This window comes from Paenibacillus montanisoli, from assembly GCF_003268025.1.
Classification (GTDB): domain Bacteria; phylum Bacillota; class Bacilli; order Paenibacillales; family Paenibacillaceae; genus Paenibacillus_Z; species Paenibacillus_Z montanisoli.
Window position 1 is genome coordinate 1,382,686 of record NZ_QLUW01000001.1, and the last position, 115,343, is coordinate 1,498,028.

Below are 115,343 nucleotides of genomic sequence, written 5' to 3' on the forward strand. Positions count from 1 at the left end.
TCAGCTCGGGGACGAAGACGAGCTCCGTGCCGATGTTCCAGAAACATCCTTACCAAGGAGAGCTGCGAGTCCGGTACGGCTTCCTATCCGGAAGCAAGGCGGACTATATCGGGATGGCAGGCGAGTACCGGGATTATCTGGTCGCCAAGCATCAGCTGGAGAAGCTTGCTCCGAAGCCGAATTCCCCGTTTATTCTCGAGCTCGAAGGCGCATTCCGCAAGCAAAAGTCGTTCCTTGGCATTCCGTACAACGCTACGGAATCGTTAACGACCTATGACGAGGCGGTCAAGCTGCTCAAGCAGCTCAAGGAGCAAGGAATCGAGGACATCGCGTTGCGTTACGTGGGCTGGTTCAACGGCGGGATCCGCCATAGCTCCCCGGCCGATGTCGAAGCCGTAGGCGCGCTTGGCGGGAAGAAGGATCTGCAGGAGCTGATCGAGTACACGAAGCAGAACCGGATCGGATTGTATCCGGATGTCGCTTTCCTGGAGAAGTATAAGGGCGCCAAGAACAGCGCGGATTTCTTGGATCGGCGCAGCGCGGCCATCTATCGGTACGATCCTGTCATGTATATCAAGGACAAGTCCTCATTCTCACATTATGTGCTCTCAGCCGGCAAGCTGGAGGGAACGGTGGATGATTTCATCGCCGACTTTGAGAAGCTTGACACGGACGGCGTATCGCTGCGGGATATGGGTAATGAAGTGAATTCAGACTTTAATCCGGACCGTCCGGTCACCCGTCAGGATGCGCGCGATATTGCGCTGCAAGAGACCGGCAAGCTCAAGCAGCAGAGCGGTTCCCTTATGGTTAACGGCGGTAACGCGTATACGGTTCCGTATGCCGATTTGATCGTAGGCGCTCCGACTTCGAGCAACCGGCTGAACATTACGGATGAAGACGTTATGTTCTATCAAATCGCTCTGCACGGGTACGCGGACTTGGCCGGCGCTCCTTTCAACAGAAATGAATACCAGAACCCGCGCATTTCCATGCTTAAAGCGCTCGAGACAGGCTCAGCGATCTATTACCAGTGGTATTACAATGAGGCCTCGGTCGTAAAGGATACCGCATATGACGATCTGTACGCGCTCCATTATGCCGATTGGCTCGAAGAAGCCGTCAGCTTGTACCGTGAGGCAAATCCTGTCTTGAAGGAAGTCCGCAGCCAGACCATTACGGGGCACCGCGCGCTCGCGGACCGCGTGGTGGAAACGACCTTCGAGAACGGCGTCGCGATTATCGTGAACTATAACAAAACAGCTGTGAATGTGAACGGCATCGAGATCGGCGCCGAAAGCTTCCGGGTAGGCGGTGAATGATTTGTTCAAGAAACCAATGACGCTCAAGCAGAAAAATGCATGGTATGGGGTGTTGTTCGCATCCCCGCTCATCTTCGGGATGATCATGCTGTTCATACTGCCGCTCATCCAATCGTTCCGCTACAGTTTAAGCTCGCTTGATATGGTGGAAGGCGGCTTCGAGGTCAATTATGAAGGCTTCGCCAACTACACGAGCCTATTCACGGACAATCCGGATTTCCCGCGGACGCTGGTCGAATCCGTCGTCACGATGGTCGTGAACGTGCCTCTCATCATCATCTTCAGCCTGTTTGCGGCGGTGCTGCTCAATCAAAAATTCAGAGGGCGCCCATTCGCAAGGGCCGTATTCTTCCTGCCGGTTATTCTAGCGTCCAGCGCGATCGCCAACATGGATATCAGCAGCTTCGTCGGCGGCGGGGCGATCGGTACCGGCAATGGAGAGGAAGGCTCCGGCGTGCTGCAAAGCTTTGAGCTAAGCGAGATGATGCTCGAGTCGGGTCTATCGCCTGTCATTGTCGATTATATAACGGGAGCGGTTGACCGCATCTATGAAATCATCAGCTCCTCGGGCGTGCAAATTCTTATTTTCTTGGCGGGGCTGCAGTCCATCTCCCCGTCCTTGTACGAAGCGTCCAAGATCGAAGGCGCGACAGGCTACGAGAGCTTCTGGAAAATTACGTTCCCGATGGTAACGCCGCTCATATTGACGAACCTGGTCTATTCCATCACGGATACGTTCAGCAGCAATCAGATCAATCTGCTTATTTCGGAGACGGCCTTCCAAGTGTTCGACTTCGGGCTTAGCGCCGCGATGTCGTGGGTATTCTTTCTTTGCGTCGGCCTCATTCTCGCGATTTCCGTCGGCCTGATTTCGCGGAAGGTGTTCTACTATGATTAATCGGGAGGGGCGTCCATGAAATCGCCTGCTGCATATGCCGATCTGTTCGTACGGCGCTATAATCCGGTCGACCGGACGAAGGGGCTGGTTTGGACGGTCATTCGTACGGTGCTGGTCCTTGGTTTCTGCTTTGTGATTTTGTTTCCGTTATTCTTGCGCATTTCCATCGCGTTCCGAAGCAAGGTAGATATCTACGATCCGACCGTGCTTTGGATTCCGAGACATTTTACGCTCGAAAATTTCAAAATCGCGATGGAAGCGTCGAATTATTTCACGGCGTTCCTGCATACGGTCTATATTTCTTCGAGCACCACGATCATACAGATGGCATCCTGCACGCTGGCTGCCTACGCGTTCGCGCGGCTTCGGTTCAAGGGAAGCGGGATTCTGTTCATCCTCGTTATTTTCACGATCGTCGTGCCGCCGCAAACCATTATGATTCCGCTCTACTTGACCTACCGTTACTTTGATCTGTTCGGCCTTATTCAGCTGTTTACGGGCAAGAAGGGACTGAACTTGATCGACACATTCTGGCCGTTCATCATTTCGGCAGGGACGGCGATGGGACTGAAGAACGGTTTATATATTTATATTTTCAGACAGTTTTTCAGAGGCATCCCCAAAGAGGTCGAAGAGGCTGCGCTCGTTGACGGGGCAGGCGTACTGCGCACATTCTTCCGTATCATGCTGCCAAACGCCGTGCCGGCCATCATTACCGTCTTGCTGTTCTCGTTCGTATGGCAGTGGAATGACAGCTATTATGTCAGCCTGTTCCTGAAGCAAGTTAAGGTGCTGTCCACAAGCTTGATGGATATGGGAGTCGGACTGAAGGAGCCGGATCCGGTATATACGTCGATGCTGCTTAACACCGGTGTCCTGTTGACGATTGCCCCGCTCCTTGTCATGTATCTGTTCGTGCAGCGATACTTCGTGGAAAGTGTGGAGCGTACTGGAATCACGGGTTAATTTTGCTAAATATGTTGGTATCTTAGCTAAAAATAGCTATACTGAGAAAAAGAACTCATAGGCTGAGGTGTGAATATTGTGCTGAACGATAATAAACCGTTATATAGTCAAATACTCGGGATTTTGCGCGAGCGCATCTCCCAAGGGGAATATGTTACCGGTCAGCAGCTCCCGACGGAACTTGAGCTCGCGGAGCAGTTCGGCGTCAGCCGTATCACGTCCAAACGCGCATTGATTGAACTGGAACGAGAAGGTCTGATTTACCGACGAAGGGGAAGCGGCAGCTTCGTCAAGAAGCGGGATGAGGCTAAGACGGCAATCGAGGTGCGGACTGTGCCTGCATCCAGCCGAATCATCTCGATGATTCTTCCTTTCGTATCACCTAACAATTCATTGGAACATATGCAAGGCGTGGCCAAGTACGTGGAGTCCAAGGGCTACTACCTAAGCATCCATAACAGCGATTGGAGCATTGAGAGAGAAAGAGAGCTGCTTATATCGCTGCCCAAACGGGGGACGTCCGGCATCATCCTTTACCCGGTAAGCACGCAGCATAATTTGGATGTGGTCCATGCGCTCCATGTCAACGAATATCCGATCGTAACCTTGGATCAATATTATAATCTGCTATCGATGGGGAGCGCCGTCTCCGATAACTTTGAAGGCGGGTACATGGCTGCTTCCAAGCTGATCGAGCTCGGCCATACCCGTATCGCCTTCATTTCTACAGTCGGGATCCAGTACCGGAGCACGGTGCGCGACCGTTTCTTCGGCTATAGCAAAGCGTTGAGCGACAATGGGATTCCGCTCGATATCGATTTGTTTTTCAGCGATTTGCCGCGTGAAGCGGAAGGTGCCGCACCGGTACGCCGGGAGTTCTATAAAAAGCTGCTCGGCAGGCTGCAGGAGCTTCGCGTGACCGCCATTCAGGCCGAGCACGATATGGTCGCGTTTGATTGCGTGAAAGCGGCTCTTGATCTAGGCATCCGGATTCCGGAGGAGCTGTCGATCATCGGCTTCGATAATAACGATCTTAGCCTGCAAGCCGATATCCCGCTTTCGACGCTGGAACAGAACTACGAAGAGATCGGCCGTCGCTCGGCTATGATGGTTGTCGATCAATTGGAGAATGGAACGCTTCAACTCGAGCGGGCCGTCATACCGGTAAAGTGGATTTCAAGACATTCGGTTGGTCCAGGACCGGAACTGCACGATCTAAGTGAGTTAAGCTAGTCATACTGCCTTCTTGTGAGTCTAATAGGAGACTCGCGGGGAGGCTTTTTTATTGATATATTTTATTCGGTTATTTCAATGATAATTGGTATATCTTATGTTTACACAATTGAAAGATTGCCAGTATAATATAGGAGAAACAGGTATAATTTTCGTTTATAAGATATATCAATAACATCGGAGGAGACGGAAATGAACTACAGTGGAGTTGCCGAGCCGAACGTGCTGACCTATGCGCCGAAGCATTACATATGCCGCCGGGCTTCCGAGCCGCTTGAATTGGACGGCAGATTGGATAAGCCGTTTTGGGCGAATGCGCCATGGACGGATGAATTCGTTGACATTGAAGGCGACCTGAAGCCGAAGCCGGGCAAGCGGACGCGGGTCAAGATGCTGTGGGATGACGAGTATTTCTATTTCGGCGCGGAGCTGATGGAGGATCAGATTTGGGCAACGCTGACGGAGCGCGATTCTGTCATCTTCTATGATAACGATTTCGAAATATTCATCGATCCGGACGGCGATTCGCACCGGTATTACGAGTTTGAGATCAACGCGCTGAATACGGTTTGGGACTTGCTGCTTGTGAAGCCGTATCGGGACGGAGGGCCGCCTGTCGACGCATGGGATATCGCCGGACTGAGGACGGCGGTGCATATCGAAGGCGAGCTGAATAATCCGCAGGCTGCTAACCGAAGCTGGAGCGTTGAGGCGGCCATGCCATGGAAGAGCTTGATGGAATGCGCCGGAGGAGGCAAGCGGCCCCGATCCGGCCAGTTTTGGCGCGTCAATTTCTCTCGCGTCGAGTGGCGGGCGGAAGTTCGGAACGGACGATACGAGAAGGTGATTAACCCCGATACGGGTAAGCCTTATCCGGAAGATAACTGGGTGTGGTCTCCGATGGGCCTGGTCAACATGCATTATCCGGAATTGTGGGGCTACGTCGTGTTTGGCGGCGGGGAAGACACGGAATCCTTCGCGCTGCCTGCCGATGAACTCGTGAAATGGGATTTGCGCCGGTTGTATTACCGCCAGCGGAATTATTTTGTTCAATTCGGTCGGTTCAGCGCGGATGCCGCTTCGTTAATGGGGGAGGACCGTTGGACGATCGAGCCGCACATTCAAACGACAGGCCGACTATTTCAGATATCCGCTCCTTCGGCGGCGGGCGATGGCACCTATTACATACGCGAAGACGGCTTACTATGGAAGGAGTAGTGCATAGCGATGGAGACGAAGAACGCGGTTTTTTCGTTGGATAGGGAAACGCAGGCATTGATCGAGCGCAAATTCGAGGAGAAACGGAAGCTCGCGGCTGCTCGGGATGCTTCTTTGTTCGGCGTGTTCGGCGAACCGCTCAGCGAGGAAGAACGGTGGGCGCTCAAATTTCTTTACGCATATATGCCGCTCCACGACTTGGCTGATTATGACGGGAGCCTGTTTCTAAGCCATGTCCGTCAATCGCTGGAGAGCCGCGCGAAGCTGCCGTGGGGAAAGCTGGTTCCCGACCATCTTTTCCTGCATTTCGTTCTGCCTTACCGGGTTAATAACGAAAATATTGAAGACAGCCGAGGGATCTTGTACCGGGAACTGAAGGATCGGGTGGAACGGCTGTCGATGGAAGAGGCGATTCTGGAGACGAATCATTGGTGTTATGAGAAAGCGACTTATGTCGGCAACGATCCGCGAACCGTTTCGCCTTTGACCTTGATTCGAGCAACGCTTGGACGCTGCGGCGAAGAATCGACGCTAGCCGTTGCCGCGCTGCGCAGCCTTTGCATCCCTGCCCGGCAATGCTATACCCCTCGCTGGGCTCACAGCGACTCCAACCATGCCTGGGTGGAGGCTTGGGCGAACGGCAAGTGGCACTTCATTGGAGCCTGCGAACCGGAGCCGGCTCTGAATCAGGGCTGGTTCAGCGCGCCGGCAAAGCGGGCGATGCTGGTCAATACGCGCGTCTCGGCAAATTATCCGGGTCCGGAGCCGGTCACATTGGCACATGAGTGGTATACGGAAATCAATTTGTTGGACGGGTATGCGCCGAGCCGCACCATAACGGTCCGCGTCGTGGATGCGGACGGCGAGCCGATTCCTAGTGCTGCGGTATCGTTCCAGGTCTATAACTTCGCCGAATTTTCCCCGATCGCGAAGATGAAGACGAATGAGCGAGGCGAAGTCCGGTTCACGACCGGATACGGCGACTTGCTTGTGCGTGCCGTGAACCGGGGGGCATGGGGCGAGCTCAAGTTAAGCGCATCCGTTCGGCAGCTTGATGCGGCCGAGATTGTCGTCGACCGGCATGAGCAGCCGGATGGGGTCTATGAATTTGACATGGTGCCGCCTCCGGAGCTGCCGGTCGACAATGCCGTTTCTGTAACTGCAGAAGAGGCGCTGCGGCATCAAGCGCGTATGCGCGAGGGGGCGGCGATTCGCCAGCGCTTCGAAGAGACGTTTCATACGGAGTCGCAGGCCGGCGAGCTGGCCGCGAAGCTTGGTCTGCCTGCGGACCGCGTATGGGAAATGCTGCGCATTGCGCGGGGAAACAGCGGAGAAATCGCAGCTTTCCTGGAAGAGCGGACGCCCGAATATGGGGAATGGCCGCTGAGGCTGCTCGAAAGCTTGAATAAGAAAGATTTGACCGACACCTTCAGGCGCTCCTTGGATGATCATTTAATCGGCCCGATGATGTATGCGCACAGCTGCGATACGGAGACATTCACCCGGTACGTGCTTTGCCCGCGCGTGCTGTTTGAAATGATCACGCCTTATCGATCGACTTTGCGCGAAGCCGTGAGTCCCGAAGCGATTGATGAGTTCCGCAACGATCCCGCCGAATGGGCGGGCTGGCTAACGGCGAATTTCGAGGTCGTGCCGGAATTGGCGCATTACGAAGGCATGGCTGCGCCGGCAGGCAGCATCAAGCTTCTGAAAGGGGATCGGCTATCCCGCGACATTCTATTCGTCGCCGGCTGCCGGAGCTTCGGCATTGCAGCCCGCTTGCACCCTAGCGAACGTAAGCCGCAATACCGGAACGCTCAAGGCGACTGGCTGGATGCGCAGATTAATGACGGCCTGCCAATCGCCAAACAAACGGTAACAGGCCAGTTGAAGCTGCTGCCTGATCCGGCGGCTCCGGCAGATCAAGCTGCGTCAGCTTATTACCGCAATTTCACGCTGGCGAAGCTGGCGGAAGGAAGCTATCAAACGCTGCATTACCCGCATGGCCAGACCGAGGTGCATGATCTCACGTATGAGCTTGAGCCAGGCTCCTACCGCATGACGGCCGGAACACGGCTGCAGGATGGCTCAGTCCTTGTACGGTTCACGTATTTCAACATCCAAGCGAACCGTTTAACAGAGCTTGTTCTATCCTTCCGCAGCCCGATGGCCGCAGAGCTGCCGCTGCTCGCAGAAGCCGACAGCAGTTGGACATTCGCACGGCAGGACGGCAGCATCTTCTCGCTGGGAGATCTGATGCAGGGAAGGATTACAGCGGCTGCGTGGATCGAGCCGGAACGTGAGCCTTCGAAGCATCTTCTTCGCGAGCTCGGCGAGCTGGAAGCGGAAATAAGTAGGCTTGGATTGCCGATTATGGTAGCGATCGGCGAAGAGGAAGCGGCGGGAAGGCTGCCGCAAGGCACGATCCTAGTACGCGACAGCGAATGGCATGTTTTGAAGCAGGCGGCTCAGCCATTCGGAGGCGATTTGGCAGGTATGCCTTTTGTCATTGTTATCGATGAACAGGGCCGTATTCGTTATCAGTCGTCCGGCTATAAGCTCGGAGTCGGCCGGGAGCTCGTGCAGGCAGTGATTCGGCTGCAAAGCCGATAGCCGGTCGAATATGCAAACATGGAGGAGAATCGAATGAAACCGAACTATATAACAGCAGGCTATGTAGGAGACTCTTGGCTTCCGAAGGTAAGAGAAGAAGATGCGCTGAAGCTCACTCACTTGAACGTGGCGTTCGGCCATGTCGTCGATGACGGGATCAGCATCCGTCACCTGAAGCACCTCGAAAGTTTGAATACGCTAAAACGATACAATCCCGATTTAGTCGTATTGCTGTCCGTTGGAGGATGGAGCGCGGGCGGGTTCTCCGAGGCTGCATCCACTGCGGAAGGCCGCAAACGGATGGCGGTGACGGCAATTGAGATTTTGCGCCGATACCCGATTGACGGCATCGACTTGGATTGGGAATATCCTTGCTATGGCGTAGCCGGGATTGCTTCAAGTCCGAACGATAAAACGAATTTCACGCTGCTGCTTCAGGAGCTCCGGGAAGCGTTCGACCGCTTAGGCGAGGAAACGGGGCGTCATTATTTGCTCACGATAGCTGCCGGCGCGGACCAGTACTACATCGATGGAACAGAAATGGATCAGGTTCAGCGTTATTTGGACTTCATTCAATTGATGACGTACGATATGCGCGGGGGCTTCCAAACCTTGACCGGCCATCATACGAATTTGCATGCTTCGACCGGCGATCTGTTCCGCATCAGCGTGGACGCCTCGGTCCGCATGTTTGTGAACGCCGGCGTACCGAAGGAGAAGCTCGTCATTGGAGCAGCTTTCTATTCCCGGATGTGGAAGAGCGTGCCGAATGTCAATAACGGCTTGCATCAAATGACCGGTACGTCTGGCGGGTACGGACCGGAATTCACCAAGCTGGCGGAGGCGTATATCGACAAGAACGGCTTTACGCGCTATTGGGACGATGAAGCCAAGGCGCCTTTTCTGTTCAACGGCGAAAGCTTCATAACTTATGAGGACGAAGAGTCGCTCCGGCATAAAGCGGAATTTGTACAGCGTGAAGGCCTTGCGGGAATCATGTTCTGGGAATATAAATGCGATACGACCTATCGATTGTTGGATGCGATGCACCGCGGACTTCATAAATAAAAAAATGCAAAAGTAGTTGACTTAAGCGCAGTTGTCATGGTATATTAATTCTCGCCGCTTCACTTCGGAGAGGCAACTGCCAGATGCGGTCGTGGCGGAATTGGCAGACGCGCTAGATTCAGGTTCTAGTGGTGTAACAGCCGTGGAGGTTCGAGTCCTCTCGACCGCACCAATCATACAAGCGAAACCCCTCGAAGAAATTCGAGGGGTTATTTTTATTTTCATAGAATGGCATGTCCCGTTAAGAAGTACATAATTTTTCCTTTATTCACAAACAATGAGTACGTATGGATTGATGTGATGAAGGAGAATGGATTGATGATGCAGCATAAGTGGAAAGTCGCTGGTTTGGCATGCAGTCTTATGGCTGCCATCCTGTTTTCTACACAGGGAGGACCGGCAGCGGCCTCGTCGAAGGGTCAAGAAATACAGGGGCATCGCCAGGTGGCGATCGTTATTGACGATTTCGGCAACGGAATGACGGGAACTCCGGAGATGATGGAGCTGCCTGTCCGCTTTACGGTGGCGGTGATGCCGTTCATGCCGACGACCAAGCAAGATGCCGAGCTGGCATTCAAGCGCGGGGACGACGTAATCGTTCATATGCCGATGGAGCCCGTGAAAGGAAAGCCGGAGTGGCTTGGCCCTGGCGCCATTACAACAAGCATGAGCGATGATGAAATCCGCAAACGGGTGGAGGCCGCGATTGCGGATGTGCCTCATGCCGTCGGCATGAACAATCATATGGGGTCCAAGGCGACATCGGACGAGCGTGTCATGCGGGCTGTGCTGTCGGTCGTTAAGGAGCATGGTATGTTCTTCCTGGACAGCCGGACGTCGTATAGGACTGTTCTCCCGAAGGTGACGAAGGAGCTGGGGGTACCGCTGCTCTCGAATCAAGTCTTCCTGGATGACGTCTATACGACGAAACACATCTCCAAACAAGTTGGCGTGATGCGAAAATATTTAGAGGATAACGATAGCTGTGTCATCATCGGCCACGTCGGACCGCCAGGCAAGCTGACAGCCGCGGTACTAAAGGATGCGATCCCGCGGCTGCAGGCTACGACCAGCTTTGTAAAGCTTTCGGAAATGGTGCTGCCATCAGCGGAAAAGGATATAATTCCGCACCCCTGATGAAATCGCTTCGGCCAGCTGAAGCTGTTGCCGAGGATCCGTCAGCATTTGGCGGTCGCCTTCGTGACTGATAAAGCCCATTTCCACGATAACGGCAGGCTGCTTCACCACCTTGAGCAAATAGAACGGAGCACCGACACGAGGGAGATAGCGCGTATTATGCTTGCGGTTTAATGCATCTTGGATGCAAAAGGCGAGCAAGGCGCTTTCTCCCTCGTTTTGATGAAGCACGAGCGGACCATGCTCGGTTCGGTCGGGAGCCCAGTTGACGTGGATGCTGACCAGAATCTTAGTCTGGATCTCCTTCGTCAGCTGGCTCCGCTGCGATAAGTCGCGGCGATGGCGAGAGCCGGCCGGGTTCCAGCGGTTATCGTCGCTTAGCGCGTAATCGCCGTCTCGATTCAGGATGACGCGGATGCCGCTGGCGCTCAGAAGCAAATAGAGCTTTTTGGCTACGGCTAAATTAATATCCTTCTCCAGTACATCCTCATGATGCGCTCCTCCGTCAATGCCGCCGTGTCCGACGTCAATCAGCACTTCAGCGGATGGGAGCGCGCGCTGGTAGTCCGGCGGCAGTTTGGCTTGCGTATCGGCGTCTGCAGGCGTATCGAGCGGATAGGCGGCCAATGACGGTTCGATCGGAAGCATGTACGCAAAAATTGCGATTAAACAAAAGAAAAGAAACGACCGGCTCAGCGTTCGTTTCGCGAAGCAAGGATAAAGCATGTTGGACCATACCTCCAATTCCAAATTGGCTAACGTTAGCGTGGCACAGTCCAAGGAAACTCATTCATGTTTGAAAGAAATGAATCGCGGAGACACTGTAGATATCAGGAGAACATAAGGAGATGACGGACATGGCAGTTGAGAAACCGGAAGATTACATTAAGTTCATGACGGGCAAAATGATCGAAATCATCGAAAGGCCTCAAGCGGAGCGCAAAGAAAACCGCAAAAAAGCCAAAGCAGCGAAGGAGCCATGGCTGACGCGCTGGTTTGGCATGGGCGGATTAGGAATTATGCAGCTTATGCGGTCAAGACCTCGCGGTGACAGCTAAACGAAATTAGTTATAAAACCGGCCTTCCTGCTTCAACGTCTCCATTTGGATGTAACGGGCACCTAACGAATCGAAGGCAACGAAAATGCTTTTCTCGTCCCAGCGGTGATAACCGATAGCCGGAAAAACGAAGAGGACCGTGTCCCGAAACAGCTCTGCAGTGAAGCGGATTTGATTGAAATGGTCGAGCAGCTCCGGAAGCCGATTGATCTGCTCCTTGGATAATGGCGATTTCGTGAGCCAAGGGAGGCGTTCATACGGATCGAACGCTTTGTTCGCTTTCGCTGCCGAAAGCTTCGAAACGACAGATACATTCGACAATCCGGAAATCGGCGCGGCAGCAAGCGCGCTGACCTGTTCATTCCAGAGCCGGTCGGAAATCGGCAGCGCCTCGCCCGTCCAAGCATCTAAATAATAGGTTTCTCCGCCAGCCGATTTGTATTTCCAAACGGCGAGCACGGGGGAAATGTAGAGCCGCTCCAGATGGAGCGGTTTTTTGATGGCTTCTGCAAAAGAGGTAAATAAGCCTTGACGAACCATGGAGCTGTAGAGCGTATTCGGATCGAAGGCGGGATGGGAGCCTGCACCGTATTCCCCGAGCATATAGCCGCCTTCGGCCGTAGCATGGACGATCATGTAGCCGACAGGCTGACGCTCCAGCCGGAACGTAACCAGCCAGCTGTGCGTTCCGGGACCAAGCGGTACGATCGAAGCGGTTGCTTTCTTCCAGGATTTAAACTGCGGCTGTGCCGACAGCGTCTCTGCCCAAGCTTCTACCTGCTTTTCAAGCTTGGACGCATGCTCCTTCGGTGCAAGCGAATAGGTGACTGCTGCGGCTGAAACGGCATTTGTATGTGCCAAGAGAAATGTGGCGATGACAAAGGCAAAAAGCGATATCCATCTGCGCATTTCTGCATCACCTGCTGCTTTCTGTAGATTTTCTGCTTCCGCTCCGTCATTGTACCTTAACCGGAGTCGAAAAGGATGTAGGAACGTGTCACGCGGAAAGGACAAGCCCCGTTCTATTTTTGACGGAATAACGGAGATTCTGTTAGCCGATGCCCTGCAAATAGAAGATACCGCAATTAATGGCGGAAGCTGTGACCCGAGGCTCATATTGCCAACGAATCTCTTCTTGCCTGCGCTCGAACTGCTCCGCAATGAGCGGCTTGTTCTCATCATCGGCTGATTCCAGAAGAGGCTCGTAATAATGCCCTATGGTGGCGAGCTCCTCATTTAGCCGCTCGGCAGCGGCTTGCGCCCAGGAATAATCATAGGTACGCAGCTTCCGTTCGAGCGTTTGTTCGGCAATCGCTGCGGCTTTGTTTAAAGTGAGCGCGTTCTTGGCCGTGTGCACGTTAGGCGGCAGCTTCGGCGTCATCCGGTGCTGGAGCAGACGGTTGTGGAATTGCTCGACGCATTGGCCTGTCGCGAGCGAGACGCCGAACGAATGAATCTCTTCCCGTTTCATGTCGCAAGCAAACTCCACCTTCAAGTTAACCCCAAGCCATGCGCTGTACGCGGTCGAGTGAAGCGGGTGGGCGCTTCGCTTATCGGGCTCTTGGAACAAGCACAAATAATTGCCGCCGCTGCGCGCAGATTCGAACAGCTGGTTCAAACGCCGCGATCCGAAATAGAGATCCTCACGCGGAACGCGGATGTTCGTGTTAAGCGCCGTACCGTTAATATAGCCGAAGGAGCGGCCAAGCGCAGCATCCGCCGCGCTCACCGGCCCGCCCGCAGGCTTTGTCTCCTCAGCCGCCTGCGTTTGGTCATATTTCTGTTTATCGGTGACGAACAGCATCGTCATCGTCTCCGGGTCCGCACCCGTCCGGTCGACGAAGCTCCAATAGTAGGGCCTGTTAGTCAAATCCCGGTCGGCGCGCGGAGACAGCTTCACCTGAAAATGCGCCGGCGACTTCTCGATAATCTGACAGGCAGTCGTTTCTAAGTAGCGTTGAACGAATTTGTGAATTTGGCGCTCGTTCATGGTCTCACCTCGATCGTTTGTCCGACGGCATTCATCACCGAATTAATTGCGCTCATATCGAGAGGCTCTTCCAGCTCGACCTCGTCGCGGATGCGGCTGAGCGAATTGCCTAGGTCATCGATTTGCATGCGAAGCTGCTCTTGATTGCCGCCGGATTCCAGCATCATCCGGGCAAGCCGCTGCTCAAGCGATTCGTTCTTCGTCTCGAACCGTTCCAAAATATGATCCAGCTCGCCGATGACAAGCTCGAACAGATTGATTTTCTCATGCAGCAGGTTGACGATATGCTCCTCGATCGTGCCGACCGTGCACAGGTTGTAGATGTGTACGTCGTTTGTTTGGCCGAGCCTGTGGACACGGCCGATCCGCTGCTCGACCCGCATCGGATTCCATGGCAGGTCGAAGTTGATCATATGGTGGCAGAACTGCAGATTGATCCCTTCGCCGCCCGCCTCGGTTGCAATAAGCACCTGGGCGCGCCCGCGGAACAGGTCCATCATCCAATCCTTTTTCCCGCGGTTCATGCCGCCGCGGTATGGAACGGCGACCATATTGTGGTTGCGGAAATATTGGAGCAAATATTCCTGCGTCGCCCGGTATTCCGTGAAAATGATGACTTTATCGTTCATCCCGCGGACGAGCTCCATCGTTTTCTCCGCTTTCGTGTTGGCCGTTATGCCGCGGATCACCTCGACGAGCTCCCAAATTTTCGGCCGCAGCGGGGAATCCTCCGTCGTTTTCTTGAACATGTTGACGAGCGTCAGGAACACGGCATCGCGGCTGCTGCAAACTTCACGCTGCAAGGTAACGAGCGAAAGCAGGCTCGACCAATCGCCTTGGCTTTCGTCGACCCGGTCGCGGACGAATTTGGTGACCGCTTCGTAAAGCGCTTGCTCTTCCGCGGATAGCGACAGCGGGATATTCTTTACGATCCGCTTCGTAAACTGAATGCCGCCGTCGCCACGGCGATTGCGTATCATGACGGAGGAGAGCGCTTCTTGAAGCTGATCCTCGTTCTTTGGCAAACGCTTGTCCACGACGAAGTTGGCGGCGAACTCGCTTTGGCCGCCAAGCTGACCGGGCTTGAGCAGCGTAATAAGGTTATATAGCTCGTCCAAATCATTCTGTACTGGCGTCGCCGTGAGCAGCAGGCAGTACTTTTTGCGGAGCTGATTGACGAATTGGTAGTTGGTCGTCTTCTTGTTCTTCAGCTTATGCGCTTCGTCGATGATAAGCATATCGTAGTCTTGGTTTAGCAGCTTCTCGCGGTGCGGGTCTCGCTTGGCCGTATCCATCGAAGCGACTACAACGTCGCAAGCCCAGGAGTGTTCCTTCTTCTGCGCGACGGCAGAGATCCCGAACTTGCCGTTCAACTCGCGTACCCACTGCAGAACAAGCGAGGCCGGGACAAGTATAAGCGCCCGCTTTACGAGGCCTCGAACCATATATTCTTTGAGAACAAGTCCGGCTTCGATCGTTTTGCCGAGACCGACCTCGTCCGCAAGGATGGCGCGTCCGCTCATCTCATGCAGCACCCTGCGTGCCGTGCTGATCTGATGAGGCATCGGTTCGAAGGAGGGCAGGCTCCGCAGACATTGCAAATCATCGAAGCTCTCGACCAGCTTCGACTGCTCGGCTTCAATCGCCAATTGGTACATCGTCCAGTCATCCCATGGACCGTTGCGGTCGACGCGATCCTGCAGCTGATGAAGCCAGGTGCGGTCAAATTGCAAATCTACGCTTGGGTGAAGCTTGCGCTTCGCGTTAGCGCCCGGGCTCGGTGCGGGGCTTGCAAGATGTTCTTCTTTTGCGGATTCATAGTTTGATTGCATAGCGGTAAGAAACCCCTTTCTTTGACCGGTTGGAATGCATCGCTTCCGGACTTGCATGGCATGTGGTCATCCTTCGTATGTACTAGTATGGCCTTGCTCCATGCTTTTCATAAGATTCGGCTGAAAAAGGGCGGCAACCTTTTTATTTTTGCTATTGTCTTCTTCCGGAATTTGCTTTAATATGAACCTAAATGAAAGAAAATGAACTTATATGAACATAAAAGGAGATCGATGAAATGGAAATCCGTTATGCCTCCCATCCCCGCGAAGTGAAAGGCTATGGCACTGAACGTTTACGTGACGAGTTTCTGATTGAACAGCTGTTTGCAGCCGACAAGCTAGTGCTCAGCTATTCGCATGTCGACCGCTTCATTATCGGAGGCGCGGTACCGGCGACCGTTCCGGTGAAGCTGGAGGCCGATCCGGCTACGATCGGGGCGGCAACGTTTCTGGAGCGCCGCGAGATCGGCGTCATCAACGTCGGCGGCAGAGGGACCGTCACCGTTGATGGAGACGTGTACGCGATGGATAGCAAGGACTGTCTGTATATCGGCCGCGGTGCCAAGGAAGTTATCTTCGCGAGCGAGCTTGCGGATCAGCCGGCTAAATTTTATTTGAACTCGGCTCCGGCGCACCAGACGTATCCGACCCTAAAGGCTGCAATCAGCGAAGCATCCCCCGTGCATTTGGGAAGCCGGGAAAATTCCAATGAACGTACGATCTACCGATATATCCACACGGGCGGCATTCAAAGCTGCCAGCTGGTTATGGGCATGACGCTGCTGAAGACCGGCAGCATGTGGAATACGATGCCTTGCCATACGCATAACCGCCGCTCGGAGGTTTACTTCTACTTCGATATGCCGGATAACGGCGTTGTCTTTCATCTCATGGGCGAGCCGTCGGAAACGCGTCATGTTGTCGTGCGCAACGAGCAGGCCGTTATCTCGCCAAGCTGGTCGATTCACAGCGGCGTCGGCACGAGCAGCTATACGTTCATTTGGGGAATGGCCGGAGAGAACCAAACCTTCGAGGATATGGATGCGGTCGCAATGAGCGACCTTAAATAGAATGTTGAGTATGCAAGAAAGCGGCGGTTACCGATGAACCCTTTGCGAAGATACGAGAAAATCATGGAAATTTTGCTTGCTTCCGGTGAAGTGATGGTGACGGAGCTGAGCGACCAATTGCAGGTGACAGGCAAAACGATCCGGGAGGATCTTGCGAAGCTGGAGCAGAAAGGACTGCTGCAGCGCATCCACGGCGGAGCTGTGCTTGCTCAGGAAAATCAACGGGGCATCCTTTCGCCGAAGCAGGCGGATCAAGCGTCTCCCGATGCGCCGGAGCTTGAGGAAATTGCCGGGACGGCAGTTTCGTTGATCGAGCAGAATGACGTGATCGCGCTTGATGGCGGCCGCACGACGCTCGAGATAGCGAGTCGGCTGCCGGATATGTCACTGACGGTCGTAACAAACGACCTCTATATTATCGCGGAGCTTGCCCGCAAGGAGTCCATCCGGCTGGTCGTGCCGGGCGGCTACCAGATGCGGAACATGCTGATCGGCGCGGAAGCGGCCGCCTATATCCGCAGGCTGAACATCGCCAAGGCGTTTCTGTCCGCAACGGCGGTTCATCCGGAGTCCGGATTTACGATCTATTCCGGCGAATCGGCCGACATTAAGCGGGCTTGGCTGGAGACGGCGAAGGCGGCCTACGTCGTTGCGGATCACCGCAAATTCGGCCAAGGCGCGCTGTTTACATTCGCTCAATTGCACGAGGTCGATGCGATAATTACGGATTCGGGATTGAACGCCGAGAAGGCTGAACCGTTCCGGCAGCAGGGCGCACAACTATTGATCGGAGGAAAAAGACCTTGATGAACAGCTTCGATTTAAGCGGCAAAACCGCGCTCGTCACGGGCACATCCGGCGGGATCGGCCAAGCGATCGCAATCGGACTTGCGGAAGCAGGCGCTTCCATCGTAGCGGTATCCGCTTCGAACAGTGACGAAACCGTTGAGATGATTCGTTCGATTGGCCGGAAGGCCGCGCAAATCTCTGCCGATCTAAGCCATTCGGACAATCTTGAGCCGCTATTTGCCGAGTCGGCCAGCTTCTTCGGCGGCATCGATATCCTTGTCAACAATGCGGGCACGATTCGCCGTGCGCCGGCAGCGGAGCATTCCCGTTCGGATTGGTTCGACGTCATTGACCTAAACCTGAACGCGGTATTCTTCCTGAGCCAGCTTGCGGGCAGGCACATGATCGAGAGAGGCAGCGGCAAGATCATCAACATTGCGTCGATGCTCAGTTTTCAAGGCGGCATCAATGTGCCGGGCTACACAGCCAGCAAGCATGCGGTGACCGGCATCACGAAGGCGCTGGCGAACGAGTGGGCGGGCAAGGGCATTCAAGTGAATGCGATCGCCCCCGGCTATATCGCTACTCGCAACACGGCGCCGCTCATTGCCGACGAGAAACGCAATCAAGCGATCGTCGAGCGAATTCCGGCAGGGCGCTGGGGAAAACCGGAGGATCTGAAAGGACCGGCCGTATTCCTCGCTTCATCCGCTTCGGATTACATGAATGGCCATGTCCTCTGCGTGGACGGCGGCTGGCTCGCGCGTTAGTTATAAATAAGAATAGGCCGTCCCCTATAGCAGCAGTTACAGTTGCTGCTATAGGGGACGGCCTTTATTTGGCCAGTATGGGATGGCCCTAGGCTTCTTGCTTTACGATTTTGCTTGGATTGTTGATTTTGTAAGGCACCGGATGCTTCGTCAGCTTCTTCGCGACCACTTTGCATTCGAAGGAAATGGTATCGCCGATCGCGAGCTCCAGCTTCTTAAGCGTTGCGCTGTGGCTGGACCATGCTGTACCTAGCTCCAGCAGCGGTTCCTCGACCGAAACGTTCTCGTAGATGACGACTTCGTCGTCGGTATCGGAGAAATTGTTCGGCACGGTCGTAAATTCCGTGACCGTCGCTATCATTTTCACCTTCTCCTCAGGCAGCTCGATCTTCGGCGCTTTCTCCTTCTTCGCTTTCTTGGCCGGTTTCTCTTGCTCCTTGGCTTTCGGTGCCGCAGGCGCTTCGACTACTTCTTCAAGCACCGCTTCTACCGCAGCGGCAGCTTCGGCTGCGGCCGGTTCGCCGCTTACGACCGCTTCTTCGGCCGCCGCTTCAGCAGCTTCGACGGTTTGAGCAGACTGTCGCTGGCCGAAGCTGGCTGCCTGCATTTCTTTCAAGTAAGAAGGGTGGATGCAGTGCAGCTGACCTCCTTCAAGCTCAAGCACTGCCGTCAGCTTATCGACATAGCCGGTGACGGAGCATGATGCTTGCATGCCGCTGCCTTTGTACTGAAATGATTTTGTCTTGGACGCTTTCTCGGAAAGCAAGCCCCAATCTTTCAATTGTTGGATATGTTCCTCTTCGCTCTCGAAGGGAGTATAGGCACTGGGTGCGATCAACCGGTTTGGCGCCATCTATGTTCCGCCTTTCATTTGGATGCTTGTCTCATTTTAACATTTTTTACGCTGAGGATGTACTCCATAAGGATTGAATAAATATTATAACGAGTGTATATTTATACTTATTTGTTATTGAAAAGAGTGGATACGGCATGACGAGAATGATCGAGGAACTTACGCTAAACGCATGGCCGTCGCTTCAGACGGTTATATACGACGGCTGGCTGCTTCGCTTTGCTGATGGCTATACGAAACGGTCGAATTCGGTATCCATTCTTGGCGGGGATACTGGGCCCGAAGAGCTATATGCGCGCATAGCTGATTGTGAGCGAATATACACGGAGTCGGGGCAAGATACGATTTTCAAAATAACGCCGTTCGGGCCGTCCGCACTGGATGCCGTGCTGGAGCGGCTTGGCTATGCCATTGCAGACCCTTCTCGTGTTATGATAGTGGAAAGTTTGGACTGTACGCCGCAGCCAGTCCTGATCGCCGTCGAGTTCGAATCATCGATGAGCGAGAGCTGGCTCGAAACGATGTGCTCGATGAACGGCATCACGGGACGGAACAAGGCGCTTGCCGCCCGGATCATGGAGAGCTCTAAGCAGAAGCAGGGATACTTCACGCTTATGGTTGACGGAAGTCCCGCCGCTTGCGGGCTGGGCGTGATCGAACGAGGCTTTATCGGTTTGTACGACATCGTAACTGCACCAAGCAGCCGCAATCAAGGGTATGGAGAACAGCTGATTCGTCATATGCTTCATTGGGCGCGAGCAAACGGAGCGTCGAAAGGGTATTTGCAGGTCGTCCAGAGCAACGGGGCTGCGAACCGGTTATACCAGAAACTGAATTACCGGGAAATCTATCGGTACTGGTATCGCGTGAAAACAAGAGCCTATGCGAGGGAAAGCGGCTGCTGACTGACACGGGAGGGGTCAAAATGGGGATTCGACTGCGCGGCCATCATTTATTATGTTTATTGGGATATCGGGGCATGGGCTACTCAGCCGGCTTCACGGCGAATATGACCAGAGTCTATAACGAGCTGCGCGAACGGCCGGAAACGCCGATCGAGATCGTGAAAGGACCGGACGCTCTGTGCGCGTGCTTTCCCGCTGACGTAGAACCTCATTGCCGCAATGATTCCGTCGCGAAGCACGATGAACGGATCTTACAGAAGCTCGGTTACGGGTATGGCATGGTTCTGCCGTGGTCAGAGGTCATTGCGCGCGTGCGTGATAACGTCGTACCCGAGGATATCAACACGCTTTGCTACACGTGCCAATGGCGGAGCTACGGCGTTTGCGAGGCCGGCGTCCGGCTGATCAAGCAGGGAGAGCGGCTTCCGCCGCTGCCGTCGAAATAGCGCAAATGAAAACCGCCTTCTATGGGAAGGCGGTTTTTATTTGTTAAGGCAGCATCGACAGAAACCGCTTAGACGCAGCGGAAAGCGGGACGCCCTGCAGCGTCGCGATGCCGATATTTCCGGTATTCGATCGTTCGATGAGCTGCCGCTGGAAGCGCAGGATTATATCCGGTTCGTCGAAGGCGCCATTGGAGTGCCGGTCGCGACAATTTCCGTAAGACCGCGACGCGAACAGCTGTTCCACCGTTAGCCATTAAACGCTGAACATAAAACGGGCTTGTCCGATTGAATCGGATGAGCCTGTTTTTGCTTAGCCGCCTTGCGTTTAATTGGCATTAAGTGTAATATCACCATTATTATGAGCAAAGGCAGAAGAAGGTGATGAGGGACTCATGGAAGGCAAGTCATCAATGATCGCGATGTGGATCTCTCTTGTCGGCAACGTGCTTCTGACCGGAATCAAGCTGTTGGTCGGTATTTTGTTTAACAGTCAAGTATTGATCGCGGACGGCATCCATAATGCCGGCGATATTATTGCCACGGCTACGGCGTACAGCTCGATGCGCGTTTCGGGCAAGCCGCCCGATGAGGACCATCCTTACGGCCACGGCAAGGCCGAGGTGCTCGGCGCGGGCATCGTGGCGTTCATCCTCATAGTTGCGGCGCTGTATATGGGGTATCACGCCGTAATGGCGTTTTTCGCGCCGCCGACCGAAGCGCATTTGATCGCGTTTTTTGCGGCAATCGTTTCTCTGGTGGCAAAACTATTTCTTTATAACTATACGATGCGAATCAGCAGGGAAACGAAGAGCAAGGCGATGCTGGCAACCGCATACGATCATTTGGCCGACGTTTATGCCTCCTTGGCGGCGACGGTCGGGATCGGGCTTGGCTGGATCGGCGAGCATTATGGGATCGGCTGGCTGAGCTACGGGGACCCGGCAGCCGGAGTTGTCGTTTCGCTGCTCGTGCTGAAGCTTGGCGCCGATATGGCGCGGGAAACGGTCGACGTGCTGATGGACAAGAGCCTTAGCCCCGAGAAAATCGAAGATATCACCGAGCATTTGCGCGAGGTGCCCGAGGTGAGGCGGATCGACCGTCTGCGTGCAAGAGAGCACGGCCACTACGTGCTTGTCGACGCGCGCGTTGCCGTGGAGGCGACGCTGACGATCCAGGAAGGCCACGACATTATCCGCACGATCAAGCAGCGGGTTATGGATGCGCATCCGGAGGTGGATGAGGTGCTGGTCCACTTGAATCCGTGGTATGAAGGCGAAAACGATAGCGGTTTTCCGGTCCGAAGAGAGTAGCTTCGGGCCGGTTTTATTTTTTATGCAACCTTTTCCACCCACGTCCCGTCTGGTTTGGTGTAATACAGTCAATCATCTGCGCAGACAGCGAAAGGAGCACGAATTAGTGAACAAGAAGAAACTCATCATCGTCGCAACAGTAGCAGGACTTTTGGGAACGACCGTTGCCGCAGAGGCTTCCGGCTTCCTGAGGAAAGTAAACGGCATGCTTCGCGGTGACATTACCGTCACGGTGGACGGTCAGGAAACTTCGATGGAACCGGTCTTTATCAATGGCAAAGCTTATCTCCCGGCAAAGAGCGAGGCCGACGCGCTGGGCTATGACCTGCGCTATAATGCCAAAGAGAAGCGCATCGAGATTACCTCCAGGGAGGAATCCGAGGTGGATAAATTGATTCCGGTAAGCGGCGTTATCGAGACAGTAGGTTACAACCAGCAAGGCGACGTGCAAATTACCGTGCTTGGAAGAGGCAACTGGATCGTACTTACGGTCGACAAAGATACGGCGCTGACCGATCAAGACGGCAAGAAGTTTGCCGCTAAGAATCTGAAGGCAGGCATGGAAGTGTACGCTGAGTACGGCCCGGTCGTAGCCATGAGCTATCCAGGCCAATCCCATGCGGCTAAAGTAGTCGTCGGCACGGAGCGCCTCGTGCGCGAGGATGTCATTCAGTCGGTCGAAAAAACGAGCGACGGCTGGCAGGTCCGTATCGGCAAGGACGCAACGGCGATTGTCCTGAACGCAGGCAAGGAAACCAGCGTGGTGGACCAAGAGCGTCAACCGCTTGAGTGGTCCGCGTTGAAACCGGGCATGAAAGTCACGGCTTACTACGGCCCGATCATGACGAAGAGCCTGCCGCCGATCAGCCCGCTGTTCTATCTGGTCGCGGATAATAGCGGCACTGTGACATTGTCCCCAGCAGAGACTACCGAGTATCGTAATCTGGCTTGGAATCAATTGTCGAACGAACAGAAGAAGCATCTGATCACGAAGAAGGATGAAGCGGAAGTCACCCTCGTGCCGGCTGCGGATGCGGCGATTTTCCCGCAGGGCGAAGAGAAGCAGAAGGCTTACGAGGCTTACAAGGCGAAGAACGGCAATGTCGTGCTTGTCACTTACAAGGACGATCAAGAAGCGCTGCTTGGGCCGTTGACGCTCGGCTTTAACTACGAAACGAAAGAGTTTTTCGGGTTCCGTATTCGTAAATAAGGAAGCGAAACAAGAGGAATGTTCTCCAGTCATCTAGGTGACAAAGAGGACATTCCTCTTTGTTTGCCGAATTGGAAGAAGAAACCAGAAACTAATAATACGGAGGTTGCAAAGAGATGACAGAGCAAGCATCGCTGCTGCAGCGAATCTGGAAATACCGGCTGCATTACATCATTGTCGTCCCGCCGCTGCTATTGTGGTGTATTTTAAAAGGAATTCCGCTAGTCACGCTTCTGTATGGGACTTTCGTAGATTTGAACATCTTCCAAGGTCTATTGCGAAGCGAATGGGTAGGGTTAGCGAATTTTCGAAATGTTCTGCGGCTTCCGGAGTTTGGTTCCGTGATCGCGAACACAATCTCGCTGAAGCTCGGCTATACCGCTGTATGCGGCGTTGCTGCTCTTGTCGTTTCCTTGCTGCTTAGCGGCATCGGATACAGGAGGTTAAGAGGCGGGCTTGCGGTGTTATTTCTTATGCCTTATTTCATCCCTTCGGCCGTAATCGCCTATATCGTCATGCTTACCCTTTCGCCGAGCGGTTCTCCTTTTGGCATCTCGTCGCTCCGTCTCGGAGATCCCGGCCAGTTCCCGGTTATATTGATTCTCAGCGAAGTGCTCAAAACCTGCGGCATACCGATCCTTATCGCATTGGCGGCGATCGGCTCGAGGCAGGCGGCAATGGATAACGGCGCAATCCCGAATAGAGCCTCTTTTGTACACCGCAATGTCGTTCCGGCGGTAAGGGCCATAGCTGCCTTTATGCTCATGCTGCTTGGCACGCCGCTTTCGATCGATCCGGAGCTTCAACGGCTGCTCGTCAATCCGCTGGTTTACGAGACCGGAGAAACGCTGGACAGCTTCGCGTTTCGGATTGTTTTTCAGAATGCGGAATTTAATTTTGCGGGACCTATCGCGTTAATTACGTTTGCCGTTCAGCTCGCTTGTACGCTGCTCGCGTACTTGCTCGTAAGAGGGGCGTTCGCGCGTGATTTGTTCACGCCGTCTCGAGGTTCGGCTGCGAATCGCACTTCCGGCAAAGCGGCTTCAGCCGCATTCGGCATCGGCAGTATCGCGCTCGCGTCCGGCGTATTGCTTCTGCTGTATATGCTTTTCATCTATCCGTTCACGATGCCGGCTTCGACCGGCGCGGCGCTGGATACGCTGTTTTCGCCATATCGGTATGCGCTGTTTCTGTTCATGAACGCGGCAGGCGCCGTCATATTTATGGGCATTACGGCCTTGCTTGCCTTTCCGCTGACGGTGAAGGACCTGCCGGGAAGGGGGCTGTATAAGCTCCTTCTGCTCGTGCTGCTTACGGTCGGAGGCGTACATTTTTACGAATATTTATTTTATAAAAATCTGCATACGGTCAATACGGTCATTCCGATCTTCCTCACGAGTTTCTTCTCGATCCTGCCCGTCTTCATCCTGAAGAGTATCTTTAACGCCAACTATGCCGGGAGCAGGGATGAAGCGGCCGCGACAGGCCGGGGGGAGACGCATATCTTCTTCAACGTCTATCTGCCTAGCATTTGGAAGCCGCTTCTTGCGCTTGGCGCGCTGCATGCCGTCATGCTGTGGAATTCATTTACCCAGCCTCTGATTTATTTGGCGAATCCCGAATCGTTCCCTCCGCTGCTCACCTTCATGACGGCCATGCATCAAATGGGCGACTCCGGCCTTACCTATTCGCCGGCGGCATTGCTGCAGTTTGCCGCTATCTTGACGGTCCCGCCGCTGCTGATCCTGCTGCTGATGCGCAGATGGATGACGGGGGAAGTGCTGACTTCAACCGTACGCAATCTATAGCTTTCCAGCGAAAAGGCGATCCGCTTACGCAGCAGGCTGCTGCATCGGATCGCCTTTTTCGTGCGTTTAGCCGCTATTTTGCGCCCTGTATTCGGTCGGGCTCTGACCGGTCTCCTTGCGGAAAAACTTCGCAAAATGGTTCGTTTCCTTAAATCCGATCTGATCCGCGATTTCTTTAATGCTGTGCGTCGTCGTAGCTAGCAGGAACTTCGCTTTGTCCGCCCGTTTTCGGCTGACGTATTTCAGCGGCGGAACGCCGAAATGCTTCTTGAAATAAGCGATAAAATAGTTCGGGTGCAAGTGCGCCGCCTTCGCCATGTCCTCGATGCGCAGGCTTTCAGCCATATGGCCGTCGATGTATTCCTGGATGAATTGGATCCGTTTCAGTTCTTCCGAGCGGTGCTGCAAAATCGTAATCGGCACATGCTCCAAGTACCGGGCAATGATTTCGAGCATGATCGATTTCTCCCGCAGCCGCGAAATGATGGAGCCGCTCGCGCGGAGGCTGACCAGCAGCTTGAACAACGCCGTCATTTCCTCTTGGTCGGCGATCGATATTTTGAGCGGCACGCCGATCCATTGGAACAGGTCGAACGGGCCGATCGAGGCCGTGAAATGGCACCAATATTTAAGAAACGGCCGTTTGTTCGCAAGGACGGAATACGATTGCCGCGTGTAGGCCGGCATCAGGCAGAGCTCGCCTGGAGCGGGATACATCTCGTGTCCGTCTACTTTCAGCCAGCCTTCGCCTTCCACGATATAGTAGAGCTTATTGTATTCGGGCACGTAGTCCAAATCGACCCAATCGGTCGTAACCTGAGTTTTGAAGGCGGTGATTACATCGATTTGAAGCGCGCGCAAGAGATCGGATATGGCATTGTCTGCACGTTTCATCGTCATAGGAGGTCTCCCAAGCCTGAGGCATAAAATGATTTTCTCTTATCATAGAGCATTTCGCCCGATCATGAAACGGGTATCTTAGTTTTGGAACGTTCATTCTTACTCCTAGCCATTACATATGAAAACGCTTGAAACTATAATCAAGTTGAATCAAGTCGAAGGGATAACCGAATGGGAGGCATATTCAAAATGACGACGGCACAACCGATTTTGCTGACTGACGAACAGATGAAGCAGTTTATTACGGACGGTTTTCTGATCTTGAAAACGGATTTCCCGCGTGAATTTCACGCTCGTTTGGTAGAGCAGCTGAATGCGATTTACGATCAAGAAGGCAACCCGGGCAACAATATTTTGCCGCGCATCCGCGACCTGCAGCGGGTATTCGAGAATCCGGTGATCACCGGAGCGCTGACAAGCGTGCTCGGCCCGAATTATTTGCTTCACACGCACCGACACGGCCACTACAACTCCGTGCCGAAGCCGGGCGGCTGGCATAAGGACAGCTACTGGGGCTACGGCAGACTGCGGAACCATCATCCGTGGTGGGCGATGATCATGTACTTCCCGCAGGACACGCCGATTGAGCTTGGGCCGACAGGCGTCATGCCGGGTACGCAGTATCAAGACGGACGCAATTTCGTTTCCGACGAGACGCCTGAAGAAGCGACCGCAAAGGGCGAAGCGGGCACGTTCGCGCTGATCCACTATGACATTTGGCACCGTTCGACGCCGAATCTGCTCGGCCAGCCGCGCTTCATGCTGAAGTTCGAATTCATGCGTACGCAAGCTCCTGAATCGCCAACATGGGATAACAAAGAGCAGTCCTGGGCGGCTGTACAGGGCAAAGACGGAAAGAACGATCCGATCGGCGAAGAGATGTGGAATTGGCTGTCCGGCCGAACGGCATCGCTCGCCGGTACGAAGGCAGGCGATCCGGAAGAGATTGCGGCATTGTCCGCTCGTCTGACCGGCAGTGAGGAGCCGGATGCTCTGAATGCGGCTTATGAGCTGGCGACTAGAGGCGAAGCGGGCGTTCAAGCGCTGCTGAGCGCGCTTCAGCTGGAGAAGAGAGAGTCCCGAATCGCTTCTTACGGCTTGTCCGCAGCGGGCGAGGGAGCGGTCGAAGGCCTCATCCAAGCGCTGGGCCACGAGGAAGAGCACGTCGTGAACCACGCGGTGTTCGCCCTTGGCGAACTGAGAGACTGCGCGGAGCGTGCGATTCCGCAGATTGCGGACTTGCTTGCGCATCCGTCGGTAAAGGTACGCCGTTCGGTGATAGATGCGCTCGGCATTTGCGGCGGCGATGCTTCGCTGGTCGTTCCGGCGCTGATCAAAGGACTGCAGGATGAAGATACGCAGGTTCGATTCACATCTGGACTGTCGCTCGTGCGCATCGGTCCGAAAGCGGCCGAAGCCGTTCCGGCGCTGGCCCAATCGCTGGAGCATGAGAACCGTTACGTTCGCGGCCACGCGCTTGAGGCGCTGCGCTATATCGGCACGAAGGAAGCGCACGAAGTGCTGCTTCATGAGCTGTTCAATACGCGCTGGTGTTCGGATACGACGCCTGCGAGCACGTTCTAGCAGGAAAAAATCCCTCTTCGGAGGGATTTTTTTTATTTGACTGGATGGCTCTATGAAATAGGAGGGTAACGATTTTCATAGTTTCTAGCTATGAAAACGATAGAAAAAGCTGAATTGATCGCCCGGAAAGCATTCGGCTATACTGGCTGTGTCGACAAGAGATACAATCCACCATCGAAGAGGAGTAATTATCATGAGTAAAGATCATTTAATACGGACTACCAGTCTAGTGCAATTGCCGATCAACTTATTCGGCGCTGTCATGGGGCTCTCAGGCCTTGCGCTTGCTTGGAGGCTATCGAGTCAAGTATTTGGAACCCATGCGATGATCGGTGATGGGATTGGCATCCTTGCCGTTGCCGTCTTCTTGGTTCTGTTTGTCAGTTACTTGGTAAAAGCCATCCGCTATACAGATCAGGTAAAAGCGGAATTCAACCATCCCATTGCCGGTCATTTCTTCGGTACCTTCACCATAGCCATTCTGCTGTTGTCTTCTGTCATTGCGCCATACAGCGAGTCAATCGGACAAGCAGTTTGGATTGCCGGGACGGTGCTTACACTTGCGCTGAGCTACACGGTCGTTAGTCGTCTGCTTCGCGGACGACAGGAAGCCGCTCACGCGGTTCCCGCTTGGCTGATCCCTGGTGTTGCCGCCCTGGATATAGCCGTATCCGGCGGAACGATGCCTTTCGGCTGGGCACATGAGTTGAATTTGTTAAGCTTGGCGATCGGATCGTTTGTCGCCTTAGTGTTCTTCACGCTTATCGTGTACAGGCTGATCCATCATGATCCGCTTCCGTTGGGCTTGACGCCTTCTCTCATTATCTTGATCGCCCCGTTTGAAGTCGGCTTTCTTGGCTATACGACGTTTACGGGGCGAATCGACAACTTTGCATCAGCCCTCTTTTATTTCGGTCTGTTTCTGTTTGCTGTTCTGTTCGTTAAGGTGTTTCGCAAATCGGTCCCGTTTTCTGCCTCTTGGTGGGCTGTTAGCTTTCCGATGGCCGCGCTCAGCAATGCCGCTCTGAAATACGCCGATTTCACCGGCTCGTGGATGACGAAGGCCATTGCCGTATTACTGCTGGTATTGCTAACAGCGGTTCTTGCCGTCTTATTCGTTCGGACCTTGGTTATCTTGTTTAATGGAAAATTGCTTGGGTTACCCTAATTAAACGAAATAGGGACGAGTGGAGCGTAATTAACGTGGAACTAAGACAGCTGGAATATTTTATTACTACCTGCGAGGAGCTGCATTTTACGCGAGCATCGGTCAAGCTTGGCATAACGCAGCCTTCTTTAAGCCATCAAATCAAAGTGCTGGAGGACGAGCTGGGCGTCCCGCTGTTTGACCGTATCGGCAAACGGATCGCGGTGACGGAAGCTGGGATGATTCTATATAAGCAAAGCAAGCGCGTTCTCGGCAATTTGGCAAGCGCTCGCGAGCAAATCGGCGAGCTTCAGAAAATGGAGCGAGGAACCTTATCGATCGGCGCGCTTCCGGGCGAACTGAATCAGCTAGTCACCTCGCTGCTTCTGGACTTCCATCGTGATTACCCGGGCGTTCGGATCAAAGTTTTCGGTGTCGAGGATATCGTTAACCGGGTACTGCAGAATGAATTGGATTTTGCGATTACGATATTGCCTCTGGATGATGACCGGATTCATAAAATCCCTTTGTACCGGGAGAAGTTCTATTTCGTTGCGACGCCGGACCATCCGTATGCAGCACATGAAGCGATGAATTTCGATGAAATCAAGTCGATGCCGATCATTATGTTTCCCGAAACGCACCGCTGCAGGCAATTGATCGATATGACCTGCTCGAATTCGGGCTTCGAGCTGCAGCCGCTGATCGAGACCACGACCATCGAATCGCTGTTCGGCTTGGTGCGTTCGGGAGCCGGGGGGACGATTCTTTCAAAAACGCTGCTGGAGATGTACGGCTACGATGACCTATTGACGATACCGATTCAGAACCCGACCTTATGCAGGGAGGTAGGCATCATCTATCACCGGGATAAATATATGGGAAGAGCTTCGCGAGGTTTTATCGACCTATTGTCGACGCACATAAAGGAGCTCAAGCGGGATGAGGAACCGCAGGTTTGCGACAGCGAGCCTTAAAGAAAGGAGGGTAAAATGCGTACGCATTCGCAATGGCTTTACAGACTCATGATGATATGCGGTGCCGGGTTGCTTGGCGTATCTGCAACTCTCGTTGATTATTTATATGAAGCAGGATACTCGATTCCGGATTTGACTAACGTGCAATATCAGCTCGCCGTGATTGGACTATGGCTAGGCGTTTTCGTATCCTATCGAAAGCTCAAACGGATTCCGCGCCGCAGAGACCTTCTTTATATGGCCGTAACAGGGGCAGCTGCTGCAGGAGGCATCGTTTTTTACTTTCAATCGCTCCGGCTGCTCCCTGTTTCGCTCGCTATCATTCTTTTGTTTCAGTTTACATGGATGGTTCCCATTATCGATTCAATCGTGAAGCGCAAGCGGCCATCGATGCAGAAAATAACCGGCAGCGCCGTTATCTTAATCGGCACGGTGCTGGCTGTCGGCCTGGATTGGCCCCAGCTGAAGGAAGCGTCAGCAGGGGCTGCGGCGGTCGGTCTGGCCGCTGCGTTTTGTTTTGCCATCAGCTTGTACGTGCCGGAGTACATGAAGCATGATTCGCCGGTCATTGTACGCGCCGCGATCACCTTAACCTTCTCGGCGGCCGCAGTGCTCCCTGTCTTTCCGCCTGAATATGTCATATCCGGTGTGTTCAAAGACGGGCTGCTTTGGTGGGGATTGCTGCTGGCCGTCATCGGCCAAGTGATTCCTAACTTGTTCATGCTGTCCGCTATTCCAAAGATCGGCGGTAGAACGGCGGGCGTTCTTGGCGCTGCGGAGCTGCCGGTTACGCTGCTGTCCGCTAATTTGATCCTCGGAGAAAGCATGTCATGGCTTCGGTGGTTTGGCGCGGCTATCATTGTGATTGGAATCTTCTGCAGTGAATTCAGGTTTGGTGCTTGGAGCATCGGTTCAAAACCATCTGAATCAGTCGACTCCCCGTTATCCTAACGGGGAGTTTTTCATGCCAGGATCATTGATTTCATCTATGGTTTTCATAGAAACGATTGTATTGATCCATACATCCACATCGCCTAGAATGATTCTGCAGCCGGAAATACACTTGCATAGAAGGAGGGAGGCAAGAATCTCGTTTTTGATAACTAATCGGATCGCTTCCGGTGCAAGCCGGTGTTGATACAACGAAAGGCGCATGTTTTGACTGTTACAGTTGCCCACTAAATCGAAGGAGAGTGTTTTGAAATGATGAATGCGAAGAAATGGACCGTTTCTGCAATTACTGCGCTTGTTCTAGTCGTTAACGCTGGTACCTTGCATGCTGCAAAAATTGGACCAAGCGTGAATCAACAGAAACAAAAGTACGCATCGCTTCGTGCAGAAGCGCAAGATATCCACAGCAATTCCGAAAAATTGTTCAATGAATACGAGCTTCTGTATAAATATAAGGATGCGGTTCCCCGCATGCTTTCGTTCCTTCACAGTCACATACGAGAGGTGACGTCTGAACATGCTACGGCGATGGTCGTGATGCTGGAAAGCGCGGTAACAAGGGATCGAATTACGATGGAGACGAAGTTTAGCAAGCCGTCGATTCAACTGAAGCTGCAGAAGCTTTACAGACCCGGAGACAGCATGTCGGCGTTGATTGATCGGACGAAGGACAAGGATTTGAAAATATTGCTTACAGCGACAGCGATAAGGGGCTTCAAGATCGAGACGGCTGAAGGTTATTATTTCCCCGTCGTGAATTACAAATTCTTCAGCCACTACAATCCGTTCGTCACAGCGGATATGGCTGCTTATGTAGGGCTGAAAACGGTCGAGACCGATTCGCCCGCAGTCAAGGATGGCGGGCTGCTAATCAGCTATTCGGCTATGATCAACCGCGTGCTTAGCTTCGAGAGCTTTCTGAAAAAGTATGACGGATCCAGCCACACCGATGAAGTGAAGGATATGATCCGCATCTATACCCAAATGACGTTCTATGGCGTACCGAACACGCCGCTTTTTGATCCTGCGACCAAGAAGCTGGCGCCGAATGCGAAGAAAGCGTTCGAGGCCATCCTTCAGTCAGGCAAAGCATCCTCCAGCACTTATTTAGCGAAGCTGCAAAAATTCATGGACGTTCTTAAGAAGAATGACTATAAGCGAACGAATGAAGTCGACAAGTTTCTGAAAGACAATATCAAAAATGTGCTTGGGTAAAACGAGAGCAGCAGCCGGTCGGCTGCTGCTCTCTTTCTTGTGTTCGAACAGGGATGTTAACTCAAATTTTGCATGGTCGGCATGCCGTCCTGCGCGCCGAACACGGTCACGGAGTAAGAGGCTGCCTTGACGGCGAGCGGCAGCGTTTGCTCCAGCGTCCAGCCGCTGGCGATGCCGAAGCAAAGCGCCGCATTGAACGAATCGCCGGCGCCTGTCGTATCGACCACCTGGACGATCGGGGCGGGGACGGTGACGATGCCGTCCGCGGTTGCGCACGATATGCCATGCTTTCCGCGCGTGACGATGAGCGTCTGTCCCGGGAAGCGATGCTGCCAAGCCTTCATATGCTCGAACAGCTGCTCCTCAGACGCGATCGATGTGCCGCAATATAGCTCAAATTCCGTTTCATTCGGCGTGAAATAATCGGCCAGCCCTATTTGCTCATCCGTCAGAGGCAGGGCAGGGGCTGGATTTAGCACCGTGCGCACGCCGGATTCGCGGGCGATCCGCAGGGCGGCTTCAACGGCCGGCATCGGGATTTCGAGCTGGACGATCAGTACGTCCGACTGGCGGATAAGCTCTTTATGCGCCGCAATACTGTCAGCCGAATTGTGTCCGTTCGCGCCGGGGACAATGACGATGCAATTATCCTCGGGCGTGTGCATGATCGTTGCCGTACCCGTCGAAGTCCCTTCCAGCACCGAAATCGCCCCGGTTCGCACGCCGAAGCCGTCCATGCGCGTCATAATTTCAGTGCCAAAGGCATCGCCGCCCACGGCGCCGATCATGTTGACTTCGGCGCCTAGCCGGGCGCAGCCGACCGCCTGGTTCGCGCCTTTTCCTCCGGAAATATAATGAATTTCCTCGCCTTGGACGGTTTCCCCGACCTTCGGCATCCGCTTCATTTTCAAAACCAGATCCATATTCAAACTTCCGGCCACCGTTATCTTGGGCTGCTTTGCCACCACTTAGTCATCCTTTCGAGCGAAGGTGATTGATGTAACCGTTTCTATCATTTCCTGAATATAGCATGTGCCAAAATCAGCCGTCAATGCACGAAAACGAACCAAAAAGAAGCCCGAGCAACCGCTCGAGCTTCTTCTCTTCATCTATTCTAGTCTTTCATTATGTACAAATGGTCGGGACGACACGATTTGAACATGCGACCCCCTGGTCCCAAACCAGGTGCTCTACCAAGCTGAGCTACGTCCCGTTTAAGAAAGTGGTGCCGGCGATAGGAGTCGAACCCACGACCTACTGATTACAAGTCAGTTGCTCTACCAACTGAGCTACACCGGCGTTTTTTCCCAAACACAAGACGTATCTTACCACATCATTTTTAATTTATGCAAGTCCTTTTTTAGAAATTTCATGTCGGTTTTCTTGCAGCATTGTATTGACCCACAGGAGGTTGTACTGCTCGTCGATCGAGAACCCGAATTTCGTGTAAAAATGACGCAGCCTCGCGCAATGCTCCCGATGTTCAGCCTGCTGCATGCGGCCGTCAATGAAGCGGATGCGTTCCTGAATCGCGCGCTCGAGCAGCTGCTCCATCATGATCGTCCCGTAGCCGCGGTTGATTTTATCGCCGAGAATGCGAATGTACTGCAGGCGCCATGCCTGCCCGCCTTCCAAGGGGCTGATATACATATGAAGGTCGTTCACATGGCGCTTGGTTGCCATGCCGGACTCAAATACGATGCGCGCATGGATGTCCAATCCACCGCGGGGGGAGTACAGAATGACCGTATCGCCTTGACTGGCCGGGACAATCCGGTGCACAAAACAATCCTCGCTCGTCAGCAGCTTCAATTGCGTATGAATGCAGTCTTCGGTCATCGATAACCGCCTCCCGGGTGACATTTAAGCGCTTCCGTATGTACATCTTATTTACCCAGCTTTGAAGAAATGACAACCTGTTGCCATAAGCAAGAGCACGGCCGAATATGCTGAATTAAGGCTTAGTTTGAGGCGAAGGGGTGGGGAAATGAGTGGCGGGCAACCGGCAAACCGCGCGGAGGAGCTGCTTTCGAAAGACCGTAAATATGTGTGGCATCACATCTCGCCTCATAATGACAATCCGCTGATTTTCGTGTCCGGCGAGGGCTGCTGGGTGAAGGATGCGGAAGGAAAAAGGTACTTTGACGGCATGTCGGGGCTGTGGTGCGTCAATGTCGGCCATGGGAGAGAGTCGATCGCGAAGGCTGCTTACGAGCAGATGAGGACCATCGCGTACTCGCCTATGATGCAGGCGCATATCCCGGCAATCGAGTTGGCCGAGAAGATCAACGAATGGCTGGGAGGAGACTACCGCATCTTCTTTTCCAACTCCGGCTCGGATGCAAATGAAGTAGCTTTCAAGATTGCGAGGCAGCATTTTCATCAGAACGGCGAGCCGACCCGCCATAAATTCATTGCCCGGCACCGCGCTTACCACGGCAGCTCTTTCGGCGCGCTGAGCGCGACCGGCCAGGCGCAGCGCAAGCTCAAATACGAGCCGCTCGGCGCCGGCTTCGAGCATGTCCCGCCTCCCTACTGCTACAGGTGTCCGTTTGGACAAACCTATGGCAGCTGCAAGCTGGAATGCGCCGAGGCGATTGAGGACGCGATCAATTGGGAGGGTGCCGATTCCGTTGCCGGCGTCATCATGGAGCCGGCAATAACCGGCGGCGGCATTATCGTCCCGCCTCCGGAATATTTGACGAAGGTGCGCGACATTTGCGACAAGCACGGCGTCCTGCTCATTATCGACGAGGTCATCTGCGGCTTCGGGCGCTCGGGCGAGCGGTTCGGCCATCGCAACTTCGGCGTGAAGCCGGACATCGTAACGATGGCCAAGGGTCTCACCAGCGGATACTCGCCGCTTTCGGCAACTGCGGTGCGCGCGGACCTGTACGAAAGCTTCAAGAGCAAGGAAGCGAACAGCCATTTCAGACACGTGAATACGTTCGGGGGCAACCAAGTGTCATGTGCAGTGGCTTTAGCGAATCTAGCGATTCTGGAGGAGGAACGGCTTGTAGAACGGTCCGCCTTCATCGGGCAGGAACTGAGCCGGCGGTTCCAGGTGCTGCTTTCGCATCCGAATGTCGGGGATATCCGTTCGTTCGGCTCCGCGATCGGCATTGAGCTGGTGGAGGACCAGACCTCCAAGAAGCCGGCAGCGGCGGACAAAGTGCTGAAGGTGATCGCAGAATGCAAGAGCCGCGGCTTGCTCGTTGGGAAGAATGGCGATACGGTGCCCGGCTTCAATAACATCATCACGCTCAGCCCTCCGTTCGTAGCTTCGGATGACGAGCTTGATTTTGTGGCACGGACCGTAATTGCCGCCATAGCGGCGCTCGGCAGTTCATCGTAAACGGTGGAGGAGTGAACGGATATGACAGCGTCAAGTGGCTTGACGATCAATCGGGAACGGCTGCATCGCCGGATCGAGGAATTGGCGCAAATCGGCAAGCTGGGCGATACCGGCGTATGCCGGCTCGCGCTGTCGCCGGAGGATTTGCAAGGGGTGCTGCTGGTCAAAGAATGGATGGAGGACGCCGGGCTGCAGACCCGCATCGATGCGTTCGGCAATCTGATCGGCTGGCTGGATGGCAAGGATGCCGGCAAGCCGCTGCTAATGGCCGGCTCGCATATCGATTCGCAGCCATATGGCGGGCGGTACGACGGCGTCATCGGCGTGCTTGGCGCGCTGGAGGCCGCTCAGACGATGGCGGAGCATGGCATTGTGCCGGAGATGCCGATTGAAATCGTCGCCTTCTGCGACGAAGAAGGATGCCGTTTCAACAAAGGACTGTTCGGCGTCCGCGGCATAACCGGAAAACTTGAGGAGGGGGAGTTGGATCGGACGGACGCGTCCGGCGTGACCAGGCGCGAAGCGCTTCTCTCCTTTGGCGGCGACCCGGACAGGTTCGACGCGGCCAAATACGCACCAGGCGCAATCGGGGCGTTTCTGGAGCTGCACATCGAGCAAGGGCCCGTACTTGAAGCGCTGGGCCGTCCGGTCGGCATCGTCAGCGGCATTTCCGGCCCGCTCTGGCTGACGGTTGAGATGACAGGCTTTGCCGGGCATGCCGGCTCCGTGCCGATGCCGATGCGCAAGGATGCCCTTGTCGGGGCTGCCCATGCCATCATCGCGCTCAATGATCTTGCCCGGTCCGTGCCGGGCGCGCCGACGGTCGGAACGGTCGGCTCCTTGACGGTATTCCCGAACTCGCGAAACATCATCCCGGAGAAGGTCACCTTTACCGTCGATCTGCGGGACATCGACATGGTGCGCAGGGACGTGAGGGAGGCTCAGTTTAGGCGCATGCTGGCCGATATCGCGGTGAAGTACGGTTTGACGTACATGGTGCGCGAGGACACGAACAGCGAAGCAAGGTATTGCGCGGAGCGGATCAAGGCCGTCATGCGGACGGAGTCGGCTGGACTGCTTGACCAAGTGCCGCCGGAGCTGATGAGCGGGCCTTTCCACGATTCGCTTGCGATGTCGCAAGTGTGCGATTACGGCATGATCTTCGTCCGGTGCAAGGACGGCATCAGCCATAATCCGTTGGAATACGCGGCGCCTCGCGACATCGAGCTTGGCGCGGAGCTGCTGTACCGCACGATGGTGCGTTTATCGACGGGAGAGGGGGGATGAGCCATGTTTATATCCGCTGAAGCTCTTAGGCGCAATTTCGCCGAGGTGAAAGCGGGCATGCGGCCGAAGGAAGCGATCGAAGAGTCCAACCGCTGCCTCTATTGCTATGACGCGCCCTGCATCCAGGCTTGTCCCACGGGCATTAACATTCCGTCCTTCATCAAAAAAATCGCGACGGGCAACCTGACCGGCTCAGCCCGTACGATCATGGACGCCAACCCCGTCGGGGCGAGCTGCGCGCGCGTCTGCCCGACGGAGGAGCTCTGCGAAGGGGCGTGCGTGCTCAATCACTCGTCCAAGCCGATACGGATCGGCGATTTGCAGCGCTATGCGACTGATTGGGCGATAAAGAACGAGCAGCGGCTCTTTGCCGCGGGGGCTCGAATCGGCCGCTCCGTTGCGGTCGTCGGCGGCGGTCCGGCGGGCTTGTCCGCGGCGCGCGAGCTAGCCCGGTTCGGCTTTGACGTGACCGTGTTTGAAGCCAGGGCGCAGGCGGGCGGTTTGAATACGTACGGCATCGTCTCTTTTCGGCTGCCGCAGCCGATCTCGCTTTGGGAGGTTGAGCAGATCCGGGGGCTCGGCGTCGATATTCGGACAAACACGGCGGTCGGCAGAGATGTCACGGCTGAGGAGCTCTTGAACGGCTATGATGCGGTTCTGCTCGCCGCGGGCATGTCGAAGGTGCCTATGCTCGGCATTCCCGGCGAGGAGCTGGAAGGCGTTTACGATGCCATTGAACTGGTAGAGGGGACCAAAATCTCGCTCAGCCCTGAGCTGGGCGGCCGGCATGTAGCCGTCATCGGCGCCGGCAATACCGCGATCGACGCGGCGACGTGCGCGGTTCGCATGGGGGCGGTGCATGTGGAAATTTGCTACCGGCGCACGCAGCAGGAGATGACCGCCTATGAGTTCGAATACGAATTCGCGAAGAGCGACGGCGTTGCGTTCCGCTGGTTGACCGCGCCGCAGCGTATCATCGGGGACGAGAACGGACGCGTGAAGGCGATCGAATGCATCCGAATGAAGCTGGAACCATCTCCGGACGGCGGGCGAGCGAGGCCCGTGCCCGTGCCGGGCAGCGAATTCGTGATCGAAGCGAATGCGGTCGTCAAGGCGATCGGGCAGAAGCGGCACGTACAGCTGATCGACCAGTTCGGCCTCGCGCACTCGCGAGGCATCGTATCGGTCGATCCTGCGACTTATCAAACCTCGAATCCGCGGATTTACGCGGCGGGCGACATTATTTTCGGCGATGGGCAAGGGGAAGCGATGGTCGTGTCGGCTGCGCAGCAGGGCAAGCTGGCCGCTTACGCCATTTACAAGCAGCTTGCGGCCGCAGGCGTCTCTAATCCATAGGGAAGGAGGGCATTCCGATGGCTGATTTGCGTATCAATCTAGCAGGAATCGAGTCGCCGAACCCGTTCTGGCTCGCATCCGCTCCGCCTACGAATACCGGGTACCAGGTACAGCGGGCGTTCGAAGCGGGATGGGGAGGGGCTGTGTGGAAAACGCTCGGCGACCCGATCATCAACACGTCCTCCCGGTTCGCAGCCGTCCATTATAATGGGCAGCGGGTCGCTGGCTTCAATAATATCGAACTGATCACCGATCGGCCGCTGGAAGTCAATTTGAAGGAAATCGCCGAGACGAAGAAACGGTTTCCCGACCGGGCGCTCGTCGCGTCGCTCATGGTGGAACCGAAGCGGGAGAAATGGCATGAAATCGTGAAGAAGGTGGAAGCGGTCGGCGTCGACGGTCTGGAGCTGAACTTCGGCTGTCCGCACGGGATGGCGGAACGCGGCATGGGCTCCGCTTCGGGACAGCAGCCGGATCTGGTCGAGAAGCAGACCTATTGGGCTAAGGAAGCGGCGCGCACGCCGGTGATCGTCAAGCTGACGCCGAACATCACCGATATTACCGCGACGGCGGCGGCGGCGGTGAAGGGCTGCGCCGATGCGATTTCGCTCATCAACACCATCAATTCGCTCGCCGGGGTGGACCTGGACAGCTGGAACACGATTCCGCATGTCGGCGGCAAAGGTTCGCACGGCGGCTATTGCGGCCCTGCAGTCAAGCCGATCGCGCTGAACATGGTGGCGGAATGCGCGCGCAATGCCCGCATTGACGTCCCGATCTCCGGCATCGGCGGCATTTCCGACTGGCGCGATGCGGTCGAATTCATGCTGATGGGCGCAACTGGCGTGCAAGTATGCACAGCCGTCATGCACCATGGCTTCCGGATCATTGAGGATATGCTGGACGGCTTGAATACGTATTTGGATCGCAAGGGCATCGCGCGGGTCGGCGAGCTGACCGGCCGCTCGGTGGAGCGTTACACGGAATGGGGCAACTTGGACCTGAATTATGCGGTTACGGCGAGAATCGATACGGAGACTTGCATTTCGTGCAATAAATGCTATATCGCCTGCGAGGATACGGCTCACCAGTGCATTGACCGGTTAACGGATGCCGAAGGCCGCAGCTATTTGAAGGTGCGGGAGGAGGACTGCGTCGGCTGCAACTTGTGCGCGATCGTCTGTCCCGTGGAAGGCGCCATCGAGATGGTCGAGCAGCCTTCCGCGCTCGGCTCGATGACCTGGAACGAACGACAAGCGGCGATCGCGTCGCTCAAACGGAAGGAGGCATAAGCCATGTCGGCCAAACTCATTCAAGGAGGAACCATCGTCACGGCTTCCGACATCTGCCGAGCGGACCTGCTCATTGAGAACGGCGTCGTCGCTGCCATTGGCGAGAACCTGCAGCGCTTGGCGCCGCAAGCTGAAATCATCGATGCATCCGGCTGCTATCTGTTCCCCGGCGGGGTCGATCCGCATACGCATCTCGATATGCCGTTCGGCGGCACGATTACGGCGGATGACTTCGAGACCGGGACAACTGCCGCCGCATACGGCGGGACTACGACGATTATCGATTTCTGCCTGACGGACAAAGGAAAGCCGCTAAGCGGCGCCATTCGTACCTGGCACGACAAAGCGCGTTCGAAGGCCGTCATCGATTACGGCTTCCATCTCATGATCGGCGAGATTACGGATGACGTGCTTGCGGAGCTGCCCGCCGTAATCAATGACGAGGGGATCACCTCGTTCAAGGTGTTTATGGCGTACAAGAACGTGCTGCAAGCCGATGACGGTACCCTCTACCGCACGCTGCTCAGCGCGAAGGAGCACGGGGCGCTCGTTATGGTGCATGCCGAGAACGGCGATGTCATCGATTATTTGATTAAGCAGGCGCTGGCGGAAGGGCATACGGAGCCGATTTACCATGCGCTTACAAGGCCGTCCGTGCTGGAGGGCGAAGCGACGGGCCGTGCCGTGAGGCTGACGGGGCTAGCCGATTCGCAGCTGTATGTCGTTCATGTGACGTGCGAGGAAGCCGTGCGGCAAATCGCGGACGGGCGCATGGAAGGGCTGCGGATTTGGGGAGAGACCTGCCCGCAGTATTTGCTGCTCGACATCACCTGCTTGGAGAAGCCTGAATTCGAGGGCGCAAAATATGTCTGGTCACCGCCGCTGCGGGCGCGCGAGCATCAAGAGGTGCTGTGGAACGCGCTGAAGACCGGGCAGCTGCAGACGGTCGGTTCGGATCAATGCTCGTTCAACTTCAAAGGCCAGAAGGAGCTGGGGGCAGCCGACTTCAGCAAAATCCCGAACGGCGGGCCGATCATCGAGGACCGCTTCAGCCTGCTCTTTTCGGAAGGCGTCGGCAAAGGGAGGCTGACGCTGAATCAGTTCGTCGACGTCATCTCGACCCGGGCGGCGAAGCTGTTCGGCATTTTCCCGCAGAAAGGGACGATCGCCGTCGGCAGCGATGCGGACATCGTGATTTTCGATCCGTCCGTGAGCCGAACCCTATCCGCCGCGACCCATCACATGAACGTCGATTACAACCCGTTCGAAGGCACCGAAGTGTCGGGCGTGCCGGTTTCGGTCCTGAGTCGCGGCGAATTCGTAATCCGGGATCGGAAGTTTGTCGGGCAGCCCGGATGCGGCCGCTATTTGCGGCGCGGCAAATATGGAAGCACAGCGGAGAGCAGGTGAGGGAGGCATGTCGGAATATAAGGAGTTTCTTGAGGAGAAGGCGGCGATTGACGGCTATTTGGAGCAGGGGTACCGCATCGTGAACGTCATCGAGGATCTTAGCGGGGATCAGCTTCAGCTTGCGCCGCCGGAAGCGGACGGTTATCCGGTCACGCTGCATCTGCGCAACGCCAACGCCCGCAAATATTGGACGTCAAGGCTGCTGGCGAATGGGTAACAGACGAATCGAATAAATTCCGCATATTGAGAAGGAACCGGGTCCTCTCATTGGTTCGTGTCTGCGGAATTCCGCCTAAGAGAGGGAACAGATCCCTCTCTTAGGCTCGTTTCGGCGAATTTCGCAAAAGAGAAAGGGAACAGGTCCCTCTCTCTTTCGGTTCCTTACTTCTCGTCGCCGTATATAAACGGTAAAGCCGAAACAGTAATCCTCAATGAACTAGTCCGGGGATGGATTTTAAGCGAATAGCATGTTTTCTTTTAGCATAAAGGGGAATAACGAATACATGAAGTACCATCACATTAGCTGGGCGGGAATCGGGATCATGTCGGATTGGAATAGAAAGCAGCGCTTAAATGACGTTTTCGAAATTGCCTTGTACCTCGTAAGCGGCTTTTGCATTGTTTATTTTATGATTAAAAGCCAATATCCCAAAGCGATTCAAGGCATCCTGATTATTTTGGTTTTGCTTTTCATACGAGGTTTGGTCAAATGGACGCAAAGCGAGTTGTTTCCGGCTCTCCGTTTATCTGTATTGTTTTTTATTGCTTTGGCCATGCTCTTCGCCAACTTGTTCGGGTTGTACGGCGTCATCCCATACTTGGATAAAATCGAGCACCTGCTCTCCGGCATCATACTTTGTTTTATCGGACTTTTGATCATACGGAAAATGATTCGTAAACATAGATTAAACGGATTCCCTTCCCCAATCGCTATTTGGTTTGCTTTAAACTTCGCCGTGGCTATGGCAGGTTGCTGGGAAATATGGGAGTTCGCCACCGACCGGTTGTTTGGACTTTCAAGCCAGTTTGGCTTGACTGATACGATGGTTGATATCATCTGCGGAACCATAGGCGCCGCAGGTACTTCATGTTATTTGGCTCGTAAAGCCAAAAGACATCCGCTGTCCATATTATCTGTTGACGAAAACAAGGGATGATGTCTGTGTCATTTATAGTACATATTTTTATCTATAGATGGGAAAAATACCTCAGATTCAATTAATTGGAGGCGTATGCAATGTCTGAAACTAATCGAAACCAAAATAGTATTCCTGAGAACGCAGCGAACGCTGTAAGAAATGGTCTGCAGTCCGCAACAAATTATGTACAGAACGCCGTGGAAAATGCAGTTGAAACAACGCAAGATGCGACGCAAAATCTAGTGAACAATGTGATCAACCAAAAAAATAAAGAAAACAAATAATCGCCTCAGAGACTATAGAAAAGGATGGTGATAAGTATTGGAAACACAATCAAAGCATGAACCAACCATTGCCCCAGGAATGAACGATCGTGAAGAGTTAGAAGAAAAAGCAACCGAGAATGAGATAAAGTCTGGTGACTCAACGATGGTAACGCAGCTTTATCTGGATAGAACACCTGATAAATAATATGTGGTTTTAAAATCATAGTAACTTGTCCGGCGACACAAACATGAGTGCATTACGATCCCCTTAATATGGGGATTTTTTTAATGTCACACACTGTCTTTTGTTTTAGAGTAGTATAAGTTCGTTCGTACTTCCTTGCTTTTTTGCATAAATGTTAAAGCGGTTTCAGCAAAGACAGGTCTGCCCCGAATTCTTTATACTACAACTATGACACACCATATTCGGGAGGCGAGAAGCATGACTGTTAAGGTGAAAATGGGCGAAATCGAGCTGGAGATGAACGGCCCTTATATGACGGAGCTAAGAGAGTCGAACGATATTCTTGATGACGAGGCGGCGCTTCGCGAGCGGCTGAAGGAGGACGGCTACCTGTTCATCCGGGGCTTACATGACCGCGCGAAGGTGCAGCAGGCGCGGCTTGCTTTTCTGAAGAGGATGGAGGGGCAAGGGAAGCTGATGCCGGGCATGGCGCTGGAGGACGGCATTATTAACGGAGATAACAAAGCTGCCGGCTTCCTGGGCAGCGAGAACCAGCCGCAAGAGCTGATGGACGTCGTCAACAGCGCGTCCACGATGGGCTTCTTCGAACGGTTTCTTGGCGGCGAGTGCATTACGTATGACTACAAATGGATACGCGCCGTCGAGACCGGCGGGTTTACCGGGGCGCATTACGACATCGTTTACATGGGGCGCGGCACCAAGAATTTGTACACGTTATGGACGCCGATGGACGACATCCCGTATGAGCTTGGCGGCCTTGCCATTTTGCTCGGCTCCCAGCACTTCGACCGCATCCGGGAAACGTACGGGCAGATGGACGTCGACCGCGACCGCGTTGACGGCTGGTTTTCCTCGGATCCGCTCGAGCTGATCAACAAGTACGGCGGACGGTGGGCAACGGCGGAATTCCGCGCCGGGGACGCGCTTATATTCGGCATGTATACGATGCATGCTTCGCTCACGAATCAAACGAACCGCTACCGGTTCAGCGCGGATACGCGGTATCAACTCAAATCCGAGCCGGTCGACGAGCGCTGGATCGGCGCGAAGCCGAAAGGCCATTACGCTTGGCATTCCGGTCCGACGACGAGCATGGAGGATGCCCGGGCAAAGTGGGGCGTATAAATAAGTTTGGAGCCTTTCGCCGCTGCAGCCGCGAAAGGCTCTTTCTTGTCTTTCTCTCCTATGGTAAATTAGGGTAAGGCTGTAAAGAGGAGTGAGATGCGCAACATGTCAGGTCCGCATGTAAAAGGCTCTCTTGTCGTACACGGAAGCGGATGGATCATGGGGCCGCATGTTCACTCGTCCTTAGAGGTTTCCGTCGTGCTGGAAGGCCGGGGAAGCTTTAGCTGCGCCGGCAAAGACTATCCTTTGGAAGCCGGCAATGTCATTCTAATTCCTCCAGAACTAACGCATGATTACGCCAGCATGACCGATATTCGGTTTGCGGTCATCGAGGCCACCCGTATGCCGGAGCCGACGGTAAGCCTGTTTCATCGACTCGCGCCTCTGGATGAGCCGCGCATCTTGATGCTCTCCCCGATGGCGCTCGAACAGTACGAGGGGTTGTATCGGCAGTGGCTTCGGATGATCTCCCAGCCGCTGCAGGACGAGACAAGATGCTATACGACCTGGATGGATCTTCTGCTGCTCTTTCTGCTGCAGCATCAAAGCAGCGGTAGTTTGAGCTTGTCTGTAGCGGCCTCGGCCGATGTTATCCGCTCCAGCGTAAGCTCCGAAATTTCGATCAGCGCGCTCGCGAAGCGGTGCGGGCTGTCCGAATCGGCGTACCGGGCCTCATTTAAAGAAGCGTATGGCGTATCGCCCAAGCAGTACCAGCAGCAATGCCGGATCGAAGAGGCCAAATGGCTGCTTCGTTCCACGAGCAGGCCTATTCAGCTCATCGGCGAGCAGGTCGGATTTACGACGATCCACTCCTTCAGCGCCTGGTTTCAGAAGAAGGAAGGCGCATCGCCGACGGATTGGCGCAAGATGCAGCAGGGTCTTTAGCCTGCACGGCAGCAAGAATGAAAATATTGAAACAAACGATTCCGCTTATCGTATTAGTGAGCATGAAACAAATGCGAACACCATACCGAGGAGGAAATGAACCATGTCTGTATTTAAACGATTGCGGGACCTGACGTTATCGAACGTATATGCAATGATCGAAAAAGCCGAGGATCCGATCAAGCTGACGGACCAATATATCCGCGACATGCAAGAGGACTTGGAGGATGCGGAGAGAGCGGTCGCGTCCCAAATTGCGATCGAGAAGCGGTTCAAGCAGCTGTACGAAGAACAGGAAGCGCTCGTGAAGAAGCGCGAAGAGCAGGCGCACACGGCAGCTTCGATGCAGAACATCGAGCTTGCGCGCCGCGCGCTGGAAGAGAAGAAAGCGGCTGAGCAGAAGCGCGATGAATATAAGGTAAGCTACGAGCAAAACAAAGCGTCCGCCGACAACCTTCGCGCCAAGCTTAGCGAAATGCGCGATCAGTTGACGGAGATGAAAAACAAGCGCGAAACGCTCGTAGCCCGCTATAAGGCAGCGAAAGCGCAATCCGAGATCAACAAGTCGATGGCCGGCTTCAGCTCTGACACGGCGATGGCCGGGATGAAGCGCATGGAAGAGAAAATGCTCCAAGCGGAAGCGATGGCTGAGGCGAGCAACGAAGTGAACAGCAAGGCGAAGTCGCTGGACGACGAGTTCGAGAAGCTGGGCAAGAACAAAGCGGTTGAGGATGAGCTCGCGGAGTTGATGAAGAAGTACGAGAACAAGGAATAACCAGCTGTATCCGCAAGCCGGTCGCTAAGAACGAACGTCTGCAGGCTGGGATCACGCGATAGGCGCGACTCCCCGGCCGGCGGCGTTTTTTGTTTGCAAGCAGGCTGCGGCACCTTAAGGATGGAGGCATATTCGGATGACATTGAATGAGATGGTAGCGATTTTCGTATGGACCGGGGCGGGAGCGGTATTGCTGATCGTGCTGATGGCAGTCGATTCCTTGTTTACGCGGTATAAGGATTTGGAGGAAATCAAGAAAGGCAACGTGGCGGTTACTAGCCGGTTCGTCATGAAGCTGCTCGCGCAGGCCTACATTCTGTCGCAGTCGATCTCGACCTCAAACCATCTGGGCGAGGCGCTGCTCGTGTCCGTGATCTCCTTTGTCATCCTGCTGCTTGTCGAGAGCTTGGTTGAATTTGCGCTGCGCAGGACGGCCGGACTCGACTTAAGCGAAGGAACGAAGGCGAACAAAATGGCGCATGCGCTGTTCGCGGGCTCTCTTCACCTGGCAGGTGCGCTCATTATCGGTTCGTGTCTGTAAACTTGAACAATAGGGAGTTATGGCCATGAGCTTATTCAAACGAATTCGAAACATAATGGCAAAGCCGGAGCCTCCGAAGGCGGAGAAAAGCATGCTGACGATCGGCCCAGGCGATGTGTGCGAGGTGTCGCTCGTCACTTATCAGGTCGTGGGCCGGCTGCAGAATAGGCAGCGGAATCTGATCGTGCTGACGCTGCAGGACGGGGCGGCGATCCGGTATTTAACGATCGAAGAGCGGGAACGGACGGAATATGCGCTCTACGATCCGATCGACGGCCGGCTGGATTCGGTCGAGGAGGTACCGACCGTCATCGAGCTGGATGACCGCGCGTATCATTTGGAAGAACAATATTCGGGCCTTGTGACGGCAGTGGGGAGAACGCCGTTCGTACAGGGCGGCGAGCAGTACGTCTGGCAATATCAATCCGATGATATGAAGCTGCTGCGCATCGAATGGCAGGACGGCCGGTTCATGCTCTATGAAGGCGAAGACGTGCTTCCTGCCGATGTCCGCGTTCTTCGCGGAAGTTAGGAGATGAGGAGCGGCATGCGCAACAAAACCGGAACTTATTGGATTAAACTATTGCTCGTCGTCTCGCTCATCTTTCCGCTTCTTGCCGCATGCGGCATTAACAGCACGATTGAAGAGAACTATCCGCTGGAATCGGTGAACGGCAGCGGCTCGCAAACGTCGTACGTCTACCGGGCGGCAGGCGTCAGCGTGCCGGACGTGGCGAAGGCGCTGGTCGAGCAGTCCAAGCCGGACCAGCAATCACCCGAGAAGACGGACCATATGTTCCTTGTTTATTCGGACCGCGTCGTCCATCTGCAGCAAGATACGGCGAAGCCGGAGGATACTTTGATTGAGGTCGATTCCAAGGAATACGTCCGCAACAACTACGACTCCAGCTTTTTGGAAGGCTACTTGATTGCCAGCCTCATAGACGATTTGTTCGATCACGGTCGATATGGACACGGCAATTACCGAGGCTATAAGGAACGTGACCTCTATAAGCCGAAGAGCGGCAAGTACCGTGCGCCGTCCGCAGATGAGAAGAAGGCGATTCCGCCGATGACGGTCAACCGGACCGGTTCGATTTTCAAACGGTCGAAAAATGCGGATTCGAGCAAAGTGGGCGAAGGCGGGCTGTTCAACAAAGCTCCCCCGAAATCCGGCAAAATTACGCGCGACTCCGGCGGTGAAAGCAAGTCCGGCAGCTGGCTGGAGCCGCGCAAATCGAAGAAGCCGAAGACTAGAGTCGGTCGCGGCAGAGTAACAAGGCGGCGATGAGCGAACGGACCGGCACAGCGCAGATGCGGCATCTGCCTGGCCGGTCTTTTTTTGCGCGGAAACGGCAATAAGGCTTTAACCGGAGTCGGGCTTTAAGGTATGATTGGGTAGATTGTGAATCGGTTTCAATGTGGAAGGGGAACGAGAACGAGGATGAAACGTCTGCTGTCACCGTTGAATACGGTCGTGCTTACTCAATTTCTAAGCTCATTCGCGGATAATCTGAACTTTTTTCTAATCGTAGGCATGGTGAAGCGGCAGGGAGTCGCCAATCCCGATATTGCGGTCAACTACATTCAGATTGCTTTTCTTTGCGCCTATGTCGTTCTGGCACCGATCGTCGGCGCCTTTGCGGATAAGAAGGCAAAATCGAGTGTGTTGCTTCTCGGCAACATTTTGAAGGCTATTGGCATCGCGCTGCTGCTCTTCGGCTTGCCGCCGGCGCTGTGCTATGTGTTCGTCGGGATTGGCGCAGTCGTGTACTCGCCTGGAAAATACGGCATTTTAACCGAGCTGACCTCGACCGAGGGAGAGCTGCTGCGTGCGAACGCGAAAGTGGAAGGTTCCACGATTCTAGCGATTCTGCTTGGGACGGTCGCAGGCGGCTTCCTTGCGGCGAACTCGGATTTGCCGGCCGTTCTTACCTGCCTTGGCGTCTACCTGCTGTCGCTCTTCATGACGCTGCTCATTCCTGCGCGTGCCGGCAACAGCTCGCTTCGCTACGGGAAGGAAGCGGTTCAATTTCTGCGCGACTGCTCGCTTTTGTTCCGCAACTCGCGCGCAAGGTTCTCGCTGATCGGCACCGGTTCGTTCTGGCTGACGGCGGCTGTGCTGCGCATTGCGCTTATTGCTTGGCTTCCGCTCAATCTCGGGATCGAAGATACCGACCAGCAGTCGATGATGATCGGGATTACGGCAATCGGCGTCGTGTGCAGCGCATTTCTGACCCCGCGACTCGTGCCGGCAGGGAAGCTGCACCGCGCCTTCTATTACGGTCTCTTCATGGTCGCGTCCGTCATGGTCGCTTCCATGACTTACGAGCTGTGGCTGACGATCGTGCTGCTCTTCCTGATCGGGATTTTCGGCGGCATCTTCGTCATACCGCTTAATACGATGCTGCAGGAAGAAGGCAAAGCCTTGATCGGTTCGGGCAAGACGATCGCCGTGCAGAACTTCACCGAGAACGTGCTGACCGTCAGCGGACTGCTTATCTATTTGACGCTCAGCCAGATGAACGTTTCCGTCAATGGCTCCGTAATCGGAATCGGCTTTGTCCTGCTGCTCTTTATCCTGTTCTTGGCCACTCAGCTTTCAGGCATTAAACAAGTCGAAGATGCCGCCGCATTGCGCGAACGTCACGAGCACTAGCGTTGTGAGAGCGCCGTTGGCGCTGGTTATTCGAGATTCAAGATTGCAATTATTTCAAAACGGATAAAAGGTATATCTCCTTTTCCGATTGTCTGGTAAACTATACGGACTCGACCCTGTTTCAAGGAGGCTCTAAGTTGTCGTCCGAACCGCTGCTTACCTTTATATCGCCGCCGCTGCCGTATTTCATCGAATCCAATCGCGGTACCTACAGCCCGGGCGGCGAACATCCTAACCGCCGGAACATCGGCGTGTTCGACCTGCTTTTCGTTCATAGCGGGACGTTATATATCGGCGAAGGATCGAATTCCTGGGCGATCGGCCCGGGTCAGATGCTTATATTAAGGCCTGATTTATGGCATTATCCGACGCAGCCATGCACGGAGGAAACGGTGTTTGACTGGGTTCATTTTCAAACGGCCGGCCCATGGGAGGAACTAAACGAGAATAATTGCGGCACGCTGCGCGGCGACTATTACTCGCATGCGATCCGGCTGCCGAAGACGATGACGTTCTCTTATCCGGATGAGGTCATCTCGTTATTCGATAAGCTGCACGATGCCGCGATGGGCACCTCCCATGCGGCGTTTTGGCAGCGCCAGCAGTGGTTCCTGCATTTGCTGCAGCTGTTTGACGATGGCTGGCGCAGCGATGCGGCCAAGGCGCCGATCGCCGTTGCCGAGGAGGCGGCCGCGTATCTCAAAATGCACTTCCGCACCACCGTCACGAACAGCAAGCTCGGCGAGGTGCTCGGGCTTCATCCGAACTACATTGCGCGCTGCATGGGAGAAGTGTTCGACTGCACGCCTCAGCAGTATTTGCTCTCTTACCGGATGGATCAGGCGAAGCTTATGCTGATGAAGACGAATTGGCCGATTTCCAAAATCGCGGATGAGACCGGTTTCAAGCAGACGCCGCACTTCTCGCGTTCCTTTGCCGAGCATGTCGGCATTACGCCGCTTTCCTACCGGAAGCGCTTTGCCGGAAGCAGCAAAGACAAGTCCAGCCGATAAAACACCGCAAGCATCATCCGATTAAGCTTACAGCCTGCCGTACATCTATCAGCAAGTCCTTGCCATCATCTACATGCAAAAAAAGGCTGTCCCGATCATTCGGGACAGCCTTTACTTCGCTTACAGCGCCATTTCAAGAATTTCGCGAACGTCGGCTTCGCGCAGCTGCTTAAAGCTGCCGATCGGGCCGAACAGGACGGCTTCTTTAGCCATCGTATCGAGGTGTTCGCGGCCGATATTGTAATACGCCAGCGCGGCAGGAGCGCCGATCCGGTCGAAGAACGCACAGGTCGCTTCGATGCCTGCGAGAGCCAGCTCCTCGTCCGATTTCGAGCCGCGCTCGATGCCCCACACGCGCTCGGCGTATTGGGTAAAGCGATCGATCCGCTCGCGGTATACATATTTCATCCAGTTCGGGAAAACGATGGACAAGCCCGCGCCGTGCGGGATGTCGTAGATTGCGCTGATCTCATGCTCGATGCCGTGGGACGCCCAATCGTTGTCGGTGCCGACACTGATGAGTCCACCGTTCAGGGCCATCGTGCCGCAGAGCATCAGATTAGCCCGCGCATCGTAATCGTTCGGTTTCTCGAGCGCGGACTCCGCATTCTCGATTACCGTTAGCAGGATCGATTCGCACAACCGCTCTTGCAAAGGCGCGTTCGGCGTCAGCGTAAAGTACTGTTCGAATACGTGAGACATGATATCGACGACGCCGTTCACGGTTTGGTCGCGAGGGACCGTAAACGTAAGGGTCGGGTCCAAAATCGAAAAGCGCGGATACGCGTGCATGCTGCCGAATGCGCGCTTCTGCTTCGTTTCCCAGTTCGAAATGACGGCGTTGCCGTTCATCTCGGAGCCGGTCGCGGATAAAGTCAGAATCGTTCCGAGCGGAAGCGCGTCGCGAATGACGGCTTTATGTATAAAGAAATCCCACACGTCGCCATCGTACAAGGCGCCTGCCGCAATCGCCTTAGCCGCGTCCAGCACGCTGCCTCCGCCGACGGCCAAAACAAGGTCGACCTTCTCGCTGCGGCACAGCTCGATCCCCCGGTTGACGGAGGTTAGACGCGGATTCGGCTCGATGCCGGAAAGCTCCACGACTTTCGCTTCGATGGCATTCAGCTGGTTCATGACTTCGTCGTATAAGCCGGTCTTCTTGATGCTGCCCGATCCATAAACGAGCAAAATCGACTTCCCGTACGGCTTCGCAAGCTTGCCCAGCTGGCTGACCGTCCCGCTGCCAAAGACGATTTTGGTTGGATTTTGAAAGGAAAATGAGTTCATGACGCACCTCCGTTATTTGTTTGCCCATTGCCATCTTATCGATTTTAAACGAGTGAAGTCAAGGCGGGGAGCAAGGAGCAAGGAGGGGCTATCGGCTTTCCGCTATTTGCAACCGCGGTCATGTCAGGTTCTATTTATCGGATGATTTACGAATAAAAAGTTTTTTTACATTAAATGGGCTTATTTAACTTCGAATTATATAATTTAAATGTTAAACTTTTGTGACGAAACTGACGCTTCCGACAATAATCCACATGACTAAAATAAATTGAAAGCCGCCTCGGCATGAGGCGGCTTTTTTCGCTAAAATTTTACAAATAAAACACTTGACAAACCTGACATATAGGTAACATATCCTGGGATAAAAGTTCTATCAAAATTTTCAGAAAATAGCGTGCCAACTCACAATCGGGAGTGTATAATGAAATAAATCGCGCCCACGTTAGTTTACATAACAGTTTCTTAACGATTAGCGAACTAGGGGAGGTGCCTGCCAACTATGGCTATTGCAACAACTGCAAACAGTCTATCAACGCGCGATTTATATCTATTTAACAAAGGAAATCTATTCCATAGCTACCGTACGTTCGGCGCGCATTCGGTCCGGAAAGGCAATAAGAGAGGCGTCCGTTTCACCGTCTGGGCGCCCAATGCCAAGCAAGTAAGGGTCGTCGGTTCCTTCAATGAATGGAACGGCGTAGAGCATGCGATGGAGCTGATCGGCGAAACCGGCGTTTGGAGTCTATTTATACCAAAACTCAAGCCGGGGACGATTTACAAGTACGAGATTTTTACGAAGGACGGCAACAGGCTGCTCAAGTCGGACCCGTTCGCCTACCAATCCGAGCTGAGGCCAAGCACCGCATCGGTTGTCGCAGAAGGTTTCGATTTTAAATGGAATGATGGAGACTGGCAACAGCGTAAGCTAGAAGACAGCCCATATCGTGAAGCCATGCTTACATACGAGGTTCACCTCGGCTCCTGGCGCAATCGGGGCAAGGAGCAGTTCTGGACCTATGAAGAAATGGCGGATGCTCTGGTCGATTACGTCGTTGACATGGGCTATACCCATATTGAGCTTCTGCCTTTAACTGAACATCCGCTTGACCAATCCTGGGGTTATCAAGCAACCGGGTACTTCTCGCCTACGAGCCGGTACGGTACTCCGAAGCAGCTTATGCACCTAGTCGACCGCTGCCATCAGCGCGGCATTGGCGTCATCCTGGATTGGGTACCCGGTCACTTCTGCAAGGACGATCATGGACTCCGGCTCTTCGACGGCACGCCTATTTATGAAGGGAAGGACTGGAAGCGTGCCGAGAAACCGCTCTGGGGCACGCTAGCTTTCGACTTCGGCTGTACCGAGGTGCAGAGCTTCCTCATCTCGAACGCGATCTATTGGATGGACGTCTTCCATATCGACGGCCTCCGGGTCGATGCCGTTGCGAGCATGATCGATCTGCATTTTGACAAACCGCAGGAACTATTAACCTACAACGCCTTCGGCGGCAAGGAAAATACCGATGCTCTTCGCTTTCTGAAACGGTTGAACGAGACGGTATTCCAGTATTTCCCTGGCGCTTTGATGATTGCCGAAGACTCTTCCGCTTGGCCCGATGTTACCGCTCCTACCTACATGGGGGGGCTTGGATTCAATTTCAAATGGAACATGGGTTGGATGAATGACATGCTTCGCTACATGGCGCTTGATCCGAACGATCGCAGACATCATCATAACCTCATTACGTTTTCTCTCCTTTATGCATTCTCTGAAAATTTCGTGCTGCCGCTTTCACACGACGAGGTCGTGCACGGCAAGCGTTCGCTGCTAAACAAAATGTCCGGCACCTACGAGCAAAAATTCGCTCAGCTCAGGCTGTTCTACGGTTATTGGATGACGCATCCCGGGAAGAAACTGCTCTTCATGGGCGGCGAGTGGGGGCAGTTCGACGAGTGGAAGGACGCCGAGGATCTCGACTGGGAGCTGCTCGATTACGACTCCCATGGAAGCATGCACCGTTACGTTAAAGCGCTCAATCACCAGTATCTCCAGCAGCCGTCTCTTTGGGAGCGGGATTGCGACCCCGGCGGCTTTGAATGGATTGACGTACATAATGCCGAGCAAAGCATCATCGTCTTCTTGCGGCGCGGGCAAGCAAGTCATGAATTCTCCGTAATCGTCTGCAATTTCTCCTACCATGGCTACTCGGATTACCGGATCGGCGTGCCCGAACCCGGTGAATACCGGATCGCTCTGCACAGTGAGGCGGCAGCTTTCGGCGGTGTCTTGACGGACGTCCCGGAAGTTCGATATAGCAAGACGGCACCATGGCATGGAAGACCCTGCAGCATTACGCTTGATCTTCCGCCGCTTTCGTTTCAAATGCTGGTATTTGCCCAAAGTGAGCTTGAATGCGAAGATCGCTTGACCACGTAGCACCGATTAACAGCAATCATTACATCTTACTGCAGCTTGCCGTTGCAGTGATAAGAAGGAGTGTGTGTCCATGGGCAGAAAACGTATGGTGGCCATGCTGCTTGCCGGCGGAGAAGGAAAAAGGCTCGGTGTGCTGACGAAAGATTTAGCGAAGCCGGCGGTCCATTTTGGCGGGAAGTACCGAATAATCGATTTCACATTAAGCAACTGTGCACATTCGGGCATCGACACAATCGGCGTGCTGACGCAATATCAACCGCTTGTCCTGAACACGTATCTCGGAATCGGCAGTCCTTGGGGACTTGACCGGCGCGACGGCGGAATGGCGATTCTACCGCCTTATGTGAAACAAAAAGGCGGCATGTGGTACAAGGGCACGGCAAATGCCATTTATCAGAATATGGGGTTCATCGACCGCTACGATCCCGATTATGTGCTCGTCATCTCCGGCGATCACATCTACAAAATGGATTACGAGCTTATGCTGAAGGAGCACGAAGAGCGCGGCGCCGATGTGACGATCGCGTGCATCGAGGTGGGCTGGAAGGAAGCGAGCCGCTTCGGCATTATGCATGTCGACGATGACGGAGCCATTACAGATTTCGAAGAGAAGCCGAAGGTGCCGACGAGCAATCTGGCTTCGATGGGCATCTATATTTTCTCCTGGCAGGTGCTGCAGCAATATTTGGTCCGCGACGAGGCGAATCGGCTGTCCGGCAACGACTTCGGCAAGGATGTCATCCCGGCGATGCTGCAGGACGGCGTGAAACTCCAGTCCTACACGTTCAACGGCTACTGGAAGGATGTCGGGACGCTTGAGAGCCTGTGGGAAGCCAATATGGATTTGTTGTCGGAGAAGCCGGCGCTGGACCTGAACGACCGCGATTGGCGGATCTACTCGGTGAACCCGAACCGTCCGGCGCATTATTCGGCCGCTACGGCGGATATCGCCGACTCGCTGATCACCGAGGGCTGCATCATTGAAGGGCTCGTGCACCGATCCGTGCTGTTCTACGGAGTGCAGTCGGGCATCGACAGCCAGGTGCGCGAATCGGTCATCATGCCGAACGTGAAGATCGGCAAAGGTGCTCGTATTTACCGTGCCATTATCGGAGAAGGAGCCATTATCGGCGACGGCGCCGTGATCGGCAGTCCCGACAACAGCTCCGTCACCGTTATCGGAAGTGATGAATTCGTAAACGCAACCCATTCGCTGCAGGAGGTAGAGCAGTCATGAACTCCAACATACTAGGCGTCATCAATCTAATCCACGAATCCGATGAGATGGAGACATTGACCGCAAGCCGCTGCTTGGCTACCGTACCGTTCGGCGCACGTTTTCGGCTGATCGACTTTACGCTCTCGAGCATGGTGAATTCCGGCATTACGAAGGTTGGCGTGTTCGCGCATACCAAATACCGTTCGCTCATCGACCATCTGGGTTCCGGCAAGCATTGGGATTTGCAGCACCGGCAAAGCGGTTTGTTCATCATGCCGCCGGTAACGGATGACGTGAACGAGGTGCGCCGCGGCGACCTGTACCACTTTTATCAGCACCGTGACTATTTTACGCGCTCCACGCAGGAGTACGTCCTGATTACGCGCAGCCATATGATCTGCAACATCGACTTCGACGCCATGCTGGCTTCGCACAAAGCGAGCGGCGCGGACATTACCGTTGTTACCAAAGTGCAGCCGGAATTGTTCGGAGGAAAAGCCCGCAAGCTGCAGATCGACGAGCGCGGACGCGTGACGGCGATGCAAGATCATTACGGCAGGCTCGAAAGTGACCTGATCTCCATGGAGATGTATTTGATGCGAAAGGAGCTCCTTCTGGAGCTTGTCGATACATCGCTCGCGCAGGGGCAGGATCATCTCGTCCGCCATGCGATCATGTCGCGCGTCAATCAGCTTCATATTCAAAGCTATGAGTATGAAGGCTATCTGGGCGTTGTGAATACGCTGAACAGCTATTACAAGAACAGCATGCAGCTGCTTCGTCCCGACGTATGGAAGAGCCTGTTCTTCGAACCGGGCCCGATCTATACGAAAGTCAAAGATGAGCCGCCCGCCCGTTACGCCGAAGGAGCCAAAACGTCCAATTCGCTTGTCGCCAACGGCTGCGTCATCGAAGGGACGGTCATTAACAGTATTTTGTTCCGGGGCGTGCACGTACATAAAGGAGCGGTCGTGCGCAACAGCATTGTTATGCAGAACGGCATCATCGGAGAGCATAGTTTCGTGGACCACGTCATTTTGGATAAGGACGTTACCGTAGAACAGGGCCGCGAGCTGCGCGGCGCCGAAGTGTCCCCATTCCTGGCCGTTAAGAGAAAAGTTATCTGATTCTTTCATGTCTTGCCGAGTCATCGCTATTCATGAGAGATAGAGATAGAAAAGCTATAGGAGAGGTGTAACCATACGATGAAAGTATTATTTGCAGCCTCAGAGGCGGTGCCGCTCGCGAAGACGGGCGGCCTCGCCGATGTAGCGGGCGCATTGCCGAAAGTGCTGAACGCGAAAGACGGAGCCGATGTCCGCGTCATCCTGCCCAAGTATGAGTCCATTCCGGCCGGGCTGGCGGATCAATTCGAGAAAATCGCCGAATTCAACGTGCAGCTTGGCTGGCGGGGACAATACTGCGGCTTGCTTAAGGCTGAGATCGAGGGCGTTATCTATTATTTGATCGATAACGAGTTTTATTTTAAGCGCGGGGGGCTATACGGGTACGGCGACGATGCGGAGCGTTTCGTCTTCTTTTGCTATGCCGTGATGGAGTCTCTCTATCATATGGACTTCCGCCCTGATATTATCCATTGCCATGACTGGCAGACTGGACTTATCCCGTTCCTGCTCAAAACCCGATATAAGCATGACCCTGCCTGCCGCGATATCGCATCGGTCTATACGATCCATAACCTCCGTTATCAAGGGGTGTTCGGGAGGGAGCTGCTGAAGGATCTGCTGAGCTCAGGGGATGAGTTATTCGGTTCGGAAGGCATTGAATTCTACGGTGCGGGCAACTGCATGATGGGCGGCCTTCGCTATGCGGACAAGCTGACGACGGTAAGCCCGACCTACGCTCATGAAATCCAGACGGAATGGTATGGGGAGAAGCTGGAGGGGCTGCTGCGGTACCGCTCCGCCGATTTAGTCGGAATCGTGAACGGCATCGACACCGAATTGTTCGATCCCATGAACGACAGCGCCGTGCCGTTTCCGTACCGCGGCTCGCTTGCCCGCAAACGGAAGAACAAGCTTGCGCTGCAGCGCGAGCTTGGTTTAACGGAATCGGAAAGCACGCCGCTCATCGGCATCGTTTCGAGGCTGGTCGACCAGAAAGGGTTTGATCTGATCGAAGCCGTGCTGGAGCAAATTTTGTCTGAGGACGTCCAGCTGGTCGTGCTGGGATCCGGCGACCGGCAATTCGAGCAAATGTTCCGCCACGCGGAGGCGAACCGTCCCGGACAAGTGAGAACCTGGTTCGGATTCAACGACGGATTGGCCCGCCGCATCTATGCAGGCAGCGATATGTATTTGATGCCGTCGCAGTTCGAGCCTTGCGGGCTTAGCCAGCTGCTCGCGCTGCGCTACCGATCCGTGCCGATCGTTCGCGAGACGGGTGGTTTAAAGGACACGGTTACTGCATATAACGAGTTTACGGGAGAAGGAAATGGATTTAGCTTTACGAACTACAATGCGCATGATCTGCTGCATACGATCCAGCGGGCTCTGCAATTTTACAGGGATGAGGAGGTATGGCAGAAGATTGTTGCAAACGGCGGCAAAGAAGACATAAGCTGGACGCGTTCGGCTAAGGCCTATATGTCGCTATATAGTGCGATTGCCCCCAAACGAAAGGAGAATCATCCATGGCCCGTCACCTCGTAATCGGCAATGGCAAAATCCTTATCAATTTGGACCATAACAGCTATATACGGGATATTTATTATCCCTTCGTCGGGCAGCTGAACCATGTGGGCGGTCAATATTGCCGATTCGGGATTTGGACAGGGGGGCAATTCTCCTGGCTGGAGGATCCGGAGTGGAAGTTCGAGCTGTCATACATCGAAAATTCGCTTGTGACCAACGTCATCGCCCGCAATGAACGGCTTGCGGTCGAGCTGCATGTTAACGATGGCATCCATCAGCGGGAATGCATCTACATCAAACGGGTCGTCATCCGCAATTTGGGCTCGGAACCGCGGGAGTTCCGTCTGTTCTTCCACCACGATCTCATGATCGACGGTTCGGAAGTCGGCGACACGGCGGCTTACTATCCGGAGAATCATACGCTGTATCACTATAAGCGCTCCTCCTATTTCATGTTTAACGGGTTCTCGGATGAAGGCGGCATGATGCAGTATTCGACCGGCATCAAACGCTTCGGCTCCGCGGAAGGCACGTGGCGCGATGCGGAGGACGGGACGCTCATGGGCAACTCCATCGCGCAGGGCTCCGTCGACAGCACGGTCAGCTTCCGCACGATCGTGCCGCCGGGCGGCGAGAAGACGGTCTATTACTGGATGAGCATCGGCAAAAATTTGGAAGAGGTCAAGTCGCTCAACCAATACGTGCAGGAAAGCCACCCGGAGAAGCTGCTGAGCCGGATCGTCATTTACTGGAAGCACTGGCTGAATCGGGCGGAGAGCAATCTTGGCGACCTGTCGGACGAAGCCGCCAACCTGTTCCGATTAAGCCTCCTGATCGTGCGTACGCAAACCGACGAACGGGGCGCGATAATTGCCGCCAACGACACCGATATTTTGCAGTATAACCGCGATCATTACAGCTATATGTGGCCTCGTGACGGCGCGCTTATCGCTGATGCGATGTCGGCGGCGGGCTTCCAGAGCGTCATAGCCCCGTTCTTCCAGTTCTGTGCGCAGACGCTATCGCCGGACGGCTATTTGTTCCATAAATACAACCCCGACGGGACGGTCGGCTCCAGCTGGCATCCGTATATCGTCCAGGGCAATAGGCGCCTGCCGATTCAAGAGGATGAAACGGCGCTCGTGCTGTTCGCGCTTTGGAAAGACTATTCGCGCCACCAGGTCATTGAGCTGCCGCAGTCGCTGTATAACAACCTGATCCGCAAGGGCGCGGCTTTCTTAAGCCAATATATGGAACACAGTCTCTCCCTCCCGAAGCCGAGTTACGATCTGTGGGAGGAACGATACGGCATCTGGACGTACACGGTCGCATCCGTTTACGGCGGCCTGATGGCTGCCGCATTCTTCACGGAGTTGTTCGGAGATTACGAGCGCAGCGACCATCTGCGCAATACGGCTCAGTCGATAAAGCACGGCATGCTTACCCACTTGTGGGATGAAGAGTCCGGCCGTTTCGCGCGCGGGCTTATTCAGAAGGATAACCGTTGGGTCAAGGATATGACGCTGGAGAGCAGCTTGTTCGGCGTGTGGGAATTCGGGGTATTGCCGGTTGACGACGAACGTGTCATCCAGACCATGAATGCGATTCGGGATGGTCTGACGATCCGTACCGATGTTGGCGGCGTTGCGCGCTATACGAACGACTACTACTTCCAGCAGTCCGGCGATATCGAGAATGTGCCGGGCAATCCGTGGATCATCTGCACGCTGTGGATAGCGAATTTCGAGATCGAATCGGCACAGCGGCTGTGCGATCTGGAAAGGCCGCGCGAGACGATCAACTGGGTCGTCAGGCATGCGCTGTCAAGCGGCATGCTGCCGGAGCAGCTGCATCCGCTTCATGGCGGCCCGTTATCGGTAGCGCCGCTAACCTGGTCTCATGCCACTTATGTGCAGACGGTAACGCGGTATGCTGAGAAATACGCGGAGCTGTCCGAGCTCGAGTAGCGCAACGCAAAAGGAAGCTAAAGCGGCGATGCCTCTCTAGCTTCTAATTGTTCCTTTGAATTATCAGAAAATTAAATAAATAACTATTGACACCTAAAAGGGATACTCCCTATAATATGGATCAAACCATATAGCAGGCGATGACCAAAGACATGATTCCCGTAAGGCAGACTGCACAGAGAGAGGGGCGATTGCTGCAAGCTCCTTCTGTTCTGCGATGGGTATTACCCCTTTGCAGCCGTAACATTGAACCCGCCGACTCCGTGTCGCGGTTGTAAATGGCACCGATTCATCCCCGTTACCGGATTCTAAGAAGGACCCCGCGCCGATCGTGATCGGCTGGGTCGAATTAGGGTGGAACCACGAGCCGAACGCACTCGTCCCTTTTGGACATGTGCGTTTTTTTGCGTTCAATTTAACGATTGGAGGAAGACTCGTGGAAAAAGGGATACAGGTGAAGCTGCCGGACGGCAGCGAAAGAAGCTGTGTAGCAGGAGCTTCCGTGGCGGATGTGGCAAATGCCGTCAGCTTGTCGCTTGGCAAGCAAGCGGTGGCCGGCAGGGTGAATGGGCGAGAGGTCGATTTGAGCTACGGGCTGGAAGCGGATTGCAAGCTCGAGATCGTAACGCTGGACAACGAAGCGGGGGTTGCGATACTCCGGCACAGTACAGCGCATCTGATGGCGCAGGCCGTGAAGCGGCTTTTTGGCGGAGAGGCGGTGCAGCTCGGGGTCGGACCGGTTATCGAAGACGGCTTTTATTACGATATCGCGCTTGAACGACCGCTCACTCCAGCCGACCTGCTGGCAATCGAGAAAGAAATGGAGCGGATCGTTCAGCAAAATTACCCGATCGTGCGCAGGGTCGTTTCCCGCGAAGAAGCTTTAGCGCTATTTGGCGGGCTTGGCGAGTCGCTGAAGGTAGAGCTTATCCGGGATTTGCCGGAAGAGGCTGAAATATCGATTTATGATCAAGGCGAGTTCTCCGATCTGTGCCGGGGACCGCATCTGCTTTCCACGGGCCGGATCAAGGCGTTCAAGCTGCTGTCCGTAGCCGGCGCCTATTGGCGGGGGAATGCAGATAATGCCGTGCTGCAGCGGATTTACGGCACAGCCTTCCCGAAGAAGGCCCAGCTGGAGGAGCACCTGTTCATGCTGGAGGAAGCGAAGAAGCGGGATCACCGCAAATTGGGCAAGGGGCTGGGGCTGTTCATGTTCTCGGAGGAAGCTCCGGGCATGCCGTTCTATTTGCCCAAAGGGATGATCGTGCGGACAGAGCTGGAACAATTCTCGCGCGAGCTGCAGCGGGAACGGGATTATGAAGAAGTGCGGACGCCGTTCATGATGAATCAGCGGCTATGGGAGCAATCCGGCCATTGGGACCATTACAAGGACGATATGTATTTCAGCAAGGTGGACGAGACGGACTTCGCGCTGAAGCCGATGAACTGCCCGGGACATATGCTCATTTACAAAAACAGTCTGCATTCCTACCGCGAGCTCCCGATCCGGTTATCCGAATATGGGCAAGTACACAGGCATGAGTACTCAGGCGCGCTGAACGGGATGATGCGGGTTCGGACGTTCTGCCAGGATGACGCGCATCTATTCGTTCGGCCGGATCAGATCGAAGAGGAGATCGGGCGCGTCATTTCGCTCATCGACGAAATCTATGACGTATTCGGGTTCGCCTACCGGATCGAGCTGTCGACAAAGCCGGAGGACTCCATGGGCAGGCCGGAGCTGTGGGAACAAGCGGAAGCGTCACTTGCGCAAGTGTTGGATAATCGCGGCGTCGCGTACCGCGTCAACGAAGGCGACGGCGCGTTCTACGGACCGAAGATCGATTTTCACATCCAGGACGCGCTGAAGCGAAGCTGGCAGTGCGCGACGATTCAGCTTGATTTTCAAATGCCCGAGAAATTCGATTTATCCTACATCGGCGAGGACGGGCAGAAGCACCGGCCTGTCGTCATCCATCGCGCCGTGTATGGCTCGATCGACCGCTTCATCGGCATCCTGACAGAGCATTTTGCCGGTGCGTTCCCGCTCTGGCTGGCCCCTGTGCAGCTGAAGATCGTTCCGGTCTCGGCCGCGGATCATGAGTATGCGCATGAGGTCAAACGATTGGCCGAACAGTCCGGCGTCAGAGCCGAGATCGACATCCGCGGCGAGAAGTTAGGCTACAAGATCCGCGAGGCGCAGATGGAAAAGGTGCCCTATATCGCGGTTCTCGGTGAAGCCGAGCGCGGGTTAGGCACAGCAGCGGTCAGGCAGCGAGGGATTGGTGACCTCGGCGCCATGAGTGCGGAAGCGTTCATGGAGAGGTTAAGAGCAGAGATTGCTTCGAAGAAAGACTGACAGCAAGTACGCGCGGGAAGTTCGGCAGGGGCTGGACTTCCCGTAAGGCGAACGAGTGGGGGAATGTTAGCGCGAACGCGATCGACATGGTGAAGGAAGTGACTCTTCCGGAAAGGCATTATGTAGGAATGGCGCTTACGTCGCCTTTTGCAGGACATGATCCGCAGTGCGTGGAGCAGCTCAAGAAGCAGTTCATTGCCCGCAGATTCGAAATCAAAGGGCTTGTGGATGCGGAACTTATGTATGTCCGTCATTCGTATCCGATCAATTGTTTACGTATCTGTTCTGCATGGAGGTATCTTCGCTGCCCCTCATTCCTGAAGGAATGATCGGGTTCACGGTGCCTTTGCAGCGTTATGTCACGGTCCGTGTCGCGGATGGCGACCCATTTGAAGTCCTTCATGCTTATATCGAGGCTAACGGGCTCGCGAACAATAAACGCGGGTTGGCGCTCGAGGTGTATCCCGTCCATAACCCGAAATGGCCTTCCGAGGCCAATGTGTTTATTCCGCTAGCGTGAACTGCTGACCATGTAAAAACCGGTCCTGCCCGAAAGCAGGACCGGTTTTTGCAGTAAAACATATCGGTTTGATCAGAAGAAGCCGCCGCGAAGAACGATTACGAGCAAAATATAAAGGACGAGAATTACGCCTGCACTAGTCCAAAGAAGGTTTGGTCCGCAACCATGTCCTACGCCGCCTACGCCACCATATCCCACTGTACATACCTCCTGAGTGGATAATTTGTGATGTGTCATATCACATTTGTAATATATGCCTGCGGCAAGGAATCGTTTGGACGTTTGACGGGGGGCATCTGTAATTACGCATTCGCCTAGCTGGCATTTCACTTGCAGCGTGTGGGATTTAGCCTGGAACGGCAATTGCCCATTTGCCTATTCGTAAGCGATCTTCGCTACAGCGATCATTATGAGCGGCTTGAAGGAAATGTCCGGGCGTATTGCCGGATATGCTTGACTCGGGATTCGGCCTTCGTCTTCAAACCGTTGCCGATCAACACCAACGCGGCGCTGCTGACGGCGATCACCTCGATGCAGCCGACGGTGATCGCCGGCTGGCGGTTGGTTGTCCGAATAAAGGCCGGAACTTCGTCCGATGCCGTTCCAAGCGGGTCCCAAGTCGGCGTCTCGCGGTCGAAGATCGAATAGGATTCGAAATAAACGTTGCCGGATTCGGCATGGCTCGCTCCCCGCTGAACGGCTAGCGCGCGGAGAGACGCGTTCACCTCGGCCCTGTCCCCGATTTGCACCACGGAGGCGCCGCCTACGCTCGTAAGGTGCAAGCCGCCAACCTCGGAGATCCGGACCGGGTAATCCTGCTCCTCTCCGGCATCATGTGATTGCGTGCGAGGAGCCATCATGTGTTCACCGCATGCATTAGCTTGTCGATATTTTCATACGTTTCCTTCTTATACACATCCGGTTCTCCTTCGGCGCGGCTCGCGCCTTCCGGCTCCTGAAGCGGTGCAAGCGGCCCGACGATCACGGATTCCGGAGGCGTATCGAACATCGAAATGAGCGTAATTTCTTCGGTATCGCCGATTTGGAGGACCGATGCGCTCGCGACGCCTGTTATTTGAATGCTGCCTACGGCGAGTACATGGTTAACGACGTTCAGCTGCATGGAAAGGCCAGCTCCTTCTTTATGGGTTTTTCAAGCGGGACATGTAGCTTCGGAGCGCGCTATGGATATCGCGGGTCGTCTTCGCAATGACATCCTGTTGGAGCTGCCCGTCAGTAGGTGGCTGCCCGCCTTCGTTGCCGCCTTCCTTATCCTTTTGCTCGCGCTCAGCGGCCTGGATGTAGAACTGAATCCGCGCGCTCATCTGCTTGCGGATATCCTCGACCACAAGCCTGCGGTGATAAGGGTCGAGCGCGAGGTCGAACTCGGATTCCAGCTCGCCAAGCAGCTGCGGGGCGTTCTGATCCAAATAGCGGTCGATGACCAAGCGAATTTCCGGATAAGGGGCTGCCGGCATGACCGCGGCTGGCCCTCCGTTCGATGGGGTCATCGGGAACTGGTTCGGCTTTTCGTTGTTGACGGTCGGCTTGCCGCCACCCGGCTTCTGTACAGGGTCATTGACGACTACCGTGCTGGTACCGTTTGGCATGACCAGCTGGCCGATTTCTTTGATTTGCTCTTCATTCGGCGGCGTCAGTCCGATGTTGAGAGTGCCGTCGAGCTTCTCGACCTTCAATTGGTCAAAGTGATACTGAATCGTATCGATATGATAGCTTGGCTTCGCTTCCGCGGCGTCCAAGCGGCCGTTCAGCGCCTCGAGACGCTTATTCAGCCGGTCGATCATAGCCTGCTGCTCATCCAGCTGGCACTGCAGCTTATGAATATGCTGGGTGAACGCCGTCCATAGCTGCCATGGCGTCGGCGGGTTGTTTGCCGGTTGCATGCGCTCGAGGCACCTCCTCGTTAGTTCGGATTCGGCAGCGGCACGAAGTTCAGCGGATTCTCGGCGCCGGCCTCCTCGCCGATTTGCGGTGCGGGACCTGTAAATCCGCCGGAATTGTACATTTGCGAAAGCGATGAAATCGCTCCTGCCGTCCCGACCTGCAAGACGGATGAACTGGCTACGCTGTCAACGCGAAGCTGGTGAATCGTGATGGTCTGGTGCACGGTCAGCTGCATTAGATATTCACTCCGGTCGCAACCTGATTGTTCGTATTGTCCTGGATATCTGGATCGTTCGTATTCGTCGCGCTGACGGCGTTGTTTGAGTTCGTCAAGCCGCCGGTGAGAAAGGAGCCTGACCCGGCATAGGTTTTGGATGAGCTAGAGGGAGAGATTTGAACCGAATCACCGAATTGAACGACAGCGCTTGAGCCGACGCTGATTACTTTCACGAACCCTACAACTGCAGGCATGCGTCTCACTCTCCTAGGTTTGGTTTTCAGCGAGCAGTTGTTACATCTTATGCGGCATACGCCTAGACGTGACTTTCCCGCGTACCTTTCCGCCGAGGCGGCGGTGCCGCTGCGAACGCCGTCTGGGCCGGCCGCATATGCTGGTTGTGATAAAGGGTTGGTCGGAGGTGTGGTGCAATGGCAAAATCGAAATCGAAATGGGAGGAACTGGAGGAGTGGATGGAGGGGCAGCAGCTGCCCAAAGGGTTTGACGTTTTCCGCCAATCGGATTGGATCGAGAAATACGTCCACGGCATGATGGCGAAAGCGCTGCCCGCGGCGACGGCCGCGCTGAATCCCGCTTCATCTAATATTGTGGAAACGAAGAGGCATGTGGTGGTCACCTACCCGATCGGAGAGTCCGTCGATCTGTCATCCATCCGGCTGGTGGTGTCGGAGGACCGGATCAAGCTGAGCGGGATCGCCGGCAAGGACGCCGAAACGATCAAGCTGCCGAAGCTGGTGCTGCCGCGAACCTGCGCGGCGGAGTATGACGGCTCGGTGTTAAAGATCAAGCTCCGCAAACGTCCGCCCAGCAAGCGCTCTCATGTAGCGACGATTCAAGGGCTGTAGCGCTGGCGGCCCAAATGTCACGAATTTGTCCGATCTTCCAGCTTCCTCCCGCTGGCTATGCCGGGGCGGCAACGCTATAATGCAAGTAAAGACTTGCATAGGGAGTGTTCTGCGTGACTACGGTTGATGTCAGCGAAATATCCGCAGCCTTGTTCATCACAGGCGCGGTGTTTATCATGCTCATCTTCTCCTTGCTGAGCCTAGGCATCCTGAAGATGTTCCAGCAGCGGTTTCGCGCTGGCTGGTACAGCTTCGCGGGCGCGGTTGTCAGCGGGATCGCATTCGGTTTCATCCTGAATCAGTGGTTCGTCTGATTGACGTTTCAGGTTCAAAAGGCGTTCAAAAAAGGCTGGCGCAGCAGCTTGTTCAACAAGGGCCGCGCCAGCCTTTTGCGTCTTCAAATTTGTTTGTCCAAATGGGCTCGAAACGGCGAAAAATAGTCAATAATCCAAGTTGCCAGAACATAAGATGGAGTATAAGATAATCATATGAGAGAATATTCAGAACATTTCGTCAATGGCTGACGGAGGGAGGGATTGCCGATGAACAAAAGTTACGAAGTTGAATACTGCAATTTGGAGCTGCGTTTCGACAGGCGGCAAATCCAGAATCTCATTCGGGATTTGATCCAGGAAGGCTATTCACTGTATTGGAGCGAAACGGACGTCTATTTTCTCATATCGGTTCGCAGCGGTCGCAAGCTCGTGAAGCTAAGGTTTCAGCGGGTGCGCAACCGTTACAAAATCGTTGGCGATTATCTGATCAAGGATGAGAAACTGTCGGATTTGTTGGAGAAGCTCATCAATGATTCACGCGGCCACGCAGTAGTCAAACGGTTCAAGGACCGGCAAATTGTCATCGAAAGCATTATGTTTGGCGAAATTATCCGACTTGTGGAGGTGTCTGGCATGGAACATCGCATCATCTATCAAAAGAAACCATTCGTTACGGTAGAGGAGGTCATTCAGGCGTTTCAGTCGAAAAGGGCTGAAGAGCGAGCGTCAGTGCTGCGGTATGAGCTTGATTACGAGCTATCCGTCCTCCATGAGGCGATCACGGAAGGGCGAGAGGCGGACATGGCTTTATCCAAAGAGCGGCTGCAATCCCTTAGAACTGAGATGATCCAGCTTGAGCTTTGATTTGACCACGGAAATTGAAAGGAAATAAACCTCCGGGATGCTTGCAAACCGGGGGTTTATTTTGTTTATTCGGCAGCTTGCGAGGCGAACCGACATTTTTCTTCGAGATAATGGTTTTCATTCCCGCCCAAAAGGAGTAAAATAGGAGTATTGTATTTGGTTGCGAAGATCAATGCTTCGCCGTTACTTCGTCATTACTATAAAAGAGAAAAGGTGTGGAGAACCAAATGTCTAAGCAGCAAATCGGCGTTATCGGTCTTGCCGTCATGGGTAAGAACCTTGCACTTAACATTGAAAGCAGAGGATTTACGGTATCCGTGTATAACCGTTCCCGCGAGAAAACGGACGATCTCTTGAAAGAATCGCCTGGCAAAAACCTTGTAGGTACATATTCCATCGAAGAATTCGTGGCGTCGCTTGAAGTGCCGCGCAAAATTCTGATCATGGTACAAGCAGGCGCGGGCACAGACGCGACAATCGATGCGCTCGTTCCGCACCTTTCCGAAGGCGACATCATCATCGACGGCGGCAACGCCTACTTCCCTGATACGCAGCGCCGCAGCAAAGCGCTGGAAGAACGCGGCTTCCGCTTCATCGGCACGGGCGTTTCCGGCGGCGAAGAAGGCGCGCTAAAAGGACCGTCCATCATGCCTGGCGGTCAAGAATCCGCATATAAACTAGTTGAGCCGATCCTTACGGCGATCTCCGCGAAAGTCGGCGGCGACCCTTGCTGCACTTATATCGGTCCGGACGGCGCCGGCCACTACGTGAAAATGGTGCACAACGGCATCGAGTACGGCGACATGCAGCTTATCTGCGAAGCGTACGACCTGCTGAAGCGCGTACTTGGCGTGAGCACCGAAGAGCTTCACTCCATCTTCACCGAGTGGAACAAAGGCGAGCTGGACAGCTACCTAATCGAGATTACGGCAGATATTTTCTCCAAATACGATCCGGACACGAATCAGCCAATGGTTGACGTTATTCTTGATTCCGCGGGCCAGAAGGGTACGGGAAAATGGACTAGCCAAAGCTCGCTCGACCTGGGCGTACCGCTGTCGATCATTACGGAATCCGTATTCTCCCGTTTCCTGTCCGCGTTGAAAGAAGAGCGCGTGGCGGCAAGCAAGCTGCTGAAAGGACCGCAGTCCGCGCCATACCAAGGCGATAAAGCGGCGTTCATCGAAGCGGTGCGCAAAGCGCTGTTCGCAAGCAAAATCTGTTCGTACGCCCAAGGCTTCGCGCAAATGCGCGCGGCAAGCGACGAGTACGGCTGGAACCTCCGCTACGGCGATATCGCGATGATCTTCCGCGGCGGCTGCATCATCCGCGCAGGCTTCCTGCAAAACATCAAGGACGCATACGACCGCAATTCGGGTCTGACGAACCTGCTGCTTGACAGCTACTTCAAAGAAATCGTGGAGTCGTACCAAGGCGCATGGCGTGAAGTAATCGCAACTGCGGTAACGCAAGGCATTCCGGTACCGGCTTTCGCGAGCGCGCTTGCTTACTACGACAGCTACCGTACGGAGCGTCTGCCTGCGAACCTGCTGCAGGCGCAGCGCGACTACTTCGGCGCTCACACGTTCAAACGCGTGGACAAAGAAGGCACATTCCACTTCAATTGGATTCAATCGTAAGACCGCGAATGACATCCTGCAGGCACTGGCGCAGCCGGTCGGACTCTTGGCCGCAAACGCTGCGCTGCTGCTTCAGCAGGAGAAGCGACGCTTCTGCGAAGCTTTGAAATTTCTTCAATAAGAGTGGCTGAGGAAGACTGAGTAATTCAGGCGCTTCGTCAGCCATTTTCTTTTTCATATACTCGAGGGTCCACAGCACATCTTCTCTGGAAAGCGGGTAATCGGGATTAAAGATCCGGTCAACGCGGTACTGGACGGAGAAAGGCTCGGGGAATTGAGCCATTGGAGGTCACTCCTTCATTCATTAGTGGGAATCGGTACTATCAACTCTACGGAAGAAACAAGTTTTTTATACCCGTTATTCGAGAAAAATGATATAATCACTGGAATATGTTTTTTCTAACGCACTAGTTGGGATGGTGTCTTCAATGGTCAAGGCTAAACCGCTTCATCATGTTGTCCTGATCGGCTTCATGGGCACGGGCAAGTCGACTGTCGGCAAGCAGCTTGCGCAGCGATTGCAGCGCGGCACGGCTGATATCGACGCTGAAATTGTCCGGCGTGAAGGCCAAGCGATCGCGGATATATTCGCAACCCGCGGCGAAGCAGCGTTCCGGCTCGTGGAAACCGATGCGCTTGCGGATGTGCTCGGCAGGACCGAACCGCTTGTCATCGCAACCGGCGGCGGCGCCGTCTTGTCGGAGCGCAATCGGGAATTGATGCTGCAGGACAGCTTCGTCGTGGCGCTGACGGCAGATCCGGAGAAGATTATCGCCCGCGTCATGGAGGATCCGGACAGGCCTCTGCTGCAGGGCGAAGTGCGCGAACGCGTTTATAAGCTGCTCGAGGACCGGAAGCATGCCTATGACTTTGCGCATTTGACGATCGATACGTCGAACTTGAGCGTAGGTCAGGTCGTGGAGCAGATTGAGCACGGCATCAAGATGAGTTTCTAACACTTCACAATCAAAGGAGACCGACTAACGATGGATGTACTCGTAACCCCGACACCGAAGCTGCAAGGCGAGCTTCAAGCGCTATCTTCGAAAAACTACACGACGCGTTACCTGCTCGTGGCCGCTTTGGCGGAAGGTACCAGCACGATTTATTACCCTGCGCACAGCGAAGACAGCGATGCGATGCGCCGCTGCATCCGCGATTTGGGCGCCGTCATTGAAGAAGACGACGAGAAAATTACGATTACAGGCTTTGGCCGCAATCCGAAAGACGTGAAGGAGCTCGACGTCGGCAACGCAGGCGCGGTACTGCGGTTTCTGATGGCGATCGCGGCGCTGGCGCCGGACGTGACCTTCATCAACCGGTACCCGGAATCGCTAGGCAAACGCCCGCACGACGATCTCATTGACGCCCTTGGCCAAATTGGCGTAGACGTTACGCACAATGACGGCAAGCTGCCGATCACGATTCGCGGCGGAGCTGCCAAGGGCGGCAAAATTCAAGTGTCCGGCAATGTCAGCTCCCAATTCCTGAGCGCGCTTCTGTTCTTGACGCCGCTTCTCGAAGATGACAGCGAAATCGAAGTGCTGCATGACCTGAAGTCCAAGGTTGTCGTCGGCCAAACGCTTGAAGTGCTGACGCAAGCCGGCATCGTTATCGAAGCGAGCGATGATCTGATGCATTATAAAGTTGCGGGACGCCAGAAATACGAAGCGAAGAAGTATGTCGTGCAGGGCGACTACCCAGGCTCCGCCGCCGTTCTTGCTGCCGCTGCCGTTACGCAATCCGACGTGACGCTGCACCGTCTGGAGGAGAACAGCAAGCAAGGGGAGCGAGCAATCATCGACGTGCTGCGTATGATGGAAGTACCGCTAACGCATGAGATCGGCATCGTCCGCGTGCAAGGCAACGGGAAGCTGAAGGCGGTCGAGTTCGACGGCGACAAAGCGACGGACGCGGTGCTCGCGATGGTTGCGGCAGCCGTATTCGCGGAAGGCACGTCCCGTTTCTACGACGTCGAGAATTTGCGCTACAAGGAGTGCGACCGGATTACGGACTACTTGAACGAGCTTCGCAAAGCTGGCGCCAATGTGGAAGAACGCCAAAGCGAAATTATCGTGCATGGCCGTCCGGAAGGCGTGGAAGGCGGCGTGGAAATCAACGCGCATTACGATCACCGCGTCATAATGGCGCTGACCGTCGTCGGTCTGCGCGCCAAGCAGCCGCTGCGTATTCGCGATGCGCACCATGTCGCGAAGTCGTATCCGATTTTCTTCGATCATTTGAAGGCGCTCGGCGCGAATGTCGAATGGATTGAGTAGGAAATAGGCAGTCTAAGCTAGGAATACGTTAGGAGAGAAGGGAAGGTATGAGCATGGCCTTTACGAATCCTTCACGAGATGAAATCAAACGGATCCTCGAAGAAAGCACAGTGGTTGCGGTTGTCGGGTTGTCCGACAAGCCGGACCGCACTTCTTACATGGTGTCGCAAGCGATGCAGGCCAAAGGCTACCGCATCATTCCGGTAAACCCGGCAGGAGCGGATACGATTCTGGGCGAGAAAAACTACGCATCGCTTAAAGATATTCCGTTCCCGGTCGATATCGTAAACGTGTTTCGTCGCAGCGAGCATACGCCTCCCGTCGCCGAGGAAGCGGCAGCGATCGGCGCAAAGACGCTGTGGCTGCAGCTTGGCATCGCGAACGACGAAGCGGCGGCAATTGCGCAAGCCGGCGGAGTGCAGGTCATCATGGACCGCTGCATCAAGGTAGAAGATTCGATTCTGCTGCCGAACGGGAAACCTAAAGCTTAGAAAACAACGGATCGTACGAACGGCGGACCTTCGGGTCTGCCGTTTTATTTTGACAAAGGCGGTTCCAACCCTTACGATCAAGAGTAGAGGTTTTGCGGAAAAATGTCATACGTAAAGAGGAGGACGCCTATGAACATTATGGGTCACCTGCAGCAGCTCGGAAGGTCGCTTATGCTTCCGACGATCGTTCTGCCGGGTGCAGCCATCTTTCTTAGTCTGAGCGCGCTGCCGTGGGACGCGATGGGCGTTCCAAGCATACAGACCCATCTGCAAACCGCGGGGGAGACGCTGTTCACGTTCCTGCCCTATTTGTTCGCGTTCGGCATCGCGATGGGCATGACGAGCAACGCTGTTGCGGCAGGACTAGCTGCCATTGCGGGCATGTTCATTTATACGAGCATCATTAATGCCAGCCATTTTGAACTCGAACCGACCGTGTTTACCGGCGTCATCATCGGGGTCGTCACCAGCATATTCAATGAACGGTTCAAGTCGATCAAGTTTCCGGAGTATATCCAGTTTTTCGGCGGGCCGCGGTTTATTCCGCTCATCGTGAGCGTGTTTTCGACGTTATGGGCCATTCTTATGGTCCAAATCGCGCCCTATATCCATAACGCGCTTATTGAGCTCGGCAATATCGTGGACTCGGGCGGCGGCTTCGGCGTCTTTCTGTTCGGCTTTGTGCTCCGCATTCTCGTCGTGTTCGGACTGCATCACCTAGTCAGCCATGTCTTCTGGTTTCAAGTCGGCGGTTATGACACGGGAGGCGGCGTGGTGTTCGGTGACTTGCCGCGCTTCTTCGCCGGAGATCCAACCGCAGGCGGCTTTATGGCCGGCTTGTATCCGACGATGATGTTCGCGCTGCCGGCGATCGCCTTCGCCATCATTCATGAGGCGCGGGAAGATTTGAAGCCGAAAATCCGCAAGACGTTCACAACGGCTGCTCTCGCTGCCTTTCTGACCGGCGTTACGGAGCCGATCGAATTCGCTTTCCTGTTCGTAGCCCCTTATTTATTCGTTATTCATGCGCTGCTGTCGGGCGGGATCATGTGGTTTACGTACGAGCTTGGCATCCGGCATGGGTTCTCATTCTCGGCCGGCGCGATCGATTTTCTCATTAACGAGCATCTTGCGACCAAGGGGTGGCTGCTCATCCCGATCGGCCTGCTCTTCGGGATTCTGTATTACGTGTTGTTCCGCTGGGCGATTCACCGCTTTCAAATTCCAACGCCCGGCCGCGAGGAAGGCTCGCAATTGGACGAATGGGCCGGCGATATTCCGTATCGGGCGCCGCTTATCCTTCAAGCGATCGGCGGCAAAGAGAACATCATGCAGATGGAAGCCTGCATTACAAGGCTCCGTCTCAAGGTAGCCAGCGACAGGCTGATCGATATTAACGCCTTGAAGAATCTTGGCGCGGCCGGCGTCATCCGACTCGGCGGCGGCAACGTGCAGATCGTCTTCGGCACCTATTCCGAGCTCATACGGGAGGAAATGGACAAAGCGATACGAAGGGATATATCTAGAGTCCTGTTTTGTTCGCCTGTCCAGGGCCGCATGCTTCCGCTAAGCGAAGTGCCGGATCCGATCTTTTCCGGCAAGCTTGTCGGCGACGGCGTTGCGTTCATGCCCGATAAAGGCGAGCTCGTTTCGCCGGTTCAGGGAAAGGTCATTCATGTCTATCCTACGATGCACGCCATCGGCATCCGAACGCCCGAAGGGCTGGAGGTGCTGCTGCACATCGGTATCGATACCTCGCAAATGAAGGGACAGGGTTTTCATGCCGTCGTCCGCGAAGGCGACCAGGTGAAGCCGGGGCAGCTGCTGATTACCTTTGACATGCAGAAAATACGCAAAGGGAGCAAGTCGCTTGCGACGCCTATGGTCATCACCAACTCGGAGTTGGTCAGCTCCTGGAGTTTCGCTCCGTTTAAAGCGGTTAAGAGAGGTCAGGCTTCCGTCATGTCGGTAGTGCTAAAAGAGAGAAGCGGTGGAGGGGAAACAACGTGATTCAAGGTATTGGAGCATCATCCGGCATCGCCATCGGGAAAGCGTTCGTTCTGCCGAACTGGGAATGGGAGTTGCCGGAGCAAAAAATCGACGTCGCCGATTTGGCGCGCGAGTTTGACCGTTTATACGAAGGCATCCGGACGTCGAAGGTAGAAATCGAGCAGATGAAGGATGAGCTGCGCGAAGTGGTCGGTCCCGAGGAGACGAGCATTTTCGACGCCCATCTGGCCATTCTGGACGATCCTGTCTTCATGAACGAGATCCAGGGCATCATTCAGCGCCAATACAAAGCCGCGGAAGTAGCAGTCAAAGAAGCGATCGATCATTTCGTGACGATGTTCGATTTGCTGGACGATGAATATATGAAGGAACGTGCGCTCGACATTAAAGATGTCGGCAACCGGCTGCTTAAGCATCTGCTTGGCGCACCGGAAATTACGCTGCCTTCCGATACGCAGCCGTTCATTCTGATTGCGAGGGAGCTCTCGCCGTCGCAGTTGGTCCATTTGAACCCGAATCACGTCCTTGGCATTGCCACGCTGGCCGGAAGCACGACCTCGCATTCGTCCATTATGGCAAGAGCGCTTGGCGTTCCGCTTGTAGTCGGCATCGAGTCCAAGCTTGAAGAACCGATTCAAACCGGCGACCAGCTCATCATCGACGGCGACTTAGGCATCGTCCATCTCCATCCGGAGGAATCGCTGATCGATCTGTATACGGGCAAGCAGCTGCGGCAGAGAGAGAAGAAGCAGCAGCTTAAGCAAATCGTCAGCGTCAAGCCGGTGACGAAGGACGGCAAAGAATTCGAGCTCAGTGCCAATATCAGCTCGCTTAAAGAGCTGGACGTCGCGTTAGGCAGCGGAACGAACGGCGTCGGCTTGTTCCGAACGGAGTTTCTCTACATGGACCGTACCCGTCTTCCCAGGGAAGAGGAGCAATACGAAGTTTATCGCTCGGTTGCGGAGCGGCTGGACCAGAAACCGCTTATCATTCGTACGCTCGACATCGGCGGCGATAAGCAGCTCGACTATTTCGAGCTGCCGGAGGAAAGCAATCCGTTCCTCGGTTACCGCGCCATCCGCATTTGCCTCGATAAGACGGAGCTGTTCAAGACGCAGCTAAGAGCGATTTTGCGCGCGAGCCATTACGGCAATGTGAAAATCATGTATCCGCTCATTTCTTCCGTAGAAGAAGTAAGAGCAGCCAATGCGCTATTGGAAACCTGCAAGCAGGAATTAAGAGCCGAGGGAATCGGTTTCGCGGAAAATATCGAGGTCGGCATCATGATCGAGCTTCCTGCGGCCGTTCTGATCGCTGATATTCTCGCTGAGGAAGTGAATTTCTTCAGCATCGGCACGAACGACTTGGTGCAATTCACGCTCGCCGTTGACCGGATGAACGAGCAAATTTCGCATCTTTACGAGCCCTATCATCCGGCCGTATTGCGAATGTTGAAGCTGACGATCGAGGCGGCCAAGCGCGCGGGCATTCATGTCGGCGTTTGCGGCGAAATGGCCGGAGATCTTCAGGCGCTGCCGATCTGGCTCGCGCTTGACGTGGATGAACTGAGCATGTCGGCGCATGCGATTTTGCCGGTCAAAGAACGGCTCCTTACGCTGAAGCAGCAGGATGCGCGTTCCTTATTCGACCAGCTGCTTCGATGCAGCACGAGCGCCCAAATTCATGAGCTGCTGGCTGCTTCGCAGGACGCGCCGATTGCGGCAGGCCGGGAAATCGTAACGAAGTCATCACCGTAGCCAAGAGAAGGGCGGCAACCCGCAGGTTGCCGCCCTTCTTTGAGCCGATTGGGTGGGATTAGCTGCCTTTCAGCGCATCGACGAACGCTTTGGCGTATGGCGGCAGATCCGGCGGACGGCGGGCCGAAATGATATGGCCGTCAACGACTACAGGCTCATCGATCCATGTTGCGCCCGCGTTCTCCATGTCATCTCTGATGCCCGGCGTCGATGTAACTTTGCGCCCTTGCAAGATTTTTGCGGAAATCAGCACCCAGCCGGCATGGCAAATCTGGCCGATCGGTTTGCGCGACGCATCCATTTCCTTCACCAGCTGCAGCACTTTCGGGTAACGGCGCAGCTTGTCCGGCGCCCAGCCGCCAGGTACCAGCAAGCCGTCGATTTTGCTGCCGTCTACTTCGTCGAAGGACATGTCGGCAGTTGCGGGAACGCCGTATTTTCCAATATGAGTGCGGCCTTTCTCAGGTCCTGCGTACAGGACGGTTGCGCCCTCCTCGCGGACGCGGTACACGGGATACCATAATTCCAAATCCTCGAACTCGTCGTCAAGCAGGCAAATAATCGTTTTACCTTGTAAGGACACCGGGTTTCCTCCTTGGTTCTCTAGAAAATATTCAACATGCACTTATCCATTGTATCGAAGGTGATCGTATGAAGCAAACGCTTAAAGGCTGGGTCCGCTTTATTCCGGCCGTTTTAATAATGGCAGCTATCTTTCTGCTCTCCTCCCGCACGAGCGATGAACTGAACACGTTTCTGCCCTGGTTCCAGGAGCTCTTTCCGCAGATGCAGAGCTTTGATTGGGGGCATTTTATCGCATACTTCGCGCTGGCGCTCAGTTTCGATTACGGGTTCGGCCGGCGCGCGGAACGATGGCCGGTCAAAGTTCTTATCGTTGGCCTCTGCTTGCTGTACGGAGTAACCGACGAGTATCATCAATCGTTCGTTTCGGGCCGCATGCCCGACGCTGCCGATCTTCGCAACGACAGCATCGGAGCGTCGATTGCCGTTGTCCTCGTAGCCCTGCCGGGCGTGAAGAACCTGTGGCGCAGACTGGTTGCCTCATCCGATTGATGCAAAAATTACAACTCGCTTACAAGCAGGACTTTTTTTGCGGGTGGTCGAATATCATTAACGTCGAGCAACGCCTATTTACCCTTAAGGTGTGCTGCTGTTAAGAGAAGGAGTGGACCACTTTGCAAAAGCGCTGTGCTTGCGGCGACGACATGCCAATGAAGCTGCGTACCGTCATTTATTCAAACAAAGTTGAAATCGATAACGTTCCTATTTATTCGTGCAAATCCTGTAACCGCAGCGAGGTGTTCCCGGAAGTAAAGCCGGATCTGACCGGACTGATCGGGAAGCTGGGCGCTCAACCGGTAAAACAGACGTTCCTGTTTAACGAATGGAATGAATGGGCAAATTTGTTGGTAGAGGCCTACCACGACAGTAAGCTGTCCGACCCGGCGATCATGAGACGCATGACGGAAGAGCGGATCGACATGCTGCTGGACTTGTTTTCCGTAGCACAAGCTTCAGGCGACGAAGAATGGACTGCTGACATACATAAGCGGCTTAGCCAACTAAGCAGAAGCATGGTGCAGTACGGAAGCCGAACTTGATCGAGAAAGGAGCGAGGGAATGAAACTGCCCCCTCCGATGATAACCGCCGAGCAATGGGAAGAGGCATACAACGGCTCGTTCGAGCAACCCTTGCTGGTGTTTAAGCACAGTACAAGCTGCTCGATCAGCAGCGGTGCTTACGATGAACTGTCAGCCTGGCTGGAGGATGCCGTCCGGCTTTCGCTTCGGCCTGCGATGGTTCTGGTGCCGGACAATCGTCCGCTTTCAAACTTGATTTCAGAGACTTTGAGCCTCAAACATGAATCGCCTCAGCTCATATTGGTGAAGGGCGGCAAGGTGTCTTGGCATACATCTCACTGGCGCATTACCTACTCAACATTAGACGAGCATCTCGGTACTCATTGCGAAAAGTAATATTTTGTCGTATCATTACGGTAAAGTAGTGCGGCGCGAGATAAAAATTTGAACTAATGGAGAGAAGGACTGTGACGGTAACCATTTATGATGTAGCAAGAGAAGCGGGCGTTTCCATGGCGACAGTGTCGCGGGTTGTCAACAACAATCCAAACGTCAAGCCTCAGACACGCAAGAAAGTATTCGAAGCCATCGAACGTCTTGGCTATCGTCCAAATGCCGTAGCGCGCGGATTGGCAAGCAAGAAAACAACAACCGTCGGCGTAGTCATTCCGGACATCTCGAACGCGATCTTTGCCGAAGTGGCAAGGGGCATCGAGGATATTGCCAATATGTATCATTACAATATTATTTTGTGCAATGCCGATAAGAAGAAAGATAAAGAGATTCGCGTCATCAACACCTTGCTTGAGAAGCAGGTGGACGGGTTGCTGTTCATGGGCGGCGCTGTAACGGACGAGCATTTACAGGCTTTCAAGACGGCTAACGTACCGATCGTGCTCTGCGCGACGACGGATGAGAACGGCACGATACCTTCGGTCGACATCGACCACGAGGGAGCCGCATTCGATGCCGTCCAAACGCTGATCAGCAAAGGACATACGCGCATCGCCATGATTTGCGGAACGCTGCAGGATCCGGCAAACGGCTATGCCCGTTTCCAAGGCTACAAGCGCGCGCTTGTAGCTGCAAGCTTGCCATACGATGAAACGCTCGTGCGGATCGGCAACTACCGTTACGAATCCGGCGCGGACGCGATGAAATATTTCTTGGAGCTGGATGAGCCTCCGACGGCCGTATTCTCCGCAACGGACGAGATGGCGATCGGCGCGATCCACTGTATCCAAGACGCGGGACTTAAAGTTCCGGATCAAATCTCGGTCATCAGCGTGGACAACAGCCGCATGGCGTCCATGGTTCGTCCGCAGCTGACCGCGGTCGCGCAGCCGATGTACGATATCGGCGCGGTTTCGATGCGTTTGCTGACGAAGCTGATGAAGAAGGAAACCGTCGATAATCCGAAGGTTGTGCTTCCGCATGAAATTGTGAACCGTCAGTCGGTAGGGAGTAAATAATCCATAATGACAGCATCGTATAACAAAATTGGCATCATCGGTGCCATGGTTGAAGAAATTGAATTGCTTCACAAGCATGTCGAGAAGACAGGTTCCTTCGCGAAAGCAGGGATTGAATATGTTGAAGGGATGCTGCACGGCAAGCGCGTCGTCTTCTGCAAATCCGGCGTCGGCAAAGTGAATGCAGCCGTATGTACGCAGCTTCTCATCGATGCCGGCGTGGACTGCGTGCTGTTTACAGGCGTTGCGGGCGCGGTAGAGCCGAGCTTGAACATCGGCGATATCGTTGTATCGACAAGCTGCCTGCAGCACGATATGGACTGCACGCCGCTTGGCTTTGCGCGCGGTCAAATCCCGTTTCAGGAGACATGGGAGTTCCACGCGGCGCCTGAACTCGTCGAGATCGCCAGCCAAGCTTGCGAAACGTTGTTTCCAGGCCGCAGCGTGAAGGGCAAAGTGCTGTCGGGCGATCAATTCGTTGCGGACCGCGGCGAAGTTCGCAAGATGCACGAAGAGCTGGGCGGCGCATGTACGGAGATGGAAGGCGCGGCGCTGGCACAGGTTTGCGTCATGAATGACGTTCCGTTCGTCGTCATCCGCTCCATGTCCGATAAGGCTGACGGCTCCGCACATGTGAATTTCAACGAATTTACGGTTCAAGCATCGGTCAATTCGCATCGAATTATCGATGAAATGCTTAAGCACATGTAGGCAGCTGTGCAGAACAGCCGCATCGAAATAAAGGCAGTTCCTCATGATCGCTCCCTTTCGGAAGATCATGCGGAGCTGCCTTTTTGCTGTCCGGTGTTTCTTATAACTGCTGAAGTAAAATTTCGGCTGTTTGTTTGTTACGTGCTTCAATATCCGGTCTGCGGGGAATCGGCTCCCAATCGTTCAAGTCATCAAGCCAATGCGTCGGCAATGCTGAGGGACTGCGGTCTGCCCATTTGTCCAGCCAAGCTGCAGGAAGGGGCTCATTCGCTTCAGCGCCGCTTAGAGCGGCTGCAATCGGGTGCTCCGACATCTCGAGCCAAACCAGTGACCATGCCCGGGGAACGACCCGCCAGAGGTCGTAGCCGCCGCCTCCGACGGCGACCCATCGTCCGCCTGCATAGGAATGCGCCAATCGATGGATAATGGCGGGCATCGCTTGGTAGATGCGCATGCTGCAATGGATATGCGAGAGCGGATCATAGGCGTGCGCGTCACAGCCATGCTGGCTGACGATAACATCGGGCTTGAACGCGGCTGCAGCTTTAGCGATGGTCTCGCTGAAGCAAGCAAGCCAGGAATCGTCCTCCGTATAAGGGTCGACCGGCATGTTGATGCTCGTTCCGAAGCCGGCATCAATGCCGCGTTCATGGACGAAGCCGGTGCCCGGAAATAAGTATTTACCGGTTTCGTGGATGGAATAGGTGCAAACGTCAGGCTCTGCATAGAATGTCCATTGCACGCCGTCTCCATGATGGACGTCGGTGTCGATGTACAGCACACGGGCGCCATAGTTCTTGCGAATATGGGCAATCGCGATCGCGGCGTCGTTATACACGCAGAAGCCGGAGCCCCGTTCGGGGAATGCGTGATGCAAGCCGCCGGCCATATGGTAGGCATGATCGGCCTGTCCGCTCATGACAAGGTCTGCCGCTTGCACCGATCCGCCGACGATGGCTGCGGCCGCCTCATGCATGCCTGCGAAATAGGGCGTATCTTCTGTGTCCAAACCGTACTGTCCGGCGCGTTGAATGGCATCCGGCGGCGGTGATTCGCTGCTGAGCGTTCGAACGGCAGCGATATAGTCCGGCCGATGCACAAGTTCGAGCAGCTCGTCAGAAGCGGGCTCAGCCGCTATGATGCATTGTTCAGCCTTGATAGCTTGGACCGATTCAAGCAAATCATGCGTCAACGTTAATCGTATCGGATCGAAAGGATGATCCTTGTTGAATTTATACCGCCCTTCCTCGGGCTGGCGTATGTAAACGGCTTTATCCGCCATGTTGCATCCGTTCTCCCTTTCTGCCGCCTCTTGCAGCATCGCTTAATACATAAACCGCTGTCTGAACCGGACCCGGTCAAACTGCTCGATTGAGCTTAACGGCACTTCTTTGCCGACCCTTACCATTAAACAATTCGCGGGATGGGCGCATATTTCCGGGTCATCCGTAGCGACCCATTCCATTTGAACCGATTTCATCAGCCTCTCCATCATCGCCCGGTACTCCCAGACACTAAGCTTGGTGCCTTCGAGATCCCAGTGCCAGTAGTACTCCGTCGTGTAGACGATGACATTCTCAAGCTGCTCTTGCGAGAATGCGAGTTGAATCATCCGCTTCCCCAGGCCAAGTCCCCGATAGTCGTCAGATACTTCCACGGCACCTAGCTCAATCAAGTCGGTCATCCCGCCTTCGGACCACCGTTCCAGTTCGTCCGGGTAATGGAACGTGACGTACCCGACGACCGTTTCGCCGTCGCTGGCTGCGATAATTCTTCCTTCCGGCAGCTCGGCGATCTCGATGAGGGCTTTCATTTGTTCTTCCGGTCTGCGAAACGCATCCAATTGCGGATGAAGCTTTAGCCGTGCAAGTGCGGCTGCGGGCATAGGTCCTTCTATGACGATTTCTCGATCACGATAAGGCAGTCGTTCCGTCTGCAACCTTTTGCGATGTTCCAATAATGATGGCTCCTTTCGCGTACTAACCTACTTATAGCAAAAAAAAGATGGCTTGAAAAGCATGGTTCAATATCGCCTGTCATGCTATAATTGAAAGCGTATTCGCAAGAGGAAGCCATTACGGGGGCTGTCCCTTTAGAAAACCGTTGCACAATGGGCAGGAGGATGATGGAAGAATGACGAACATGCATCAAGAACGGATTCCAGTGACGGCATCCGGCTCCAACATGACAAGCTATGATGAAACATACTCTAATTTTAGTTTTGAACAGCTTGAACAACAGTTTTCCTGGTCTGAAACCGGCAAAGTCAATATAGCCTATGAAGCGATTGATCGTCACGTAGCGGCTGGCCGAGGCGACAAAATTGCGCTCTATTATAGCGATAACAGCAGGGACGAGTCGTATACGTATGAGGATTTGTCCAGGCAGTCGAACCGGTTTGCCAATGTGCTCCGCGGTCTCGGTATCGGCAAGGGCGAGCGGGTATTTATTTTTATGCCGCGTACGCCGGAGCTGTATTTCAGCTTGCTGGGCTCGCTCAAGGTCGGTACTGTCGTCGGTCCGCTCTTCGAAGCTTTCATGGAGACGGCTGTCAGAGACCGTTTGCAGGACAGCGGAGCAGTCGCCATCGTAACGACTCCCGCGCTTCTCCCGCGTATTCCGCGCAGCGAGCTGCCTGATCTGAAGCATATTATCGTATTCGGCGATGACGTGGAAGCAGGCGGCGGCATTGTAGATTTCAAATCGGAGATGGCCAAAGCCTCGGAGGAAGCCGAAATTGAATGGCTTGGACGCGAAGACGGCCTGATCCTGCACTATACATCCGGTTCTACGGGCAAGCCGAAAGGCATTTTCCATGTTCAAAACGCCATGATTCAGCACTATTTTACCGGCAAGATCGTGCTCGATCTGAAGGAGGACGATATTTACTGGTGCACGGCCGATCCGGGCTGGGTAACCGGTACGTCTTACGGCATTTTCGCTCCATGGCTGAACGGCGCGGCTAACGTGATCCGCGGCGGGCGTTTCAGCCCGCAGGATTGGTATGCGACAATCCAGAAATACGGCGTAACGGTATGGTACAGCGCGCCTACGGCTTTCCGCATGCTGATGGGAGCCGGCGACGATGTCGTGCAGAAGTACGACCTCTCCAGCCTGCGCCACGTACTGAGCGTCGGCGAGCCGCTTAATCCGGAGGTTGTCCGTTGGGGACTGAAAGTGTACAACCAGCGTATTCATGATACGTGGTGGATGACCGAGACCGGCGCTCAGCTGATCTGTAACTATCCAAGCATGGAGATTAAACCGGGCTCCATGGGAAAACCGATTCCTGGCGTGCAAGCGGCCATTATCGATGACAGCGGAAACGAGCTGCCGCCATACCGGATGGGCAATCTGGCGATTCGTACGCCATGGCCTTCCATGATGCGCAAAGTGTTCAACAACCAGGCTAAATACGAAGAATACTTCCGCATTCCGGGCTGGTACATTTCCGGCGATTCCGCTTATCGGGATGAGGATGGCTACTTCTGGTTCCAAGGCCGGATTGATGACGTGATCAACACGGCAGGGGAGCGGGTAGGTCCGTTCGAGGTGGAGAGCAAGCTCGTTGAGCATCCGGCTGTTGCCGAAGCCGGCGTTATCGGCAAGCCTGACCCGATGCGCGGCGAAATCATTAAAGCTTTCGTAGCGCTTCGTGAAGGATTCGCGCCTTCCGATGAGCTGAAGGCGGATATTGCCAAATTCGTAAAAGAAGGCTTGTCCGCGCACGCGGCGCCTCGCGAAATTGAGTTCAAGGATAAGCTGCCGAAGACGCGCAGCGGCAAAATCATGCGCCGCGTTCTGAAAGCATGGGAGCTGAACCTGCCGACAGGCGATCTGTCGACAATCGAAGACTAAACGGACGGCAACAAGAAAGCCGCCAATCGCATCGAGCTGATGCGATTGGCGGCTTTCTTTCGTTTATTTGATCCCGACCGGTGAAGAAGCGGCAGATTCGCCGCTGTCGTTGACCGCGCTGACTTGGAAATAGCCGGCGGACAGCGGGGAGACGTATTCGAATCTGGCTTCGACCGTCGAGCCGATAATACGGTATCTGCCGTTCTTGTTCTTGCTGTAATAGACGTTGTAACGGGTAACCTGCTCGGATGCCGCGCTGGTGGTCCAGGTCAGCTTAATGCCGATATCCGTCGTCTCCAGCTTCACATTCGCCGGAGTCGAAGGGGCAACCGGGCCGTTATTGCCCGGATCCGGCAGAATGATGCCGTTATTGTTCCCGGTTCCTTGCATCTCACCCGTGTTCGGGAAGTCCTGAGCAGGCGGAAACGGATTGCTTCCGAATCCAGACGATACAACGGCGCTCGGCGCCGATTCCTTGCCTGCGACATCGACGGCCGTTACGTAATAGTTGAACGTGCCGAAGCCGCTGACATAGTTGACGAATCGGCTATCTTGGCCAGTCATTACCGGACTGTTGGTGTAGACGTACGGTCCGTCGTTGACGGATCTGTACAATCTGTAGCCGACAATATCCTTCTCCGGCGACCGAGCGAAGATGATCCGATACGCGTTCGTCGTGCTAACGGTCTCCAGCCTAATGTTCGACGGTGAAGATGGAGCCTTGCCGTCATCCACCCGCGGGTCCACAATGGATGGCGCGTCTCTGCCTGCATCCGGAGGCAAGTAAACGCTCATCGGCCTGCGGCTGTCTTCCGGCAATTTCTGCTGCGCGGCCTCGATTTCTTTCATAAGCACATCAAGCGGCTTCTGTCGTTTAACGACGGTGAGCTCCTTGATCATGTCCGCAGGCGTTGTCGGCTGCGGAATATAGTTGACGCCGTTGTAAGAAATGACTGCCATCCTGACGAGCGCGTCATCCGCTTCCTTCGGTAAAAACTTGCTGTTGAACCAGTCCGTAACCAGCTTGCCCTCGCTGCGCGTCAGCTCCGTCGGAAGCTTTCCGCTGACGCTGGAAACGGTTGATTTGACAATGCCTGACGGCATGCTGAATTTCTTCGTCGGGAACAGCTCGGGCCGTTCTTGCGTCACTTCATTCATGATGCGTGACCAAATGTTCCGCGCATGGCTTCTGCCGTCTTTGGAAAGCGAGTAGATTTGTTTCTCATATCCGACCCATACGCCCAGCGTAATATCCGGGGAATAACCCATGAACCAAACGTCGCCGTAGCTTTGGGTGGAACCGGTTTTGCCGACGACCGGAATTTTACTATAGTTCTTGAATTTCGAAACGATGGAATGACCGGAGCCGTTCGGATCGGAAATAACGGTTCTCAGCATGTCCGTCATGAGGAACGCCGTTTGCTCCGAGAAGACGCGCAGCGGCTTGGGTTCATGCTTATAGACAACTTTGCCGTTGGCATCCGTGATTTTGCTGATCATATATGCATCGTTGAAAACGCCGTTGTTTGCGATCGAGCCATACGCATTCGTCAATTCTTCTACGGAAACGCCGATGCTTAAACCGCCGATAACGCCGGTTTGCGCGTATTCGTCTTGCGGCTGGATCGACGAGATGCCAAGCTTGCGTGCAAATTTCCACGCTTCCGGAATCGTGACCGTCTCATTGAAGAGCTTGAGCGCCGGCAGGTTCAAGGAGCGGTTCAACGCCTCGCGCGCCGTCACAAGTCCGTAGAACTTCTTCGTAACGTTCATCGGGATATGAAAGCCCTTCTGGCCGTCCTTGAGCACGATAGGCGCATCGTCGATAATGCTGGCCGGCTGGATCAAGCCTTTATCGATGGCCGGCAGGTAGGCCGCGATCGGCTTCATCGTCGAACCGGGCTGTCGCGTCATTTGCGTAGCATGGTTCATTTGCTCGGTATAGAAGTCACGGCCTTCGAGCATGCCGAGGATAGCGCCTGTCTTATGGTCGAGCATGACAGCGGCGGTTTGCTCCATGCCTTTCTCTGCGCTGTCCGGATCGAAGTTGCTCGGATCCGTGCCAACTTTGTGCATGGCGTTGTAAACGCGCTTGTCAATCGTCGTAATGATGCGGTATCCGCCGCGCAGCAGCTGCTCCCGGGCGTCTTCGACGAGTGCGGCGTTCTCTTTCTTGTGAATGTCCGCAAGGGTCAAGTTCGGATTCTGCTGCAAAAGCAGAATTTCGGCAGCTTGGCGTTCGGCCTCCAGCATCAAATACGGGAAGGTCGAGTACGCTTTCTCAGTCGGCTTGGCTAGCGAGCCACGAATATCGAAGGCCATCGCCTCGTCGTACTGATCCGAGCTGATTCTGCCGGTTTCCAGCATCCGCTTGAGCACGAGATGCTGGCGGTCCACGGCAAGCTTGAACCCGCTCTCATTGAATTTGCCTTTGCTTGTGAATGCCGTGTAGGCCGATGGACGCTGCGGCAAGCCGGCAAGGTAAGCGGATTGCGCGATATTCAGCTGATTTAAATCGGTGATGTTGAAAATTCCTTTGGCCGCAGCCTTGATCCCGTACAGATTGTAGCCGCTGTTGCCGGTGCCGAACTGTACTTTGTTCAAATAGGCCGTCAGGATTTCATCCTTGGTCATGAAACGTTCAAGCCGCAAGGAGAGGAAGATCTCCTTCACTTTCCGGCTGTCGGTCTTGTCCAAGGTGAGGAACACTTGGCGGGCTAGCTGCTGCGTGAGCGTACTGCCGCCTGTCTGCGTCTCTTCGTTCAGCACCTTCTGCTTCACGGCTCGTACTATGCCGTTGAAATCGATGCCGATGTGGTTGTAGAAATTGTTATCCTCCGTTGCGAGAACGGCATTGATCACCTGCGGCGGAATATCGCCGCGCTTGATCAGCCTGCGGTCCTCTTCCGTGCGCAATTGGCCTACCGGGGTCTGACCATCGTTAAAGTAAACGAAGCCGGTGATGGCGTTCTCATTAATCTTCGTTTCAATATCCGTTCTTGGGCGCACGGGCTCATCCTTCACAAAGGACGCAACGTATCCAGTGACGGCAGCTCCGGCAAACAATCCGATCAATAATCCAAAAATGAATAGCCATTTGAAAGTAACGAGCGTCACGATACCAAAAGTCCGCCATTTGCTGTATCCTTTTGTTTTCTGTTGACGATCTTGATTCATAGAATGATTAGCCTCCTCCGATTAACAGTGTTATTATAGCATAAATCGCCAAGCGGTTTGCAGGTTCGCGTACGTTTTTGTCTAAACATAACGGTTCCTTCCAAATGCATGGGCAAAAAGTCGGATAATCATGGACTTTTTCCGGAGATTTATGGTGAATCCGGGATCGCCTGAGGCTTGAATACTTCGAGCTTGCTGGCGCTGATAAACATTACTTTAGCTCGGCATCGAAACTTATAAGCAAAGCTTGCGTAATAAATACCGGTCGATCTTCTAAATATTGGTTTACCTTCATAAAAGAAGGGGGGAGTGCTTTGGAAGGATTATTCATCGGCTGCTTGATCGGCGGCATTCTCTTTGCCATCGTAAGCGTCGTCCTTGGCGACTGGCTGAGCGCCTCGCTTGACGGCATGCTTGATTTTCTGTCGCTCGACGGACATCCGGTCCTGCAGCCTACAGCGATTGTCGGCGGCATTACCGTTTTCGGCGGAGCGGGCTTGTTGCTTGAAAGGCATTCCGGACTTGGCACGGCAGTCATACTGCTTCTTTCCGCGCTATGTGCCGCGGCGGCCGGATTGGGCGTGTACTATTTCTACGTTCGGCCGATGGAGAAGAGCGAGAACTCGACCGGCTACTCGTTGAAGGAGCTGGCAGGGACTATTGGCGAAGTGTCGATTCCGATTCCGGAGAAAGGGTTCGGCGAAGTCATGATAAAAGTAGGCGCTGGCTTAACCAGCCATATCGCAGCCAGTTTTGATGGCGTTCCTATTCCGGCAGGCAGGCGCGTTGTCATCATTCGCGTCGAAGGACACACCTTATTAGTATCGATATTGGAGTTATAAGCAAACGACGACCGAGAGGGGATAGAAGCGTGTTTCCAGATTATTTAGTAATTCCAGCAATCGTAGTAGGTGTTCTCATTGTTCTAGGGCTTGCATTTTGGGCCAGGTACCGTACCGTCGGACCGGATAAAGCGATGATCGTTACCGGCTCTTTCCTCGGCGGCAAAAATGCCACGGTTGATGAAACCGGACGCCGGATCAAAATCGTCCGCGGAGGCGGCGCCTTCATCCTGCCTATCTTTCAAAAGGCTGACTTCTTATCGCTGCTCTCGCATAAACTGGATGTTTCGACGCCGGAAGTGTATACGGAGCAGGGGGTTCCGGTTATTTGCGACGGGGTGGCGATCATTAAGATCGGCGGCGCCGTGGAAGAGGTCGCAACCGCTGCAGAGCAGTTTATGGGAAAACCGACCGAAGCGCTTAAAAGCGAGGCGCAAGAGGTATTGGAAGGCCATCTGCGGGCGATTCTCGGTTCGATGACGGTTGAAGAAGTGTATCGGAACCGCGATAAATTCGCGCAAGAGGTTCAAGGCGTCGCTGCATTGGATCTGAAGAAAATGGGACTCCAAATCGTTTCGTTCACGATCAAGGATGTCCGCGATAAGCACGGTTACTTGGATGCGCTCGGTAAGCCGCGGATTGCGGCGGTAAAGCGCGACGCCGATATCGCAGAGGCGGAGGCGGTCCGGGATTCCCGGATTCAGAAGGCGAGAGCGGAAGAGGAAGGGCAGAAAGCGGAGCTGCTGCGGGATACGAACATTGCGGAAGCGCTAAAGGCGAAGGAATTGAAGGTTGCTTCCTTTAAGAAGGAGCAGGATTCCGCCAAAGCGGAAGCCGACCAAGCGTATGCGATTCAAGAAGCGCGCGCGAAGCAGCAGGTGGTCGAGGAGCAGATGCAGGTCGAAATCGTCCGCAAAGAGCGGGAAATCGATCTTGAGGGCAAAGAAATTTTGCGCCGCGAGAAGCAGTATGACGCCGAAGTGAAGAAAAAAGCGGATGCCGATCGTTATGCGGTTGAGCAAGCGGCGGAAGCTGACAAATCGAAGCGGATGCGCGAAGCCGATGCCGCTCAGTACAAGATCGAAGCCGAAGCCCGTGCAAACGCAGAGCAGAAGCGCCTTGAAGGGATGGCCATCGCCGATGCCGAACGTGCTAAAGGTACGGCGGAGGCAGAGGTCATCCGGCTTCGCGGTTTGGCGGAAGCGGAAGCGAAAGAGAAGCTCGCGAAAGCGTTCGAACTCTTCGGCGAAGCGGCCGTTCTCGATATTATCGTGAAGATGCTGCCTGAACTGGCAGGCAAAGTTGCGGAGCCGATCAGCGCAATCGATAAGCTGACTGTCGTGGATACCGGCAACGGCGAAGGTGCGGCCCGCGTCAGCAACTACGTGACTTCGCTGATGGCGACCGCGCCGGAAATGCTCAAAAGCGTATCGGGCATCGACTTGAACGCTTTTGTCCGCGGCTTAACGAACAAATCGCAGCTTACTTCAAGCGCGCTCCAAACATCTTTGCCAGATTCGCTTGTCCAAGAAGCAGCCGCTAAGTTGAAAAAACCTGAATAATAAAAAACGGTCCGAAGCGTAAGCTTCGGACCGTTCTCGTTATTAACGGCTGTAGAACTCGACGATTTGCTTCTCGTCGATCTCTTGTGGAAGTTCAGCACGTTCTGGAAGACGAACGTATTTACCTTCTACAGCGCTGTCGTTGAATTCAAGGTAGTTCGGAAGGAAGTTGCGTCCTGCCAAAGCTTCTTTAACCGATTTCAGTGCACGGCTGCGCTCGCGCAGGCCGATTACGTCGCCAGTTTGAACTGTGTAAGAAGCAATGTCGACTTTCTTGCCGTTTACAGTAATGTGACCGTGGGATACAAGCTGACGAGCTCCTGCACGGGAGTTCGCGAAACCAAGGCGGTAAACCAGGTTGTCCAGACGGCTCTCAAGGAGGGCCATGAAGTTTTCACCGGCGATACCTTTCAGTTTCGATGCTTTATCGAACAGGTTACGGAATTGCTTTTCGTTCACGCCGTACATGTGGCGCAGTTTTTGTTTCTCTTGCAATTGAATGCCATAGCCGCTCATTTTCTTGCGTTGGCCTGGACCGTGCTGGCCTGGAGGGAATGCGCGCTTCAATTCTTTGCCTGTTCCGCTAAGGGAGATGCCGAGGCGACGGCTTAGTTTAAACTTAGGGCCTGTATATCTTGACATGTGTCGTAAAACTCCTTCTTCAAATGGGATGTTTGAAAATGGGTGTTTCGCCGAGTGCTGTCTTACGCCGCATTGATTAACAATGAGTCCTAACAGGCATGTTCAGCCGCAGTCCTGTTAGCGACAGTCTCTTGAGGGTGACACAAAACCGCTCCCATGTATTCAACTATAAATATTATATAAGCTCAGCGCCTAATGTCAAGCTGCAGCGCTTAGAAAAATAAAGACGAATTTTCATTAGAGGCTCCAAGGTAAATGGTGAACCGTAAGTCCTATCCAACTAGTGCCAAAAGTAGTGCATTTATAGCATACTTAAAGTATAGTTGTAGAATAGAAGGTTAATCCAACAAGGAAATATAGGAATGAGGCGATGCTGCACTGAACGCTGATTGGATGAATATTGCAGACAGCAAGTCGGGAACTTCCACGAATACGCAGCAGCCTAGCCCATTATTTCCGCAATGCGATATCCAAGATATCGACGAAGGGCAAGCGATCGAGCTTTTGAAAGAATGCTTCCTTCAATGGAAGCATGAAGCGCGGCTGATCGAATCACCTCTTCTAGAAGGCAATCTGAGTTTATATTCGCGGGACGGGCAAGCGGTCATCCGGGATGATCAGCCAGTCGCAGGCGGTCAGCTCCTTCAAATGGAAGCCGTCTTGCCGAAGCGGACAAACGAATTGCAATGCATTGCACGATTGGTACATGAACGGCAGAACTCAAGCAAGGAACTTCAAGCGCTGTTGATGACTTCCGCGCTGCAGCTCCGCCAGATGTTCTACCATCGTCTGGACATGATATTTTTCAAGGATTTGCACAGCCGGCAGCAAATTCACGAGAAGGAAGCCCGCCAGCAGGATACGATGTTCAAGATTGCGAAGCGGCTGCACGACCAGAATGACGTTTCGTCCGTGCTTCAGGTGCTGCTTCAAGATATGGCGGAACTGTATCCGCGGGCGAATGTGAATCTCTATTTGTCGCAGGATCATGTCAACGGAGATTCCCGGGTGAAGCCGCTGCTGCTCCAAAACATTGCAGAGGATATCTATGCCCGTTCGTTCCTGTCTGCTATACCGCTTATTCGCTCCGAGGATGAAACCATTTACGCGGCGATACCCATGAGCGGCAAGCAAGCCGTATACGGCGTACTCAGCTTCGTGACTCATTCCGGGCACTGGGACGAGTCCGATATGCGGGCGCTGGTCATGCTGGCGGATACGGCCGGCTCTGCATTTGAGAACGCCAAGCTGTTCGAGCAGTCAAACCTGCTGATTGCCGAATTGCAGTTGATTAACGAGATCACCAAAAGGCTGAACCAGTCGCTCCGGCTTAACGAAGTGTTCGATTTTGCAAAGAACGAGCTGTTGGCTATATTCAAAGCAGACTACTGCAACGTGCTTCAGTTATCCAAGGAGAGCAATCAATTTCAAGTTGTTGCAAGCAACTTGCCGCTGGCCGCAAACGAAACTTACTCGACCGATTACGGCTTCTGCGGCATTGTGAACCAGACGAAGGAACCGCTCATCCTATCAGATTATTGGACCAATCGGGTCGTCGACTCCAAGCTGATGGACGGCACCGCATCCCGCTCGCTGATAGCAGCCCCGGTTATGTCCGGATCCGAGGTGATCGGCGTGATCATGGTATCTCATAAGAACCCAAATTATTTCTCCTACGAGAATTATAAGCTGCTCCAGATACTGTCTACCCATATCGCGCTGGCGATTTCGAACGCTTCGCTGCATGCGGAAGTGCGAAGGATGGTAATTACCGATAATTTGACGGGGCTTTACGCCCGTCATTATTTGAACGAGCAGATCCAGTTCCGTCAGCGCAAGGATCCTTGCGGTTCGCTTGTGCTCGTCGACATCGACCATTTCAAAAAAGTAAACGACACTTATGGCCATCTTACCGGTGACAGCATTCTCGTGAAGGTGAGCGAAGTGATCCGGTCCTGCATACGCGACAGCGATATCGCAGCGCGCTGGGGCGGCGAGGAGCTTGCGGTTTACTTGCCGCGAATCCGGTCTATGCAAGCCTACCGTATCGCAGAACGAATCCGCAGTATGGTGGAGCAGCATACGAAGCCGGAGGTCACCGTCTCCTGCGGATTGTCGGAATGGACCTTCGAGGAAGACAAGCTCAGCGTCGAATCGTTGTTTTATCGGGCGGATATGGCATTGTATGAAGCGAAAAACAGCGGGCGCAACCGAATTATGATCGGTTAGATCGCGATACCTGTCAAACGGCGGCACTTCGGTGCTGCCGTTTTTTCGTGCTGCATCCGGTACATAAAGACAGCCGATCCAACAGACGCTAACGGGAGATATGCAGAACTGCAAGCAGCTGGAGGCTGAATGAATGAGCATAAAGAGATGGATTACATGTTGCTGCGTGCTGCTTATGGCAGCAGGCTGCGGCTCAGCCGCTGATAACAAATCGCCGGAGGAGCTGTTAGCGTTATCCGTATCCGGATTGTCAGGCGTCGACAGATACGCATTCTCGGGAAATACGGGGATCGGCTTGACGGAAATCTCGCCGATTAAAGCGATGTCCTTTCAAGGAACCGTCGAGAACCATAGCAATGTACAGGTGAAGGCAAATAAACCGAATACGCTGGCATCAGCCATCCATCCGCTTGAAATTCTCAGGCAGGTGGAAGCTTCGGCGCAAAAGACGGAACTGCTCCCTGCCGAGTCCGGCAATCGTACGGCCGTTCTCCGGATTACGGCGGACGCGAAGAAAGCGAAGGACATTTGGACAACCAGGCTAAGGAACGAATTCAGCGCCTTAGAGAAGAAGGTGCCTTCTGCATTAGTCAGCAAATCGCAAAGCAAGCCGGGAGGCGGGAACGGAAGTGAGTCTGCGTTGGAGAAGGAATGGATGGAAGAGCTTGCACGTTCTAAAGTCCAACTCGAAAAAATGCTCTCCACGTTGCAAGTTCAATCCCAGTATCGGCTAATCATCGACAGGAAAAAGCTGCTGCCGCTGAAGCTGGAGGAGAAAACGAAGCTGAAGTACAGGGCAGACGGGCAGACGCGCACGGAAACCAGGCTGACGAAGCTGGCTTTCATGAACTTGAATGGCGGAGCGTTATAACGCTCATACGTGCATTTTCGTGCGAAAAATGGTAGGATAGGAAAGAATTCATAAATTGGAGGTTATTGAACCATGCGTGATCCTCGTATGCAGAAGCTTGCGGCAAATCTAGTCGGATATTCCATCAATGTTCAGCCCGGTGAGAATGTTCTTATTGATATGATCGGCTCGGAGCGCGAGCTTGCAAAAGCCATTATCGAAGAAGTGGCGAAGAAAGGCGGGCGTCCATTCGTAGAAACAAGCGACCGTTCCGTGCTGCGTACGATGCTCATGAACGCGACCGAGGAGCAAATCAAGCTCTGGGCATCGTTCGACTTGAAACGGATGGAAGCGATGGACGGCTATATTGCGATCCGCGCAGGCGAGAATATCAACTCGCTGGCAGATGTGCCTAGCGATAAAATGAATCTGTACGAGAAGTATTACCGCCATCCGATCCACTCCGAGCAGCGGGTTAAGCATACGAAATGGGTCGTTTTGCGTTACCCGAACGATTCCATGGCGCAGTTGGCGAACATGAGCACGGAAGCTTTCGAGGATTTCTATTTCAACGTGTGCAACCTTGATTACGCCAAAATGGACAAAGCGATGGACCCGCTAGCGGAGCTGATGCAGAAGACCGACCGCGTGCGCATCGTTTCTCCGGGAACGGACCTGACGTTCTCCATAAAAGGCATCGGTGCCGAAAAATGTTCCGGCGAGAAAAATATTCCGGATGGCGAAGTATTCAGCTGCCCGGTTCGCGAATCCGTACAAGGTACGATCACGTATAACGCGCCGTCTGTATATTCCGGCGTGACGTTCGAGAACATTAAATTTACGTTCAAGGATGGCAAAATCGTCGAAGCGACAAGCAATAATACGGAGAAGCTGAACCAGATTCTGGACATGGATGAAGGCGCGCGTTATATCGGGGAATTCAGCCTTGGCTTCAACCCGTATATCCTGCACCCGATGAAGGATATTTTGTTCGACGAGAAGATTGCGGGCAGCCTTCACTTTACGCCTGGTCAAGCCTATGAGGAAACCGACAACGGCAACCGATCTGCCGTTCACTGGGACTTAGTGCTCATTCAAAGACCGGAGTACGGTGGAGGCGAAGTTTATTTCGACGACCGTTTGATCCGCAAGGACGGCCTTTTTGTCATTCCTGAACTGGAAGGATTGAATCCTGAAAACTTAAAGTAATTAGTTCTTGCTGGAAGACATAAAACGAGTTATGATGAATGAAGTTAACGAAATCAACTAAATTATGGAGGGATTCCCATGTCCAATAACGCGGCTATCGTAGATATCTCCCAAACGGCGAATAAATTCCAATCGTCCATCGTACTTCAAGCCGACAATAAGTATATCGATGTAAAGAGCATCCTCGGACTTTTCACGACATTGGTCGGCGGACATTCCTACGAACTCCACGTTCACGGCGGAGACGCTGCTGAAGCGAAAGCGGCATTGGCTGCGGTGTTCGAGAAGCATAATCTTAAAGTAAACGTAGTGGAATAAAACGCAGTTCATCATAAACAGAAGCGCCCCGCCGGCCATCGGCGGGGCGCTTCTTGTTTTGACCTTGTACATTCCGCCAATTTCGACTAATATAAAGGAAAGGTAATTGGATCAGCATTACGCAATAAGGAGGAGTACGATGTCTTCATCCGATGTTCTTATTCATCTGCATCAAAAAGCGCTCAATCTCCTTCACGAGGATGCCAAAAAAATCGAAAAGTTGATCGAAGTGCAAATGGAAAATTTGGCGACGAGAAAATGTCCGCTCTACGAAGAGGTATTGGACACTCAAATATACGGCTTTTCCAGAGAAATCGATTTTGCGATTCGTGCAGGGCTGGTTGGCGAGGCGGAAGGCAAAGAGATCATCAACAAACTAGAACGGAACTTAGCGCAGCTGTATGAAGCGTTAAACAATGGGTAGACGCGGTTCATCTCCGCGGCTCTTGACAGCTGGCGTACATAAAGAAGACGTCCCGGATCACCGGGACGTCTTCTTTGCATTAGATCAGATAGAAGGAAATGCCGAGAATGATGTAGACGATCAAGAGGAGCGCGCCTTCGTACCAGTTCGTCTTGCCGTCCCTTGAAATGGACTTGGCGATGAAGACGGATACGGCAATTGCGGTGAGCTCGATTGGACTGAATACGATATCCATCGTCGGTCCGAACAGCGTACTGACCAGAATAAGCACAGGCGCAACGAACAAAGCGATTTGCAAGCTGCTGCCGACGGCGATTTCTACGGCTGCCCCGATTTTGTTCTTCATCGCGAGCAGAACCGCCGCGCTGTGTTCGGCGGCATTGCCGACAATGGCAATGAGGAATGCGCCGACAAACACTTCGGAGAACCCGAAGTCCGCGGTAAACGTATGTAACGTGCTGACCAGCCATTCGCTGACGAAAGCCGTCATGGCCGTTGCCAAGACGAGGAAAATAATGGAGGTGCCTTTCGACCAGGCTGGCTCTTCTCCATGGTCAGGCGTCGTTTCTTCGACATCCTCCAAAATATCCTTATGCGTGACCATCGAGAAGATCAGCCAGAGCACATAAGCAACGATCAGAATGACCGCAATCGTGATGCTTAGAAATTCAGCGCTGCCGGCAGAGAAGTGCTGGTTCGAAATGAAGATGGCCGGAATAGCGAGCGCGATCACAGCTAGAATCATCAGGGATGAGTTGTGACTGGCCAGCTGCACGTTAAATTTTTGTTCCTTAAATTTCAAGCCCCCCAGCAGGACGCTCGCTCCGAGCACGAGCAGCAGGTTCCCGATGATGGAGCCGGTAATGCTCGCCTTCACCATATCGAAAAGCCCTTCGCGTACAAGGAAAATCGCGATAATCAGCTCCGCCGCGTTTCCGAATGTCGCATTCAGAAAACCGCCGAGCCGCTGTCCGGCGTAATGGGCGACACTCTCTGTCGCTTTGCCCAAGAAGCCCGCTACGAACAGGATGGCAGCCGCAGAGATAATAAACTCAATGGTCGTGCCAAAATGCGCGTAGTGACTGATGCCGCTTAGGAGGAACAACCCGAAAAGCAAAGTGAAAAACAATTTCTGATTCAACGTCTAGGCACCTCGTTCTGCATGTGGAAATTTGGAAATCTGTTAACAACTATAGCTGATTATGCCGGATGTGTAAACGAAGGAAATGGCAAATCAGCATTTCGATTGACAAAAATCAGGAGCGACGATTATGTTGGAATTATATAACAGAAAGTGGGGAAGGGTGTTAGTTTTTTGAAATCGTCTCCTGTTATCATTTATCGGATCACGCCGGTACTATGCACCGTTGCCTTAATCTTCATGCTGATTGCAGCGATTATGCCGCAGAAGACCGCAGGAGCAGCAGACCAAGGCAATGACCCGTTCATTCGACAGCTTTGGCATGTTTCCGTTCCCGGTTACATAGGCAAAATAGCGATGTCGAACGGCGGCATGCTCTATGTCATTAGTACGGAGGATCATCAGTCGGGCACGCTTTATGCGCTGACTAAGGAAGGGGAAGTCAAATGGCAGCGTTATTTGCCGGTCTCCTCTCGAACGCCGGTCTTGGATGACATGAAACAAAGGGTCTATGTGACAGACGGAACTCTCCGGGCATTGGACGGCGCGACCGGCGAGCAGCTTTGGTCCTTTTCCCCTAAAGGGGACACTGTCACGGGAATGCCGACGGTTCATGACGATATTGTCTATGCGATATCGAATTTGACAGGCACGGTTTATGCGATTGACACGAATGGAAGCCTGCTGTGGAAAGATCAGATTGCAAATGGCGGACATCTGTCTCCGGTTGCTGTATCCGAGGACGGCACGATGGCGGTGCTGCATACTTACCCGGACATGATCGTTGACAAGAGTGAACCTTTGGCGAGGCAAATTTCATCCGAGGACGGTTCCGTTTCAGCCTATATGGATAAATCGACCCTATTCGCTTTCGATAAAGACGGTTTCCCGTTGTGGCAGACGGAGCTCAAGGGAGCTATAGCCCGGACGGAAGCGCCCATTGTGTTCGACGGCGGTTATGCGATAGACGGCGATGTCTTCTATATCGTTGATCATAACGGCAAGGTGTTGTACAAGCCTCAGGCGGGCGAATGGTCTTCTCCCGGGCAGGCCGCGCTCATTGATAACATCCTCTATTATCCCTCTAACAATAACTTTCATTTATTTGATACGAAAGGTCGACTGTTGAAATCGATTCACACAGGCGGCGTTGCCGGAAATGCTGTGATGGATCGCGAAGGACGCATCGTTTTCTGGCAGGAATTCGGACGAATAGTAATGATTAACAAGAATGAGACATGGCGAATTCTGTTTGCGCCGCTGTCCGGCTATCCAAGCGGCTCGTTGCTGTTGGATACGGACGGTGTGTACTACACGACATATACGAGCGGTTCAACCGGTCATATGATCGCGCTCAAAGATACTTCCGTCCAAATGCAGGCCAACAAATCGATTACGGTATGGCTGGACGGCATGCCGCTTAGCCTAAAGACCGAGCCGGTTGCCGCACGCGGGAGGATTTACTTGCCGATGAGGGAACTGTTTACCGCATTAGGCGCTAAGGTCGACTATGATGAGCAACGAAGAACGATCACTGCGGTAAAAGGCAATACGACGATTAAATTGACGATCGGCAGCAACACGGCGACCGTCAATGGGAAAGCGATCATTCTGGATGCGCCGGGAAAAGTGCTGAACGGCCGAATGATGGTGCCGCTCCGATTCGTGAGTGAAAGTTTTGGCTACAACACCGGATGGGACCAAGATGACAAGAAAGTAACGATCACTTCTTGATGGACTTGATGGACAAGGAAATAAACCGGCTCAAACGGTTATGCCTTGCTTCGCATCTGCCATTCAATTACAATGGAAACATAAGGTGAACAAGGAGTGAGTGGCATGACAGAAGAACTTCAAACAGGCATTATCCGTATTTCAGACGACGTAGTCGCCACCATCGCGGGATTGGCTGCACTTGAAACACCGGGAATTGCAGCAATGTCAGGAGGCATCTCGGAAGGGCTCGCCAAACGGCTCAGCGGGAAAAACGCTCAAAAAGGCGTTTCCGTTGAAGTGGGTCAGCTTGAAGCGGCCATCGATCTGCGCATTATCGTGAAGTACGGCATCCCGATTCAAGAAGTGTGCCGCCAGCTGCAGGAGAATGTTCGTGAGACGGTCGCGAACATGACGGGACTTCATGTCGTCGAAGTGAACGTTAAGGTGGAAGGCGTCGCCTTCAAAGAGGAAGAAGCTGAAGAGGCGGCAAGACTGAAGTAAGACCGGCGAAATAAGAAAGGCATGCTCCCAAGCGGGGCATGCCTTTTTTTTGTTATTTGCGTTGTTGCGGCACAGGCTTGTCCGGCCGGTTGTACTCGCGGGAGATACTCAGCAGAACGCCCATACTGAGCAGCGATACGATAAGCGATGAACCGCCGTGGCTGACAAATGGAAGCGTTACGCCTGTAATCGGAATCGCACCGGTCACGCCTCCGATGTTGACAAGCGTCTGCACTGCGATCAGGCCTACGATGCCGACGCCGACGATCGTGCCGTAGCTGTCCGGACATCGCAGGGCAACAATGAGCCCGCGCCAAAGGAAAAATAAGTAGAAAAGCAAGAAGATCATGCTTCCGATAAATCCGAATTCCTCGGCGATAATCGAGAAGATAAAGTCGGAGTACGGATACGGCAAATATTTGAGCTTCTGCACGCTGTGACCGAAGCCGGCGCCGGTTATGCCGCCGTGGCCGAGTGCCTGCAGGGAGCGCGATAAGTGATAAGTACTGTTCTGTTCATCGGAAAGCGGATCCATAAATGCGGTGAAGCGATTGATCCTATACTGCCAGCCTTCTGGATTGCTCATGATGGAGATGCTTGCAATGGCAGTGACGAGCAAGCTGATGACGATGCCTGCAAGAAACAACTGCTTCAAATTGGCACCGCCGGCGACGATAATGATGAGCGCGCAAGCGGAAAGGACGATACAAGCGCCTAAATCGGGCTGCATCATAATGATTCCGCAGAAAAACGCGATAATCACGAACACCGGAATAAGGCCTTTTTTGAAATCTCTAAATTTCTCGCCCTTCTTAGCAATGAGAGAGCCTAGATAAAGGATCAAGGCCAGTTTAGCGAACTCGGTCGGCTGAATGCCGATCGGCCCTACGTAGAGCCAGCTCTGAGCGCCGTTTAACTCCTTGCCAATGAAAGGGACCAAAATGAGCGTAACCATGACGGGGAAAAAGTAGAGGATGAATCCTTTTTTAAACGCGTTATAGGGAATGTTCATGACTACGAACATCGAGATCGTGCCGAGAACGGCCCACATCAGCTGGCGCTTCGTAAAGAACAGAGCGTCGAAATTGGCATCCTTCGAGATGACGGCCGTATTGGAGCTTGCGCTGAACACCATGACAAGTCCGAAACCGACCAGAAGCAGCGTGAGTACCAGGAGCAAGAAATCCGGCCTGCCGCGCAGGCCGTTTGTCTTCGATTTCGTCGTTTGTGGCTTCATAGCCAATTAGGCGAGCAGTTTCTTCAATTCTTGTAGACGAGCATTTGCCGCATTCAGAATCGGCTGTGGAATCTGCGATTCGTAGTCTAGACCATGCGGGAATGTAGCTCGTCCGATATACACGGATTCCACTTGCAGCACAGCGTGAGAGGATTCCAGCTTGCCTTCAATTGCGCGGACATTGAAGCGCAGGAAGTAATCTTCACGGTTCGTGCGGTCTTCCAGCTTCAGATCATATGTAGCGCGGTAATATTCCCATTGCCAGCGAACAAAGCCTAGCTTCTCCGCCGACTCGTCAAGATGCGAAAGTTCGCTAGTCATGCCGTTAAGGCCCGAGTTCTCAATTATCATCAGGTGATCCTCCTTCAAGCTTCAGAACAGGTTTTCTTCTTATCCATGATAGTATTTTTCATGAACGAGCGCAAGCCTAACTCCAGAGGGCGCAAGGTATCAAAAGTGACATATTTACGAAAAATGTTCGTGATTTTCGCTCAAACCGAGTTTCTGTTCACTCTCTCATTCTGATACAATAGAGGATAAGTCAATTGTGATCGAGGGGGTTTGTAAGCGTGAGTATAACGAGCAAGATGGAGGCACAGCTGCAAACTGTCTATCCGAACATGGTGCAATGGCGCAGATATTTGCACCAGCACCCGGAGTTGTCTTTTCAGGAGAAGGAAACGTCGAGCTGGATCGCGCAGCGGCTGGAGGAACTGGGCTGCGAGGTGAAGACGGGGATCGGCGGCGGCTACGGTTTGATCGCTACGATACGCGGCGATAAGCCCGGACCGGTCATTGCCCTGCGCACCGACATGGATGCGCTGCCGATCCAAGACGAGAAAACAACAGCGTATGCCTCTAGGGTTCCAGGCGTCATGCATGCCTGCGGACACGATGCGCATACGTCGACGATGCTTGCCATCGCCGGTTTCTATGCCGAGAATAAAGCGCTTGTTGCAGGGGAACGGCGATTGTTCTTCCAACCTGCGGAAGAGGTATGCCCAGGCGGCGCCCTCGGTATGATCGCAGGAGGAGCGCTGGATGGCGTGGATGCGATCTATGGCGTACATCTGTGGACGCCGCTTCCTTACGGGACTGCGGCAACAAGACCGGGACCGTTCATGGCTGCCCCGGATGAAATCTATATCGATATTAAAGGCAAAGGCGGACACGGCGGCTTGCCGCATGAAACCGTCGATGCCGTTGTGGTCGCTTCGGCCATCGTTCAAGCGATACAATCCATCGTAAGCCGCAATGTCAATCCGCTTGATCCCGCCGTCGTATCGATCGGCTCCATCCATGCAGGCTCGACGGCCAATGTCATTGCGGAAAAGTGCAGGATGACGGGAACCGTCCGATCGTTTACAGAGGAAGTTCGGGCCTTTATCAAAGACAGGCTGAAAACGATCGTCATGCAGACAGCCGCCATGTATGGCGCCACGGCTGAGCTCGAATACCGTGAAGGGTATCCGCCGGTTATGAACGATGCGGCTGAAACGGCCAGGTTCTTTAAGATCGCGCCCGCGGAGTTCGGGATCGAAGGGGCGATGGAATCGACGCTGATTATGGCGGGAGAAGACTTTTCTTACTATTTGCGCAAGGTCCCGGGCTGCTTTATGTTCGTCGGGGCAGGAAACGAAGAGTGCGGCGCGGTATATCCGCATCACCACCCGCGCTTCGATCTCGATGAACGAGCGATGCTGAAGGCGGCTAAGCTAATGATTGCGATGGCGGAAGATTATGCCGCGGACGCGACTGCAGCGTCACATTCATAAAAAATCCGCAATCGGCAACCCTAACGGATGAAGTCCAGGCATACTTTAACGTGTTCTGTGATTCATCAAGGAGGGAACAGTAAGTGACGCGACAAATCAAGGATATCATGTCAACCGATTGTGTAACTGCAAAGATGGAAGATAACGTTTATGAGCTTGCGGTTTTGATGAGGGACCATAACATCGGGTTTGTGCCGATTGTCGACGGACAGAAGCTGATCGGCATCGTAACCGACCGCGACTTGGTCGTTCGGGGCTACGCCGAGAAGCATTCCGGATCGACCGCGGTATCGGAAGTGATTACGACCGATATCGTGACGATTGATTCCAGCACTTCGGTAGATGAAGCTGCCGGAATAATGGCATCCAATCAAATCCGCCGGCTGCCCGTCGTCGAGAACGGCAACCTCGTCGGGATCGTGGCGATCGGGGATCTAGCGGTTCGGGAGATCTTCGTTAACGAAGCGGGAGATGCGCTCAGCAGCATTTCGCAGCAGAATCATAACGAGCATCACCACCCTGTAGTTCATTAAATGTAGGAAGCGATTTGGCCGAAATGGCCGAATCGCTTTTTTTATGCATATTTTTGGCTAAAAGTTTTCATACTGACAGAATGATACATTAGGCGAAGTGCATGCACTTTCAGCGAGTCAAGGAGAGGATAGGATGTTTAAACGCGAAAATCGGCCGTTGTGCGTACAGGCGGATTTTACAGTGCTTCTTGATGAACGCCATCAGGATGCGGAGGCGGCGCGGGAGCAGCTGTGCCGGTTTGCCGACCTCGTGAAAAGGCCGGGACATCTGCATACATATCGAATATCGCCGATGTCTCTTTGGCATGCAGCATCGTTAGGCATGACGCCTCAAGACATGCTGCGCGTGCTGTCGGAGTACAGCTGTTATGAAATTCCGCTCCCCGTATCAAGCGGCATTCGCAAGCTGGCGGACCGGTATGGAAAGCTCATGCTCCAGCAGACCCAAGACGGTGAACTTCTGCTGCTCGGCGAGGAAGAATTGCTGGCGACGCTAGGCACGAACAAAACAATTGCGAGCTACCTATATCCTGCAAAAGAGAGCGAGAAGAGATCGGTACGGCTTGAGGCGAGAGGGCTTCTCAAGCAGGAGCTGATCCGCATGGGTTATCCGGTACTCGATTTAGCCGGCTACCGGCATGGCGAAGCGCTCGAGGTGGAAATGAGAGAGACGAGCGCGGGCGGCAGACAGTTCCAGCTGCGCGATTATCAGGAACGGGCGGTCAATTTGTTTTACCGCGAAGGTCAAGCCGACGGCGGCAGCGGCGTGCTCGTGCTGCCTTGCGGTGCAGGCAAAACCATTATCGGCATCGCGGCGCTTGCCCGGCTTCGCTGCGATACGTTGATCCTGACGTCGAACGTCACCTCCGTCAACCAATGGAGAGCGGAGCTGCTCGATAAAACGACGTTAACCGAGCGGCAAATCGGCACCTATGCCTCATCGGCTAAAGAGGTGCGTCCAGTCACGATCGCGACGTATCAGATTTTGACGAACCGCCGGCAAAAGGGAGACGAATACAGCAATATGAGGCTGTTCGGCCAGCGGAACTGGGGGCTGATCATCTATGACGAAGTTCATCTGCTCCCAGCTCCGGTTTTTCGGATGACCGCCGATTTGCAAGCGACGAGACGGCTCGGCCTAACGGCAACGCTCGTTCGTGAGGATGGCCGGGAGGAAGATGTGTTTTCCTTGATCGGTCCGAAGCGTTTCGATCTTCCTTGGAAGACGCTGGAATCCAGAAGCTGGATTGCTTCGTTGTCTTGCACCGAGATCCGCATGCCGATGGCCCATGACGAGCTTGAAAGTTACCTTGCGGCTGAGGAAAAGGCGAAGATACGAATCGCAGGCGAAAATTCGGTCAAAATCGACGTTGTCAAGCGGCTGCTGCAAGTCTATAAAGGGAAGCCGGCACTAGTCATCGGCCAATATTTAACCCAGCTTCACCGTCTTGCCGAAGAGCTGGATGCGCCTGTACTAACAGGCGAGCTGCCGCATGAAGAGCGGGCTCGCCTCTATGAGGCATTCAAAGCGGGCGAGATCCCGGTTCTCGTTGTTTCGAAGGTCGCTAATTTTGCCGTCGATTTGCCGGATGCAGCCGTTGCCATCCAAGTTTCCGGAAGCTATGGCTCGCGTCAGGAGGAAGCGCAGCGGATCGGCCGGATATTGCGCCCGAAGCATGGCGATAACCAAGCATGGTTTTATACCCTCGTGTCCCAAGGAACTAGAGAGACGGAATACGCAAGCAGAAGGCAGCTCTTCCTGCTGGAGCAGGGATACCACTATGAGCTTAAGGAATGGTCCGAGCATGAGTCGGCGCTGCTGGAAGCTGAAGCCGACGACCAGGCTGGCAGCGGTCTCAGGGAGGCGGCGCAATGAATCTGAAGGACATAACGACCAGGCTGTCTGACAGCCATAAAGACGCATTCGGGAATAGTCCGTTATGGCAGGCTTGTAAGAACGATGGGACGTGGCCGGACATATTGTGGAGCCGCAGCGGCACACAACACGCTTGGCAGGCTTTATCCAGAGAGGCCAAGTACGCGCTCGAGACGGCCGTGAGCGCGTTCGGTCCGATGGCTTTCAGTGAGGAGCAGCTGCTAGCTGCAGCCCGCCCCGGCGTGGCGGGAGCGGAATTGCGCGTTGGTCTGCTTCAGCTGATGGAGGCGGGCATTTTGTTTGCCGTGCGGAAAGGTTGGGGGGAAAAGCAGTTTGTGCTGCCGGCCGATAACTATCCCATTTGGTATGAAACGATGGTGACCATGCAGCAAAAGAAGGATAAAGCTATCGTTCTTGTGCCGGAAGCAGTTGAAGCATGGGAGGTCGTCGCATCGGAAGAGAACGGCTACACGCCCCCGTTTAGCCTGCAATGCGTATATGTCACGGCAGAGCTGCTGAATAGCGGCATGAAACGGACGACCAAAGGGCTGCTAACGAAGCGGACGATTCAGAAGTGCGTCGACCAGTTATACGTTCAAAGCGGCCATTTTGCTCCATTGGCGAAATCAGAGCCTGCTGTACCCGCTGCCGAAACGGGCGAGACATATCCGCTGCAGCTGGCGATCTTCCTTGAACTTGCGGCGATAAAAGGCTGGTTAGCGGAACTCCCTCACGCATACGCGCTGCGTGAAGAGAACTGGAATAGCTGGCTGGAGCAGCAGCCGCTGCATCGGGAAACGGAACTGCTTCAACATATCTTGTCGCTGTATATGGATAAAAGCGCAGCCGTCGCCATCGGCGTTGCAGCGCTGTGCTTGCTCCCGCCCTATTCCTGGTTCAGGCTGGACGATGTGGAAAACCAGCTCTCGCTCCGGCAAGCTCATGCGGCGATAACGAAGCCGGTTGCTCCGACGCTGCAGGCCTGGTGCGGTCTCCTCCGCGCCCTGGGGTGGATGGAAATCGCTTCGGATGAGCAGGGCCAGCAGGTATTTCGATGGCTCATTCCTGCTGACATAACGGCTCAGGGGACGATAGAGGACGATCGTCAAAGCGCCGGACTTGCGCAAATTACGCCGGATGGCGATATATACGTCCCGGGCGATTGCAGCTGTACGACGATCTGGCAGCTGGAGCGGCTCGCCGTCCGAAAACGAACCGACCACATTGCCGTCTACCGTTTAGACCGACGCAGCCTCAAACCGGATGCAGCGGCAAGCATCTCGGCAATGGCGCTTACCGAATTTCTGGAGGAGGCGTCCGGAGAGAGACTGCCGGAAACCGTCCGCGCTTTTATAGCGGATGAATTCGGAAGCATCACAGTTACACTGCAAGGATCCGATCCCGCGGTAAGCCTGCTGCCCATGCCGTTATTGGAGAACGCAAGCGGAGATAAGGCGTCTTATGAACTCTTGACGGAAAGGCTTCCGTTAAAAGCGTTATTCACCGGCATTGATGAAGTGCCGTCCATGTGGCTGAAGCAGTTCAGAGCCTACCACAGCTCCACGAGAAGGGAACTGATGGAACTGGCGTTAAGCTGGCGAACCCCGGTTAAACTAAGCTGTGAAGGTGATGTAAGACCATTCGTGCCTGAACGCATCGTAGACGCGGACGGCCGCTGGAGCGTTGTCGGCCATTTCCAATCGGAGGACGGCTTCTCGCCCGCAGAGCTTAAACCGGACATGTGGCAGGAAATGATGCTGGTATTGCCGGTCGATATTGGCAGTATTTAGGCTCAATCTAGCGGTCCGCTCTACCTTTTTCAGTCTATGGTATGGTATGATACGAAATAGGCGGCAGCCTATTGTTCATAAAAGGGGCGGATATTATGCAAACAATGCCATTATCAGACCCTGCAGAGCTTGAAATGAGTAGTCATTCCTCGCTTGATATGGGGCATCTGCTATTAAGCGCCTATGAAATTGGCGATATGGTTAACCAATCGGCAGAAGTGGCCGAATACGCATATTGGAAATCGGTTGTCGATCAAGATGAGCGGGTACACCAGCTCGTCAAGCAATTTGCCAAAGCGAAAGAGCAGTTCGCCGATTGCGAACGGTTCGGACGGTTTCATCCCGACTATCACGCAGCGAAAGATAAAGTGGTAGCGATTGAACAGCAATTGAACGAGATCGAGAGCGTCAGCCGGTTCAAGGCTGCAGAGCAGCAGGTGGATGATTTGCTGCACGAAATCGCGAAGCAGATCGCAAGCTCGGTATCGGAGACGATCAAGGTTCCAAGCAACGACCCGTTGCCTAAAGGCGGCGGTTGCGGCAGCGGCGGTTCCTGCAGCTGCGGCAGCGGAGGATGCGGGTAACGAAGAGAGGAAACGGGGGGAGCTTACATGTTTTCGGAACGCGTCGGTTATATTGTCTGGGTAAGCGATCTCAAAGCTGCCCGTTCGTTGGAGAAATACGGAACAGTCCATTACGTGTCCCGTAAAATGCACTATGTCGTCATGTATATGAATGCCGACCGTTCCGAGGAAGTCGTCCGCAACATGGGGCGACTGCCGTACGTGAAACGGATTGAACGTTCATACCGCAATGAAATCAAGACGGAATACACGCAGGGCGTGCCTGATAAGACACGTTTCTATAGTTTGTAATGGAATTGCCGGCTCCCGATCGTGACTACGTTTGGGGGCTGTTTTTATATCACATTTATATCCATTAAATTACAATTTTGGTGTGACTTTATTTTATTATTGAAATCTTGGACAGGCATGCTACAATAATATGGAAAGTACATATAGATCATAAGGCCTATTGCGTGGGGAGGGGTGAATCGCGGGTGAAAGACAAGATGACGGAAAGATGGAACACGTATGAGTCGTTCCACGTCGTGCTTGGAGATAAGAAAGTGGCTGATATCGTCATCACGAACCATGCGAAGAGCCGCTGGACCGATCGCGTCGAGAGCGAGAGAACCGGCTTCGAGGACATTGCGGATTTCATGTGGCAGTGTTTGAAGCAGGGGCGGATCGAGCCTTATTACCGAAATGAGCAAGACGTGTATTTGATCGATGACGATCTCGTGTTTGTCGCCGAGTTTGCTGTCCTTGAGAAGGAAACCGATTTGGCCGGGAATCCGCTGCACAAGATGATCGTCGTAACCTTCCTCGGACGAATGTCCGAAACTATAGAACTACGAGACCTCAAGTCTTATTACTCATGGCTGAGACATTCCCGGAGAATGACTTTAATAAAGAATAGCAGGAAACGGAAATAATCGTGATCATAAGGAAAGCATGGGTGGCTGCACTCATGCTTTTTTAATTATTTGGGAGAATGATGGCGGTTTGATGTATAATGAAAGCTGACAGAAAGGAAGGGATGCCCTTCATGGCGCTAAATTTTCACCAGCTCCATATTTTTTATACGGTGGCGGAGCGGGGAAGCTTCTCGGCCGCTGCGCAGGCGCTGCACATGACGCAGCCTGCCGTTACGATGCAGGTCCAGTCCTTGGAGGATTATTTCGGGACAAAGCTGCTTCTGCGTTCAACGAAACGGATCGAATTGACCGAGGCGGGACGCGCGCTGATGCCTTTCGCCCAGCGCAGCATCGATCTGATACGCGATACGGATATGCACATGTCCAAATTTACGAAGCAGCTGAAGGGTCGTCTGCAGCTAGGAGCAAGCCTGACGATCGGTGAGTATATTTTGCCGCGTCTGCTCGGTCCGTTCGGACAAGAATACCCTCATATCTCCATCAGTATGAAAGTGATGAATACGGCGCAGATCATGGAGGAAATCGTCAACCACCAGCTCAACTTCGGCTTGATCGAGGCGCCGGTTAATCATCCGGACATGCATATGGAAGCGGTCATGAGCGACGAGCTGCAGCTGATCGTCGGGAAGAACCATCCGCTTGCGGACGCAACGATCGTGGAGCTGGAAGATGTAATGAATTATCCGTTCGTGCTTCGGGAGCAAGGCTCCGGTACGCGGCTTGTCATGGAGGATGAGCTGAGGGCGAAAAATATCGATCTTGCGCAGATGAAAATCGTGATGGAGCTCGGCAGCACAGGTGCGGTAAAATCCGCCGTAGAAGCGGGGCTCGGCATCTCCTTCGTATCCAGTTCGTCGGTGAAGCACGAGGTCGCGCTCGGTTTGATTAAGAAGATTCCGATTCGGGATGTACGGTTCAAACGCCAATTTTATTCGATTTTCTTGAAATCCGCGCTGCTGCCGATTTCAGCGGTAACGTTTCTCAGCTTCTTGAGAGAGAGGGATTTGCGCCAATGGCTCTAATGAGTTTCAACAATCGTGCCGATATGCACACGCACACGACTGCTTCCGACGGCTTGCAGCGGCCGGCGGATAATGTTGCGATGGCGAAGAAACGCGGGTTGGGAGCCATTGCGATTACCGACCATGATACGGTTGATGGGATTGCCGAGGCGTTGGAAGCGGGCGAGCGGCTGGGCATCACCGTTGTTCCGGGCGTAGAAATCAGTACTGTCGCAGATGGGCGCGACATACATATATTGGGATATTACATTAACTGGAATAGTGTTGCGTGGCAAGCGAAATTAAAATCGCTGGCGGGCACCCGTGAGCAGCGAAACGCAATGATTATCGCTCGGTTAAACGAATTAGGCATTTCCATTTCTATGGAAGAGGTATTGGAAGCTGCCCTAGCGCAAGGCAAGGACGGCGGCTCGCTTGGCCGTCCGCATATTGCAGCCGTCTTGGTCGAGAAACAGGTTGTCGGTTCGATGCAGGAAGCGTTCGACCGCTATTTGGGCGAAGGAGGAGCGGCCTATGCGAATCCGCCTAGGCTGCATCCATCCGAAGCGCTGACGTGGATCAAGGAAGCCGGCGGAACAAGCGTCATCGCGCATCCTGGCATTTACGGCAATGATGAATTGGTCGAAGCGATCATTGCTCGCGGCGCCGATGGGATCGAGGTGTACCATCCGGATCATTCGCCGGACGACGAAGCGCGGTATCTTAAATTGGCAGAGAAGTATAAGTTGATCATTACGGGAGGTTCCGATTTTCACGGGGAACGCCATGGCGTCGTATTTCATGGCGAAATGGGAAGCAAGACCGCTCCGATGGAAGTGCTGCGGCAGTTAAATCCTTCTCGGAGGTGATGCCATTGCTCGGCGCGCTTTACACGATCAAAGAGGTCTCCGAACTGACGGGGCTATCGACCCAGTTGATTAGAAAGTGGGAGCAGCGATATGCGGCGGTCAATCCGCTGCGCATGCCTAACGGCTACCGCGGCTATACGGCGCAAGATATCGAAACGATCCGATGGTTGAAGCGGCGCGTCGATGAAGGCAAACCGATTGGCATGGCTGCGATGGAGCTAAAAAGCTTGCTTTACTCGAATATCCAGCCGCCGCTAGCAGATAGCGTCGACGGAGAGGGAGAGAGGCAAGGGCCGATCGGCATGCTGCTGCATTACCTGGAGCAAGCCGATCTGTGCGGAGCGGAGAAGGTATACCAGCAGTTACGAGCGCTGCGCTCCATGGAGCTGCTGCTTGCAGAAGTGATTAAGCCGGCGCTTCTTGAGCTTGGCGAGCGGTTCGAGCGGGGGGAACTGAACGAATCCCAGAAAAATGCCGGCAGTCAATTTATCCGCGATAGGTGGATGGCAAGCAGAATTTGAATATTAAAAGGGGATCTCAGCTTGGATGAGATCCCCTTTTTGCTTATTTGATTTGGTTAGGCAGTTCCTTCAAGCGCTGCTCATCCGGCGTGATGAACAGCGTTTTCTGATGGTCGTAAATGACAAAGCCGGGCTTGGCGCCGCTAGGCTTCTTCACGTGCCGGATCAGCGTATAGTCGACAGGCACAAGGCTGGATGAGCGGGCTTGGCTAAAGTGGGCGGCTAGCATCGCGGCTTCCTCCAGCGTCTTGTCATTAAAGCCGGTCCCGCGGATGACGACATGCGACCCGGGGATGTCTTTGGTATGCAGCCAAGTATCATTCGGCGCAGCCGCCTTGTTCGTTAAGAACTCGTTCTGCGTATTGTTCTTGCCTACGTAAATCGGAATGCCTTCGGACGAAGTGTAGCACAGCAGCGCAGGCTGCTTCGGCTTCTTCTTCCGCGCGCCGCGCTTCTCGCGGGAACGCAAGTAGCCTTGCTCCGCAAGCTCGTCGCGAATCTCGTCAATATCCGATAGCGACGCGCTTTCCAGCTGCTGCAGCAGGGAAACCAAGTAGTCGATCTCCTCGCGCGCCCGCTGCATCTGTTCGGCCACGATCGCCAGGCTGTTTCTAAATTTCGTATATTTCTTGAAATAGCGCTGAGCGTTCTGGGAAGGCGTGAGCTGCGGGTCCAGCTGGATGCGGATCATCGGCTGCTCATCATCGTAATAGTCGATCGTTTCTACGAAGGCGTCGCCGCGCTTCACCGCATGCATGTTCGTCGTAAGCAGTTCTCCCAGTACGCGGAAACGGTCGGCTTCATTTGCCTCTTTCAGCGTATCCTCCAGCTTTTCCAGCTTCTTCTCGTTTTTGTTCCGCTCGTTCTGAATGAACCGGACGAGGTCGGCAACCCGCTGCTTCACCGTATCTCGCTGCGCCTTGTCGCCATAGAACGCTTCGAGGCATCCGCTTACGGTCTCATAGACGGTTTTCTCGCCTACGATATGCGTCAGATCCGTCACGGCGAAAACGGATTTGCCGCTGCTGCCGATCGTAACGAGCTGAGGCTCGTAGCGATGCTCGGCGAATCGCTGCATCATGCGCCGGAATGCCGGCCACAGCAGTTGAGCCGAGCGCGGCGTATCCGCGCCATGCTCGGGAAAGAGTTCCGGTGCGTCTACGGCCGCGCGGTGAGCGATTTCTCTTGCCAGGAGCGGGCTGATCCCGCTGAATGCCTCGACAAGCAGCTTCTCCGGCGACAGCGAGCCCGGATGAACCGGCTTCGGCTGCGTACCGAAATGAATGCTGTCCTCGTCAGGAATCGGCGGGTTCAGCAGAAATTCAGCCGCGTGCAGCAGCGCGTTCGCGAAAGCCCCTTCCTCCGAGAACGAGAGCGGGTCGGCCTTCCCTTGTTCCGGAGGCGCCACGTAAGCAACGCCGGGCATAATGATGCGATAGCTGCTAATAGCAGGCGTTACATGATGAATCCCGTCATGGATCGTTTCCGTGGCGGCGTCAAGCAAAATAATGTTGCTGTGCCGCCCCATCAGCTCGATGACGATCCGTTTGAAAAACATGTCTCCAAGCTCGTCGCGGGTCCGGATATCCAGATGAATGATCCGCTCATTGCCGATTTGCCTCACCGCTTCGATGACGCCGCCTTCGCAATATTTGCGAAGCAGCATGCAGAACATCGGCGCTTCGAGCGGATTGACGTAACTCTGTTCGGTCCAGTGGACGCGAGGGTAGGTCGGGTTTGCGGAAAGAAGCAGCTTGCCCTGCGCGCCGTTGCCGCGAATTTGCAGGACCAGGTCGTTAGAAGTGGGCTGATGTATTTTATGAATGCGCGCGCCGATCAACGTTTGAAGCTCGTGCGTGACCGCGCGGGTAACGATGCCGTCCAAAGCCATGTCGTTCACTATCCCCTTTGTTTCCGTTTCATTCCCCTATCATGCCATATTCAAGACAAAAACTTAAGTCCCAAGCTGGGATATTTTGCAGTTTGTCCGAATACATTTAGGCCATAGAGGCTGTCCGTCAGGCGGCACGTAACAGGAGGGAGACGGGGCATGGAACATAGGAAGTGGCATCAAATGGAAACAAACGAGCTTACGGAGGCGCTTCAATCTTCTTTGGATACCGGTCTGACGCCAAGCGTTGCGGCGGAACGGTTGCAGCAAGTCGGGCGCAATGAGCTGACGGAGGGCAAGAAGGTGTCTCCGGTCAAGCTGTTCCTCGGCCAGTTCAAAGATTTTATGGTGCTGGTGCTGATGGGGGCGACGCTGATTTCCGGCTTGCTCGGCGAATATTTGGATGCGATTACGATCGTCGCCATCATCGTCCTGAACGCCATACTGGGCTTCGTTCAGGAATTTCGGGCGGAAAAATCGCTTCGCGCGCTGAAGGCGCTGTCCGCGCCGCTTGCCAAAACGCTGCGCGGCGGCGAATCCGTTATCGTACCGGCCAGCGAGCTTGTGCCGGGCGACATCGTCGAGCTTGAAAGCGGCGACCGGATTCCGGCCGACATCCGCTTTATCGAAGCGAACAGCTGCTACGCCGAGGAGTCGGCGCTTACCGGCGAATCCGTTCCGGTCAGCAAGCACAGCGATGTGATCGCAGCTGAGGAGCTTCCGCTCGGGGACATGAGAAACATCGGATTCATGGGCACGATGGTCACCCGCGGAACGGCGAAAGGCATCGTCGTCCGAACGGGCATGGGAACCGAAATGGGCAAAATCGCGAATTTGATCCAGCAAACGGAATCGATGGAAACGCCGCTGCAGCACCGCTTGGAGCAGCTGGGCAAAATTTTGATCATTGTGGCTTTGGCGCTTACGGTCATGGTTGTCTTAGCTGGCATTCTGCACGGACAACCTGCTTATGAAATGTTCCTTGCCGGGGTAAGCCTTGCGGTTGCCGCCATTCCGGAAGGGCTTCCGGCCATCGTGACGATCGCTCTTGCGCTCGGCGTGCAGCGTATGATCAAACGGCGGGCTATCGTGCGCAAGCTGCCGTCCGTCGAAACGCTCGGGTGCGCCTCCGTCATCTGTTCGGACAAGACAGGGACGCTGACCCAGAACAAAATGACCGTTACGAAGCTTTGGATCGGCGGCCATGCAATGGACGTTACGGGCGAAGGGTACGAGCCGACAGGCTCCTGCTATGAAGGCGGGAAAGCGGTCGATATCAAGCATCACCTGCCGCTTCGCAGATTGCTGCAAATCGCCGCGCTATGCAACAATGCCGTCGTTTCCCGAATTGACGACGAGCAGGAAGCAAAGCGCAAAAAGTCCAAAACGACGTTCGTTCAGGATGAGTGGGTGCTGAAGGGCGACCCGACGGAGGGAGCGCTGACGGTCCTTGCATCCAAGCTTGGCGTCACGGCGAAATCGCTCGAAGGCCTCTATCAGCGCGTTAAGGAATTCCCGTTCGATTCGGAGCGGAAGCGGATGTCGGTGCTCGTCAGCCACCAAGGCGGGCGGCTCATCTGTACGAAGGGCGCGCCGGACATGCTGATGGAACAGTGCAACTATATTTTGTGGGACGGCAAGGTCGTTCCGTTCACGGCGACGCTGAAGCAGAAGGTGACGAATGCAGGCGAGGACATGGCGCAATCGGCGCTTCGCGTGCTCGGCTTTGCCTACCGGGATCTGCGTCCGCACGATGCGGCTGATGCGGATGCCGACGTGGAAAACCAGCTTATCTTCGTCGGACTCTCCGGCATGATCGATCCGCCGCGCCGCGAGGTTCGCGAATCGATCGCCAACTGCCGCCGCGCCGGCATCAAAACGATCATGATCACCGGCGACCACCAGTTAACGGCCGAAGCGATCGCAGGGCAGCTCGGCATCATGCCGCGCGGCGGGATTGCCGTGAGCGGCCAGCAGCTAAACGGAATGAATGAGGAACAACTGGACCGGCTCATCGACAATATTTATGTGTATGCGAGGGTTTCTCCGGAGCATAAATTGCGGATCGTCAAAGCGCTGCAGCGTAAAGGGCATGTCGTGGCGATGACCGGCGACGGCGTTAACGATGCGCCTGCGATCAAGGCGGCGGATATCGGGATCGCGATGGGGATTACGGGTACCGACGTCTCCAAGGAAGCTTCTTCCCTCGTGCTGAGCGACGATAACTTCTCCAGCATCGTGGCGGCTATCGAGGAAGGCCGGGGCATTTATGAAAATATCCGCAAATTCATCCGATACCTGCTGGCTTCGAACGTAGGCGAAATATTGGTTATGTTCTTGGCGATGATGGCCGGATTGCCATTGCCGCTCGTGCCGATTCAAATCTTATGGGTCAACCTCGTCACCGACGGTCTGCCGGCGATGGCGCTCGGCGTCGATCAGGCGGAGAAGGATCTGATGCAGCAGAAACCGAGGTCTGCAAAAGAGAATATATTCGCTCGCAGGCTTGGATGGAAAATCATCAGCCGCGGCATTTTGATCGGCGTTTGTACGCTGGCTGCGTTCTGGATCACGCTGAAATCCGGTCCGAACACGCCGGCCAATCTGGTTCATGCGCAAACAGTAGCCTTCGCGACTCTCGTCATGGCGCAGCTCATCCATGTTTTCGACTGCCGCAGCTCCAGGTCGATTTTCCACCGGAACATTCTGCAAAACAAATACTTGCTGTTCGCGGTGCTGTCATCCGTTATCCTCATGCTCGGCGTACTCTATATCGATGCGCTGCAGCCGATTTTCAAAACGGTGCCGCTTAACTTCCGCGACTGGTGCCTCGTCATGGTGGCTGCGGGCATCCCAACCTTCATGATGGGTATCGGCAGCGTGCTCGGCACGACTGAGAAGAAGAAAAAATCGAATTGGCCGCTTAGCGGGCCAAAGTCGGTAACGAGATAACCGCTAAAGTCTGAGCAGGTCGGGTCATACCCGCCGCTCAGGCTTTTTTTTGCGTTTGCGAGGGATTAATCTTCACCTTAGGTTATGGTTTATACTGGCTTAAGGAGGCTCTAATGCGATGAAAATCAATGATTTGGCCAAACAGCTGAATATTACGCAGCGGGCGATTCGCTTATATGAGGCGAAGGGGCTGCTTAAGCCGCAGCGCGGCGAAGATAACGGCTACCGGTACTATACCGACTTGGATGCCTGGCGGCTGCAGACCATTTCGGCGCTGCGGGAAATCGGGCTCAGCTTGGAGCAGATCAAATCGCTGCTCGTGAAGCTGGAGCAAGGCGATTCGGCGACCGTGCACCATTATCTCGAGCTGCAGCGCATGGCGCTGGCCGCCAAATGGGTGGAATGGAAATACGCCATCGGGATGCTGGACGAGCTGATCGCGAGGTTTGAATCGAAGGGACGGCTCGATATGACGGACCTGTTTCAGCTGGCTGGGGAGCTGAAGCAAATCCATCATAGCCAAGCGAGCTGGCTGGATGAATGGGGGTTTGACCGGCTGGCCGCTGAGTTTGACCGTTCCTCGGCCAAGCACTCCGCCGGATCGGCGCTGTCGCAGAAGGAATACGAGACCGCGCTCGATTTTGTCGTGCAGTGGATAGCTCCGAAACCGGGAGAGCAGGGGATTGATATCGGGACAGGAACAGGCAATTTGGCGGGAAAGCTTCTGGCCCAAGGCGCGTTGATGTCGGCCGTCGACCAGTCGAAAGAAATGCTGGCAAGATGCAGAGAGAAATTCCCGGGGATAACGGCTAAGCTTGGGAATGCGATGGCGCTCCCTTATACGGACAAACAGTTTGCTTTTATCGTTTCAGCGTTCGCCTTGCATCATCTTGACGCCCGTCAGCAGCTGCTCGCGCTCGCGGAAATGGACCGGGTGCTGATGCCGGCCGGACGGATTTGCGTTGCGGGTTTGATGATGGATGGCAGAACTACGGCGATCCCCGAGCTTGACTCGACGAAGCACCCGACCGATCGCGGCAACCTGCTGGAGTGGTTCCGAAATCGGGATTATATCACGGTTTCCCATGGTGTCAATGAATGGATTCATGTCGTGTATGCGGTTCGCAAGCATTGACTTGACCTTCACCTAAGGTCAGGCCGTACCCTTGCCTGGAAGCCAATATCGGGAGGGAACCCTCGCATGCCAGATCATGACTCTATTTATCAGTTTGAGGCCGAACGCTATGAACGGCTCGTATCGAGAGAAGATGTCGAAGGGAATTTGTTGAAAACGATTCGTAAAATCGTCCCGGACGCCTCCGCGATGAACGCCGCCGATATAGGTGCCGGTACCGGCCGCGTAACGGCGCTTCTTGCGCCGCTTGTCCGGAGCGTCACCGCGATCGACAGCTCCGCCGCCATGCTGGAGCGGGCATCGCTCAAGCTTTCCGCGGGAGGCTATGCCAATTGGCAAACGAAAGCCGGCAGCCATGATTGCTTGCCTCTCGAGACGGACGCGATCGACCTTCTTACGGCAGGATGGACCATCTGCTACTGCACTAGTTCGACGATCGAGGATTGGCGGGAGCAGCTCGACCGTATCATGACCGAAATCCGCCGCGTTCTAAAACCGGGAGGCACGGCGATCATCTTCGAAAATTTCGGCACAGGCTCATCCGTCCCCAATCCGCCGGATTTTTTAACGGGCTATTTTGCCGCTCTCGAGATGGACTACGACTTCCATCATGAAGCGATACGCACCGATTATCGCTTCGAATCCTTTGAAGAAGCGCTCGCGCTTACCGGCTTCTTCTTCGGCGATTGGCTTGCCGACATCGTCTCATCAAGCGGCTCCCGCGACTTGCCCGAATGGACCGGCGTCTGGTGGAGACGGTTCGATTAAACCTCGGTATCTGATATTTACTGAGGCTATCGCCGCCAAAAGAACCGGCGGCTCGGATTGCCGGGGGCGGCGAAGCTGCCCCCCTGGCTATCCCCCCAAACTAACTTCGGCGCCAAAAGAACCGGCGGCTCGGATTGCCGGGGTCGGCGAAGCTGCCCCCCTGGCAATCCACCCAAACTAACTTCGCCGCCAAAGAACCGGCGGCTCGGATTGCCGGGGGCGGCGAAGCTGCCCCCCTGGCTATCCCCCCAAACTAACTTCGCCGCCAAAAGAACCGGCGGCCTAAGATTGCCGGGGTCGGCGAAGCTGCCCCCCTGGCAATCCCCCCAAACTAACTTCGCCGCCAAAAGAACCGGCGGCCCAGATTGCCGGGGTCGGCGAAGCTGCTCCCCTGGCAATCCCACCCAAACTAACTTCGCCGCCAAAGAACCGGCGGCCTAAGATTGCCGGGGTCGGCGAAGCTGCCCCCCTGGCAATCCCCCCAAACTAACTTCGCCGCCAAAGAACCGGCGGCCCGGATTGCCGGGGTCGGCGAAGCTGCCCCCCTGGCAATCCAATCCTAGCGCCAAAAGTAAAGCGTGTCCCGAATGGGACGAAAGCGAGTCCAAGCTCGCATTCCCATCCACGCGTCTCTGCTAGGCATCACGTTCCCATGTGTCCCGCAAGGGACAACAGGCCGATCGCAAGCGCCAAAAGTCAAGCGTGTCCCGAATGGGACGAAAGCGAATTCCAAGCACGCATGACCCCGGGGGCGGTTCTCTGCCGCACAGACGTTATGCCATCCGGGTGTCCAGAGGGCGGAGCCCTTGGGGTCCCCCTTAGAAAAGGGGGATTTAGGGGGATGTAAATGCAACAAAGTGATGCAAAAATGCAAAGATTAAGGTACACTAAATAAATTATAATGTTCCTTAGCAAGTAAATCAGATGATTTCGGTCGGATAAAAGGAGCGCAAGCAAGATGAACTTTACAAAGATGCATGGATTGGGAAATGATTTTATCGTCGTAGCAGGCGAAACGCAGCTGCCGGAGAATGCGGCACAATTGGCAGAACGGCTCTGCAACCGCTTTTTCGGCATTGGCGCCGACGGACTCGTATATATACTACCTTCGGAAAATGCGGACTTCCGGATGAGGATCATCAACTCTGACGGATCCGAAGCGGAGCAGTGCGGCAACGCCATTCGCTGCGTAGCGAAATACGTGTACGACAACGGCTTGACGGATAAAGAAACGCTGACGATCGAGACGCTCGGCGCGGGCGTGCAGGAAGTTCAGCTGACTGTTGACAACGGCAAAGCCGTGCTCGTACGCGTGAACATGGGCCAGCCGATCCTTGAAGGGCTGAAGGTGCCGACGACGATCGACGCCAACCCGGTGATCAACCAATCGATCGAAGTAGACGGCCGCGAGTTCAAGTTTACGGCCGTTTCGATGGGCAACCCGCACTGCGTCATCTACGTGGACGACGCGGTCAACTTCGACCTGAACGCATGGGGGCCGAAGCTCGAAGTGCATCCGCTGTTCCCTCGTAAAATCAACGTGGAATTCGTAACGGTCCGCTCCAAGGACTTCACCGATATGCGCGTTTGGGAGCGCGGCGCAGGCCCGACGCTGGCTTGCGGAACGGGCGCTTGCGCGACAGTAGTCGCATCCGTGCTGAATGGATTCACGGATCGCAAAGCGACGGTATCGCTAAAAGGCGGCGAGCTGTTGATCGAATGGAATGAAGAGAACAACTATGTATATATGACGGGCCCTGCAGCCGAAGTGTATCGGGGGACAGTAACCGTCTAAGGCTGAAATGAAGGAGTTTTGACAATGAAACCGGATTTGCGGGAAGCGCTAGGTGCGCGCATCTTGACCGGGGACGGCGCGATGGGAACCTACCTGTATGGGATGGGGTTCCCTGTCGGC

General features: G+C 54.3%; 111 protein-coding genes and 3 tRNA genes (2 of these 114 only partly in view). 87 read left to right on the forward strand and 27 right to left on the reverse strand.

Annotated features, from left to right (window positions below):
- The 9 genes from DL346_RS06110 to DL346_RS06150 all read left to right on the forward strand — a co-directional run.
- On the forward strand, positions 1-1,322 hold the 3' portion of the coding sequence (locus DL346_RS06110; protein WP_112881144.1) for a DUF5696 domain-containing protein. 1,276 nt of this gene lie to the left of the window's left edge; only the last 1,322 of its 2,598 coding nucleotides appear in the window; the start codon falls outside the window, past its left edge; its stop codon occupies positions 1,320-1,322.
- A complete protein-coding gene (locus DL346_RS06115; RefSeq protein WP_338066289.1) occupies positions 1,315-2,220 on the forward strand; it encodes a carbohydrate ABC transporter permease in 906 nt (301 codons plus the stop codon). Before DL346_RS06110 ends, DL346_RS06115 begins: the two co-directional genes overlap by 8 nt.
- Before the next feature lie 15 nt (positions 2,221-2,235).
- Positions 2,236-3,186 carry a carbohydrate ABC transporter permease gene (locus tag DL346_RS06120; protein WP_112881146.1) on the forward strand — a complete coding sequence of 317 codons (951 nt, stop codon included), beginning with the start codon at positions 2,236-2,238 and terminating at the stop codon, positions 3,184-3,186.
- A 78-nt stretch (positions 3,187-3,264) separates the two neighbouring features.
- The gene (locus DL346_RS06125; protein ID WP_112881147.1) at positions 3,265-4,419 is read left to right on the forward strand and encodes a GntR family transcriptional regulator; all 1,155 of its coding nucleotides are present in this window, start codon (positions 3,265-3,267) and stop codon (positions 4,417-4,419) included.
- A gap of 192 nt (positions 4,420-4,611) precedes the next feature.
- On the forward strand, positions 4,612-5,637 hold the full coding sequence (locus tag DL346_RS06130) for a carbohydrate-binding family 9-like protein (protein WP_112881148.1): 1,026 nt from the start codon (positions 4,612-4,614) through the stop codon (positions 5,635-5,637).
- 9 nt (positions 5,638-5,646) lie between these two features.
- Positions 5,647-8,250 carry a transglutaminase domain-containing protein gene (locus tag DL346_RS06135; RefSeq protein ID WP_112881149.1) on the forward strand — a complete coding sequence of 868 codons (2,604 nt, stop codon included), beginning with the start codon at positions 5,647-5,649 and terminating at the stop codon, positions 8,248-8,250.
- 33 nt (positions 8,251-8,283) lie between these two features.
- A complete protein-coding gene (locus tag DL346_RS06140; RefSeq protein WP_112881150.1) occupies positions 8,284-9,318 on the forward strand; it encodes a glycoside hydrolase family 18 protein in 1,035 nt (344 codons plus the stop codon).
- A gap of 85 nt (positions 9,319-9,403) precedes the next feature.
- Positions 9,404-9,490: transfer RNA gene (locus tag DL346_RS06145), tRNA-Leu, on the forward strand.
- A gap of 146 nt (positions 9,491-9,636) precedes the next feature.
- Complete coding sequence (locus tag DL346_RS06150; RefSeq protein ID WP_112881151.1) at positions 9,637-10,455, forward strand: divergent polysaccharide deacetylase family protein; 819 nt, start codon at positions 9,637-9,639, stop codon at positions 10,453-10,455.
- On the opposite strand, the gene DL346_RS06155 is transcribed toward DL346_RS06150, so the two are convergent.
- Complete coding sequence (locus tag DL346_RS06155) at positions 10,423-11,181, reverse strand: N-acetylmuramoyl-L-alanine amidase family protein (protein WP_240633045.1); 759 nt, start codon at positions 11,179-11,181, stop codon at positions 10,423-10,425. The two genes, DL346_RS06150 and DL346_RS06155, sit on opposite strands and share 33 nt — an antisense overlap.
- A 131-nt stretch (positions 11,182-11,312) precedes the next feature.
- Between DL346_RS06155 and DL346_RS06160 the strand changes: the two genes are divergently transcribed.
- Positions 11,313-11,513: a YqzE family protein gene (locus tag DL346_RS06160; RefSeq protein WP_165822390.1), complete on the forward strand. Its 201-nt coding sequence runs from the start codon at positions 11,313-11,315 to the stop codon at positions 11,511-11,513.
- 6 nt (positions 11,514-11,519) lie between these two features.
- Here the strand turns inward: DL346_RS06160 and DL346_RS06165 are convergent, their stop codons facing one another.
- The 3 genes from DL346_RS06165 to DL346_RS06175 form a co-directional block, all read right to left on the reverse strand.
- The gene (locus tag DL346_RS06165) at positions 11,520-12,422 is read right to left on the reverse strand and encodes a hypothetical protein (RefSeq protein ID WP_112881153.1); all 903 of its coding nucleotides are present in this window, start codon (positions 12,420-12,422) and stop codon (positions 11,520-11,522) included.
- A gap of 142 nt (positions 12,423-12,564) precedes the next feature.
- Entirely contained in the window at positions 12,565-13,503 is a 939-nt protein-coding gene (locus tag DL346_RS06170) for a YqhG family protein (RefSeq protein ID WP_112881154.1), read from the reverse strand.
- Positions 13,500-15,335 carry a DEAD/DEAH box helicase gene (locus tag DL346_RS06175; protein ID WP_112881155.1) on the reverse strand — a complete coding sequence of 612 codons (1,836 nt, stop codon included), beginning with the start codon at positions 15,333-15,335 and terminating at the stop codon, positions 13,500-13,502. Before DL346_RS06175 ends, DL346_RS06170 begins: the two co-directional genes overlap by 4 nt.
- 236 nt (positions 15,336-15,571) lie before the next feature.
- Here DL346_RS06175 and kduI point away from each other — a divergent pair, with 236 nt between their 5' ends.
- From kduI to kduD, 3 genes are read left to right on the forward strand one after another with little or no spacing between them, the layout of a single operon-like run.
- Positions 15,572-16,405, forward strand: coding sequence for a 5-dehydro-4-deoxy-D-glucuronate isomerase (gene kduI / locus DL346_RS06180; protein WP_112881156.1), 834 nt, complete (start codon positions 15,572-15,574; stop codon positions 16,403-16,405).
- Positions 16,406-16,438: 33 nt separating this feature from the next.
- A complete protein-coding gene (locus tag DL346_RS06185; RefSeq protein WP_112881157.1) occupies positions 16,439-17,212 on the forward strand; it encodes a DeoR/GlpR family DNA-binding transcription regulator in 774 nt (257 codons plus the stop codon).
- Positions 17,212-17,964, forward strand: a complete 753-nt coding sequence (gene kduD / locus DL346_RS06190) for a 2-dehydro-3-deoxy-D-gluconate 5-dehydrogenase KduD (RefSeq protein WP_112881158.1) — start codon at positions 17,212-17,214, stop codon at positions 17,962-17,964. Before DL346_RS06185 ends, kduD begins: the two co-directional genes overlap by 1 nt.
- A gap of 88 nt (positions 17,965-18,052) precedes the next feature.
- On the opposite strand, the gene DL346_RS06195 is transcribed toward kduD, so the two are convergent.
- A complete protein-coding gene (locus tag DL346_RS06195) occupies positions 18,053-18,817 on the reverse strand; it encodes a hypothetical protein (RefSeq protein WP_112881159.1) in 765 nt (254 codons plus the stop codon).
- 137 nt (positions 18,818-18,954) lie between these two features.
- Here DL346_RS06195 and DL346_RS06200 point away from each other — a divergent pair, with 137 nt between their 5' ends.
- From DL346_RS06200 to DL346_RS06225, 6 genes are all read left to right on the forward strand, one after another.
- Entirely contained in the window at positions 18,955-19,722 is a 768-nt protein-coding gene (locus DL346_RS06200) for a GNAT family N-acetyltransferase (protein WP_112881160.1), read from the forward strand.
- A 20-nt stretch (positions 19,723-19,742) separates the two neighbouring features.
- Positions 19,743-20,168, forward strand: a complete 426-nt coding sequence (locus DL346_RS06205) for a DUF1284 domain-containing protein (RefSeq protein WP_112881161.1) — start codon at positions 19,743-19,745, stop codon at positions 20,166-20,168.
- A gap of 40 nt (positions 20,169-20,208) precedes the next feature.
- Positions 20,209-20,418 (forward strand): adenylosuccinate synthetase, encoded by a 210-nt coding sequence (locus tag DL346_RS06210; RefSeq protein ID WP_112881162.1) that lies wholly within the window; start codon positions 20,209-20,211, stop codon positions 20,416-20,418.
- 142 nt (positions 20,419-20,560) lie between these two features.
- Entirely contained in the window at positions 20,561-21,478 is a 918-nt protein-coding gene (locus DL346_RS06215; protein ID WP_165822391.1) for a cation diffusion facilitator family transporter, read from the forward strand.
- A gap of 106 nt (positions 21,479-21,584) precedes the next feature.
- Entirely contained in the window at positions 21,585-22,688 is a 1,104-nt protein-coding gene (locus tag DL346_RS06220) for a hypothetical protein (RefSeq protein WP_112881163.1), read from the forward strand.
- Positions 22,689-22,804: 116 nt separating this feature from the next.
- Positions 22,805-24,496, forward strand: a complete 1,692-nt coding sequence (locus DL346_RS06225; RefSeq protein WP_112881164.1) for a hypothetical protein — start codon at positions 22,805-22,807, stop codon at positions 24,494-24,496.
- A gap of 66 nt (positions 24,497-24,562) precedes the next feature.
- On the opposite strand, the gene DL346_RS06230 is transcribed toward DL346_RS06225, so the two are convergent.
- Complete coding sequence (locus DL346_RS06230; protein WP_112881165.1) at positions 24,563-25,396, reverse strand: helix-turn-helix domain-containing protein; 834 nt, start codon at positions 25,394-25,396, stop codon at positions 24,563-24,565.
- Positions 25,397-25,585: 189 nt separating this feature from the next.
- Here DL346_RS06230 and DL346_RS06235 point away from each other — a divergent pair, with 189 nt between their 5' ends.
- From DL346_RS06235 to DL346_RS06255, 5 genes are all read left to right on the forward strand, one after another.
- Complete coding sequence (locus tag DL346_RS06235) at positions 25,586-26,980, forward strand: HEAT repeat domain-containing protein (RefSeq protein WP_112881166.1); 1,395 nt, start codon at positions 25,586-25,588, stop codon at positions 26,978-26,980.
- A 193-nt stretch (positions 26,981-27,173) separates the two neighbouring features.
- Entirely contained in the window at positions 27,174-28,148 is a 975-nt protein-coding gene (locus DL346_RS06240) for an SLAC1 anion channel family protein (protein WP_112881167.1), read from the forward strand.
- Positions 28,149-28,183: 35 nt separating this feature from the next.
- The gene (locus DL346_RS06245; protein ID WP_112881168.1) at positions 28,184-29,104 is read left to right on the forward strand and encodes a LysR family transcriptional regulator; all 921 of its coding nucleotides are present in this window, start codon (positions 28,184-28,186) and stop codon (positions 29,102-29,104) included.
- Positions 29,105-29,119: 15 nt separating this feature from the next.
- Positions 29,120-30,055 (forward strand): DMT family transporter, encoded by a 936-nt coding sequence (locus tag DL346_RS06250; RefSeq protein ID WP_112881169.1) that lies wholly within the window; start codon positions 29,120-29,122, stop codon positions 30,053-30,055.
- Positions 30,056-30,307: 252 nt separating this feature from the next.
- Positions 30,308-31,270, forward strand: a complete 963-nt coding sequence (locus DL346_RS06255; protein ID WP_112881170.1) for a hypothetical protein — start codon at positions 30,308-30,310, stop codon at positions 31,268-31,270.
- 56 nt (positions 31,271-31,326) lie between these two features.
- On the opposite strand, the gene rbsK is transcribed toward DL346_RS06255, so the two are convergent.
- The 4 genes from rbsK to DL346_RS06275 all read right to left on the reverse strand — a co-directional run bounded on the left by rbsK (position 31,327) and on the right by DL346_RS06275 (position 33,109).
- Positions 31,327-32,235: a ribokinase gene (rbsK, locus tag DL346_RS06260; RefSeq protein ID WP_276311513.1), complete on the reverse strand. Its 909-nt coding sequence runs from the start codon at positions 32,233-32,235 to the stop codon at positions 31,327-31,329.
- 171 nt (positions 32,236-32,406) lie between these two features.
- Positions 32,407-32,483 (reverse strand) — tRNA-Pro (locus tag DL346_RS06265).
- Positions 32,484-32,493: 10 nt separating this feature from the next.
- Positions 32,494-32,569 (reverse strand) — tRNA-Thr (locus tag DL346_RS06270).
- A gap of 45 nt (positions 32,570-32,614) precedes the next feature.
- Entirely contained in the window at positions 32,615-33,109 is a 495-nt protein-coding gene (locus DL346_RS06275) for an N-acetyltransferase (RefSeq protein WP_112881171.1), read from the reverse strand.
- 148 nt (positions 33,110-33,257) lie between these two features.
- Between DL346_RS06275 and DL346_RS06280 the strand changes: the two genes are divergently transcribed.
- The 17 genes from DL346_RS06280 (at position 33,258) to DL346_RS06355 (ending at position 48,578) form a co-directional block, all read left to right on the forward strand.
- Entirely contained in the window at positions 33,258-34,625 is a 1,368-nt protein-coding gene (locus tag DL346_RS06280; protein WP_112881172.1) for an aspartate aminotransferase family protein, read from the forward strand.
- A 21-nt stretch (positions 34,626-34,646) separates the two neighbouring features.
- A complete protein-coding gene (locus DL346_RS06285) occupies positions 34,647-35,912 on the forward strand; it encodes a M20 family metallo-hydrolase (RefSeq protein WP_112881173.1) in 1,266 nt (421 codons plus the stop codon).
- Between the two features lie 3 nt (positions 35,913-35,915).
- Positions 35,916-37,268: an NAD(P)-dependent oxidoreductase gene (locus DL346_RS06290; protein WP_112881174.1), complete on the forward strand. Its 1,353-nt coding sequence runs from the start codon at positions 35,916-35,918 to the stop codon at positions 37,266-37,268.
- 17 nt (positions 37,269-37,285) lie between these two features.
- Positions 37,286-38,560 carry an NAD-dependent dihydropyrimidine dehydrogenase subunit PreA gene (gene preA / locus DL346_RS06295; protein WP_112881175.1) on the forward strand — a complete coding sequence of 425 codons (1,275 nt, stop codon included), beginning with the start codon at positions 37,286-37,288 and terminating at the stop codon, positions 38,558-38,560.
- Between the two features lie 3 nt (positions 38,561-38,563).
- Positions 38,564-39,970, forward strand: a complete 1,407-nt coding sequence (gene hydA / locus DL346_RS06300; protein ID WP_112881176.1) for a dihydropyrimidinase — start codon at positions 38,564-38,566, stop codon at positions 39,968-39,970.
- 7 nt (positions 39,971-39,977) lie between these two features.
- Positions 39,978-40,187: a hypothetical protein gene (locus DL346_RS06305; protein WP_112881177.1), complete on the forward strand. Its 210-nt coding sequence runs from the start codon at positions 39,978-39,980 to the stop codon at positions 40,185-40,187.
- Between the two features lie 286 nt (positions 40,188-40,473).
- Positions 40,474-41,127 carry a DUF2238 domain-containing protein gene (locus DL346_RS06310; RefSeq protein WP_112881178.1) on the forward strand — a complete coding sequence of 218 codons (654 nt, stop codon included), beginning with the start codon at positions 40,474-40,476 and terminating at the stop codon, positions 41,125-41,127.
- An 80-nt stretch (positions 41,128-41,207) separates the two neighbouring features.
- The gene (locus DL346_RS06315; RefSeq protein WP_112881179.1) at positions 41,208-41,393 is read left to right on the forward strand and encodes a hypothetical protein; all 186 of its coding nucleotides are present in this window, start codon (positions 41,208-41,210) and stop codon (positions 41,391-41,393) included.
- A gap of 37 nt (positions 41,394-41,430) precedes the next feature.
- Positions 41,431-41,580, forward strand: a complete 150-nt coding sequence (locus DL346_RS28950; protein WP_165822305.1) for a hypothetical protein — start codon at positions 41,431-41,433, stop codon at positions 41,578-41,580.
- 237 nt (positions 41,581-41,817) lie between these two features.
- Complete coding sequence (locus DL346_RS06320) at positions 41,818-42,705, forward strand: phytanoyl-CoA dioxygenase family protein (RefSeq protein ID WP_112881180.1); 888 nt, start codon at positions 41,818-41,820, stop codon at positions 42,703-42,705.
- A 105-nt stretch (positions 42,706-42,810) separates the two neighbouring features.
- Entirely contained in the window at positions 42,811-43,590 is a 780-nt protein-coding gene (locus tag DL346_RS06325) for a helix-turn-helix domain-containing protein (protein ID WP_165822392.1), read from the forward strand.
- 103 nt (positions 43,591-43,693) lie between these two features.
- Entirely contained in the window at positions 43,694-44,365 is a 672-nt protein-coding gene (locus tag DL346_RS06330) for a PspA/IM30 family protein (RefSeq protein ID WP_112881182.1), read from the forward strand.
- A 136-nt stretch (positions 44,366-44,501) separates the two neighbouring features.
- Positions 44,502-44,906 (forward strand): DUF350 domain-containing protein, encoded by a 405-nt coding sequence (locus DL346_RS06335; RefSeq protein WP_112881183.1) that lies wholly within the window; start codon positions 44,502-44,504, stop codon positions 44,904-44,906.
- Between the two features lie 25 nt (positions 44,907-44,931).
- On the forward strand, positions 44,932-45,438 hold the full coding sequence (locus DL346_RS06340; RefSeq protein WP_112881184.1) for a DUF4178 domain-containing protein: 507 nt from the start codon (positions 44,932-44,934) through the stop codon (positions 45,436-45,438).
- A gap of 15 nt (positions 45,439-45,453) precedes the next feature.
- A complete protein-coding gene (locus DL346_RS06345) occupies positions 45,454-46,197 on the forward strand; it encodes a DUF4247 domain-containing protein (protein ID WP_112881185.1) in 744 nt (247 codons plus the stop codon).
- Between the two features lie 153 nt (positions 46,198-46,350).
- Complete coding sequence (gene lplT / locus DL346_RS06350; RefSeq protein ID WP_112881186.1) at positions 46,351-47,565, forward strand: lysophospholipid transporter LplT; 1,215 nt, start codon at positions 46,351-46,353, stop codon at positions 47,563-47,565.
- Positions 47,566-47,702: 137 nt separating this feature from the next.
- A complete protein-coding gene (locus tag DL346_RS06355; RefSeq protein WP_112881187.1) occupies positions 47,703-48,578 on the forward strand; it encodes a helix-turn-helix domain-containing protein in 876 nt (291 codons plus the stop codon).
- A 120-nt stretch (positions 48,579-48,698) separates the two neighbouring features.
- Here DL346_RS06355 and DL346_RS06360 read toward each other — a convergent pair whose 3' ends face one another.
- The gene (locus tag DL346_RS06360) at positions 48,699-49,865 is read right to left on the reverse strand and encodes an iron-containing alcohol dehydrogenase (protein ID WP_112881188.1); all 1,167 of its coding nucleotides are present in this window, start codon (positions 49,863-49,865) and stop codon (positions 48,699-48,701) included.
- A 499-nt stretch (positions 49,866-50,364) separates the two neighbouring features.
- Between DL346_RS06360 and glgB the strand changes: the two genes are divergently transcribed.
- The 7 genes from glgB to DL346_RS28770 all read left to right on the forward strand — a co-directional run bounded on the left by glgB (position 50,365) and on the right by DL346_RS28770 (position 61,021).
- Positions 50,365-52,302, forward strand: coding sequence for a 1,4-alpha-glucan branching protein GlgB (gene glgB, locus DL346_RS06365; RefSeq protein WP_112881189.1), 1,938 nt, complete (start codon positions 50,365-50,367; stop codon positions 52,300-52,302).
- 70 nt (positions 52,303-52,372) lie between these two features.
- Positions 52,373-53,539, forward strand: coding sequence for a glucose-1-phosphate adenylyltransferase (locus DL346_RS06370; protein ID WP_112881190.1), 1,167 nt, complete (start codon positions 52,373-52,375; stop codon positions 53,537-53,539).
- Positions 53,536-54,648, forward strand: coding sequence for a glucose-1-phosphate adenylyltransferase subunit GlgD (gene glgD / locus DL346_RS06375; RefSeq protein WP_206098477.1), 1,113 nt, complete (start codon positions 53,536-53,538; stop codon positions 54,646-54,648). The genes DL346_RS06370 and glgD overlap by 4 nt, the downstream gene beginning before the upstream one ends.
- A 78-nt stretch (positions 54,649-54,726) precedes the next feature.
- Positions 54,727-56,193, forward strand: coding sequence for a glycogen synthase GlgA (gene glgA / locus DL346_RS06380; RefSeq protein ID WP_112881191.1), 1,467 nt, complete (start codon positions 54,727-54,729; stop codon positions 56,191-56,193).
- Positions 56,175-58,142: a glycoside hydrolase family 15 protein gene (locus tag DL346_RS06385; protein ID WP_112881192.1), complete on the forward strand. Its 1,968-nt coding sequence runs from the start codon at positions 56,175-56,177 to the stop codon at positions 58,140-58,142. The genes glgA and DL346_RS06385 overlap by 19 nt, the downstream gene beginning before the upstream one ends.
- 436 nt (positions 58,143-58,578) lie before the next feature.
- Positions 58,579-60,501, forward strand: coding sequence for a threonine--tRNA ligase (thrS, locus tag DL346_RS06390; RefSeq protein ID WP_240633046.1), 1,923 nt, complete (start codon positions 58,579-58,581; stop codon positions 60,499-60,501).
- A gap of 166 nt (positions 60,502-60,667) precedes the next feature.
- Positions 60,668-61,021 carry a GyrI-like domain-containing protein gene (locus DL346_RS28770; protein ID WP_133257489.1) on the forward strand — a complete coding sequence of 118 codons (354 nt, stop codon included), beginning with the start codon at positions 60,668-60,670 and terminating at the stop codon, positions 61,019-61,021.
- Positions 61,022-61,093: 72 nt separating this feature from the next.
- Here the strand turns inward: DL346_RS28770 and DL346_RS29260 are convergent, their stop codons facing one another.
- The 6 genes from DL346_RS29260 to DL346_RS06425 all read right to left on the reverse strand — a co-directional run bounded on the left by DL346_RS29260 (position 61,094) and on the right by DL346_RS06425 (position 63,397).
- Positions 61,094-61,219 (reverse strand): sporulation protein YjcZ, encoded by a 126-nt coding sequence (locus DL346_RS29260; RefSeq protein WP_206098478.1) that lies wholly within the window; start codon positions 61,217-61,219, stop codon positions 61,094-61,096.
- A gap of 209 nt (positions 61,220-61,428) precedes the next feature.
- Positions 61,429-61,881 carry a spore germination protein GerPE gene (locus DL346_RS06405; RefSeq protein ID WP_112881195.1) on the reverse strand — a complete coding sequence of 151 codons (453 nt, stop codon included), beginning with the start codon at positions 61,879-61,881 and terminating at the stop codon, positions 61,429-61,431.
- Entirely contained in the window at positions 61,878-62,144 is a 267-nt protein-coding gene (locus tag DL346_RS06410; protein WP_240633047.1) for a hypothetical protein, read from the reverse strand. Before DL346_RS06410 ends, DL346_RS06405 begins: the two co-directional genes overlap by 4 nt.
- A 19-nt stretch (positions 62,145-62,163) precedes the next feature.
- Positions 62,164-62,925 (reverse strand): spore germination protein GerPC, encoded by a 762-nt coding sequence (gene gerPC, locus DL346_RS06415; RefSeq protein ID WP_121497976.1) that lies wholly within the window; start codon positions 62,923-62,925, stop codon positions 62,164-62,166.
- Positions 62,926-62,945: 20 nt separating this feature from the next.
- Positions 62,946-63,161, reverse strand: a complete 216-nt coding sequence (locus DL346_RS06420; protein ID WP_112881196.1) for a spore germination protein GerPB — start codon at positions 63,159-63,161, stop codon at positions 62,946-62,948.
- A complete protein-coding gene (locus DL346_RS06425; protein WP_112881197.1) occupies positions 63,161-63,397 on the reverse strand; it encodes a spore germination protein in 237 nt (78 codons plus the stop codon). The genes DL346_RS06420 and DL346_RS06425 overlap by 1 nt, the downstream gene beginning before the upstream one ends.
- Before the next feature lie 177 nt (positions 63,398-63,574).
- Between DL346_RS06425 and DL346_RS06430 the strand changes: the two genes are divergently transcribed.
- The 4 genes from DL346_RS06430 to gndA all read left to right on the forward strand — a co-directional run bounded on the left by DL346_RS06430 (position 63,575) and on the right by gndA (position 66,788).
- The gene (locus DL346_RS06430) at positions 63,575-64,009 is read left to right on the forward strand and encodes an Hsp20/alpha crystallin family protein (RefSeq protein WP_112881198.1); all 435 of its coding nucleotides are present in this window, start codon (positions 63,575-63,577) and stop codon (positions 64,007-64,009) included.
- Between the two features lie 113 nt (positions 64,010-64,122).
- Positions 64,123-64,323 carry a hypothetical protein gene (locus tag DL346_RS06435; RefSeq protein ID WP_112881199.1) on the forward strand — a complete coding sequence of 67 codons (201 nt, stop codon included), beginning with the start codon at positions 64,123-64,125 and terminating at the stop codon, positions 64,321-64,323.
- 228 nt (positions 64,324-64,551) lie between these two features.
- On the forward strand, positions 64,552-65,148 hold the full coding sequence (locus tag DL346_RS06440; RefSeq protein ID WP_112881200.1) for a hypothetical protein: 597 nt from the start codon (positions 64,552-64,554) through the stop codon (positions 65,146-65,148).
- A gap of 227 nt (positions 65,149-65,375) precedes the next feature.
- Entirely contained in the window at positions 65,376-66,788 is a 1,413-nt protein-coding gene (gene gndA, locus DL346_RS06445; RefSeq protein WP_112881201.1) for an NADP-dependent phosphogluconate dehydrogenase, read from the forward strand.
- On the opposite strand, the gene DL346_RS06450 is transcribed toward gndA, so the two are convergent.
- Positions 66,769-67,071: a hypothetical protein gene (locus tag DL346_RS06450; RefSeq protein WP_112881202.1), complete on the reverse strand. Its 303-nt coding sequence runs from the start codon at positions 67,069-67,071 to the stop codon at positions 66,769-66,771. The two genes, gndA and DL346_RS06450, sit on opposite strands and share 20 nt — an antisense overlap.
- Before the next feature lie 145 nt (positions 67,072-67,216).
- Here DL346_RS06450 and DL346_RS06455 point away from each other — a divergent pair, with 145 nt between their 5' ends.
- The 5 genes from DL346_RS06455 (at position 67,217) to ptsP (ending at position 73,325) form a co-directional block, all read left to right on the forward strand.
- Complete coding sequence (locus DL346_RS06455; protein ID WP_112881203.1) at positions 67,217-67,744, forward strand: shikimate kinase; 528 nt, start codon at positions 67,217-67,219, stop codon at positions 67,742-67,744.
- A 30-nt stretch (positions 67,745-67,774) separates the two neighbouring features.
- Positions 67,775-69,067: a 3-phosphoshikimate 1-carboxyvinyltransferase gene (aroA, locus tag DL346_RS06460; RefSeq protein WP_112881204.1), complete on the forward strand. Its 1,293-nt coding sequence runs from the start codon at positions 67,775-67,777 to the stop codon at positions 69,065-69,067.
- Positions 69,068-69,120: 53 nt separating this feature from the next.
- Entirely contained in the window at positions 69,121-69,558 is a 438-nt protein-coding gene (locus tag DL346_RS06465; protein ID WP_112881815.1) for a CoA-binding protein, read from the forward strand.
- 129 nt (positions 69,559-69,687) lie between these two features.
- Positions 69,688-71,568 carry a glucose PTS transporter subunit IIA gene (locus tag DL346_RS06470; RefSeq protein ID WP_112881205.1) on the forward strand — a complete coding sequence of 627 codons (1,881 nt, stop codon included), beginning with the start codon at positions 69,688-69,690 and terminating at the stop codon, positions 71,566-71,568.
- Complete coding sequence (gene ptsP, locus DL346_RS06475) at positions 71,565-73,325, forward strand: phosphoenolpyruvate--protein phosphotransferase (RefSeq protein WP_112881206.1); 1,761 nt, start codon at positions 71,565-71,567, stop codon at positions 73,323-73,325. Before DL346_RS06470 ends, ptsP begins: the two co-directional genes overlap by 4 nt.
- Before the next feature lie 58 nt (positions 73,326-73,383).
- Here the strand turns inward: ptsP and DL346_RS06480 are convergent, their stop codons facing one another.
- Positions 73,384-73,908, reverse strand: a complete 525-nt coding sequence (locus tag DL346_RS06480; protein ID WP_112881207.1) for a type 1 glutamine amidotransferase domain-containing protein — start codon at positions 73,906-73,908, stop codon at positions 73,384-73,386.
- Between the two features lie 68 nt (positions 73,909-73,976).
- Here DL346_RS06480 and DL346_RS06485 point away from each other — a divergent pair, with 68 nt between their 5' ends.
- The 5 genes from DL346_RS06485 to DL346_RS06505 all read left to right on the forward strand — a co-directional run bounded on the left by DL346_RS06485 (position 73,977) and on the right by DL346_RS06505 (position 77,110).
- Positions 73,977-74,399 carry a VanZ family protein gene (locus DL346_RS06485; RefSeq protein ID WP_112881208.1) on the forward strand — a complete coding sequence of 141 codons (423 nt, stop codon included), beginning with the start codon at positions 73,977-73,979 and terminating at the stop codon, positions 74,397-74,399.
- Between the two features lie 122 nt (positions 74,400-74,521).
- On the forward strand, positions 74,522-74,947 hold the full coding sequence (locus DL346_RS06490) for a hypothetical protein (protein WP_112881209.1): 426 nt from the start codon (positions 74,522-74,524) through the stop codon (positions 74,945-74,947).
- A 19-nt stretch (positions 74,948-74,966) separates the two neighbouring features.
- Positions 74,967-75,323 carry a bacillithiol system redox-active protein YtxJ gene (gene ytxJ, locus DL346_RS06495; protein WP_112881210.1) on the forward strand — a complete coding sequence of 119 codons (357 nt, stop codon included), beginning with the start codon at positions 74,967-74,969 and terminating at the stop codon, positions 75,321-75,323.
- A gap of 71 nt (positions 75,324-75,394) precedes the next feature.
- The gene (gene ccpA, locus DL346_RS06500; RefSeq protein ID WP_112881211.1) at positions 75,395-76,399 is read left to right on the forward strand and encodes a catabolite control protein A; all 1,005 of its coding nucleotides are present in this window, start codon (positions 75,395-75,397) and stop codon (positions 76,397-76,399) included.
- Positions 76,400-76,405: 6 nt separating this feature from the next.
- Positions 76,406-77,110, forward strand: coding sequence for a 5'-methylthioadenosine/adenosylhomocysteine nucleosidase (locus DL346_RS06505; protein WP_112881212.1), 705 nt, complete (start codon positions 76,406-76,408; stop codon positions 77,108-77,110).
- Positions 77,111-77,210: 100 nt separating this feature from the next.
- Here DL346_RS06505 and DL346_RS06510 read toward each other — a convergent pair whose 3' ends face one another.
- Both DL346_RS06510 and DL346_RS06515 read right to left on the reverse strand, forming a co-directional pair.
- Positions 77,211-78,392: an acetoin utilization protein AcuC gene (locus DL346_RS06510; RefSeq protein ID WP_112881213.1), complete on the reverse strand. Its 1,182-nt coding sequence runs from the start codon at positions 78,390-78,392 to the stop codon at positions 77,211-77,213.
- A gap of 42 nt (positions 78,393-78,434) precedes the next feature.
- Positions 78,435-79,067: a GNAT family N-acetyltransferase gene (locus DL346_RS06515; protein WP_112881214.1), complete on the reverse strand. Its 633-nt coding sequence runs from the start codon at positions 79,065-79,067 to the stop codon at positions 78,435-78,437.
- 176 nt (positions 79,068-79,243) lie between these two features.
- Here DL346_RS06515 and acsA point away from each other — a divergent pair, with 176 nt between their 5' ends.
- Positions 79,244-80,968 carry an acetate--CoA ligase gene (gene acsA, locus DL346_RS06520; protein WP_112881215.1) on the forward strand — a complete coding sequence of 575 codons (1,725 nt, stop codon included), beginning with the start codon at positions 79,244-79,246 and terminating at the stop codon, positions 80,966-80,968.
- A gap of 63 nt (positions 80,969-81,031) precedes the next feature.
- Here the strand turns inward: acsA and DL346_RS06525 are convergent, their stop codons facing one another.
- Positions 81,032-84,145 (reverse strand): transglycosylase domain-containing protein, encoded by a 3,114-nt coding sequence (locus DL346_RS06525; RefSeq protein ID WP_112881216.1) that lies wholly within the window; start codon positions 84,143-84,145, stop codon positions 81,032-81,034.
- A gap of 314 nt (positions 84,146-84,459) precedes the next feature.
- Between DL346_RS06525 and DL346_RS06530 the strand changes: the two genes are divergently transcribed.
- Positions 84,460-84,987: an NfeD family membrane protein gene (locus DL346_RS06530; RefSeq protein ID WP_112881217.1), complete on the forward strand. Its 528-nt coding sequence runs from the start codon at positions 84,460-84,462 to the stop codon at positions 84,985-84,987.
- Positions 84,988-85,016: 29 nt separating this feature from the next.
- Positions 85,017-86,549, forward strand: coding sequence for a flotillin family protein (locus tag DL346_RS06535; RefSeq protein WP_112881218.1), 1,533 nt, complete (start codon positions 85,017-85,019; stop codon positions 86,547-86,549).
- A gap of 42 nt (positions 86,550-86,591) precedes the next feature.
- Here DL346_RS06535 and rpsD read toward each other — a convergent pair whose 3' ends face one another.
- Entirely contained in the window at positions 86,592-87,191 is a 600-nt protein-coding gene (rpsD, locus tag DL346_RS06540; protein ID WP_112881219.1) for a 30S ribosomal protein S4, read from the reverse strand.
- Between the two features lie 393 nt (positions 87,192-87,584).
- Here rpsD and DL346_RS06545 point away from each other — a divergent pair, with 393 nt between their 5' ends.
- The 5 genes from DL346_RS06545 to DL346_RS06565 all read left to right on the forward strand — a co-directional run bounded on the left by DL346_RS06545 (position 87,585) and on the right by DL346_RS06565 (position 92,221).
- Positions 87,585-89,420, forward strand: a complete 1,836-nt coding sequence (locus tag DL346_RS06545; RefSeq protein WP_112881220.1) for a diguanylate cyclase domain-containing protein — start codon at positions 87,585-87,587, stop codon at positions 89,418-89,420.
- A 133-nt stretch (positions 89,421-89,553) separates the two neighbouring features.
- Positions 89,554-90,291: a hypothetical protein gene (locus tag DL346_RS06550; RefSeq protein ID WP_112881221.1), complete on the forward strand. Its 738-nt coding sequence runs from the start codon at positions 89,554-89,556 to the stop codon at positions 90,289-90,291.
- 72 nt (positions 90,292-90,363) lie between these two features.
- A complete protein-coding gene (locus tag DL346_RS06555; protein ID WP_112881222.1) occupies positions 90,364-91,479 on the forward strand; it encodes an aminopeptidase in 1,116 nt (371 codons plus the stop codon).
- 78 nt (positions 91,480-91,557) lie between these two features.
- Positions 91,558-91,797 (forward strand): HPr family phosphocarrier protein, encoded by a 240-nt coding sequence (locus tag DL346_RS06560; protein ID WP_112881223.1) that lies wholly within the window; start codon positions 91,558-91,560, stop codon positions 91,795-91,797.
- A gap of 139 nt (positions 91,798-91,936) precedes the next feature.
- Entirely contained in the window at positions 91,937-92,221 is a 285-nt protein-coding gene (locus DL346_RS06565; RefSeq protein ID WP_112881224.1) for an Fpa/YlaN family protein, read from the forward strand.
- A gap of 79 nt (positions 92,222-92,300) precedes the next feature.
- On the opposite strand, the gene cax is transcribed toward DL346_RS06565, so the two are convergent.
- Complete coding sequence (cax, locus tag DL346_RS06570; protein ID WP_112881225.1) at positions 92,301-93,362, reverse strand: calcium/proton exchanger; 1,062 nt, start codon at positions 93,360-93,362, stop codon at positions 92,301-92,303.
- Between the two features lie 174 nt (positions 93,363-93,536).
- Between cax and DL346_RS06575 the strand changes: the two genes are divergently transcribed.
- Together DL346_RS06575 and DL346_RS06580 are read left to right on the forward strand one after the other, a co-directional pair.
- Positions 93,537-95,096 carry a stalk domain-containing protein gene (locus DL346_RS06575; RefSeq protein ID WP_112881226.1) on the forward strand — a complete coding sequence of 520 codons (1,560 nt, stop codon included), beginning with the start codon at positions 93,537-93,539 and terminating at the stop codon, positions 95,094-95,096.
- Positions 95,097-95,201: 105 nt separating this feature from the next.
- Positions 95,202-95,579 (forward strand): Asp23/Gls24 family envelope stress response protein, encoded by a 378-nt coding sequence (locus tag DL346_RS06580; protein ID WP_112881227.1) that lies wholly within the window; start codon positions 95,202-95,204, stop codon positions 95,577-95,579.
- Positions 95,580-95,631: 52 nt separating this feature from the next.
- Here the strand turns inward: DL346_RS06580 and ftsW are convergent, their stop codons facing one another.
- Together ftsW and DL346_RS06590 are read right to left on the reverse strand one after the other, a co-directional pair.
- The gene (gene ftsW / locus DL346_RS06585) at positions 95,632-96,816 is read right to left on the reverse strand and encodes a putative lipid II flippase FtsW (protein ID WP_112881816.1); all 1,185 of its coding nucleotides are present in this window, start codon (positions 96,814-96,816) and stop codon (positions 95,632-95,634) included.
- A 6-nt stretch (positions 96,817-96,822) separates the two neighbouring features.
- Positions 96,823-97,167 (reverse strand): YugN family protein, encoded by a 345-nt coding sequence (locus DL346_RS06590; protein ID WP_112881228.1) that lies wholly within the window; start codon positions 97,165-97,167, stop codon positions 96,823-96,825.
- A gap of 218 nt (positions 97,168-97,385) precedes the next feature.
- Between DL346_RS06590 and DL346_RS06595 the strand changes: the two genes are divergently transcribed.
- The 10 genes from DL346_RS06595 to DL346_RS06640 all read left to right on the forward strand — a co-directional run bounded on the left by DL346_RS06595 (position 97,386) and on the right by DL346_RS06640 (position 106,682).
- Positions 97,386-98,591 carry a M20 family metallopeptidase gene (locus DL346_RS06595; RefSeq protein WP_240633048.1) on the forward strand — a complete coding sequence of 402 codons (1,206 nt, stop codon included), beginning with the start codon at positions 97,386-97,388 and terminating at the stop codon, positions 98,589-98,591.
- 83 nt (positions 98,592-98,674) lie between these two features.
- Positions 98,675-99,124, forward strand: coding sequence for a CBS domain-containing protein (locus tag DL346_RS06600; RefSeq protein ID WP_240633049.1), 450 nt, complete (start codon positions 98,675-98,677; stop codon positions 99,122-99,124).
- Between the two features lie 133 nt (positions 99,125-99,257).
- Positions 99,258-101,000: a DNA repair helicase XPB gene (locus DL346_RS06605; RefSeq protein WP_112881229.1), complete on the forward strand. Its 1,743-nt coding sequence runs from the start codon at positions 99,258-99,260 to the stop codon at positions 100,998-101,000.
- Positions 100,997-102,790, forward strand: a complete 1,794-nt coding sequence (locus DL346_RS06610) for a helicase-associated domain-containing protein (protein ID WP_112881230.1) — start codon at positions 100,997-100,999, stop codon at positions 102,788-102,790. Before DL346_RS06605 ends, DL346_RS06610 begins: the two co-directional genes overlap by 4 nt.
- A gap of 104 nt (positions 102,791-102,894) precedes the next feature.
- Positions 102,895-103,374, forward strand: coding sequence for a YlbF/YmcA family competence regulator (locus tag DL346_RS06615; protein ID WP_112881819.1), 480 nt, complete (start codon positions 102,895-102,897; stop codon positions 103,372-103,374).
- Positions 103,375-103,401: 27 nt separating this feature from the next.
- Positions 103,402-103,665 carry a YlbG family protein gene (locus tag DL346_RS06620; protein ID WP_112881231.1) on the forward strand — a complete coding sequence of 88 codons (264 nt, stop codon included), beginning with the start codon at positions 103,402-103,404 and terminating at the stop codon, positions 103,663-103,665.
- A gap of 185 nt (positions 103,666-103,850) precedes the next feature.
- Positions 103,851-104,288: a hypothetical protein gene (locus DL346_RS06625; RefSeq protein ID WP_112881232.1), complete on the forward strand. Its 438-nt coding sequence runs from the start codon at positions 103,851-103,853 to the stop codon at positions 104,286-104,288.
- Between the two features lie 113 nt (positions 104,289-104,401).
- On the forward strand, positions 104,402-105,313 hold the full coding sequence (locus tag DL346_RS06630) for a selenium metabolism-associated LysR family transcriptional regulator (protein WP_112881233.1): 912 nt from the start codon (positions 104,402-104,404) through the stop codon (positions 105,311-105,313).
- On the forward strand, positions 105,304-106,161 hold the full coding sequence (locus tag DL346_RS06635) for a PHP domain-containing protein (protein WP_112881234.1): 858 nt from the start codon (positions 105,304-105,306) through the stop codon (positions 106,159-106,161). The genes DL346_RS06630 and DL346_RS06635 overlap by 10 nt, the downstream gene beginning before the upstream one ends.
- Positions 106,162-106,166: 5 nt before the next feature.
- Complete coding sequence (locus DL346_RS06640; protein WP_165822393.1) at positions 106,167-106,682, forward strand: MerR family transcriptional regulator; 516 nt, start codon at positions 106,167-106,169, stop codon at positions 106,680-106,682.
- A 43-nt stretch (positions 106,683-106,725) separates the two neighbouring features.
- On the opposite strand, the gene DL346_RS06645 is transcribed toward DL346_RS06640, so the two are convergent.
- Positions 106,726-108,573 (reverse strand): Rqc2 family fibronectin-binding protein, encoded by a 1,848-nt coding sequence (locus DL346_RS06645; RefSeq protein ID WP_112881236.1) that lies wholly within the window; start codon positions 108,571-108,573, stop codon positions 106,726-106,728.
- A gap of 159 nt (positions 108,574-108,732) precedes the next feature.
- On the opposite strand from DL346_RS06645, the gene DL346_RS06650 reads away from it, so the two are divergent.
- The 5 genes from DL346_RS06650 to DL346_RS06670 all read left to right on the forward strand — a co-directional run.
- Positions 108,733-111,525, forward strand: a complete 2,793-nt coding sequence (locus DL346_RS06650) for a calcium-translocating P-type ATPase, SERCA-type (RefSeq protein ID WP_112881237.1) — start codon at positions 108,733-108,735, stop codon at positions 111,523-111,525.
- A gap of 118 nt (positions 111,526-111,643) precedes the next feature.
- On the forward strand, positions 111,644-112,660 hold the full coding sequence (locus tag DL346_RS06655) for a MerR family transcriptional regulator (protein WP_112881238.1): 1,017 nt from the start codon (positions 111,644-111,646) through the stop codon (positions 112,658-112,660).
- Positions 112,661-112,726: 66 nt separating this feature from the next.
- On the forward strand, positions 112,727-113,428 hold the full coding sequence (locus DL346_RS06660; protein ID WP_112881239.1) for a class I SAM-dependent methyltransferase: 702 nt from the start codon (positions 112,727-112,729) through the stop codon (positions 113,426-113,428).
- Between the two features lie 958 nt (positions 113,429-114,386).
- Positions 114,387-115,223: a diaminopimelate epimerase gene (gene dapF / locus DL346_RS06665; RefSeq protein WP_112881240.1), complete on the forward strand. Its 837-nt coding sequence runs from the start codon at positions 114,387-114,389 to the stop codon at positions 115,221-115,223.
- 24 nt (positions 115,224-115,247) lie between these two features.
- Positions 115,248-115,343 carry the 5' portion of a bifunctional homocysteine S-methyltransferase/methylenetetrahydrofolate reductase gene (locus DL346_RS06670; protein ID WP_112881241.1) on the forward strand. Its footprint extends 1,800 nt past the window's final position, so 96 of the gene's 1,896 nt are visible here — the first part of the coding sequence; it begins with the start codon at positions 115,248-115,250; its stop codon lies beyond the right edge, outside the window.

Bases quoted from the DNA above. Each gene is read 5' to 3' on its own strand.
- DL346_RS06120 (WP_112881146.1), top strand. From the start codon at position 2,236: ATGAAATCGCCTGCTGCATATGCCGATCTGTTCGTACGGCGCTATAAT.
- DL346_RS06130 (WP_112881148.1), top strand. From the start codon at position 4,612: ATGAACTACAGTGGAGTTGCCGAGCCGAACGTGCTGACCTATGCGCCG.
- DL346_RS06135 (WP_112881149.1), top strand. From the start codon at position 5,647: ATGGAGACGAAGAACGCGGTTTTTTCGTTGGATAGGGAAACGCAGGCA.
- DL346_RS06140 (WP_112881150.1), top strand. From the start codon at position 8,284: ATGAAACCGAACTATATAACAGCAGGCTATGTAGGAGACTCTTGGCTT.
- DL346_RS06150 (WP_112881151.1), top strand. From the start codon at position 9,637: ATGATGCAGCATAAGTGGAAAGTCGCTGGTTTGGCATGCAGTCTTATG.
- DL346_RS06155 (WP_240633045.1), bottom strand. From the start codon at position 11,181: ATGCTTTATCCTTGCTTCGCGAAACGAACGCTGAGCCGGTCGTTTCTT.
- DL346_RS06160 (WP_165822390.1), top strand. From the start codon at position 11,313: ATGGCAGTTGAGAAACCGGAAGATTACATTAAGTTCATGACGGGCAAA.
- DL346_RS06165 (WP_112881153.1), bottom strand. From the start codon at position 12,422: ATGCGCAGATGGATATCGCTTTTTGCCTTTGTCATCGCCACATTTCTC.
- DL346_RS06170 (WP_112881154.1), bottom strand. From the start codon at position 13,503: ATGAACGAGCGCCAAATTCACAAATTCGTTCAACGCTACTTAGAAACG.
- DL346_RS06175 (WP_112881155.1), bottom strand. From the start codon at position 15,335: ATGCAATCAAACTATGAATCCGCAAAAGAAGAACATCTTGCAAGCCCC.
- kduI (WP_112881156.1), top strand. From the start codon at position 15,572: ATGGAAATCCGTTATGCCTCCCATCCCCGCGAAGTGAAAGGCTATGGC.
- DL346_RS06185 (WP_112881157.1), top strand. From the start codon at position 16,439: ATGAACCCTTTGCGAAGATACGAGAAAATCATGGAAATTTTGCTTGCT.
- kduD (WP_112881158.1), top strand. From the start codon at position 17,212: ATGAACAGCTTCGATTTAAGCGGCAAAACCGCGCTCGTCACGGGCACA.
- DL346_RS06195 (WP_112881159.1), bottom strand. From the start codon at position 18,817: ATGGCGCCAAACCGGTTGATCGCACCCAGTGCCTATACTCCCTTCGAG.
- DL346_RS06200 (WP_112881160.1), top strand. From the start codon at position 18,955: ATGACGAGAATGATCGAGGAACTTACGCTAAACGCATGGCCGTCGCTT.
- DL346_RS06205 (WP_112881161.1), top strand. From the start codon at position 19,743: ATGGGGATTCGACTGCGCGGCCATCATTTATTATGTTTATTGGGATAT.
- DL346_RS06215 (WP_165822391.1), top strand. From the start codon at position 20,561: ATGGAAGGCAAGTCATCAATGATCGCGATGTGGATCTCTCTTGTCGGC.
- DL346_RS06225 (WP_112881164.1), top strand. From the start codon at position 22,805: ATGACAGAGCAAGCATCGCTGCTGCAGCGAATCTGGAAATACCGGCTG.
- DL346_RS06230 (WP_112881165.1), bottom strand. From the start codon at position 25,396: ATGACGATGAAACGTGCAGACAATGCCATATCCGATCTCTTGCGCGCG.
- DL346_RS06235 (WP_112881166.1), top strand. From the start codon at position 25,586: ATGACGACGGCACAACCGATTTTGCTGACTGACGAACAGATGAAGCAG.
- DL346_RS06240 (WP_112881167.1), top strand. From the start codon at position 27,174: ATGAGTAAAGATCATTTAATACGGACTACCAGTCTAGTGCAATTGCCG.
- DL346_RS06250 (WP_112881169.1), top strand. From the start codon at position 29,120: ATGCGTACGCATTCGCAATGGCTTTACAGACTCATGATGATATGCGGT.
- DL346_RS06255 (WP_112881170.1), top strand. From the start codon at position 30,308: ATGATGAATGCGAAGAAATGGACCGTTTCTGCAATTACTGCGCTTGTT.
- DL346_RS06275 (WP_112881171.1), bottom strand. From the start codon at position 33,109: ATGACCGAAGACTGCATTCATACGCAATTGAAGCTGCTGACGAGCGAG.
- DL346_RS06280 (WP_112881172.1), top strand. From the start codon at position 33,258: ATGAGTGGCGGGCAACCGGCAAACCGCGCGGAGGAGCTGCTTTCGAAA.
- DL346_RS06285 (WP_112881173.1), top strand. From the start codon at position 34,647: ATGACAGCGTCAAGTGGCTTGACGATCAATCGGGAACGGCTGCATCGC.
- DL346_RS06290 (WP_112881174.1), top strand. From the start codon at position 35,916: ATGTTTATATCCGCTGAAGCTCTTAGGCGCAATTTCGCCGAGGTGAAA.
- preA (WP_112881175.1), top strand. From the start codon at position 37,286: ATGGCTGATTTGCGTATCAATCTAGCAGGAATCGAGTCGCCGAACCCG.
- hydA (WP_112881176.1), top strand. From the start codon at position 38,564: ATGTCGGCCAAACTCATTCAAGGAGGAACCATCGTCACGGCTTCCGAC.
- DL346_RS06305 (WP_112881177.1), top strand. From the start codon at position 39,978: ATGTCGGAATATAAGGAGTTTCTTGAGGAGAAGGCGGCGATTGACGGC.
- DL346_RS06310 (WP_112881178.1), top strand. From the start codon at position 40,474: ATGAAGTACCATCACATTAGCTGGGCGGGAATCGGGATCATGTCGGAT.
- DL346_RS06315 (WP_112881179.1), top strand. From the start codon at position 41,208: ATGTCTGAAACTAATCGAAACCAAAATAGTATTCCTGAGAACGCAGCG.
- DL346_RS06320 (WP_112881180.1), top strand. From the start codon at position 41,818: ATGACTGTTAAGGTGAAAATGGGCGAAATCGAGCTGGAGATGAACGGC.
- DL346_RS06325 (WP_165822392.1), top strand. From the start codon at position 42,811: ATGTCAGGTCCGCATGTAAAAGGCTCTCTTGTCGTACACGGAAGCGGA.
- DL346_RS06330 (WP_112881182.1), top strand. From the start codon at position 43,694: ATGTCTGTATTTAAACGATTGCGGGACCTGACGTTATCGAACGTATAT.
- DL346_RS06335 (WP_112881183.1), top strand. From the start codon at position 44,502: ATGACATTGAATGAGATGGTAGCGATTTTCGTATGGACCGGGGCGGGA.
- DL346_RS06340 (WP_112881184.1), top strand. From the start codon at position 44,932: ATGAGCTTATTCAAACGAATTCGAAACATAATGGCAAAGCCGGAGCCT.
- DL346_RS06345 (WP_112881185.1), top strand. From the start codon at position 45,454: ATGCGCAACAAAACCGGAACTTATTGGATTAAACTATTGCTCGTCGTC.
- lplT (WP_112881186.1), top strand. From the start codon at position 46,351: ATGAAACGTCTGCTGTCACCGTTGAATACGGTCGTGCTTACTCAATTT.
- DL346_RS06360 (WP_112881188.1), bottom strand. From the start codon at position 49,865: ATGAACTCATTTTCCTTTCAAAATCCAACCAAAATCGTCTTTGGCAGC.
- glgB (WP_112881189.1), top strand. From the start codon at position 50,365: ATGGCTATTGCAACAACTGCAAACAGTCTATCAACGCGCGATTTATAT.
- DL346_RS06370 (WP_112881190.1), top strand. From the start codon at position 52,373: ATGGGCAGAAAACGTATGGTGGCCATGCTGCTTGCCGGCGGAGAAGGA.
- glgD (WP_206098477.1), top strand. From the start codon at position 53,536: ATGAACTCCAACATACTAGGCGTCATCAATCTAATCCACGAATCCGAT.
- glgA (WP_112881191.1), top strand. From the start codon at position 54,727: ATGAAAGTATTATTTGCAGCCTCAGAGGCGGTGCCGCTCGCGAAGACG.
- DL346_RS06385 (WP_112881192.1), top strand. From the start codon at position 56,175: ATGGCCCGTCACCTCGTAATCGGCAATGGCAAAATCCTTATCAATTTG.
- DL346_RS06405 (WP_112881195.1), bottom strand. From the start codon at position 61,881: ATGATGGCTCCTCGCACGCAATCACATGATGCCGGAGAGGAGCAGGAT.
- DL346_RS06410 (WP_240633047.1), bottom strand. From the start codon at position 62,144: ATGCAGCTGAACGTCGTTAACCATGTACTCGCCGTAGGCAGCATTCAA.
- gerPC (WP_121497976.1), bottom strand. From the start codon at position 62,925: ATGCAACCGGCAAACAACCCGCCGACGCCATGGCAGCTATGGACGGCG.
- DL346_RS06420 (WP_112881196.1), bottom strand. From the start codon at position 63,161: ATGCAGCTGACCGTGCACCAGACCATCACGATTCACCAGCTTCGCGTT.
- DL346_RS06425 (WP_112881197.1), bottom strand. From the start codon at position 63,397: ATGCCTGCAGTTGTAGGGTTCGTGAAAGTAATCAGCGTCGGCTCAAGC.
- DL346_RS06430 (WP_112881198.1), top strand. From the start codon at position 63,575: ATGGCAAAATCGAAATCGAAATGGGAGGAACTGGAGGAGTGGATGGAG.
- DL346_RS06440 (WP_112881200.1), top strand. From the start codon at position 64,552: ATGAACAAAAGTTACGAAGTTGAATACTGCAATTTGGAGCTGCGTTTC.
- gndA (WP_112881201.1), top strand. From the start codon at position 65,376: ATGTCTAAGCAGCAAATCGGCGTTATCGGTCTTGCCGTCATGGGTAAG.
- DL346_RS06450 (WP_112881202.1), bottom strand. From the start codon at position 67,071: ATGGCTCAATTCCCCGAGCCTTTCTCCGTCCAGTACCGCGTTGACCGG.
- DL346_RS06455 (WP_112881203.1), top strand. From the start codon at position 67,217: ATGGTCAAGGCTAAACCGCTTCATCATGTTGTCCTGATCGGCTTCATG.
- aroA (WP_112881204.1), top strand. From the start codon at position 67,775: ATGGATGTACTCGTAACCCCGACACCGAAGCTGCAAGGCGAGCTTCAA.
- DL346_RS06465 (WP_112881815.1), top strand. From the start codon at position 69,121: ATGGCCTTTACGAATCCTTCACGAGATGAAATCAAACGGATCCTCGAA.
- DL346_RS06470 (WP_112881205.1), top strand. From the start codon at position 69,688: ATGAACATTATGGGTCACCTGCAGCAGCTCGGAAGGTCGCTTATGCTT.
- DL346_RS06485 (WP_112881208.1), top strand. From the start codon at position 73,977: ATGAAGCAAACGCTTAAAGGCTGGGTCCGCTTTATTCCGGCCGTTTTA.
- ytxJ (WP_112881210.1), top strand. From the start codon at position 74,967: ATGAAACTGCCCCCTCCGATGATAACCGCCGAGCAATGGGAAGAGGCA.
- DL346_RS06505 (WP_112881212.1), top strand. From the start codon at position 76,406: ATGACAGCATCGTATAACAAAATTGGCATCATCGGTGCCATGGTTGAA.
- DL346_RS06510 (WP_112881213.1), bottom strand. From the start codon at position 78,392: ATGGCGGATAAAGCCGTTTACATACGCCAGCCCGAGGAAGGGCGGTAT.
- acsA (WP_112881215.1), top strand. From the start codon at position 79,244: ATGACGAACATGCATCAAGAACGGATTCCAGTGACGGCATCCGGCTCC.
- DL346_RS06525 (WP_112881216.1), bottom strand. From the start codon at position 84,145: ATGAATCAAGATCGTCAACAGAAAACAAAAGGATACAGCAAATGGCGG.
- rpsD (WP_112881219.1), bottom strand. From the start codon at position 87,191: ATGTCAAGATATACAGGCCCTAAGTTTAAACTAAGCCGTCGCCTCGGC.
- DL346_RS06545 (WP_112881220.1), top strand. From the start codon at position 87,585: ATGAATATTGCAGACAGCAAGTCGGGAACTTCCACGAATACGCAGCAG.
- DL346_RS06550 (WP_112881221.1), top strand. From the start codon at position 89,554: ATGAGCATAAAGAGATGGATTACATGTTGCTGCGTGCTGCTTATGGCA.
- DL346_RS06555 (WP_112881222.1), top strand. From the start codon at position 90,364: ATGCGTGATCCTCGTATGCAGAAGCTTGCGGCAAATCTAGTCGGATAT.
- DL346_RS06560 (WP_112881223.1), top strand. From the start codon at position 91,558: ATGTCCAATAACGCGGCTATCGTAGATATCTCCCAAACGGCGAATAAA.
- DL346_RS06565 (WP_112881224.1), top strand. From the start codon at position 91,937: ATGTCTTCATCCGATGTTCTTATTCATCTGCATCAAAAAGCGCTCAAT.
- DL346_RS06580 (WP_112881227.1), top strand. From the start codon at position 95,202: ATGACAGAAGAACTTCAAACAGGCATTATCCGTATTTCAGACGACGTA.
- ftsW (WP_112881816.1), bottom strand. From the start codon at position 96,816: ATGAAGCCACAAACGACGAAATCGAAGACAAACGGCCTGCGCGGCAGG.
- DL346_RS06590 (WP_112881228.1), bottom strand. From the start codon at position 97,167: ATGATAATTGAGAACTCGGGCCTTAACGGCATGACTAGCGAACTTTCG.
- DL346_RS06605 (WP_112881229.1), top strand. From the start codon at position 99,258: ATGTTTAAACGCGAAAATCGGCCGTTGTGCGTACAGGCGGATTTTACA.
- DL346_RS06610 (WP_112881230.1), top strand. From the start codon at position 100,997: ATGAATCTGAAGGACATAACGACCAGGCTGTCTGACAGCCATAAAGAC.
- DL346_RS06615 (WP_112881819.1), top strand. From the start codon at position 102,895: ATGCCATTATCAGACCCTGCAGAGCTTGAAATGAGTAGTCATTCCTCG.
- DL346_RS06620 (WP_112881231.1), top strand. From the start codon at position 103,402: ATGTTTTCGGAACGCGTCGGTTATATTGTCTGGGTAAGCGATCTCAAA.
- DL346_RS06630 (WP_112881233.1), top strand. From the start codon at position 104,402: ATGGCGCTAAATTTTCACCAGCTCCATATTTTTTATACGGTGGCGGAG.
- DL346_RS06635 (WP_112881234.1), top strand. From the start codon at position 105,304: ATGGCTCTAATGAGTTTCAACAATCGTGCCGATATGCACACGCACACG.
- DL346_RS06645 (WP_112881236.1), bottom strand. From the start codon at position 108,573: ATGGCTTTGGACGGCATCGTTACCCGCGCGGTCACGCACGAGCTTCAA.
- DL346_RS06650 (WP_112881237.1), top strand. From the start codon at position 108,733: ATGGAACATAGGAAGTGGCATCAAATGGAAACAAACGAGCTTACGGAG.
- DL346_RS06655 (WP_112881238.1), top strand. From the start codon at position 111,644: ATGAAAATCAATGATTTGGCCAAACAGCTGAATATTACGCAGCGGGCG.
- DL346_RS06660 (WP_112881239.1), top strand. From the start codon at position 112,727: ATGCCAGATCATGACTCTATTTATCAGTTTGAGGCCGAACGCTATGAA.
- dapF (WP_112881240.1), top strand. From the start codon at position 114,387: ATGAACTTTACAAAGATGCATGGATTGGGAAATGATTTTATCGTCGTA.